General features: G+C 42.1%; 87 protein-coding genes and 5 tRNA genes (1 of these 92 only partly in view). 28 read left to right on the forward strand and 64 right to left on the reverse strand.

Annotated features, from left to right (window positions below; translation table 11 throughout):
- Window positions 1–25, reverse strand: the start of a protein-coding gene (locus PSE60_RS02955) for an HlyD family secretion protein (RefSeq protein WP_004907488.1). 947 nt of this gene lie to the left of the window's left edge; 25 of the gene's 972 nt are visible here — the first part of the coding sequence; the start codon lies at window positions 23–25; the stop codon falls past the left edge of the window.
- Window positions 26–581: 556 nt separating this feature from the next.
- Between PSE60_RS02955 and PSE60_RS02960 the strand changes: the two genes are divergently transcribed.
- Window positions 582–2,267, forward strand: coding sequence for a sensor histidine kinase (locus PSE60_RS02960; protein ID WP_210835658.1), 1,686 nt, complete (start codon window positions 582–584; stop codon window positions 2,265–2,267).
- A gap of 19 nt (window positions 2,268–2,286) precedes the next feature.
- Window positions 2,287–3,003 (forward strand): two-component system response regulator BtsR, encoded by a 717-nt coding sequence (btsR, locus tag PSE60_RS02965; RefSeq protein WP_210835660.1) that lies wholly within the window; start codon window positions 2,287–2,289, stop codon window positions 3,001–3,003.
- Between the two features lie 4 nt (window positions 3,004–3,007).
- On the opposite strand, the gene PSE60_RS02970 is transcribed toward btsR, so the two are convergent.
- From PSE60_RS02970 to rlmE, 18 genes are all read right to left on the reverse strand, one after another.
- Window positions 3,008–3,337 (reverse strand): helix-turn-helix domain-containing protein, encoded by a 330-nt coding sequence (locus PSE60_RS02970; RefSeq protein ID WP_210835662.1) that lies wholly within the window; start codon window positions 3,335–3,337, stop codon window positions 3,008–3,010.
- Window positions 3,327–3,716: a type II toxin-antitoxin system RelE/ParE family toxin gene (locus tag PSE60_RS02975; protein ID WP_272664534.1), complete on the reverse strand. Its 390-nt coding sequence runs from the start codon at window positions 3,714–3,716 to the stop codon at window positions 3,327–3,329. The genes PSE60_RS02970 and PSE60_RS02975 overlap by 11 nt, the downstream gene beginning before the upstream one ends.
- Before the next feature lie 152 nt (window positions 3,717–3,868).
- On the reverse strand, window positions 3,869–5,809 hold the full coding sequence (locus tag PSE60_RS02980; protein WP_102138207.1) for a DEAD/DEAH family ATP-dependent RNA helicase: 1,941 nt from the start codon (window positions 5,807–5,809) through the stop codon (window positions 3,869–3,871).
- 170 nt (window positions 5,810–5,979) lie between these two features.
- A complete protein-coding gene (nlpI, locus tag PSE60_RS02985; RefSeq protein ID WP_004907480.1) occupies window positions 5,980–6,897 on the reverse strand; it encodes a lipoprotein NlpI in 918 nt (305 codons plus the stop codon).
- 93 nt (window positions 6,898–6,990) lie between these two features.
- Window positions 6,991–9,114, reverse strand: a complete 2,124-nt coding sequence (gene pnp, locus PSE60_RS02990) for a polyribonucleotide nucleotidyltransferase (RefSeq protein WP_272664535.1) — start codon at window positions 9,112–9,114, stop codon at window positions 6,991–6,993.
- 402 nt (window positions 9,115–9,516) lie between these two features.
- Window positions 9,517–9,786 (reverse strand): 30S ribosomal protein S15, encoded by a 270-nt coding sequence (gene rpsO, locus PSE60_RS02995; RefSeq protein ID WP_004905890.1) that lies wholly within the window; start codon window positions 9,784–9,786, stop codon window positions 9,517–9,519.
- A 112-nt stretch (window positions 9,787–9,898) separates the two neighbouring features.
- On the reverse strand, window positions 9,899–10,852 hold the full coding sequence (gene truB / locus PSE60_RS03000; protein WP_272664536.1) for a tRNA pseudouridine(55) synthase TruB: 954 nt from the start codon (window positions 10,850–10,852) through the stop codon (window positions 9,899–9,901).
- Window positions 10,852–11,262 carry a 30S ribosome-binding factor RbfA gene (gene rbfA, locus PSE60_RS03005; RefSeq protein WP_004905894.1) on the reverse strand — a complete coding sequence of 137 codons (411 nt, stop codon included), beginning with the start codon at window positions 11,260–11,262 and terminating at the stop codon, window positions 10,852–10,854. Before rbfA ends, truB begins: the two co-directional genes overlap by 1 nt.
- Before the next feature lie 85 nt (window positions 11,263–11,347).
- Window positions 11,348–14,086, reverse strand: coding sequence for a translation initiation factor IF-2 (gene infB / locus PSE60_RS03010; protein WP_272664537.1), 2,739 nt, complete (start codon window positions 14,084–14,086; stop codon window positions 11,348–11,350).
- A gap of 23 nt (window positions 14,087–14,109) precedes the next feature.
- Window positions 14,110–15,618, reverse strand: a complete 1,509-nt coding sequence (gene nusA, locus PSE60_RS03015; RefSeq protein WP_004905898.1) for a transcription termination factor NusA — start codon at window positions 15,616–15,618, stop codon at window positions 14,110–14,112.
- 23 nt (window positions 15,619–15,641) lie between these two features.
- Window positions 15,642–16,094 carry a ribosome maturation factor RimP gene (rimP, locus tag PSE60_RS03020; RefSeq protein WP_004907471.1) on the reverse strand — a complete coding sequence of 151 codons (453 nt, stop codon included), beginning with the start codon at window positions 16,092–16,094 and terminating at the stop codon, window positions 15,642–15,644.
- Between the two features lie 252 nt (window positions 16,095–16,346).
- Window positions 16,347–16,423: transfer RNA gene (locus PSE60_RS03025), tRNA-Met, on the reverse strand.
- 59 nt (window positions 16,424–16,482) lie between these two features.
- Window positions 16,483–16,572 (reverse strand) — tRNA-Leu (locus PSE60_RS03030).
- 115 nt (window positions 16,573–16,687) lie between these two features.
- Complete coding sequence (gene secG / locus PSE60_RS03035; RefSeq protein ID WP_004905902.1) at window positions 16,688–17,032, reverse strand: preprotein translocase subunit SecG; 345 nt, start codon at window positions 17,030–17,032, stop codon at window positions 16,688–16,690.
- Window positions 17,033–17,252: 220 nt separating this feature from the next.
- Complete coding sequence (glmM, locus tag PSE60_RS03040; RefSeq protein ID WP_004905906.1) at window positions 17,253–18,590, reverse strand: phosphoglucosamine mutase; 1,338 nt, start codon at window positions 18,588–18,590, stop codon at window positions 17,253–17,255.
- Window positions 18,591–18,594: 4 nt separating this feature from the next.
- Window positions 18,595–19,431 (reverse strand): dihydropteroate synthase, encoded by an 837-nt coding sequence (folP, locus tag PSE60_RS03045; RefSeq protein WP_272664538.1) that lies wholly within the window; start codon window positions 19,429–19,431, stop codon window positions 18,595–18,597.
- Between the two features lie 66 nt (window positions 19,432–19,497).
- Entirely contained in the window at window positions 19,498–21,507 is a 2,010-nt protein-coding gene (ftsH, locus tag PSE60_RS03050; protein WP_272664539.1) for an ATP-dependent zinc metalloprotease FtsH, read from the reverse strand.
- 48 nt (window positions 21,508–21,555) lie between these two features.
- Window positions 21,556–22,185 carry a 23S rRNA (uridine(2552)-2'-O)-methyltransferase RlmE gene (gene rlmE / locus PSE60_RS03055; RefSeq protein ID WP_004905912.1) on the reverse strand — a complete coding sequence of 210 codons (630 nt, stop codon included), beginning with the start codon at window positions 22,183–22,185 and terminating at the stop codon, window positions 21,556–21,558.
- Window positions 22,186–22,320: 135 nt separating this feature from the next.
- On the opposite strand from rlmE, the gene yhbY reads away from it, so the two are divergent.
- Window positions 22,321–22,614, forward strand: coding sequence for a ribosome assembly RNA-binding protein YhbY (yhbY, locus tag PSE60_RS03060; RefSeq protein ID WP_004905914.1), 294 nt, complete (start codon window positions 22,321–22,323; stop codon window positions 22,612–22,614).
- Window positions 22,615–22,732: 118 nt separating this feature from the next.
- Here the strand turns inward: yhbY and greA are convergent, their stop codons facing one another.
- Window positions 22,733–23,209 carry a transcription elongation factor GreA gene (gene greA / locus PSE60_RS03065; protein WP_272664540.1) on the reverse strand — a complete coding sequence of 159 codons (477 nt, stop codon included), beginning with the start codon at window positions 23,207–23,209 and terminating at the stop codon, window positions 22,733–22,735.
- 246 nt (window positions 23,210–23,455) lie between these two features.
- On the opposite strand from greA, the gene dacB reads away from it, so the two are divergent.
- The gene (gene dacB / locus PSE60_RS03070; protein WP_210835676.1) at window positions 23,456–24,904 is read left to right on the forward strand and encodes a serine-type D-Ala-D-Ala carboxypeptidase; all 1,449 of its coding nucleotides are present in this window, start codon (window positions 23,456–23,458) and stop codon (window positions 24,902–24,904) included.
- A gap of 59 nt (window positions 24,905–24,963) precedes the next feature.
- On the opposite strand, the gene cgtA is transcribed toward dacB, so the two are convergent.
- The 3 genes from cgtA to rplU all read right to left on the reverse strand — a co-directional run bounded on the left by cgtA (window position 24,964) and on the right by rplU (window position 26,890).
- Window positions 24,964–26,139, reverse strand: coding sequence for an Obg family GTPase CgtA (gene cgtA, locus PSE60_RS03075; RefSeq protein WP_004907460.1), 1,176 nt, complete (start codon window positions 26,137–26,139; stop codon window positions 24,964–24,966).
- Between the two features lie 165 nt (window positions 26,140–26,304).
- Window positions 26,305–26,562: a 50S ribosomal protein L27 gene (rpmA, locus tag PSE60_RS03080; RefSeq protein WP_004905922.1), complete on the reverse strand. Its 258-nt coding sequence runs from the start codon at window positions 26,560–26,562 to the stop codon at window positions 26,305–26,307.
- Window positions 26,563–26,581: 19 nt separating this feature from the next.
- The gene (gene rplU / locus PSE60_RS03085; RefSeq protein ID WP_004905925.1) at window positions 26,582–26,890 is read right to left on the reverse strand and encodes a 50S ribosomal protein L21; all 309 of its coding nucleotides are present in this window, start codon (window positions 26,888–26,890) and stop codon (window positions 26,582–26,584) included.
- 334 nt (window positions 26,891–27,224) lie between these two features.
- Here rplU and ispB point away from each other — a divergent pair, with 334 nt between their 5' ends.
- Window positions 27,225–28,196, forward strand: a complete 972-nt coding sequence (gene ispB / locus PSE60_RS03090; protein ID WP_210835677.1) for an octaprenyl diphosphate synthase — start codon at window positions 27,225–27,227, stop codon at window positions 28,194–28,196.
- 40 nt (window positions 28,197–28,236) lie between these two features.
- On the opposite strand, the gene PSE60_RS03095 is transcribed toward ispB, so the two are convergent.
- Window positions 28,237–28,599, reverse strand: coding sequence for a DNA-binding protein (locus tag PSE60_RS03095; protein WP_102138218.1), 363 nt, complete (start codon window positions 28,597–28,599; stop codon window positions 28,237–28,239).
- 131 nt (window positions 28,600–28,730) lie between these two features.
- The gene (locus PSE60_RS03100; protein WP_210835678.1) at window positions 28,731–29,078 is read right to left on the reverse strand and encodes a DNA-binding protein; all 348 of its coding nucleotides are present in this window, start codon (window positions 29,076–29,078) and stop codon (window positions 28,731–28,733) included.
- Between the two features lie 516 nt (window positions 29,079–29,594).
- Here PSE60_RS03100 and PSE60_RS03105 point away from each other — a divergent pair.
- Window positions 29,595–29,867 carry a helix-turn-helix domain-containing protein gene (locus PSE60_RS03105; RefSeq protein WP_004905930.1) on the forward strand — a complete coding sequence of 91 codons (273 nt, stop codon included), beginning with the start codon at window positions 29,595–29,597 and terminating at the stop codon, window positions 29,865–29,867.
- A gap of 94 nt (window positions 29,868–29,961) precedes the next feature.
- On the opposite strand, the gene metC is transcribed toward PSE60_RS03105, so the two are convergent.
- Together metC and PSE60_RS03115 are read right to left on the reverse strand one after the other, a co-directional pair.
- On the reverse strand, window positions 29,962–31,134 hold the full coding sequence (metC, locus tag PSE60_RS03110) for a cystathionine beta-lyase (protein ID WP_210838027.1): 1,173 nt from the start codon (window positions 31,132–31,134) through the stop codon (window positions 29,962–29,964).
- Window positions 31,135–31,159: 25 nt separating this feature from the next.
- Complete coding sequence (locus PSE60_RS03115) at window positions 31,160–32,446, reverse strand: amino acid permease (protein ID WP_210838028.1); 1,287 nt, start codon at window positions 32,444–32,446, stop codon at window positions 31,160–31,162.
- Between the two features lie 161 nt (window positions 32,447–32,607).
- Between PSE60_RS03115 and PSE60_RS03120 the strand changes: the two genes are divergently transcribed.
- Entirely contained in the window at window positions 32,608–33,582 is a 975-nt protein-coding gene (locus PSE60_RS03120; RefSeq protein ID WP_115168095.1) for a LysR family transcriptional regulator, read from the forward strand.
- Between the two features lie 72 nt (window positions 33,583–33,654).
- Here PSE60_RS03120 and mdh read toward each other — a convergent pair whose 3' ends face one another.
- Complete coding sequence (gene mdh / locus PSE60_RS03125) at window positions 33,655–34,593, reverse strand: malate dehydrogenase (RefSeq protein WP_004905937.1); 939 nt, start codon at window positions 34,591–34,593, stop codon at window positions 33,655–33,657.
- Between the two features lie 493 nt (window positions 34,594–35,086).
- On the opposite strand from mdh, the gene argR reads away from it, so the two are divergent.
- The 4 genes from argR (at window position 35,087) to PSE60_RS03145 (ending at window position 39,068) form a co-directional block, all read left to right on the forward strand.
- Window positions 35,087–35,557, forward strand: coding sequence for a transcriptional regulator ArgR (gene argR, locus PSE60_RS03130; protein ID WP_004907450.1), 471 nt, complete (start codon window positions 35,087–35,089; stop codon window positions 35,555–35,557).
- Window positions 35,558–35,644: 87 nt separating this feature from the next.
- A complete protein-coding gene (locus tag PSE60_RS03135) occupies window positions 35,645–36,046 on the forward strand; it encodes a DUF6122 family protein (protein WP_272664542.1) in 402 nt (133 codons plus the stop codon).
- Window positions 36,047–36,166: 120 nt separating this feature from the next.
- The gene (locus PSE60_RS03140; RefSeq protein ID WP_272664568.1) at window positions 36,167–37,891 is read left to right on the forward strand and encodes a sulfatase-like hydrolase/transferase; all 1,725 of its coding nucleotides are present in this window, start codon (window positions 36,167–36,169) and stop codon (window positions 37,889–37,891) included.
- A 1-nt stretch (window position 37,892) separates the two neighbouring features.
- The gene (locus PSE60_RS03145; protein WP_272664543.1) at window positions 37,893–39,068 is read left to right on the forward strand and encodes an anaerobic sulfatase maturase; all 1,176 of its coding nucleotides are present in this window, start codon (window positions 37,893–37,895) and stop codon (window positions 39,066–39,068) included.
- Window positions 39,069–39,169: 101 nt separating this feature from the next.
- Here the strand turns inward: PSE60_RS03145 and mpl are convergent, their stop codons facing one another.
- Window positions 39,170–40,552 carry a UDP-N-acetylmuramate:L-alanyl-gamma-D-glutamyl-meso-diaminopimelate ligase gene (gene mpl, locus PSE60_RS03150; RefSeq protein WP_272664544.1) on the reverse strand — a complete coding sequence of 461 codons (1,383 nt, stop codon included), beginning with the start codon at window positions 40,550–40,552 and terminating at the stop codon, window positions 39,170–39,172.
- Between the two features lie 163 nt (window positions 40,553–40,715).
- Between mpl and fbp the strand changes: the two genes are divergently transcribed.
- Both fbp and ppa read left to right on the forward strand, forming a co-directional pair.
- Complete coding sequence (gene fbp / locus PSE60_RS03155; protein WP_004907443.1) at window positions 40,716–41,723, forward strand: class 1 fructose-bisphosphatase; 1,008 nt, start codon at window positions 40,716–40,718, stop codon at window positions 41,721–41,723.
- Window positions 41,724–41,929: 206 nt separating this feature from the next.
- Window positions 41,930–42,460 (forward strand): inorganic diphosphatase, encoded by a 531-nt coding sequence (ppa, locus tag PSE60_RS03160; RefSeq protein WP_004905951.1) that lies wholly within the window; start codon window positions 41,930–41,932, stop codon window positions 42,458–42,460.
- Window positions 42,461–42,602: 142 nt separating this feature from the next.
- Here ppa and PSE60_RS03165 read toward each other — a convergent pair whose 3' ends face one another.
- Genes PSE60_RS03165 through tamA form a run of 3 tightly spaced genes read right to left on the reverse strand, consistent with a single transcriptional unit; the run spans window position 42,603 to window position 48,469 of the window.
- A complete protein-coding gene (locus PSE60_RS03165) occupies window positions 42,603–42,950 on the reverse strand; it encodes a gamma-glutamylcyclotransferase family protein (RefSeq protein WP_004907442.1) in 348 nt (115 codons plus the stop codon).
- Window positions 42,951–42,953: 3 nt separating this feature from the next.
- Window positions 42,954–46,730: an autotransporter assembly complex protein TamB gene (tamB, locus tag PSE60_RS03170; protein WP_272664545.1), complete on the reverse strand. Its 3,777-nt coding sequence runs from the start codon at window positions 46,728–46,730 to the stop codon at window positions 42,954–42,956.
- The gene (tamA, locus tag PSE60_RS03175; protein ID WP_272664546.1) at window positions 46,727–48,469 is read right to left on the reverse strand and encodes an autotransporter assembly complex protein TamA; all 1,743 of its coding nucleotides are present in this window, start codon (window positions 48,467–48,469) and stop codon (window positions 46,727–46,729) included. Before tamA ends, tamB begins: the two co-directional genes overlap by 4 nt.
- 133 nt (window positions 48,470–48,602) lie before the next feature.
- Here tamA and msrA point away from each other — a divergent pair, with 133 nt between their 5' ends.
- On the forward strand, window positions 48,603–49,244 hold the full coding sequence (gene msrA / locus PSE60_RS03180; RefSeq protein WP_210838039.1) for a peptide-methionine (S)-S-oxide reductase MsrA: 642 nt from the start codon (window positions 48,603–48,605) through the stop codon (window positions 49,242–49,244).
- Window positions 49,245–49,497: 253 nt separating this feature from the next.
- A complete protein-coding gene (locus PSE60_RS03185; protein ID WP_210838041.1) occupies window positions 49,498–50,865 on the forward strand; it encodes a hemolysin family protein in 1,368 nt (455 codons plus the stop codon).
- Window positions 50,866–50,940: 75 nt separating this feature from the next.
- Here the strand turns inward: PSE60_RS03185 and PSE60_RS03190 are convergent, their stop codons facing one another.
- On the reverse strand, window positions 50,941–51,147 hold the full coding sequence (locus PSE60_RS03190; protein ID WP_004905964.1) for a DUF1107 domain-containing protein: 207 nt from the start codon (window positions 51,145–51,147) through the stop codon (window positions 50,941–50,943).
- Window positions 51,148–51,437: 290 nt separating this feature from the next.
- Here PSE60_RS03190 and PSE60_RS03195 point away from each other — a divergent pair, with 290 nt between their 5' ends.
- Complete coding sequence (locus PSE60_RS03195) at window positions 51,438–51,998, forward strand: YtfJ family protein (RefSeq protein WP_272664547.1); 561 nt, start codon at window positions 51,438–51,440, stop codon at window positions 51,996–51,998.
- Between the two features lie 169 nt (window positions 51,999–52,167).
- Here PSE60_RS03195 and qseC read toward each other — a convergent pair whose 3' ends face one another.
- Window positions 52,168–53,529 (reverse strand): quorum sensing histidine kinase QseC, encoded by a 1,362-nt coding sequence (gene qseC / locus PSE60_RS03200; protein WP_272664569.1) that lies wholly within the window; start codon window positions 53,527–53,529, stop codon window positions 52,168–52,170.
- Window positions 53,529–54,191, reverse strand: a complete 663-nt coding sequence (qseB, locus tag PSE60_RS03205) for a quorum sensing response regulator transcription factor QseB (RefSeq protein ID WP_272664548.1) — start codon at window positions 54,189–54,191, stop codon at window positions 53,529–53,531. The genes qseC and qseB overlap by 1 nt, the downstream gene beginning before the upstream one ends.
- 177 nt (window positions 54,192–54,368) lie before the next feature.
- Between qseB and PSE60_RS03210 the strand changes: the two genes are divergently transcribed.
- From PSE60_RS03210 to mqo, 4 genes are all read left to right on the forward strand, one after another.
- Window positions 54,369–54,773 (forward strand): YgiW/YdeI family stress tolerance OB fold protein, encoded by a 405-nt coding sequence (locus PSE60_RS03210; protein WP_115168329.1) that lies wholly within the window; start codon window positions 54,369–54,371, stop codon window positions 54,771–54,773.
- Window positions 54,774–54,888: 115 nt separating this feature from the next.
- A complete protein-coding gene (nudK, locus tag PSE60_RS03215; RefSeq protein WP_210838048.1) occupies window positions 54,889–55,479 on the forward strand; it encodes a GDP-mannose pyrophosphatase NudK in 591 nt (196 codons plus the stop codon).
- A 316-nt stretch (window positions 55,480–55,795) separates the two neighbouring features.
- On the forward strand, window positions 55,796–56,185 hold the full coding sequence (locus PSE60_RS03220) for a cupin domain-containing protein (protein WP_272664549.1): 390 nt from the start codon (window positions 55,796–55,798) through the stop codon (window positions 56,183–56,185).
- An 8-nt stretch (window positions 56,186–56,193) separates the two neighbouring features.
- A complete protein-coding gene (mqo, locus tag PSE60_RS03225; protein ID WP_210836909.1) occupies window positions 56,194–57,687 on the forward strand; it encodes a malate dehydrogenase (quinone) in 1,494 nt (497 codons plus the stop codon).
- Window positions 57,688–57,731: 44 nt separating this feature from the next.
- Here mqo and cysQ read toward each other — a convergent pair whose 3' ends face one another.
- The gene (cysQ, locus tag PSE60_RS03230; RefSeq protein ID WP_272664550.1) at window positions 57,732–58,472 is read right to left on the reverse strand and encodes a 3'(2'),5'-bisphosphate nucleotidase CysQ; all 741 of its coding nucleotides are present in this window, start codon (window positions 58,470–58,472) and stop codon (window positions 57,732–57,734) included.
- Between the two features lie 123 nt (window positions 58,473–58,595).
- Complete coding sequence (locus PSE60_RS03235) at window positions 58,596–59,216, reverse strand: peptidylprolyl isomerase (RefSeq protein ID WP_272664551.1); 621 nt, start codon at window positions 59,214–59,216, stop codon at window positions 58,596–58,598.
- Between the two features lie 218 nt (window positions 59,217–59,434).
- Between PSE60_RS03235 and PSE60_RS03240 the strand changes: the two genes are divergently transcribed.
- Window positions 59,435–60,034: a LysM-like peptidoglycan-binding domain-containing protein gene (locus tag PSE60_RS03240; RefSeq protein WP_210836905.1), complete on the forward strand. Its 600-nt coding sequence runs from the start codon at window positions 59,435–59,437 to the stop codon at window positions 60,032–60,034.
- Between the two features lie 122 nt (window positions 60,035–60,156).
- Here PSE60_RS03240 and rplI read toward each other — a convergent pair whose 3' ends face one another.
- From rplI to tsaE, 16 genes are all read right to left on the reverse strand, one after another.
- Window positions 60,157–60,606 carry a 50S ribosomal protein L9 gene (rplI, locus tag PSE60_RS03245; protein WP_164529242.1) on the reverse strand — a complete coding sequence of 150 codons (450 nt, stop codon included), beginning with the start codon at window positions 60,604–60,606 and terminating at the stop codon, window positions 60,157–60,159.
- A gap of 38 nt (window positions 60,607–60,644) precedes the next feature.
- A complete protein-coding gene (gene rpsR, locus PSE60_RS03250) occupies window positions 60,645–60,872 on the reverse strand; it encodes a 30S ribosomal protein S18 (protein ID WP_000135199.1) in 228 nt (75 codons plus the stop codon).
- Window positions 60,873–60,876: 4 nt separating this feature from the next.
- On the reverse strand, window positions 60,877–61,194 hold the full coding sequence (gene priB / locus PSE60_RS03255; protein ID WP_210836903.1) for a primosomal replication protein N: 318 nt from the start codon (window positions 61,192–61,194) through the stop codon (window positions 60,877–60,879).
- 8 nt (window positions 61,195–61,202) lie between these two features.
- Window positions 61,203–61,598 carry a 30S ribosomal protein S6 gene (gene rpsF / locus PSE60_RS03260; protein WP_004905988.1) on the reverse strand — a complete coding sequence of 132 codons (396 nt, stop codon included), beginning with the start codon at window positions 61,596–61,598 and terminating at the stop codon, window positions 61,203–61,205.
- 154 nt (window positions 61,599–61,752) lie between these two features.
- Window positions 61,753–62,499 carry a 23S rRNA (guanosine(2251)-2'-O)-methyltransferase RlmB gene (gene rlmB, locus PSE60_RS03265; protein ID WP_210836901.1) on the reverse strand — a complete coding sequence of 249 codons (747 nt, stop codon included), beginning with the start codon at window positions 62,497–62,499 and terminating at the stop codon, window positions 61,753–61,755.
- Window positions 62,500–62,596: 97 nt separating this feature from the next.
- Window positions 62,597–65,065, reverse strand: a complete 2,469-nt coding sequence (rnr, locus tag PSE60_RS03270) for a ribonuclease R (protein WP_210836899.1) — start codon at window positions 65,063–65,065, stop codon at window positions 62,597–62,599.
- 42 nt (window positions 65,066–65,107) lie between these two features.
- On the reverse strand, window positions 65,108–65,530 hold the full coding sequence (gene nsrR, locus PSE60_RS03275; RefSeq protein WP_004907407.1) for a nitric oxide-sensing transcriptional repressor NsrR: 423 nt from the start codon (window positions 65,528–65,530) through the stop codon (window positions 65,108–65,110).
- A 329-nt stretch (window positions 65,531–65,859) separates the two neighbouring features.
- On the reverse strand, window positions 65,860–67,161 hold the full coding sequence (locus PSE60_RS03280) for an adenylosuccinate synthase (RefSeq protein ID WP_272664552.1): 1,302 nt from the start codon (window positions 67,159–67,161) through the stop codon (window positions 65,860–65,862).
- A 285-nt stretch (window positions 67,162–67,446) separates the two neighbouring features.
- A complete protein-coding gene (hflC, locus tag PSE60_RS03285; RefSeq protein WP_004905999.1) occupies window positions 67,447–68,448 on the reverse strand; it encodes a protease modulator HflC in 1,002 nt (333 codons plus the stop codon).
- 2 nt (window positions 68,449–68,450) lie between these two features.
- A complete protein-coding gene (gene hflK / locus PSE60_RS03290; RefSeq protein ID WP_210836897.1) occupies window positions 68,451–69,656 on the reverse strand; it encodes an FtsH protease activity modulator HflK in 1,206 nt (401 codons plus the stop codon).
- Window positions 69,657–69,756: 100 nt separating this feature from the next.
- The gene (gene hflX / locus PSE60_RS03295; protein ID WP_004907402.1) at window positions 69,757–71,037 is read right to left on the reverse strand and encodes a ribosome rescue GTPase HflX; all 1,281 of its coding nucleotides are present in this window, start codon (window positions 71,035–71,037) and stop codon (window positions 69,757–69,759) included.
- 92 nt (window positions 71,038–71,129) lie between these two features.
- The gene (gene hfq / locus PSE60_RS03300) at window positions 71,130–71,423 is read right to left on the reverse strand and encodes an RNA chaperone Hfq (RefSeq protein ID WP_210836896.1); all 294 of its coding nucleotides are present in this window, start codon (window positions 71,421–71,423) and stop codon (window positions 71,130–71,132) included.
- 107 nt (window positions 71,424–71,530) lie between these two features.
- Complete coding sequence (gene miaA / locus PSE60_RS03305) at window positions 71,531–72,472, reverse strand: tRNA (adenosine(37)-N6)-dimethylallyltransferase MiaA (RefSeq protein WP_210836895.1); 942 nt, start codon at window positions 72,470–72,472, stop codon at window positions 71,531–71,533.
- Window positions 72,465–74,435 carry a DNA mismatch repair endonuclease MutL gene (gene mutL, locus PSE60_RS03310; protein WP_272664553.1) on the reverse strand — a complete coding sequence of 657 codons (1,971 nt, stop codon included), beginning with the start codon at window positions 74,433–74,435 and terminating at the stop codon, window positions 72,465–72,467. Before mutL ends, miaA begins: the two co-directional genes overlap by 8 nt.
- Before the next feature lie 10 nt (window positions 74,436–74,445).
- Window positions 74,446–75,732, reverse strand: a complete 1,287-nt coding sequence (amiB, locus tag PSE60_RS03315) for an N-acetylmuramoyl-L-alanine amidase AmiB (protein WP_272664554.1) — start codon at window positions 75,730–75,732, stop codon at window positions 74,446–74,448.
- A gap of 14 nt (window positions 75,733–75,746) precedes the next feature.
- Window positions 75,747–76,211 carry a tRNA (adenosine(37)-N6)-threonylcarbamoyltransferase complex ATPase subunit type 1 TsaE gene (gene tsaE, locus PSE60_RS03320; protein ID WP_004907392.1) on the reverse strand — a complete coding sequence of 155 codons (465 nt, stop codon included), beginning with the start codon at window positions 76,209–76,211 and terminating at the stop codon, window positions 75,747–75,749.
- 287 nt (window positions 76,212–76,498) lie between these two features.
- On the opposite strand from tsaE, the gene queG reads away from it, so the two are divergent.
- Entirely contained in the window at window positions 76,499–77,680 is a 1,182-nt protein-coding gene (gene queG, locus PSE60_RS03325) for a tRNA epoxyqueuosine(34) reductase QueG (RefSeq protein WP_272664555.1), read from the forward strand.
- A 695-nt stretch (window positions 77,681–78,375) separates the two neighbouring features.
- On the opposite strand, the gene PSE60_RS03330 is transcribed toward queG, so the two are convergent.
- The 6 genes from PSE60_RS03330 to orn form a co-directional block, all read right to left on the reverse strand.
- A tRNA-Gly gene (locus tag PSE60_RS03330) sits at window positions 78,376–78,451 on the reverse strand.
- A 42-nt stretch (window positions 78,452–78,493) separates the two neighbouring features.
- A tRNA-Gly gene (locus PSE60_RS03335) sits at window positions 78,494–78,569 on the reverse strand.
- A gap of 40 nt (window positions 78,570–78,609) precedes the next feature.
- Window positions 78,610–78,685 (reverse strand) — tRNA-Gly (locus PSE60_RS03340).
- Window positions 78,686–78,909: 224 nt separating this feature from the next.
- A complete protein-coding gene (locus PSE60_RS03345; RefSeq protein WP_198641735.1) occupies window positions 78,910–79,200 on the reverse strand; it encodes a type II toxin-antitoxin system RelE family toxin in 291 nt (96 codons plus the stop codon).
- On the reverse strand, window positions 79,190–79,444 hold the full coding sequence (locus PSE60_RS03350; protein WP_196725047.1) for a type II toxin-antitoxin system RelB/DinJ family antitoxin: 255 nt from the start codon (window positions 79,442–79,444) through the stop codon (window positions 79,190–79,192). The genes PSE60_RS03345 and PSE60_RS03350 overlap by 11 nt, the downstream gene beginning before the upstream one ends.
- 163 nt (window positions 79,445–79,607) lie before the next feature.
- Entirely contained in the window at window positions 79,608–80,153 is a 546-nt protein-coding gene (orn, locus tag PSE60_RS03355) for an oligoribonuclease (protein WP_272664556.1), read from the reverse strand.
- 109 nt (window positions 80,154–80,262) lie between these two features.
- On the opposite strand from orn, the gene rsgA reads away from it, so the two are divergent.
- From rsgA to PSE60_RS03375, 4 genes are all read left to right on the forward strand, one after another.
- Window positions 80,263–81,315 (forward strand): small ribosomal subunit biogenesis GTPase RsgA, encoded by a 1,053-nt coding sequence (rsgA, locus tag PSE60_RS03360; RefSeq protein WP_272664570.1) that lies wholly within the window; start codon window positions 80,263–80,265, stop codon window positions 81,313–81,315.
- A gap of 156 nt (window positions 81,316–81,471) precedes the next feature.
- Entirely contained in the window at window positions 81,472–82,368 is an 897-nt protein-coding gene (asd, locus tag PSE60_RS03365) for an archaetidylserine decarboxylase (RefSeq protein WP_272664557.1), read from the forward strand.
- Between the two features lie 33 nt (window positions 82,369–82,401).
- Window positions 82,402–85,743 (forward strand): miniconductance mechanosensitive channel MscM, encoded by a 3,342-nt coding sequence (mscM, locus tag PSE60_RS03370; RefSeq protein WP_272664558.1) that lies wholly within the window; start codon window positions 82,402–82,404, stop codon window positions 85,741–85,743.
- Between the two features lie 8 nt (window positions 85,744–85,751).
- A complete protein-coding gene (locus PSE60_RS03375; protein ID WP_272664559.1) occupies window positions 85,752–86,090 on the forward strand; it encodes a hypothetical protein in 339 nt (112 codons plus the stop codon).
- Window positions 86,091–86,093: 3 nt separating this feature from the next.
- Here the strand turns inward: PSE60_RS03375 and PSE60_RS03380 are convergent, their stop codons facing one another.
- From PSE60_RS03380 to pldA, 5 genes are all read right to left on the reverse strand, one after another.
- Complete coding sequence (locus PSE60_RS03380) at window positions 86,094–86,897, reverse strand: tetratricopeptide repeat protein (protein ID WP_272664560.1); 804 nt, start codon at window positions 86,895–86,897, stop codon at window positions 86,094–86,096.
- Between the two features lie 256 nt (window positions 86,898–87,153).
- Complete coding sequence (gene yigL, locus PSE60_RS03385) at window positions 87,154–87,966, reverse strand: sugar/pyridoxal phosphate phosphatase YigL (protein WP_272664561.1); 813 nt, start codon at window positions 87,964–87,966, stop codon at window positions 87,154–87,156.
- Window positions 87,967–87,979: 13 nt separating this feature from the next.
- Window positions 87,980–88,975 carry a lysophospholipase L2 gene (gene pldB / locus PSE60_RS03390; protein ID WP_272664562.1) on the reverse strand — a complete coding sequence of 332 codons (996 nt, stop codon included), beginning with the start codon at window positions 88,973–88,975 and terminating at the stop codon, window positions 87,980–87,982.
- A gap of 22 nt (window positions 88,976–88,997) precedes the next feature.
- Window positions 88,998–90,824, reverse strand: coding sequence for an ATP-dependent DNA helicase RecQ (recQ, locus tag PSE60_RS03395; RefSeq protein ID WP_272664563.1), 1,827 nt, complete (start codon window positions 90,822–90,824; stop codon window positions 88,998–89,000).
- A 110-nt stretch (window positions 90,825–90,934) separates the two neighbouring features.
- Window positions 90,935–91,828, reverse strand: a complete 894-nt coding sequence (gene pldA, locus PSE60_RS03400) for a phospholipase A (RefSeq protein ID WP_004907375.1) — start codon at window positions 91,826–91,828, stop codon at window positions 90,935–90,937.
- A gap of 155 nt (window positions 91,829–91,983) precedes the next feature.
- Here pldA and PSE60_RS03405 point away from each other — a divergent pair, with 155 nt between their 5' ends.
- Window positions 91,984–92,454: a thioesterase family protein gene (locus PSE60_RS03405; RefSeq protein ID WP_004907373.1), complete on the forward strand. Its 471-nt coding sequence runs from the start codon at window positions 91,984–91,986 to the stop codon at window positions 92,452–92,454.
- A 156-nt stretch (window positions 92,455–92,610) separates the two neighbouring features.
- Window positions 92,611–93,504, forward strand: a complete 894-nt coding sequence (rarD, locus tag PSE60_RS03410; protein ID WP_210836879.1) for an EamA family transporter RarD — start codon at window positions 92,611–92,613, stop codon at window positions 93,502–93,504.
- Window positions 93,505–94,149 lie beyond the last annotated feature (645 nt).

The following is a 94,149-nucleotide window of genomic DNA, read 5'->3' on the forward strand; positions in this document are numbered from 1 at the left end:
TCAGTGCTATTGTTCTTTTTTTCATTATTTATGTGAACCTTAAATAATAACGGGGGAAACTATCATCCCTAGAGTATGACAAGAAAGTTAAATACAGCGTTAATAAATTCGTGCGCAAGATCACGAAAAGGTAGGACATTGACTAATATTGGAGCGATTTCTACCTTATGTCAAATAATGATGAGTGTACTTTTCTCAAATGCCGATTACTTAGCCAATGACTTACGATATAATGACTAGCCAAATAAATACTAAAAATAGATAACAATAGTAAATAACTCAACCCCAAATAAGAATCCCACAGCGTGAAACATAACGAGCCAATGCTCTAAATAATTCGCGATGTGGGTAGGCGGCAAGCGAGACTATCTTGGGGAGCATACATCAGTATGTGACTAGGGCGAGATAACGAAGCACTACATTTAAACGAAAGCCCCACAACGTGAACATGACGAGCCATGCTCTAAATAATTCGCGATGTGGGTAGGCGGCAAGCGAGACTATCTTGGGGAGCATACATCAGTATGTGACCCGATTAGGCGAAAGCAGCCAACACCCCCACAACGTGAAGTATGACGAGCATGTACGAATTTGATTTAATATTACTCCTACTCCAGCAGATGTGTGTCTACCTCGTTATTGCTTGGGCGCTTAGCCGGACACCATTAGTTATCCCTCTTCTAAAGGTAACCATCCGCTTACCACATAAAGTCATGTGCTACCTGATTTTCTCGGTATTTTGCATTATCGGTACTTATTTTGGTTTGCATATCAATGATTCTATTGCTAATACTCGTGCTATTGGAGCCGTTCTTGGCGGCCTATTAGGTGGCCCAGCAGTGGGCTTTGCTGTTGGTTTCACTGGCGGGCTGCATCGGTATTCATTAGGGGGAATGAGTGCCTTTGCCTGTATGGTCTCAACAATTGTTGAAGGGTTGATTGGCGGGTTAGTTCATCGTTACTTTATGAAACGTGGCGAAATCAATAAAATTTTTAATCCAATGATTGCCAGTTGTGTCACTTTTGTCGCTGAAATCATACAGATGCTAATTATTTTATTGCTGGCAAAACCTTTCGATGAAGCCCTCGAACTCGTTAAAAATATCGCTGCACCGATGGTGATCGCGAATACTATTGGCGCAGCCATGTTTATTCGAATTTTACTCGACCGCCGTGCGATTGTTGAAAAATACACGACTGCATTCTCTGCTCAGGCGCTAAAAATTGCTTTAACGACTGAAGGGATTCTGCGTAAAGGCTTTAATGCTGACAACAGCATGAAGGTCGCTAAGATTATTTATCAAGAGTTAGAAATTGGTGCTGTCGCTATTACAGATCGTGAAAAAATCCTCGCGTTTATTGGCATTGGCGCTGACCACCATCGACCCGGGACACCAATTTCGTCAAGCCAATCAAGGCAAGCTATTGAGAATAATGAAGTCGTCTATGCCGACGGCAATGAGACCCCGTATAAATGTTCATTAAGCCCCACCTGTAAACTCGGCTCTGCGTTAGTGATCCCATTACGCGGAGAAAACGAAAAAGTCATTGGTACCATTAAACTGTATGAAGCGAAAAATAGCCTATTTAGTTCCATAAACCGTACCCTCGGTGAAGGGATCGCCAGTTTATTTTCTGCACAAATTTTAGCGGGCCAATATGAACGCAACAAACAATCATTGTTGCAGTCCGAGGTTAAGCTACTTCACGCGCAAGTAAATCCTCACTTTTTGTTCAATGTGCTCAACACGCTGCAAGCCGTGATCCGCAAAGATAGCCAGCAAGCAGGCCAGCTCGTGCAATATATTTCAACTTTTTTTCGCAACAACTTAAAAAGACCTGAACAAAATGCCACGCTTGGTGAAGAAATTGAACATATCAACGCCTATTTGCAAATAGAAAAAGCCCGTTTTCAAGAAAGCTTACAAATTCATATTGAGATCCCTGATGAAGTCAAACAGGTTGAACTCCCTGCTTTTACCCTGCAACCACTGGTTGAGAATGCAATTAAACATGGCACCTCACAGTTATTAGAAACGGGTTATATTACAATACGTAGTTATATCGGCAGTGAACATGTGTATATCGAAATAGAAGATAACGCAGGCCTATATAAGCCTGCAAAACAGTCTGATGGCTTAGGGATGGGCCTAGTCGATAGACGCTTACGTTTAAAATATGGTGAGCAATATGGCATCAGCGTAGAACACGAGCCAGAAAAATTCACCCGAATGAAAATTCGCCTGCCTTATTTGGCTACAACATAATAATGATTAAATTACCTCTATGAATGTATTGATTGTTGATGACGAACCTCTTGCACGGGAAAATGTGCGTTGCCTACTCGAAGAACACGATGATATTGAAATTATTGGCGAATGTGCCAATGCAATAGAAGCGATTGGCATCATCCATAAAAAGAAGCCTGATGTGGTCTTTTTGGATATTCAAATGCCACGCCTAACTGGTTTAGAAATGGTACGCATGCTAGATCCAGAAGACCGCCCTTATATTGTCTTTCTTACCGCTTTTAATGAATTTGCCATTCAGGCTTTTGAAGAACATGCTTTTGATTACTTGTTAAAACCCCTTGAAACAGAGCGATTAGAAAAGACCTTAAACCGCTTACGCCAAGGCAAGCAAAAACAAAATCTAGAGCTGTTAAGTAACAATGAGCCACTAAAATTTATCCCTTGCACTGGCCATAGCCGTATTTATTTAATGAAACTTGATGAAGTGCTATATGCCACGTCGCGGATGAGTGGTGTGTATGTGATGAGTACGCAAGGATTGGAAGGTTTTACAGAACTCACTCTGCGAACATTAGAGACTCGAACACCTTTAGTGCGCTGTCATCGCCAATATTTAGTCAATATGACCCAATTAAACGAAATTTTGTTTGGTGATGGTGGGCAAGCTGAACTGGTACTCAGTTCCGGTGAACATATCCCTGTTAGCCGCCGTTATCTCAAACCACTAAAAGAGGCACTGGGGCTAGTTTGAGTAGTTAAATAATTAAAATCTCTGGCCCGCGTAATTCGAGAAGATGTAACATTCTTAACGCGGGACCACTCGGTTTTTTTTCTTCACGCTCCCACTTAGAAACACTTTCTTTCGACATCCCAAGCGCTAATGCAAGCATCGCTTGTGACATACCATATTGAGCTCTAAGCTGCTTAATTTTTGCGCCACTCATCATTGGGACAACTTTTATTTTTTCATTTAGTTTTCTAGCGTTAACTTTTTTTTCTAGATCATTAACTAAACTTTCTGGTGCAGCATCAACCTCGCGTAACTCTTTTGCCAGCTCAAGCATATTCTCTAATTTATTGCTCATCAGTTAGCTCCTCTAAAATACCATGAGAAATTAATTCAAACAGTTTTTCATCTGTATAACTCAAAAAAAGGCGTGATAGCTGTCTATATCCCTCTAAATCATCATCTTCAATTTCTTTCGCTTTTTTAGAACTAATATTATTTTTTTCCCACCCATCTACGAAGAAAAGGTGATGATTTATCTTGAAGAATATAATGACTCTAATTCCTCCACTTTTTCCTTTTCCATTAATTGCCATTCTTTTTTTAATCACCCCACAACCTAAATCAGCCTCGTAAATCCCTCGTAAAACCTCATTTGCTGTTTCAAATAAGCGTTGATTAGTGATCTTTATTTTCTTAGTACTGCGTTTGAATGATGAAACTTTATAGAATGCCACAACTACTCTCCATGTAGTACCGGTTACTATAGTAACAAGCACCATACCAAGAAGCAATATAGTCGATTATTTAAACAATAAAAAAACCCGCACTTCAATGAAATGCGGGTTTTGTGTTTTAGTAGGGAATTAATCCCTATAAAACCAAGTCATTATGCGTTATGGCTGCTGCTACGGCGACGAGGTGCCGCATTCGTGCCATCTTGGCGTGGAGCAGAGTTACCACGGTCACGGTTACCACCACCACGACGCTCACCGCCGCCACGACGTTCACCACCGCGCTCACCGCCACGGTCATTACGGCGACCTGCACCGAAGCCACCTTCGCTACCGCCCTCACGACGTGGACCACCACGGCGCTCACCGCCGCCACGACGTTCGAACGGTTGTGCATCACCGATCAGTTGCATTTGCGTTGGTTTATTCAGAATGCGTGCGCGACTTAAATGTGTTAACACATCCGTTGGCATACCTTTTGGCAATTCAATTGTCGAGTGCGTTCCGTACAATTTGATATTACCGATATAACGGCTGCTGATATCCGCTTCGTTAGCAATCGCACCAACAATGTGACGAACTTCCACACCATCATCACGGCCAACTTCAATACGGTACATCTCCATATCACCCACATCACGACGCTCACGACGGCCGCCACGCTCACCGCGTTCAGCACGGTCAAAACCGTTGCCGTTGCTGTTACGATCACGACGATCACCACCACGGCGGTCATCACGGTCGTTGAATTCACGACGTGGGCGACGTGGCGCATCTGGTGGCAGGATCAGCGCACGCTCGCCTTGTGCCATTTTTAACAATGCCGCTGCTAAAGTTTCCATATCGACATCTTCTGATGGAGACATTTTTGCTAACAGTGAACGGTATTGGTCTAAATCGCTGCTTTCTAATTGCTGTTGAATTTTCTCAGCAAATTTCGCCTGACGACGTTGGCTCAGCAGATCGGCATCTGGTAACTCAACTTCAGGAATAGTCAGTTTCATCGTACGTTCAACGTTACGTAGCAGACGACGTTCACGGTTTTCAACAAACAGTAACGCACGGCCCGCACGACCCGCACGACCAGTACGGCCAATACGGTGAACGTATGATTCCGCATCCATTGGGATGTCGTAGTTAACAACTAAACTAATACGCTCAACATCCAAACCACGTGCTGCAACGTCAGTTGCAATCAAGATATCCAAACGGCCATCTTTTAAACGCTCTAACGTTTGCTCACGCAGTGCTTGGTTCATGTCACCATTAAGTGCCGCACTGTTGTAGCCATTGCGTTCTAACGCTTCAGCCACTTCTAATGTTGCATTTTTGGTACGTACGAAAATAATCGCAGCATCAAAGTCTTCTGCTTCTAAGAAACGTACTAACGCTTCATTTTTACGCATGCCGTACACAGTCCAATAGCTCTGGGCAATATCTGGACGAGTGGTAATGCTAGCCTGAATGCGAATCTCTTTCGGGTCTTTCATAAAACGACGTGTAATACGACGAATTGGCTCAGGCATTGTTGCAGAGAACAGCGCAGTTTGGTGCTCAGCTGGAATTTGGCTCATGATGTTTTCAACATCTTCAATGAAGCCCATACGCAGCATTTCATCAGCTTCGTCTAAAACTAAGCCTTTTAATTTAGAAAGGTCTAACGTGCCACGTTTTAAGTGATCAAGAAGGCGGCCTGGTGTACCCACAACAATTTGCGGTCCTTGGCGCAGTGCACGTAATTGTACGTCATAACGTTGGCCACCATACAGGGCAACAACGTTAACGCGATTCATATGTTTAGAGAAATCGCTCATTGCTTCCGCTACCTGAACAGCCAACTCACGAGTTGGTGCAAGGACTAAAATTTGCGGAGCTTTTAAATCTGGGTCGATGTTATGCAGTAATGGCAAACTAAATGCAGCAGTTTTACCGCTACCTGTTTGTGCCATACCTAATACATCATTACCATCCATTAACAATGGAATACATTGTTGTTGGATTGGTGATGGTTTTTCATATCCCAGGTCGTTTAGTGCTGTCAAAATAGATGCTGATAAACCTAACTCAGCAAAAGAAATATCGGTCTCAGTAGTCATGTAAAGGTGCCTCATACATAATGGCAGCCAGTTTACATAACCATGCGAAAATCATTTCGGTCATTTTCATTTAAAATGTGAACTGGCTCAAATTGTGTTTATTAAACGAACAAATAGGCCGTCACCCCGAGGGATGATGACTTAAAAAAATATCGTGAAATGTTCGTCAGCTATTGCTGGCCCGATTCTAAAAGGTCGTCTTGTTCTTGGCCTAACAGCGCCAATTCCAACAATGCATAGCGGTGTTCAACAAAGCTGTGAGCGTTGTTAGCTACCGTCAGTTTGAATAACGCAACTGCGCTATCCTTATCCCCCAGACTTAGGTAATGCTTACCTAAATAGAAGTTAGTTTCACTGAGATGCTCAGCGAGCGAAGTGTTATCCGTAGACGTTTCTTTCAAACGCGCCATCAATGTATTTTCATCGATATTGCCAAGATAGAATTCTACGATATTCCAGCCCCATTGCCCTTTCTCCGCTTGGTTGTAGCGGGCGGCAAGATTATCTTGCGCCATACGCGGGTCTATGTCTTTCTCTACGAGATAAAGCCACAGTGTACGAAAAGGATCATTTGGATCTATCTGATAATACGCCAGCAGATCATCCTGCGCTAGTTTGTATCGTTCACCGTAATATAATGCGATGCCACGATTCATTCGCGCGAAATTGTAAGTTGGATCAAGCTCTAAAACAGAATCAAACGCTTCATAGGCAGCATCATAATTGCCTGCCTGCGTAAAATATATCCCTAAAAAATTAAAAACTTCAGGAATATCAGGACGAATGGCTAACGCAGTTGAAAAATCATTACGCGCCAGTGCCCTTAAACCGAGACTATCATACAACACACCGCGCTCATATAAAAGCTGTGCGTATTCATCATCGGTTAAAGACCGGCTCGCAAGGATTTGTTCCATACGAGCCAGTATCACTTCTTGTTGCAATGAAGGTTGAAGTGGAACGGCAAATACCTCGTTCTTTCGCCAATCTTTGCTACTACATCCAATAATAACAAAAAAGATAAGCGCCAAGAGCACACGCGGTAACGTGCGATAATCTCTCACCCGAAGACAGATACTGTTCGACATACTCCGCCCTTACATTACCACGCTTTACAAATTATGGTTTCAGCAAATTTAGGCTGATAGCGCCCTAATTTAATAGAACGCTGTTAGGTCAGCTTACTCTGCTGAGTCCTGCGGCTGTGCAGTTGGTTCTTCAGTTGCTACCGCTTCTTTCATGCTAAGGCGGATACGACCTTGACGGTCAATTTCCAATACCTTAACAGGAACTTCTTGACCCATTTGCAGGTAATCTGTCACTTTCTCAACACGCTTATCCGCGATTTGAGAAATATGAACCAGACCTTCTTTACCCCCACCAATCGCAACGAATGCACCAAAGTCGACGATACGGGTTACTTTACCTGGGTAAATGCGGCCCACTTCAACTTCTGCAGTAATGTCTTCGATACGACGAATGGCTTCTTTCGCTTTCAGGCCATCAGTTGCGGCAATCTTAACAGTACCATCATCTTCGATTTCAATCGTTGTGCCAGTTTCTTCCGTTAATGCACGGATCACTGAACCACCTTTACCGATGACATCTTTGATTTTGTCTGAGTTAATTTTGATCGTGTAAATGCGTGGTGCAAATTCAGAGATCTCTTCACGTGGACCATTAATTGCTTGTTCCATTGTACCAAGAATGTGCAGACGTGCACCTTTTGCTTGGTTCAGAGCAACTTGCATGATTTCACGTGTGATACCTTCGATTTTGATGTCCATTTGCAGTGCACTGATACCTTCACGGCTACCAGCTACTTTAAAGTCCATGTCACCTAAGTGGTCTTCGTCACCTAAGATGTCAGACAGAACAACGAAATCGTTACCTTCTTTCACCAGACCCATTGCAATACCTGCAACAGCGGCTTTAATTGGCACACCAGCATCCATCAGTGCTAATGATGCACCACAAACAGATGCCATTGATGATGAACCATTAGATTCAGTGATTTCAGATACAACACGGATAGTGTATGGGAAATCAGCGTGGTCTGGCATTACTGCTAACACACCACGTTTCGCTAAGCGGCCATGACCGATTTCACGACGTTTTGGTGAACCCACCATGCCAGTTTCACCAACAGAGTATGGAGGGAAGTTGTAATGGAATAAGAAACGGTCAGTATATTCGCCCATTAATTGGTCGATAACCTGCGCATCACGTTCTGTACCTAACGTTGCCGTTACCAGTGCTTGAGTTTCACCACGAGTAAACAGCGCAGAACCGTGAGTACGTGGCAGAACACCCGTACGAACGTCCAGAGCGCGAACCATATCTTTTTCGCGGCCATCGATGCGTGGCTCACCACGGATAACACGGCTACGAACAACTTGTTTTTCTAAGCTTGCTAAAATGTCAGCAACTTCAGAAACATCAACGTTTTCGTCTTCAGCAACTAATACTGCAGTGACTTCTTCTTTGATTAAGTCAACCTGCGCGTAGCGCTCTTGTTTCTCAGTGATGCGGTAAGCGTCGCCCATACGGCTTTCAGCTAATTGTGCAACACGGTCATGCAGAGCTTGGTTAACTGGCTCTGGCTGCCAATCCCATTTCTCTTTACCCGCTTCTTTCACTAATTCATTGATATTCTGAATAACAACTTGTTGTTGGTCGTGGCCAAATACCACCGCACCTAACATTTGCTCTTCGCTTAATAAATCAGCTTCAGATTCAACCATTAATACCGCGTTATCAGTACCTGCAACCACTAAGTCCAAACGGCTGTTTTTCAGCTCGTCTGCTGTAGGGTTCAGAACATATTGGTCATTGATAAAACCAACACGTGCCGCACCGATTGGGCCATTAAATGGAACACCTGACAGTGCTAATACTGCAGACGCACCGATCATCGCAACAATATCTGGATTAACTTGTGGGTTAACAGACACAACAGTCGCAATGATTTGAATTTCGTTATAAAAACCTTCTGGGAACAGAGGGCGTAGAGGACGGTCAATCAGACGAGCGATTAACGTTTCACCTTCACCAGGACGACCTTCACGACGGAAGAAGCTTCCTGGGATACGGCCCGCTGCATATGTACGTTCTTGATAGTTAACAGTTAAAGGGAAGAAGTCTTGACCTTCTTTCACTTTTTTCTGTGCAACTGCAGTCACAAATACTGCAGTGTCATCCATGTTAACCATAACAGCAGCAGATGCTTGGCGTGCAATCATACCTGTTTCAATCGAGACAGTATGTTGACCGTATTGGAATTTACGAACAATAGGATTTAACACTATATTACCCTTTTTGTAAGGCTACCTGAGATTCTCAGGGAGCATTGGCTTACTCTTCCTACTACAGCCTCGCGACTAATGAGAATACTGATATTCCAGTGATCAGCTCTCTCATTAGCCGCGCGAATCGGATGCAGCGAAGAGGCATTAATAAAACAGCTTACTACGACTTATAGCTTAGCATTTAAGTTAAGTATAATTCGAGTATTACTTCAACTTTCAAAATAACTTTTAGAAGAAAAGGGGCCTCTGGCCCCTTTTCTCTGAAACTGACTCTACTCGTCATACTTCAAGTTGCAACGTTGTTGACTACATTCACTCGTACTAGCCACATACTGATGTATATTCCTAGTAATTCACTCATTTTTAGCCTAGCTGCAACTCGAATTATCTAGAGTAAGATTAGCGACGCAGACCTAAACGCTCGATAAGAGCAGTGTAACGCGCGATATCTTTACCTTTCAAGTAAGCTTGTAAGCGACGACGCTGAGCAACCATACGCAGCAGACCACGACGGCTGTGGTGATCTTTTTTGTGCTCTGCAAAGTGGCTTTGCAGGTGGTTGATTTGTGCAGTCAGCAGAGCGATTTGAACTTCGCTTGAACCAGTGTCATTTTCACCGCGGCCGAACTCAGCAACGATTTTAGCTTTCGCTTCATTACTTAGAGACATAATAAACTCCAAAATGATTAATGTAAGTGATGAGAGCCAATCTCTAATTTAGCATCTCAAGATTAAGCGCCGCTATTCTACGCTGCTTAAGGCAGCAAAGCAATAAGCGCTACTACGCGGGCTGTTCATTTTCCACAACCAAACGCTTCGGTGCGATACGTCCATCCTCACTCACCAGAGCAATACCGATAAACCGCTGCTCTGTACCACAAGTGACTCGAACCATACCGTTTTCTTCAAGGCCTTCAACCGCGGCTCTCACAGGTTGACCCTGTTTAAAGTAAGCCGCTGTTTCCTCTGTAATATTTACAGCTGGAAAATGAACGACTGCGGTATCCATTGGCAATAATAAAGTATCAAGCAAGGACTCAAAAGAACCTTCACCTGCATCTACTTTTGCTCGTAAAGCGGCTAATTGCTCTAATGTTACCATTCGCTCATAAGGATAGTTAGCCACTTGCACTCGACGCAAGTAAATCACATGCGCACCACAGCCTAACATCTCACCGAGGTCATCAATAATTGTACGAATATAGGTTCCTTTAGAACAGTGTATTTCCAGCTCTAATTCGTTATTTTCTAAACGAATAAACTGCAACTCATACACTGTAATTGGACGAGCTTCACGCTCAACCATAATTCCTTTACGTGCATATTCATACAATGGACGACCTTGATGTTTCAACGCAGAATACATTGAAGGAACTTGTAATGTATCACCGCGGAAAAACGCTAAAGCGTCATCCAGTTGCTGCTGTGTAAACTCTACGTTACGCTCACTGATAATTTCGCCGTGTGAATCCGACGTGTCAGTACGTTGCCCAAGACGAGCAATGACGCGATAACGTTTATCTGAATCGAGTAAAAACTGGGAAAATTTCGTCGCTTCGCCGAGGCACACAGGCAACATACCTGTTGCGAGTGGGTCAAGTGCCCCCGTATGCCCAGCTTTATTGGCATTAAAAAAGCGCCGCACTTTTTGCAGCGCATCATTTGAAGAAATATCCGTGGGTTTATCCAGCAGCACTACGCCGTCAATATTACGGCCGCTACGACGACGCCCCATTATTTTTCCTCTTTATCACTAACATCCGCACGACGTTTTTCATCATCGCGGATCACATTTGACACTAAATTAGACATCCGCATACCGTCAACAAGAGAGTTGTCATACTCAAATGTTAACTCAGGAATAATACGCAAACGCATGGCTTTTCCAATTAATGAACGTATAAAGCCTGATGCTTCATTTAATGCTTTAATGCCGTCTGCAACCATTTCTTCTTCACTTTTATCATTAGCGATATTGAAGAAAGTCACAAAGACTTTACCGTATGCGAGATCGCGAGATAACTCGACACCTGAAACGGTAGCCATACCAATACGTGGGTCTTTGATCTCACGTTGTAAGATGATCGCAATTTCTTTTTGCATCTCTTGCGCAACGCGCTGAGCACGACTGAATTCTTTTGCCATCGTTATGTCTCCTGACAATAAAGGGGGCTATCGCCCCCTTATAACACTATTTTGTAGTCACGATGCTTCGTGGGCTCTCACAAAATTAACCGTCAATAGAACGTTTAACTTCAATGATTTCGAAGACTTCGATCATATCGCCAACGCGAACGTCGTTGTAGTTCTTAACGCCGATACCACATTCCATACCGTTACGAACTTCACTAACGTCATCTTTAAAGCGACGCAGTGATTCTAATTCACCTTCATAGATAACCACGTTATCACGCAGGACACGGATTGGGTTATTACGTTTAATGGTACCTTCAGTAACCATACAACCAGCAACTGCACCGAATTTCGGTGATTTAAATACATCACGGACTTCTGCCAGACCAATGATTTGCTGTTTGTATTCAGGTGCCAACATACCACTCATCGCTTGTTTGATTTCATCAATCAAGCTATAGATGACCGAGTAGTAACGTAAATCAACACTTTCGCTTTCAATTACACGACGTGCAGAGGCATCAGCACGGACGTTAAAGCCTAGGATGATTGCGTTTGATGCAGCAGCCAGTGTCGCGTCAGTTTCAGTGATACCACCCACGCCTGAACCGATGATTTTCACTTTAACTTCATCTGTTGACAGTTTCATCAGAGAGTCAGTGATCGCTTCACAAGTACCTTGAACGTCAGTTTTCAGTACAATGTTCAGTTCAGAAACTTTACCTTCTTCCATGTTAGCAAACATGTTTTCCAGTTTAGATTTCTGCTGACGAGCTAATTTAACATCGCGGAATTTACCTTGACGATACAGGGCAACTTCACGTGCTTTTTTCTCATCACGAACAACTGTCGCTTCGTCACCCGCAGAAGGGACGCTAGACAGACCTAAAATCTCAACAGGCATTGATGGACCGGCAGATTGAACTTCTTTACCTAATTCGTTACGCATTGCACGAATACGGCCATATTCAAATCCACACAGGACGATATCACCTTTGTTCAGCGTACCTTCTTGAACTAGGATAGTTGCCACAGGGCCACGACCTTTGTCTAAGTAAGACTCAACAACCACGCCGCTTGCCATGCCGGTATAAACTGCTTTCAGTTCTAAAACTTCAGCTTGCAGTAACAGTGCATCAAGTAAATCGTCAATACCTGTACCCACTTTCGCAGATACACCGATAAATTGAGTATCACCACCCCACTCTTCAGAAATAACACCGTACTGAGACAGCTCATTTCTAACACGGTCAATATCCGCTTCTGGTTTATCAATTTTGTTCACAGCAACAACAATCGGTACACCCGCAGCTTTCGCATGTTGGATAGCTTCGATAGTTTGTGGCATTACGCCATCGTCCGCTGCAACAACCAGAACAACGATATCTGTTGCCTGAGCACCACGAGCACGCATAGATGTAAACGCGGCGTGACCTGGGGTGTCTAGGAAGGTAATCATACCTTTGTCAGTTTGCACGTGGTAAGCACCGATGTGCTGAGTAATACCACCCGCTTCGCCTGATGCCACTTTCGTTGAACGAATGTAGTCAAGTAAAGAGGTTTTACCGTGGTCAACGTGACCCATGATGGTAACAACAGGTGCACGTGGTTCTTGCGCTGCAGAACCCGTATCACGGTCATTCATTACCGATTCTTCTAACTCGTTCTCACGGCGCAGAATAACTTTATGACCCATTTCTTCTGCGACTAATTGTGCAGTTTCTTGGTCAATCACTTGGTTGATAGTCGCCATAGCGCCCATCTTCATCATCGTTTTGATGACTTGAGAACCTTTTACTGCCATTTTATTCGCGAGTTCACCCACAGTGATAGTCTCGCCAATCACAACATCACGGTTAACCGCTGCTGCTGGCTTAGTAAAGCTTTGCTGTAAAGAACTACCTTTACGTTGTTTACCTTTAGTACGGCCTGAACGACCCGCAGCACGCTCTTCTTCGCGGTCTGCTTTCTCAGAAAGTTTGTTACCTTTTTTCTGACGAGGTGCTTTCGCTGTACGGTTACGTGAACGACGGCCTTCTTCTTTCTCATCACTTTCATCTTCAGCAGCGCGAGCATGCGTTGAAGTGGTTGTGTGATAATCGCTGTCTTCTTCAGTCTTCGTGTCAGCAGTCCATTTTTCGCCGTTTTCTTCAGCCATTTTGCGTGCTTCTTCAGCCACGCGACGTGCTTCTGCTTCAACTTTGCGCTGAGTTTCTTCTTCAGCTTTACGTTTTAGCTCCGCAGCTTCAGCTTCACGGCGTTGTTTGTCGGCATTACTTTCTACAGCTTTGCCTGCTTTTTGTTGATTTTCGCTTGGTTTCACTTTTTCTCTTTCCGCTGCTTCGCGCGTAGCTTTATCTGCTGCTTCACGTTTTGCTTTCTCTTGGGCTTCACGTTTTGCCTTTTCTTCCGCTTCACGTTTAGCTGTTTCTTCTGCTAATCGTTTTGCTTCTGCTTGACGTTGTGCCAGTTCTTCAGCTTCGCGCTGTGCCTGCTCTTCCGCTTCACGCTGCGCCTGCTCTTCCGCTTTTGCTTCTTCAGCATCACGGTTCACATAAGTGCGTTTTTTGCGGACTTCGACATTTACCGATTTGCTTTTGCCACCGGTGACGGGGACACTCAGCGTACTACGAGTTTTGCGCTGTAGTGTCAATTTGCTTGGCTGACCCGCTGCCCCGCCTTGTTCACGGTTTAAATGGCTCAGTAAAGCTTCTTTTTCTGACTGACTAACAGAGTCATTCTCACCTTTTTTGATCCCTGCTTCAGCAAATTGCTGTACCAGGCGATCAACTGTGGTTTGAATTTCCGTTGCCAATGTTTTTACAGTTTCTGTCATGCCGTTCCTTCCTGCTACAGTGTTTACGCATCGTTACCGAACCAGCAAATATTACGTGCGGCCATGATGAGCGTACCTGCTTTCTCATCATCCAGACCTTCAATATCAATCAGGTCGTCGATGCCCTGCTCAGCAAGATCTTCCAGTGTACAGATTCCACGAGTAGCCAAATTATAGGCAAGAGTACGATCCATACCTTCAAGATTCAACAAATCTTCTGCTGGCTGATTATCACCTAGGCTCTCTTTTTGAGCCAATTCTATTGTGGTGAGGGCCGCTTTCGCTCTTTCACGTAGAACTTCAACAGTCTCTTCATCAAGACCATCAATTTCCAGAAGTTCATTAATAGGCACGTAAGCCAGTTCTTCTAACGTCGAGAAGCCTTCTTCAACAAGTGCAGTGGCAAACTCTTCATCAATATCAAGATGCTTGGTGAATGTATCAATAGAAGCATGTGCTTCTGCCTGATGTTTTGCATTAAGCTCTTCTGCGGTCATGACGTTTAATTCCCACTTGTCATCACCACGGTGTTTTTTCAGTAATTGAGCTGCCAGACGTACGTTTTGACCGTTACGTCCAATGGCTTGTGCCAGATTACTGCTTTCTACGGCAACATCCATCGTACATTTGTCTTCATCGACTACGATAGATGCAACATCAGCCGGAGCCATTGCATTAATAACGAATTGAGCTGGGTTATCGTCCCATAACACAATATCAATTCTTTCGCCGCCTAATTCACTAGAAACGGCTTGAACTCGCGCTCCACGCATACCAACACAAGCACCAACAGGGTCGATACGCTTGTCATTAGTTTTCACCGCAATTTTTGCACGAGAACCTGGGTCACGGGCAGCGGCTTTAATTTCAATAATTTCTTCGCCAATTTCTGGTACTTCAATGCGGAATAATTCAATCAGCATTTCAGGGCGAGAACGCGTAACAAAAAGTTGCGCACCGCGTGCCTCAGGACGAACATCATACAGGACTCCGCGGATACGGTCACCTGGACGGAAGTTTTCACGTGGCAACATATCTTCACGCAGAATCACAGCTTCAGCGTTATTGCCTAAATCTAACGTGATATTTTCACGATTAACTTTTTTCACCTGAGCCGTGATAATTTCACCTTGTTGCTCACGGAATTGGTCAACAACCATCGCACGCTCTGCTTCGCGTACTTTCTGTACGATAACTTGCTTAGCTGTTTGAGTGGTAATACGGTCAAATACAACAGACTCGATTTGGTCTTCGACGTACTCTCCAAGCTGCAGTGCCGGATCTTCGTATTGAGCCGCTTCTAATGTAATTTCACGCGTTGGCATTGTGACTTCTTCGACAATTAACCAACGACGGAAGGTATCGAAATCACCTGATTTACGGTCAATTTCCACACGGACATCAATTTCTTGCTCGTATTTCTTTTTAGTTGCCGTCGCTAATGCAGTTTCCAGAGCCTCGAAGATTTTTTCACGAGGGAGGGATTTTTCGTTAGAAACCGCTTCTACAACAGCCAGAATTTCTTTATTCATCCTAGTTGCCTCATTGAACTTTATTAAAAGTGGGGTACCAAGTTAGCTTTCTGGATGTTGCCGAGGGCGAACACCTCATCCTTACCATCTACAGTAACCGTAATCATTTCACCGTCTATGGCCTTAATAACGCCTTGCCACCTACGGCGGTTCTGCATTGCTATACGCAAAGTCAATGCCACCTCTTCACCCATAAAACGCTCGTAATGCGCAATAGTGAATAATGGACGCTCAAGCCCTGGTGACGATATTTCCAGGTTATAAATGACAGAAATTGGATCTTCAACGTCCAATACTGCACTGACCTGATGGCTGACATCAGCACAATCATCAACAGTGATGCCTTCTTCACTATCGATGAAGACACGCAGTGTCGATGTGCGACCACGGATAAACTCTAAGCCAACAAATTCAAAGCCTAGCGCCTCCACCGGTGCTGAAATCATCTCTGTTAATTTCTGTTCTAATGTGGACAAGCCCACCCCCAGACATAAAAAAAGGGCTATAAAAGCCCAGTTAATTCGATTGTCAAATAACAAAAAACCCCGAAATTCGGGGCTTTATGCAACTGGACCCTGTAGTGCACGGGTTCACCATATTCTTATTATACCTGTAAAATCTAGAGAAATCGATGAGAAATTTTGAGAGCTGTTAGTTAACTGCACTTGATTGCTACACCGGATAACTACTATAGACTACGATACTGACAAGGTATGTTGAATAAGAAATGGTTGCGGGAGCCGGATTTGAACCGACGACCTTCGGGTTATGAGCCCGACGAGCTACCAAGCTGCTCCATCCCGCGTTCGAAAACGTGTCATATTCTACACAGATAACCCGTAAATCACAAGCTATCTAAAATAATGGTGCCGAGGACGGGACTTGAACCCGTACGCCCGTTTTGTAGGCACTACCACCTCAAGGTAGCGTGTATACCAATTTCACCACCTCGGCACTGAGGCGAGGTTATCAATAGTTAATCAATAACCTCAAATTTTAACTTCTCACTCATCGCTGAGCTTACTACTTAATGATGGCATTAGTTGCCTTCATTCGGAATCTTTCACACTTAACGAGGGATATCGCTCGTTGGTGTAGCTGGTGCTGCCGGAACGTCTGTTGGTTGCTCGACTTTTGTAGGTTCACTAATGTTTTCCCACTTACTACCACTACCAGTTCCGTACTTGTTAGCAGTCATATTGCCAAGTATCAAACTGATGATGAAAAACACAGCAGCCAAGATTCCAGTCATACGGGTCATGAAGTTACCTGAGCCCGATGAACCAAACAGTGTTGCAGAAGCGCCCGCACCGAATGAAGCTCCCATGTCAGCACCTTTACCTTGCTGTAACATAATCAGACCAATAAGCCCGATAGCCGCTAGCAAGAAAATAATTAAAAGAGCTACATACATTTGAGTTACCTATTCAGTTGCGGTGCATAGCCTAATGCTATGACCTTTATCACTGCACACCTGCTCATTTCGACCGTGAAAGAATACTCTTACGGGATTGAGCAGGTGCGAATACTAACCAAAGCTGAGCCGACAAGCAAGTCTATTTTGATTCCATTTGATTATTTGCAGAAAAAAACAACAAATCATCAAAATATCGCTCAGCTTCACCCATAACAACTTAGCCCGCTGCTTTTACAGCATCCGCAATATGGTTTGCCATTGCTGTCACATCAGCTTCGTTTTCACCTTCAACCATGACACGGATTAACGGCTCTGTTCCTGATTTTCTCAGTAGTACACGGCCTTTTCCTGCCAATTGTTTTTCAACTTCTTCGTTCGCCGCAACCACCGCATCACTTTGTAGTGGATCGTGTTGGCCTTTGAAACGGACATTGACCAACACTTGAGGTAATAATTTCATACCACTGCATAAGTCATGTAAGCTCATATGGTTACGTACCATAGCACTTAATACCTGCAAGCCTGCAACAATCCCGTCACCAGTAGTCGTTTTATCCAATAAAATCACGTGACCTGAGTTTTCAGCCCCCATGCGCCAACCTTTTTCCTGTAATTTTTCGAGGACATAGCGGTCGCCCACTTTTGCACGCTCAAAAGGAATACCTAGCTGTTTTAGGGCGATTTCTAATCCCATATTACTCATTAGTGTTCCGACTACGCCGCCTTTTAGTTGGCCTTGACGTAGCGCTTCACGAGCAATAATAAAGAGGATTTGGTCACCATCGACTTTTTCACCGAGGTGGTCGACCATGATAATGCGGTCGCCATCACCATCAAATGCCAAGCCAACGTGCGCTTTTTCTTCCAGTACTTTTTGTTGCAATTGACGCACATCCGTTGCACCACATTCTTCATTGATGTTGATCCCATTAGGATCACAACCGATAGTGATAACCTCAGCGCCTAATTCACGAAACACATTTGGTGCGATGTGATAAGTAGCCCCGTTAGCACAGTCAATCACTATTTTTAAACTTGCTAGGCTTTGTTCGTTCGGGAACGTACCTTTACAGAATTCAATATAACGGCCCGCAGCATCGACAATACGGTTTGCACGACCTAATTCTGCTGACTCAACACAAGTGATCGGTTTTTCCATTTCAGCTTCAATGGCTTCTTCGACTTCATCAGGCAGTTTGGTTCCGTCAATTGAGAAGAATTTAATCCCATTGTCATAATATGGGTTATGAGACGCTGAAATGACAATCCCCGCTTCTGCGCGGAAAGTACGTGTTAAATAAGCGACCGCAGGGGTTGGCATTGGGCCGGTGAAAGATGCGGATAAACCTGCTGCAGCTAAACCTGCTTCTAGCGAGGATTCGAGCATATAGCCAGAAATACGCGTATCTTTACCAATAATAATTTTACGAGAACCATGACGTGCGAGAACTTTTCCTGCCGCCCAACCTAATTTTAAAACAAAATCAGGGGTAATTGGGCTATCACCCACTTTGCCACGAATACCATCAGTACCAAAATATTTACGGTCGCTCATACGCTTATTTTTCCTTTTCTGACAGAGTCATCTGTACCACTTGCATCGCTTGCACGGTTTCTTTGACATCATGAACCCGAATGATGTGTGCTCCTTGCATCGCAGCAATCACTGCACAAGTTAAGCTGCCTGCGAGGCGTTCTTGTGGTGGAACATTTAATAATTGTCCAATCATAGATTTACGTGACATCCCTGCCAATAGCGGTAGTCCGAAATTATGAAATTGTTCTAAGTTTGCCAATAACTGGTAATTATGCGACAAGTTCTTACCAAAACCAAAGCCCGGATCAAGGATAATTTGCTGTTTCTCTATCCCTGCTGTCACGCATCGGGTGATTTCAGCATCAAGATAGTCTTTTACTTCACGCACCACGTTTTCATAGTTTGGAGCTTCTTGCATCGTTCTTGGCTGGCCTTGCATATGCATAATGCAAACGGGTAAACCTGTTTTCGCAGCAACTTCTAATGCATCTGGCTCATGGAGCGAGCGAATGTCATTGATAATATGCATACCTGCGTTTGCAGCTTCGGCCATGACTTTCGCTTTCGAGGTATCGACTGAAATCCACACATCAAAACGCTGTGCTATCGCTTCAACAATGGGAATAACTCGGTCAAGCTCCTCATTCACAGAAACTTCAGCAGCGCCAGGACGAGTCGATTCACCACCAATATCAATGATAGCCGCACCGTGTTGAACCATTTTTGCCACATGCTCAAGCGCATCATGATAACGATTATGAGTGCCACCATCTGAAAATGAATCAGGAGTGACATTCAAAATCCCCATCACCTTTGGTGTGGATAAGTCAAGAACACTGCCTCTCGCTTTGATTTGCATTGTTATTTTTCCTTAACGAAAAAAACCCCAGCGAACTGGGGTCTTAGTATTTTATTTCACGACCGCTTATTGTGGTTTGCTGTCGTTATTATCTGATGGTTTTGATTCATCAGTATTATTACTACTATCGGTATTACTTGGTTCTTCAGCACTGTTGTTAGGTTCTTCAGATTGAGGTTTTTCGGCTGTTTTTGCTACATTTGCCGCACCTTTACCAAATGTCCCCGTCACATTACTGACTTTTTTATCTTCATCCCAACCTGCTGGTTCACGAACTGGACGACGATTCATTAAATCATCAATCATTGGCATATCGATAGTTTCATATTTCAGTAATGCATCTTTCGTTGCATGTAGAATATCGATATTATCTTCCAGTGTTTTGTAAGCCAGTTGGTAACAGTGGTCTAAAATTTTCTTAATTTCTTCATCAACAATACGTGCTGTTTCATCAGAAATTCCAGAACCATTACCTGAAGAACGACCTAAGAACGCTGGACCTTCTTCTTTCGAGTATTGCATTGGGCCTAAACGGTCTGAGAAGCCCCATTGCGTTACCATGTTACGTGCAGTATTGGTTGCGAACTGAATATCGGAAGAAGCCCCTGTAGTAACTTTTTCACGGCCATAAATCAGTTCTTCAGCAATACGACCCGCATAGGCTGTCGCAATCATACCTTCGAGTTTCAAGCGACTACGGCTAACTTCATCACCTTCCGGTAAGAAGAAGGCCACACCCAGCGCTTGGCCACGTGGAACAATTGTGACTTTGTGAACAGGATCATGCTCTGGCATTAAATGACCGATAATCATATGACCACCTTCATGGTAAGCCGTTGATTCTTTTTGCTCTTCGGTCATCATCAGAGAACGACGCTCTGCACCCATCCAAATTTTATCACGCGCTTTTTCGAATTCAACCATGGAAACGACACGCATGTTTGCACGTGCTGCAAACAATGCGGCTTCGTTAACCAAGTTTGCCAATTCAGCACCAGAGAAGCCCGGTGTTGCACGTGCAAGAATGAAAGTATCTACGCTTGGGTCGATAGGAACACGACGCATATGCACTTTCAGAATTTGTTCACGGCCACGAACGTCTGGTAAGCCAACGACTACCTGACGGTCAAAACGACCTGGACGTAATAAAGCAGGGTCAAGTACGTCAGCACGGTTAGTTGCTGCGATAACAATGATACCCTCATTACCTTCGAAACCGTCCATTTCAACCAGCATTTGGTTCAGTGTTTGCTCACGCTCATCGTGACCACCACCAAGACCTGCACCACGTTGACGACCTACTGCGTCAATCTCATCGATAAAGATGATACAAGGAGCTGCTTTTTTCGCTTGTTCGAACATATCACGAACACGAGAAGCCCCCACACCCACAAACATTTCCACGAAGTCTGAACCGGAAATGGTGAAGAATGGAACTTTTGCTTCACCTGCGATAGCTTTTGCCAGTAATGTTTTACCCGTTCCTGGAGGCCCTACCATCAGGACGCCTTTTGGAATTTTACCGCCAAGTTTTTGGAAACGAGCAGGTTCACGCAGAAATTCTACGATTTCGCCCACTTCTTCTTTGGCTTCATCACACCCAGCAACGTCTGCAAATGTTGTTTTGATCTGATCTTCTGTCAGCATGCGGGCTTTACTTTTGCCAAATGACATCGCCCCCTTGCCGCCACCGCCTTGCATCTGGCGCATGAAGAAAATCCAGACACCAATCAACAGAAGCATTGGGAACCAGGAAATAAAAATAGATGTCAGTAAGCTAGGTTCTTCTGGTGGTTCACCAACAACCGTCACATGCTTATTCAGCAAAGTGTCTAACAGCTTCTCATCCTGCATAGGAAGATAAGTTGTATAGCGGCTATTATCAGCCTTTCTGACGTTCAGTTCACGACCGGTGATACGAACTTCACGTACCTGATCCTGGGCTAACTCATTGATAAACGTAGAATAATCAACTCTGCGACTATTCGAATCGCTTGGGCCAAAACTCTGGAACAAGGACATCAGAACAACTGCGATGACTAACCAGAGAATCAGGTTTTTCGCCATGTCACTCAAGGGATTAACCTCATATTACAACTGTGTTAACAAATAACGCTCAGGGTACTATAGTTTTAGCCCTGTCGCTACAATGTATACTTCACGTGACCGTGCCCGCGAAGATTCGGGTTTACGAACTTTTACTTTCGTAAACAGGGAGCGGATATCCCTAAGGTAATCGTCAAAGCCTTCTCCCTGAAACACTTTAACAATGAAACTCCCCCCAGGCGCCAATACAGCACGGCACATATCCAATGCTAATTCAACTAGATACATAGAGCGAGGAATATCAACCGCTGGTGTCCCACTCATATTTGGCGCCATGTCAGACATGACCACCTGTACTTTTTTGTCGCCAACGCGTTCTAACAAAGCGGCGAGAACGGCTTCATCGCGAAAATCCCCTTGCAGGAAATCAACGCCAACGATTGGGTCCATCGGCAATAAGTCACAAGCAATAACCCGCCCATTATGACCTATTTGGCTAACAACGTATTGCGACCAACCACCAGGGGCTGCTCCTAAATCAACAACGGTCATACCTGGTTTAAAAATTTTATCACCTTGCTGGATTTCTTCCAGCTTAAACCATGCACGTGAGCGTAGCCCTTTTTTTTGTGCTTGCTGAACATATTTATCACTAAAATGCTCTTGCAACCAGCGACTTGAGCTTGCCGAACGTTTTTTATTGGCCATTGTGCTTTCCAACTATACTAAAAGAACTTCACCTAACTTGCTGCTTCTTTACCATCAAAAAGATATAATTGATGGTGATAGATATCAGATGGCGGTAGAATAAGCCATTTTCAATACTAACCAAGCAAAAAATCAATGAATCTTAATAAAAAACAAATTCAGCACCTAAAAAGTCTCGCTCACCATTTAAACCCTGTTGTTATGATCGGCAACAATGGTTTAACCGAAGGTGTTTTGGCTGAGATTGAACTCTCATTAGCGCATCATGAGCTTATCAAAGTCAAGATCGCAGGCGAAGACCGTGATACTAAAAATTTGATCGCTGATGCGATTGTTCGCGAAACTGGTGCAGTAAATGTACAAATCATCGGTAAAATTCTTGTTATCTACCGTCCTTCGGCAGACCGCAAAATCATTTTACCTAAATAATTTCCCATCATTTATATAAAAATGCCATTGAAAGCATGTTTTATATGATGAAAAAGGCCGCCTGCGGCCTTTTTCTTTAAATCAGGGAAATAATATAACCAATTCAGGGAAATAGGAATCAGATATACTCAACTTTAAGAATTTCGAACTCAACATCGCCACCTGGGGTTTTAATTGAGACCACATCATCAATTTCTTTACCCACTAAACCACGTGCTATCGGGGAATTAACAGAAATCAGATTGATCTTAATATCTGCTTCGTCATCACCAACGATACGATACGTTAGCTCTTCATCGGTATCAACATTCAGTACAGTCACAGTTGCGCCAAAGATAACGCGACCATTATTGACCATTTTAGTTACATCGATTACTTGAGCGTGAGAAAGCTTACCTTCGATTTCTTGAATACGGCCCTCACAGAAACCTTGTTGCTCACGTGCTGCATGATATTCTGCATTTTCTTTTAAGTCACCGTGCTCACGCGCTTCTGCAATAGATGCAATAATTTCTGGGCGACGGACAGATTTAAGGAATTCAAGCTCTTCTCTTAGCTTATCCGCACCAAGTACCGTCATCGGGATCTGTTTCATTAATAAATACCTCGGTTCAATCCTATCTAAAAACAAGTATCTTCCTGATTTTGTAACAACAGTACACCGAACACCTACGTAAAACCGGGGGGTGTTCTAGTAAAAAAACGCAATCAGACTTATGTACTCATTTATCTTATCATAATGTACGCTATTTTAACTGAGACTTAATAACGGGTCACCGTTTACTTTCTTGGGCATTACACTTTAGTATGTATTATATGTCCACCCTAATGCGTGAAATATATGTCATTATTAACTTTAACCAGAAAATGGATCATCTCTTTAGGAATTACCTTAGCCAGTACGCAAGTTTTTGCGATTCCGATTGATGAATACAAACAATATTTACCTGATGGCACTAACCTTGCTCTGGTCGCGCAAAAAGTGGGAAGTAGCACCCCATTAATTGATTATAATGCACAGCAAATGGCATTACCTGCAAGTACACAAAAGGTTGTGACCGCTCTTGCTGCCCTATTACAACTGGGGCCAGATTACCGTTTTGTCACCAATTTTGAAACTGATGCAAAACTTAGCAACAACACATTGACTGGCGATTTAGTGATCCGCTTCAGTGGTGATCCAACACTAACTCGTCAACAAATTCGTAATATGGCTAATGCGTTAAAGCAGCTTGGGATCCATAAAGTTGATGGCGATCTCGTCGTTGATATTTCTGCTTTTACTAGCCATGACAAAGCACCTGGTTGGGTTTGGAATGATATGACCCAATGTTTTAGTGCGCCACCTGCAGCGGCTATCATTGACCGCAACTGTTTTTCAGTTTCTCTTTATCCTGCTGAAAAAGCAGGTGACTATGCCTTCATTAAGGCGGCTAGTTTTTACCCTGTCAATATGTTCAGCGAAGTCAAAACATTAGCTAAAGGCTCCCCTGAAGCGCGCTATTGCGAACTTGATGTTGTTCCTGGTGAACTGAATCGCTATACCCTGACAGGTTGTTTAACCCAACGCAGCGAGCCCTTACCACTTGCCTTTGCGGTACAAAACGGAGCGAGTTACTCAGGGGCGATTGTCAAAAATGAGTTAATCACTGCGGGTATTGAGCTCACCGGCCATGTGAAAAAGCGCACATTCCCAGCGCCTCAATCACAAGTGTTAGTCAAAACTGAATCTAAGCCGCTACATGATTTGCTAAAAGTCATGCTAAAAAAATCCGATAATATGATAGCAGACACTGTTTTTCGTACTATCGGTCGAGAATATTATGGTGTCCCAGGTACTTGGCGTTCAGGATCCGATGCGGTAAGACAAGTACTGAAGCAAAAAGCGGGGATCGATCTTGGCAATACTGTGATGGTTGATGGTTCAGGACTGTCTCGCCACAATTTGATCACCCCTGCAACAATGATGGAGGTCTTGCAATTTATCGCAAAAAACGATCAACAACTCGATTTTATCTCCATGCTTCCACTTGCAGGCCATGATGGTACATTGCGTTATCGTGGCGGCTTTGATGAGGCTGGTGTAAATGGTAAAGTTTCCGCCAAAACGGGGGCATTACAAGGGGTCTATAACCTCGCAGGTTTTATCACAACCGCCAGTGGCCAGCGTGTTGCTTTTGTACAGTTTATCTCTGCTTATGCGGTACCACAAAACCAGCAACGTACTCGTCGAGTACCATTAGTACGGTTTGAAAGCCGTTTGTATAAAGATCTGTATCAGAAAAACTGATCATACGTGATTTAGATATTAAAAAGGCGCTTTCGCGCCTTTTATATTTCTAAGATAAACTATTTTTGATAAATGATTTCGACACCTTCGTCGTCATCTTCATCCCAATCGTCATCCCAGTCGTCATCAAAATCTTCAGTACCAGACAGTTGCTCTTTATGGTAATCATCCCACATGAATTCAACTTTTTCAGGTTGCTGTGCATCTTCAGTCGTGGCCATATCACGTGGTTGAGTATTCATAAATTCCATGATATCCCAACACAGTGCTTTCACACCTTCGTGGTTAACCGCTGAAATCATGTAGAATTTATCTTCCCAGCCCATCGCTTTGGCAATTTCTGCTGCACGCTGTGCAGATTCTTCTTCACCTAAGATATCAATCTTATTGAAAACTAACCAACGTGGTTTTGCTGCCAGTTTTTCACTGTATTTTTCTAACTCACTAATGATGATCTTCGCATTTTCGACAGGATCAGACTCATCAATAGGGCAAATGTCAATCAAGTGAAGTAAGACACGACAACGCTCTAAGTGTTTCAGGAATTGGATCCCAAGACCTGCACCTTCTGCTGCGCCTTCGATCAACCCTGGAATATCCGCAACCACAAAACTTTGCTCGTTATCCATACGCACGACACCCAAGCTTGGGACCAAAGTGGTAAATGGATAATCAGCGACTTTTGGTTTTGCTGCTGATACAGAACGGATAAATGTTGATTTACCTGCATTTGGCATACCAAGCATGCCCACATCTGCTAACAGCATCAATTCTAACAGTATTTCGCGGGTTTCACCTTTAGTCCCCATAGTACGTTGACGTGGAGCACGATTTACTGAAGATTTAAAACGGGTATTCCCAAGCCCATGGAAACCGCCTTTAGCGACCATATGACGTTGATCATGACGAGTCATATCACAAAGTACTTCGTTGGTCCCTAAATCGCGTACACGCGTTCCTACAGGTACTTTTACAGTGATGTCTTGACCACGTTTACCTGTACATTCACGGCTTTGGCCATTTTGGCCACGTTCTGCACGAAATGATTTTTCAAAACGATAGTCGATTAGCGTGTTGAGGTTTTCGTCTGCTTGTAAGTAAACGTCCCCACCATCGCCACCGTCACCACCGTCCGGTCCCCCTTTAGGGATGTATTTTTCACGGCGGAAGCTGACACAACCATTGCCACCATCTCCTGCCACGACCAATATTTTGGCTTCATCTACAAATTTCATAATTCTTTCTCCGCTTCTGAGCCGCATAACGCTGGATGGCTGTTCTACTCAGAGATGGTGTATCTTTAATACGTGTGTAGTTCATTAAAGATCAAATATCTGAATATAAAAAGCCCCGCAAAAGGTTTTTGCAGGGCTTTAATTCTGAATTAAAGGTCAGAAAACTTATTCAGCTTCGATGCTGATAAATTTACGATTGTTTGGACCTTTAACTTCAAATTTAACTTTACCGTCCGCTAATGCGAACAGAGTGTGGTCACGGCCACAACCTACGTTGTTACCTGCGTGGAACTTAGTACCACGTTGACGAACGATGATGCTACCTGCTAATACAGCTTCACCACCAAAACGTTTAACACCTAAACGTTTTGCTTCTGAGTCACGACCGTTACGAGTCGAACCACCAGCCTTTTTGTGTGCCATTAATCTGCTCTCCTAAATCTTAAGCGATGACAGTGATCTTAACATCAGTGAACCACTGACGATGACCCTGTTGTTTACGGCTATGTTTACGACGACGGAATTTGACGATTTTAACTTTTTCGCCACGACCGTGTGCAACCACTTCCGCTTTCACTTTAACGCCTTCAACGACAGGAGCGCCGATTTGGATCTCATCGCCATTAGCAACCATCAGAACTTGATCAAATTCAACAGTTTCACCTGTTGCGATGTCCAGCTTTTCTAGGCGGACAGTTTGACCTTCGCTAACTCGGTGTTGTTTACCACCACTTTGGAAAACCGCGTACATATTAACTCCGCTTTCCGCGTACCCGCTAAATATTTCAATTCCAGAGTACGCTATAAAATATTCACAATAGGGCGCGAATTCTACGCAAAAAAGCAGCAGAACACAAGCCAATAATGCGGTTAGATGACAAAAAATACGACTTTTTTCTCAATAACCGTTTTTGAGCATTGATTTCGTCCCTATTCACTCAATTGTTACTTATTTAAACATTTTTTGCATCACACCTGATAATCTTATAATTAATAATGTTATGCTAGAAGGATAACTGTTCTATCGGTCTCCCATTTTTTTATTTCGGGAATGAACCAAAAACTAATAATATGAATAAATTACGATGAATTTAGAATCTATTATTGAACTGACAACTGAGGATATGTCAGCGGTAAACGAAGCCATCCTCAGTCAATTGAATTCAGATGTTGCACTAATTAACCAGCTTGGTTATTACATAGTCAGTGGTGGTGGTAAAAGGATCCGCCCAATGATCGCTATACTTGCAGGTCGATCCTTAGGCTATTCGGGTCATAAGCATACCCAGGTCGCTGCATTGATCGAGTTCATTCATACAGCAACACTGCTGCATGATGACGTCGTTGATGAGTCTGATATGCGTCGAGGAAAGCAAACTGCAAATGCTGTTTTTGGTAATGCAGCGAGTGTCTTAGTCGGTGATTTTATTTACACTCGATCATTCCAGATGATGACGGATCTCGACTCAATGCGGGTACTAAAGCTGATGTCTGAAGCGACGAATGTGATCGCTGAAGGCGAAGTTTTACAGTTGATGAACTGCAACGATCCCAACATTACTGAAGAAAACTACATGCAAGTGATCTACAGTAAAACCGCACGTCTGTTTGAAGCAGCGGCTCATGCATCGGCGATTTTAGCCGATGCAACACCAGTGCAAGAAAAAGCACTACAAGATTATGGTCGTTATATTGGTACTGCTTTCCAGTTAATTGATGATCTCCTCGATTATGATGCAGACAACGCTCAACTGGGAAAAAACACGGGTGATGACTTAGATGAAGGTAAGCCTACACTTCCCCTACTTCACGCGATGCAAAATGGTAACGAAGAAGAATCAGCATTGATCCGCCAAGCCATTGAACAAGGTAATGGACGCCATTTGTTAGATACTGTTCTTGCAACCATGAAACGCTGTGGTTCTCTTGAATATACTTATGAAAGAGCCCAAGAAGAAGCACAAAAAGCGATTGATGCCTTAAATGTCATTGAAGATTCAATTTATAAAGATGCATTGATCGGCTTAGCTTATATCGCAATCCAACGCCATTCTTAGTCACTAAAAAAGATAAAGCGGGTCAAGAAAAGGGGAAACGTTATTTTTCCCCTTTATCTTCTTCATCAATTTGAGCAAGCAGTGATGACAGGCCATAACGCAGGATGTATTTCACTATTTTATTGCGCTCAGACTCAGTCAGTTGGTAATACGCTTCCGACCAGATTTGCAATGCATCGGTTCTTTGGCTTTGATAAGTTACCGAAGGCTCATGCAGGCTGAGCTGCCCTTGGATTTCCCCCGGTAAGCTTTCAAAGTAATACTCAACTGCCTTACCCTGTACCCCTCTTTTACGGCGGTTTTTCCAGCCTTCTCGTCTTGCCATTAGGTTAATTCCCTGGGGTGATGTAGGGAGCCCTTCTAACCCTGCTAATTCTTTGGCAGTGAACCACAATTTTTTCATTTTCACTTCACACTTATATTATGAAATCCGCTGTTGCAGCTTTGCTAAAATGTCATCAGTTAAAAAAATTTTTAAATTCAATATAATATTATTTCTATATATTAATTATTTACACCTTAAGCAATTGTAAATTATTTATTATTAATTAAATTAATTAGCGCTAATGCCCCTTCGCGCATAATAAATGTCAGGACAATGTCTCTTTCATCATTGGAAAGCTGGTTATAAGCTTCCTGCCAAATAAAGGCATTATCATTTCGTTTTACTTGATAAGGTGGTGAAGTTTCGTTAGCAAACTGACCTTCAAAAATATCGATAGGTAAAGAACTAATATGGTATTCCAATGCTTTGCCTTGAATACCCCGCCTTTTACGGCTTAACCAGTTTTCACGCCTTGCCATTGCATTAATACCTTGAGTTGTCATGGGAAGCCCCTGTAACCCAACCAACTCTTTTGCCGTTAGCCATTCCTTGTACATACTGACCCTCCTAGTCATGATGACAATTTAATTTTCAGTTGTTGAAAACTATCTATATTTTCTCAAAACCTCATTGACTCATTCGTTTTATTTATACCTATAAATAATAATATACAAATTATATTTGTTATTAGCGTTCTAATTTCTTTTAATAACAGATAATTAAATAATTCACTTGCTAATAATTTAACTAATTTTATTAACTAATCTAGATATATTACTCGTACAAGTAAAAAGTAGCATTAAATATGCCATTCTTGTCCCTAACTAGAAAGAGTTAGTTTTAACGTCAAAGTTTTATCCTAATTCACAGTTATTCATTCTGACTTTCTATTTAATTTCATAAAAACCACGACAGTTTCATAAAATGAATTTTTAAGAAAAAATCAGAAATTATTTTGGGAAATTTCTGTTATTTTATTTCCAATAACTAAACGGATGTACTGAATGTATCATAATTTTCGGTTACTCGTACCACTAACTCTACATGATTCTAAGTGAAAAAAGGACTAAAAAATGATTTTACGGAAGTCGGACTGGCACCCTGCAGATATCATCGCAGCTTTACGTAAACGTGGAACTACACTTGCCGCAATTTCACGCGAGGCAGGGTTAAGCTCTTCAACGTTAGCAAATGCACTATCACGTCCTTGGCCTAAAGGGGAATGGATCATTGCAAATTTCTTAGCGATCCACCCTGCTGAAATTTGGCCGAGTCGTTATTACGATCCAATTACAGGGGATTTATTAGAAAGAAAAGTTAGAGTAAAAACACCAGCGGAAGATTAAAAACTGAATGAACTAAATTATAAGGCCGTGAATAATAAATTAATTTATTCACGGCGTTATCTTTTGATGGCAAATCAATAAAAAACGGCTTTGTTTATTTCATTCGCGCGAAACCATCAGCAAGGTCTTGTTTTAAATCATCTAAATTTTCTAAGCCAATCTGCAAGCGCAATGTCGGCCCTCCAGGATTCCAATTAGTCACAGTTCGATATTCAGCACAATTAAATGGAATAATTAAGCTTTCAAACCCTCCCCATGAATACCCCATACCAAAAATTGATAAGCCATCCAGCATTCTTGCAATATCTGTTTGGGTATATTTAGGGTCAAGTACAATGGAAAATAGCCCCGATGAACCAGTAAAATCCCGCTTCCAAATTTCATGGCCAGGGCAATCCGCAAATGCAGGGTGTAAAATACGAATCACTTCAGTGCGTTCTTGTAGCCAATGTGCAATGTTTAAAGCTCTTTCTTGCGCTTCTTTTAAGCGAATAGGTAAGGTTCGCAAACCACGCAACGCAAGAAAACAGTCCTCTGCTCCCGGCAGCATGGCCATATAATCATAAGTTTCACGTAATTTCGGCCACCACGCTTGGTTTGCTGAGACAATTCCCATAAGCAAATCAGAATGGCCACCTAAGTATTTGGTCCCCGCCTCCAGCGAGATATCACAACCCAGTTCATGAGCTTTAAAAAATAAAGGTGTCGCCCACGTATTATCAATAATCGTCGCAATATTATGGCGTTTTGCAACCTCAACAATTGCAGGAACATCCTGAATTTCGAAACTTTGAGAACCAGGGGATTCTAAAAAAATTGTGCTGGTATTTGGCGTTACCAGTTTTTCAATGTCCGCCCCAATCATCGGATCATAATAGGTCGTGATGATCCCCATTTTATCCAACAGACCATGGCAAAATTTACGTGTTGGCCGATAAACACTATCAGGCATTAATAAATGATCACCTGTTTTCAATGTTGTCAGCAATGCCAACACAATCGCGCCTAAACCAGACGGCGAAAGCACTGTACCTTCAGCTCCAGCAAGAACGGACCAAGCTTGCTCCAATTGCTTAATTGTTGGCGTGCCCGCTGTGCCATAATTAAATTCCGCCCTATCATTAATTAAAGCGTCAACCGTTGGAAATACGACCGTCGAGCCACGATAAACGGGGGCATTTACAAACCCAGCTTGCTTAGCGGGGTCTCTCCCTAGCTGGGTGACTTGTGTATCAACATGAAATTCAGATACCGCTTTTTTCTTCATGAGATCCTCTCAACAACATTATTATTTATTCGAAAAATTTAAAGAATGGAGATAGACATAACAGCACACCAAAGAAAATGATGAACCACACTGTTGGGCCTTTAAATTTGTGTAATGCAGGGACTTTGTAAACCAGATAGCAAGGAATTAAGCAAGAAACGATACCAAACAATGGGCCACCAAGTTGCATAAAAAACAGAATTGAGAACCGTGTTGAAACCCAAAACCACAGTGCAATGATAACGCCTAAGCATACCCCATAATGTAGCACTGTTTGGTTAATACGTTCTTCAGGAATAAATCGACTCAGTAGATTGACAACAATGCCTTTTATCGCTTCTTGGAAGCCTAAATAAATTCCCAAGAATGCCGTCAAGATAGCAAAAATATTGAGTAATGCGGTCATTACTTTCACAACGGCACCTGGTATCACTTGCGCCGCAATCGCTAATGCTGAAATATTTTGTTCAAAAGCCGATACCGCTTGCTCATGGCTAATTGAGAAGGTAAAAGAAAAAGCAAAAAACAAAACTGCCACAGCGAGAATAATATACGCAACCCGGTTGGCACGTATTGCACGATATGTCGCAATGCGTTTATCACTTTCTACTTTACGATACGCAATATTCATGGGGCTCAATATTTGCACAAATAATATAGAAAATAGAGTAAATGGGAGTGTTAAAAAAACATCTCGCATAAATGGGAGAAAATCAGGAAAAGCCGTAATATTCGCAAAATTCCAATACGGCACCATCACTATACCGAGCAGCACGATAATACCGAATTTTACAATAACCATTGGACCAGAGACTTTAAACAGTAACCGCTCCCCTTGTGCAGCAATGGCGACTAATACCGAAATAATAATCAGCCCATACCAAACAGAATCGGATAACAACCCTTCCGTTAATCCAAACGTTTTAATGTAGGAAGCGCTGTCGAAGGTGACTGCCAGCGAGTAAGAAAACATCCCGTGCAATAACATCAAGAAATAGGCAATTCCTAATGCTATCCCCCAGTTTTTCCCCAAATATTGTGTAATAACACTCGCGTAATCATTACATTCTTCAGATTCTGATAATGTTCTTAGATATAAATTTTGTAGCCAATAAATTGCTGGATAAGAAAGCATTGTCGCTGCAATAAAGACCCAAATACCTTTGATACCAATTTGCACAGGCATAAAAACAATTCCTGAACCAATTGCCATGCCAATGCATAAAATAACCCAACCAACATCATATTTTGTAAAGGGGATCTTTTTCGTATTAATCGGATTATCTGCACTTGCCTGAATACTATTAGACATAGTCTATTCCTCAACGTTATAGATTTAATTATTAAAAAAGTTAGGAACAACATTATTGTGTAGGAGCTACGTTTCTTTTTAAAACTGGTGTGGCATGAGTAAACTGCGATAAATTCACAATTATAGTATGCTGGAATAAACGGGTTTAATAGGGCATGACAATGCTAATAAATAAAAACACTTTTGCGTTTAAAGCAAAAATTGACAGCTACGCGATTTTTCGGCATTTAGAGCTATTCATTAAAATCGTCGAATGCAATAGCTTCAGCCTTGCCGCTAAGAAGCTGAATGTAACACCATCGTCAGTTAGTCGAGGCCTTCAACAACTCGAAGATCAGTTGGGGGTTGTCCTTCTAAAGCGCACAACGCGAAATTTTATTTTAACGGATGCAGGGCGCTATTTATTGCAACGATCGCAAAACTTATTGGCCGATCTCGATGATTCACTCATCAATACCGCCAGCTTCTATCAACACGCTCAAGGGCAATTAAAAATTACCTGTTCTATTGCATTTGGTGTTTGTCATTTAATGCAAATATACAGTGAATATCGCGAGACCAATCCTAAAGTAAGTTTGTCTGTTGACCTTAATGATGAGCTCATTAATTTAAATGAAGTCGATTTTGATATTGCGTTACGAATTACCAGCCATCCCCCCGAAAACTTTGCATTACGAAAAATTTGTAATATTAATTGGGTATACTGTGGGAGCCGTACTTATTTCGAACGATATGGTATTCCTCAATCCCCTGCCGATATTGCATCACACAATTGTTTAATTAACCCAAATATTCCTGACACTTGGCGCATGACGGATAAAGACGGCAGCGCATATCCTCTCGAAATTAATAATATGATTGAGGTAAATAGTAGCTTAGGGTTATTGGAGGCAGCTCGCTGCCATCAAGGTATCGTTTGTTTGCCTACTTACATGCTAGGCAATTATATTGAAAACGGGGAATTGCTCCCTGTCTTATTGGATTATGACCCTAAATCCACTCCATTTGCCCTATATGCCTTATACCACCCAGCCCACACTCACTCACCTAAGATCAGGACATTTATTGATTTTTTAGTAGAGAAAATACCATCAGATCCGCATTGGGACCACTGGATGCGGCAGCATGCTTCATGATGACTGACCAATAAAAAAGGTTGAGTTCAAAACGATACTCAACCTTTTACTATTAGGAAAAATTAATTGGCATTAGCCATTAATGAATTTTTCACCTAATTCGATATCTGCTTTTAATACATCTAGCATATCTTTCAGTGCTTTTTCTTCAAATGCACTTAATTTACCGATTGGTAAATGCTTTTCGATACCGTTTTTGCCTAAAACAACAGGTTGTGCGAAGAAGCGAGCATGTTCACCATCACCTTCGGTGTAAACACATTCAACCACATTGCTTTCGCCTTGGAGACCACGAATTAAAGATAAACCTAAACGTGCAGCCGCTTGGCCCATAGATAAAGTTGCAGACCCGCCACCCGCTTTCGCTTCAACGACTTCTGTACCTGCATTTTGAATACGTTTAGTTAACGCGGCAACTTCTTCGTCAGTGAAGCTAACACCTTCAATTTGAGATAACAGTGGCAGGATAGTCACGCCAGAGTGACCGCCGATCACAGGCACTTCGAGATCATTAACATTTTTGCCTTTTAATTCAGCAACAAACGTATTAGAACGAATGATATCTAATGTCGTCACACCGAATAAACGGTTTTTATCATAGACGCCTGCTTTTTTCAGGACTTCTGCAGCGATAGCAACGGTGGTATTCACTGGGTTAGTGATAATACCAATCAATGCTTTAGGACAAGTTTCAGCAATTTGTTGGATCAGGTTACGGACAATACCCGCATTGATGTTAAATAAGTCAGAACGATCCATACCTGGTTTACGAGCAACACCCGCAGAAATAAGGACAATGTCAGCACCTTTCAATGCAGGTTTTGCATCTTCGCCAGCAAAGCCTGTCACTTTCACATCAGTAGGGATATGGCTTAAGTCAGCAGCAACACCTGGAGTGACTGGTGCGATGTCGTAGAGGGAGAGTTCTGAACCTGCTGGGAGCTGGTTTTTGAGAAGAAGGGCGAGAGCCTGACCGATACCACCTGCTGCACCTAGGACTGCAACTTTCATTCTGAAACTCCTTAATTTGTACTTTAAAAAGATATCACTTTATTTGTTATACACTTAACACATTACGTATAAAAAACAATTTGTTAACAGATAGAGAGAGAGTTTAACGCAAGAGAGCTTGTTTAATAATTGCCAGTATTCTAAACAAATTCCTTATCTGTTAATGAGATAACGGGCACTTTTTTAACAAATAGTTTTTCCGGCTATTGCATTTCGCACAATAAGTTGTTTTTAGTGTATATTATTCAATCAAAAACATTTTTGTTAACAATAAATTTACAATGAATATCTGAAAAATTCATTGTTCTATTATGCTAATTTTTCATTCCCATAATTTACGATAAATAAATACTTCTGGCTATCAACTCAAAATGTGCTTACCTAACTTTAAGTTACTCACTGGTTATAAAATCATCATAACGCAATTTTGTTGCATAAAAATGCACTTTTACGGATAATACAACTTAGTTAAATGCAAAAGAATGGGTTAATTATGCGCACTCCGTCTAAACAAGAAGACTTGGTTAAGGCTTTTAAAGCCCTACTTAAAGAAGAAAAATTTAGCTCGCAAGCTGAGATCGTCACGGCTTTGCAAGAAGAAGGCTTCGAAAATATTAACCAATCAAAAATTTCCAGAATGCTAACTAAATTTGGTGCTGTTCGCACCCGTAATGCAAAAATGGAAATGGTATATTGCTTACCTACTGAGCCCGGTGTCCCTACCGCCACCAGCCCGCTCAAAAATTTGGTTTTAGATATAGACTATAACCCTTCTGTTGTCGTAATCAGAACGAGCCCAGGGGCTGCACAGCTTATTGCACGCTTGCTAGATTCATTAGGTAAAGCGGAAGGAATTTTAGGTAGTATTGCTGGTGATGATACAATCTTCTCAACGCCAGCAAACAATTTTACCACAAAAGAGCTATATGAAGCGATTTTAGCGTTGTTTGAACAAGAGCTCTAATCCATACTAATTTAAGCATCAGAAGAGGGAAATTCAATTTCCCTCTTCTTGTTTTTATCTATTTCTATTCGATTTTGAGACATCATTTTGCTATTTGATATTTTCCGTAACTTCATACACTACGGCTTTCATTTTCTAATGCCAATTGCCTTTGGTTACCTGTTTTGGCGAAAAAATTGGAAACTAGCCGCCCTGATTATGATTGCCACGATGGCTATCGACTTAGATCATCTGCTGGCTGATCCGATTTTCGACCCAGAGCGTTGTGGTATTGGATTCCACCCGCTTCATTCTTTTTGGGCTGCCGTTATCTATGTAGTGCTATTATTCATGCCATCATGGAAACTTAAAGCCATTGCCGTTGGTTGTTTATTCCACCTTTTTACTGATTCACTAGATTGTTATATGGGAAGCTTAAAAAAAGAAATGAATGCTCCAATTACATTGAGCTTAACAATACAACAATGCCCTACTTCCGTTTCCTCATGATAAAACGAGTGCGCTTTTGATTTATTACTGCAGGTATAATTCCAAAGAACGATAGTCATCTACCGCGACAATATTTAATGTTAATTAAACAATTTATTAACATTAAAAGGTTGCTGAATGATTCAAAAAACACTTTTAGCTATTGCATTGAGTAGCGCAATATCGAGTTTTGCTTATAGCGCTCCCCCTGAACAACCCAATGTTTTAATCATTATTGCCGATGATATGGGCTATTCCGATATCAGCCCATTCGGAGGAGAAATTCCTACGCCCAATTTGCAGACTATGGCCGAACAAGGTGTCAGGATGAGCCAGTACTATACTTCCCCAATGTCAGCACCTGCTCGTTCCATGTTGCTCACTGGCGCAACTAATCAACAAGCGGGGATTGGTGGAATGTGGTGGTATGAGAATACGGTTGGTGAGCCCGGCTATGAATTACGGCTTACTGACCGTGTGGTCACTTTGGCTGAGCGCTTCCAAGATGCAGGCTATAATACTTTGATGTCCGGTAAATGGCACTTAGGTTATAGCCATGGCTCGCGGCCAACAGATAGAGGATTCAACCAAGCCTTTGCCTTTATGGGCGGAGGGACTAGCCACTTCGGTGATGCCGTCCCACTAGGAACGGTCGAAAGTTTCCACACTTATTACACATTAAATGGTGAAAAAACACCGTTACCCACAAACTTTTATTCCAGTGAAGCCTACGCAAAACAACTTGAAGAGTGGATAAAAGAAACCCCTAATGGCCAACCTATTTTTGCCTATTTGGCTTTTACTGCCCCTCATGACCCTCTGCAAGCGCCAGATGAGTGGATCCAACGTTTTGATGGCCAATATGATGAAGGCTATGGAAAAATTTATCAACAGCGCATCAATCGGTTAAAAGAAATCGGGATTATCACAGATAAAACCCCCATGCCTCATCTTGATTTAGACAAAGAATGGGAACAGCTAACACCTGAAGAAAAGCGTTATGCAGCTAAGACAATGCAAGTCTATGCGGCAATGATTGCCAATATGGACGAGCAAATTGGCAATGTACTCAATACATTAAAAGAAACTGGCCGAGATAAAAATACGATTATTATTTTTGCGACAGACAATGGGGCTAACCCAGCTCAAGGCTTTTATTACGAGGGCGATTCTGCATTTTGGCAGCAGTTTGATAATAGCTACGCAAACTTAGGACGTAAAAATTCCTTTGTCTCTGCGGGACCTCATTGGGCCAATGTCAGCAATGCACCCTATGCAAACTTCCACAAAACCACCAGCGCACAAGGTGGGATTAACACCGATTTAATCATCACAGGTCCCGGTATCAATAAAGCAGGAAGTATTGATAATACTCCGATGGCCGTTTATGACATCGCTCCAACTCTATATGAATTTGCGGGTATTGATCCTAATAAAAAGATTAAAGATATCACCTCTGTGCCTGTTCGAGGCGTTAGCTTTAAACAGCATTTTACTCAAAATATCCCAGTAAAAACGCGTTATTCATTTGCTATGGAATTACATAACCAAGCAGCCTTAGTTGAAGGTGACTGGAAACTACGACGCCTTGTCCCTACCTCGGCTAAAGCAGAAATGGCACCATGGGAGCTATTTAATTTAAAAAACGACCCGCTGGAAACGCAAAACCTTGCCGCACAGTACCCTGACATTCTTGAAAAACTTCGCCAGCAATATGAACAGTTTGCCAAAACAGGAATGGTTATTGAGGCCAAAGGGGAAGCTATTGATTATATTGGTTATAACGAAAAAATGGGTAATTACCTTGGTATTGACCCCGAAACACATAAGCGCATTGTGCCAGCACTAACTCAATCAGGGGAATAACATGAAAATCGCCTTTCATGATAACCCGCCGATATTTTCGCCGCCCACTCGAGCGGCCGTTCCCTTTCATATTCTGCTTAAACCCGTTGGCGCTGGCTGTAATCTTAAATGTGATTATTGTTATTACCCGGAAGATCAGCTAGCGAGATCTAAACCTATGATAAAAGAGATGTTAGAACCTTTTATCCGTCACTATATCGCATCACAACCTGCCTACAGCAAAGAAATTAACTTTGTATGGCAAGGTGGAGAGCCCTTACTTGCAGGGTTAGATTTCTATAAAAAAGCCATTGCGTTGCAGCAAAAATATGCACCAAGTCAGGTCAAAATTTCCAATAGCTTACAAACTAATGCCACCTTGCTCACTCCTGCATGGTGCCGCTTCTTAAAACAGCATGATTTTATTGTTGGTGTCAGCTTAGATGGACCAAAAGAAATTCATGACCGTTATCGTTTAGATAAGAAAGGCCAACAAGGAAGTTATGAAGCCGTCCTAAAAGGTATTCGATTATTACAAGAGTTTGGCATTGAGTTTAATATTCTGACAGTTGTTCATGATGCGGTTGCCAACCAAGCCGTAACTATTTACGACCACTTCACTCAGTTAGGTGTGAAATTCATTCAATTTCAACCGTTAATGGCTGAAGGTAGTGCACTTGAGCATCATTTTACGTTGTCTGCTCATAATTGGGGGCAATTTTTGACAAATATTTATTCACGCTGGCAGTCCCAAAACCATGTTGGCCAAGTATTTGTGATGAATATTGAACAGGTATATAGCCAATATTTTACTTATGTAAGCCAAACTTGCGTCCATTCAGAGCGCTGTGGGACTAACTTAATCATGGAAACGCAAGGCGAAATATTTGCCTGTGATCACCAAATGAACGCCAGTCACTATTTGGGCCATTTTTCAGAACTAACACCATTTAGTGAACAGGTCTCCAACTCTATTTCTCTCCCTTTTGGGCAAAATAAAAGTACCCGCAGAGAATGCCAATCCTGCACTGTAAAGAGCGTTTGCCAAGGTGGCTGCCCTGCGCATATCAATTCAACAGGGAAAAATGCGCTGTGTGATGGTTATTTTCGATTTTTTGATGCAGTGATGGCCCCACTACGAAAATACGAACGCAGTATGCGAGGTGTGCAACAATGGCGGCAGGCAATAATGTTTTAGTCTCTCAGTTAATAATAAAACCCCCTTCACCAATGAACTACTCTATAACGCTAGACGACTCACTGATGCTGGGGTTTATTTCCTAAATGATTAAAAGGCCATTAATCATCTTGCTCTGTTTCTGATTTGGCTTTCAAACCTGCGAGTAATTTACCATGAATGCCGCTGAAGCCACCGTTGCTCATCACCAAAATATGATCGCCCGGCTGTGCGGTTTCAATAATCATATTGGTGAATGCTTCAATATCTGCACTCCAACGCGCGGGTTGGACACATTTTTCAGCAATGTCTGTCACCATCCAAGGGATATTGGCAGGTTGGAACAGAAATACTTCATCTGCACGGCCTAGCGCAGGCGCAATATCGTTCTTATTGATACCCATTTTCATCGTATTCGAGCGAGGCTCGAGCACCGCAAGAATACGTGAAGTTCCGCCAACTTTGCTGCGAAGTGCTTCTAACGTTGCCAAAATAGCGGTTGGGTGATGTGCGAAGTCATCGTAAACACTGACACCATTTTCAACACCACGTAGCTCAAGGCGGCGACGTGCATTGATAAAACTATTCAAAGCGAGGCAAGCTTCTTTTACTGGAACGCCCACATGGTGAGCCGCTGCAATCGCCATCAATGCATTTTGGATATTGTGGTTACCCACTTGTGACCAAGTGACTTCTCCAACTTTTTCCTGCTGGTAGTACACAGCAAAGTGGCTACCGTCGTGGCTGAGCTTCTCTGCTTGCCATTCCCCATGCTCCCCACCCACCAGCTCTTGTTCACTCCAGCAGCCCATTCCAATCACTTGTTTTAAATGATTGTCATTGTCAGGTGTGAAAATTTTGCCGCTGGCTGGCACAATACGTACAAGATGATGGAACTGTTTTTGAATCGCTTCGAGATTTTCAAAGATATCCGCATGGTCGAATTCAAGGTTGTTCAATACCAAGGTTTTCGGGCTGTAATGCACAAATTTAGAACGCTTATCAAAGAATGCACAGTCATACTCATCCGCTTCGATAACAAAAAACGGGCTTTCACCTATCTTAGCGGAAACATCAAAATTCCCTGGAACACCGCCAATTAGAAAACCAGGCTTGTAACCACAGTCTTCTAAGATCCACGCAAGCATCCCCGCGGTGGTTGTTTTACCATGAGTTCCCGCAACAGCCAGTACCCAACGTTCAGGTAACACGTGGTCATGAAGCCACTGTGGGCCAGATGTATACGGTAAGCCTCTTTCTAACACAGCTTCGACACAAGGGTTACCACGCGTCATTGCATTACCAATCACTACCATATCCGGTATTGGGTCAAGCTGAGCCGGATCATACCCTTGAATGAGTTCAATTCCTTGATTTTCAAGCAATGTGCTCATCGGTGGGTACACGTTGGCATCCGAACCTGTCACTTTATGCCCTAAAGAACGGGCCAATATTGCTAGGCTTCCCATAAAGGTACCGCATATACCTAAAATATGTATGTGCATTCTTTTTCATCCAATTAGCATGAGGTTGGTCACTATTCTACCCATCAAAAACAGGTTTATAAATGCATTAACCTATTAATCTTTTTTTTATTTAGTTAAACTCTTCCCGCGCGAGGGTAAATGCCCCGCAAAACCTCTGTCAATTTTATTCAGGACCTTCGTCATGAAAACATTAGGCGAATTCATCGTCGAAAAGCAACAAGATTTTCCTCATGCAACAGGTGAGCTGACTTCTTTATTATCAGCTATCAAACTGGGCGCTAAAATTATCCATCGTGATATTAATAAAGCTGGACTTGTCGATATTCTTGGCACTAACGGTGTTTCGAATATTCAAGGTGAAGTTCAGATGAAGCTTGACCTGTATGCAAACGAAAAACTGAAAGCGGCTTTAAAAGCACGCGGAGAAGTCGCCGGTATCGCCTCTGAAGAAGAAGACGAAATTGTCATTTTCGAAGGAGACCGCGCAGAAAACGCAAAATATGTTGTTTTAATGGACCCACTTGATGGTTCTTCGAACATCGATGTAAACGTTTCCGTTGGAACAATTTTCTCCATTTACCATCGTATTACACCGATTGGTCAACCGGTTACAGAAGCCGATTTCCTGCAACCGGGTAATCGCCAAGTAGCTGCGGGCTACGTGGTTTATGGTTCATCAACGATGTTGGTTTACACCACTGGTGTTGGTGTACATGCGTTTACTTACGACCCATCATTGGGCGTTTTCTGCTTATCTCATGAAAAAGTGATGTTCCCATCAGAAGGGAAAATGTACTCCATCAACGAAGGAAACTATATCAAGTTCCCGATGGGTGTTAAAAAGTACATTAAATATTGCCAAGAAGAAGATAAAGCAACAAATCGCCCGTATACCACACGTTATATCGGTTCTTTGGTTGCAGACTTCCATCGTAACTTGCTCAAAGGGGGAATTTATATTTACCCAAGTACCGCAAGCCATCCAAATGGAAAACTGCGCCTTCTGTACGAATGCAACCCAATTGCATTTTTAGCAGAGCAAGCCGGTGGTAAAGCCAGTGACGGAGCAAACCGCATTTTAGATATCATGCCTAGCGAATTACACCAACGCGCACCGTTCTTTGTCGGAACTGAGTCGATGGTAGAGAAAGCAGAATCATTTATGCGTGAATTCCCTGACACGGAATAATCTAATTCATTAATTATAAGGCGGGGCTTCCCGCCTTTTTTGTTCCTTTTTTTCACCAACTAGTGAGTTTTACCCCTCTTTACGGCTATAATGTTCCCCACGCTATCTACCCGAGTATTTAATTTGTCTGAAGGCCGCCATAAATGTGATGCCCTCCAGCAAGTTAACAAGGGTAAATTCATTATTCACACAAAGGATACATTTAAATGGGCCTGAACAATGTACCGGCAGGTAAAGATCTGCCAGAAGATATCTATGTTATCATCGAAATTCCAGCGAACGCAGATCCTATCAAATATGAAGTTGATAAAGAGTCTGGTGCGCTGTTTGTAGACCGTTTCATGTCAACAGCGATGTTCTATCCATGCAACTATGGTTACATCAACAACACCCTGTCTCTAGATGGCGACCCAGTTGATGTATTAGTCCCAACGCCATACCCATTACAACCAGGCTCAGTCATTCGTTGCCGCCCTGTTGGCGTACTGAAAATGACTGACGAATCTGGTGAAGATGCAAAATTAGTTGCTGTTCCGCACACTAAATTAAGCAAAGAGTACGATCACATTAAAGATGTGAACGACCTGCCAGAATTACTGCGTGCTCAAATTACTCACTTCTTTGAACATTACAAAGACTTAGAAAAAGGTAAGTGGGTTAAAGTTGATGGTTGGGAAGATGCTGCGTCTGCAAAAGCAGAGATCATCGAATCTTTCGAACGCGCTGCAAAAAAATAATCTCCCTCTCGGAACATTATGAAAGCTCTGGTTAATACCAGAGCTTTTTTATGGGCCCTAACAAGCCAATTCGTTGATAAAAAACGCCAGCAATATTGCTGGCGTTTCATATTTTTACGACTCGATAGTGGCTATTGAGCCGTTATACTTCTTCATCACGTTTCAGCCAGTCGCCACTTTTTATTTGGCGTAGACCATCAACAGAATGTTTATACAGATAAATCCAAGCGTTGCCATACGGCGTTGGGATGAGCTCCCTCACATAGTCTTGAGAGTTTTTCTTTAGCTCATCTAACTCTGTCAAAATGGACGGGTTGATTCGATACACTTCGCACTCTATTGCCCCATCCCCTTTAACAACCGCGGGATAATATCCAAGATCATACAGTTCATAGCCTTCTAGCTTATGCTCGCCAAGTAGCTGAGCATAAGTCATCCAGTGATGATTTCCTTGCTTTTGTCTTAAGCTGCCATAAACAATTACACGCATAATCTAAAACTCAAATTGGTAGAGGAGATCCAATGCCTGATTAACACCAGACACAGCTTCTAAATACAGTTTTGGCATCAACCGATAACGTAAAGTTAACGTCGCCAATGAGTCAAAGATACCAACTCCATACTTCACTTGTAAATCATTAGTGATCTTACCACTTACAACGACTTGAGAACCATCCCCCACACCTTGGGTATCGACGGCTAAATCAGAGACTCCAAATGTCTCACCTATTTTACCCACGAGTTGCCCACTTTGTGCTACACCTAAGCCTATTAACATAGATGTCATTTGTGAACCATTTGCGTCTCCACTATCTAAGCCCTCTCCTCTTAATAAATAAGACAGTGCTTCTTGTTGTGTTTTCGCCGGTTCAGAGAATATTTCTACTTTCGGTTTATCCGCAAGCCCAGTGACCTTCACCCCAGCAATCACGCCATCTGCCGTGTTGTCTGGGTTACGAATAGCTTCTAAGTTTAAGAATGGTTGGTCCGCAGGCCCTGAGAATTGAATTTGGCCTTTACGGACAATCAAATCTTGCCCGTAAGCACGGAAACGACCGGCAGGAATATCCACTTGGCCATTAATGTGCAGACCATGGATATTCTGAACCACTTTCAATAAACCTGTCAGACGCGCTTTTAAGCCAAACGCATCTAATCGAACATCATTACCAATTTTAATATCCAAATTGGTCTGAATAGGGATAGATGGCGCTTTTTGTTCAATTGGCTGCAAGTTGCTATCTAACATCACCACATCCGATGATGGGCTTACCGCTGACTCAGGGAGTTCTTGAACAGTAATTCGTGCCCACGGAATATTGACGGTACCGTTTAGCGTGAGTACCGAAGGTGATGCATCAAATACAATGTCCGGTTGAACATCAATTTGGATCATCGGCGGTAAAGAAACTCGAAGGTTATTACCTCGTGCCATGACTTTTGCACGCCATGCATTAACATTGCGCCAATCTGCATCACCATCAATGTTCAGATAGCCTTCTGGCGTGTTTATCTGACCATTCATTACCGAGCTTGTGCCGTTGAAATTAATACCTAAATGACCGCTTTTGATATCAAACGGGATCATTGCCGATCTCACTTCTAAACTCGAAAGCGCTAAACTACCATTTAATAATGGGTTATTTGCTGACCCACCTAAACGTAAATTCGCACTCAAGCGCCCATTCGCCACTTCCTTCTGGCCCAGCAACGGCTTGATTAAATCTAATGTCACTGAATTGATTTCAACATTACCCGACAGTAAGCGACGTTTTTCAATATCAGAAATTTGAATATTGCCACGCATTTGGCCATTATTCGTCAGCCCAAACAACCAGTTAAGGTCTGCCTTGCCATTTTTCAATCCCGCGCTTAACGTTAAGGTATCAAAAGCAATAGGTAAACGAGTGCCATCCACAAACTGAACCGCTTTGACGTCATTTCCTCGCAAGTCCAACTTCACTTGCGGCATACTGCCATCCGCTTTCCAAATCGCATTAGCTTTACCCGTAAATACGCCGCTGACTCGAGTATCTTGTGGCATAAAGGGTTTGATCATCGCGAGGTCAAAACGTTCTAACACGATATCTGCGCTACCACTTTTACCTGCTTTAATCGGTTTTGGTACACACAAACGAGCATTCGGGTTGACCCAACAATGGCTGCCGATAGTCACTTCTTGTGTTTGGTTGGCATAATTGAGTGACATCGCTTGGTTTAGGCGCCATTCACCCACCACCGTATCAAATAAGGTATTGGTTAAATTCCCTTTCCACACTTCAGTCTGACGGTCAAAACTACCTGCTAATGCTAATTGCCCAGAAACCGGTTCACCCTTCATGTTCAACTTGAGCGAGTGCTGTTTTTCACTTCCTTTCGCATCCAAAGTTAAATTATTGACGACAAGATCACCTTGTTTCAACTGACGAAGAACAACAGATAAATCCCCTTTAATTTGCTCGCCTGTTGCTACATTTCCTTTGATAACAACATTCTCGATAGCAAGATCATCCTGCCACTTCACGCCGCGTGCAGTAAGGTCAACAAGGGCTTCTGGTGTCTGTAAATTACCACGTAATTTCACATCACCGGCAATCACCCCTCCTAAGCCGGGTAGCAAGCCATTGAGTGCTGGAGCATTAATTTTGGCATCAAGGTTCCATTTATCGGCAAGAGAGCCTTTTACATCAACATGGTTTTTACCCAGTGCCAAATTAAAGTCTGGGATATCCCATTGACCTGCTGCATTACCTTTGGCTTTACCGCGTGCTTTCAACAGGTTATTTTTAACATTGCCGTCTAAAACAATTTCCGGAATATCCAACTGCCAACTACCACCATATAAACTTCCGCGCGTGGCAATTTTACCTTCCACTTTAGCAGGCCATTCAGGGTACTGTTTGGCAGTATTAATACCTGAAAGGGTCAATACTGCATTCCAACTAATTGCCTTGCTCCAGTCCGCAACGCCAGTAATATCAGCATGACCTTGTAAAGCGACTAAACGTAAGCGAGTTAAATTAATTTGCTCTTCATTACCTTTCGCATCTAATAGCAAGGTCGAAGGTGGTAAATCCTGCCCAGTGATAGCTGAACGTACAGACATGTCATAAGCAGATGGGCGGCCGTTCAAGCGTATGCGTGTACCATCTAATTGATACTGCGCTTCTCCGACTAAAGGCCAAGTTAACTTATCGCTTTCTAGTGTGAGTAAAATCGGCAAGTCTGCTTGTGACAAATCTGTTTCTGCATCTAATTTTGCATTAATTGGCCCATGTAAGTTCAAGGCCAATTTTAGTTCATCAATCAAACCGCCTTTTAAGGAGAGATCTATTTTTTGCCCGTCTAAATCCTCTAAACGACTTTCACCCACGACTGATAATGAGACTGGCCATTTATCTTGCAAAGTTGCCGAGCCAGATAACGCAATATTCCCTTGCGGTGCATCGACTTTTAGCTGTTTAACGAGAACTTGTTGCCCTTCATTCGAAAGACTAAGGTGCAATTGGTTAATTTTGAGCTCAGTCGCCCCCGTTAACTGAAAATTCGAAGCATTAATTCCATCAACATTTAAATCAACAGGTAAAATAACTTCTGGTAATTCAGCGAGTAACGGTTTAGAAAATAGCGTTTTTAATTCGTCTGCCAATGATTTTTGTTCGTCGAGCGGCGTTGGGTCTGGCTGTTTCTCTTCAACGACGGCATCTGATTTGGTTTCAGGTAAATTAATCGCCAAATCAATGATGTCGGTTGGAATGATCGTGATCGCTTTCCCTTCCCACGTTACCCCTGTGGTAAATTTCGCTAAATCGATATCCATGCCATCCACATTGACGTGTGTTGAAACCAAAGCCAATTGATTCAAACGAATGGTCAAAGGTGCCTTGAGTTCAGTCAGTGGTTCAGATGGTGGCGTTTCTTCTGAAGGGGGGAATTGGGTGGTATCGACAGTAACAGTGACATTTTCCGTGCCTAAGTTGTCGATACATAGCTCACGACTGGTTAAACAACCTAGACGTACCGCTAAATTTAATTTCCCCGCATTAACATCGATGCCTGGCATTTGATATTTAACGCCACTTAGCGCTAAGTTACTAATATCACCATCAATTTTATCAATTGTTAATTCAGGAACAAAACGTGTCGCTGTATTTAATGCAAAGTGAAGACCTGATTGCGTTCCAATCACCCAACTGAGTGCGGCAACAACCAGAACGAGAATTAATAAAATGGAAAGACTAGTCCATTTTAGCCACTTCAACCACCTCATAGCTCAGTCCCCAAGCCGATATAAAACTGTATTTTGTTATTATCTGGATCGCCAATAGGTTTGGCTAAATCTAATTTTATTGGCCCAACCGGTGAGACCCAACGGATACCGACTCCCGCCCCCGTTTTAAAATCATTATTCTTAAAGTTATCAACAGCTTCACCGCTATCAATAAAGGTCGCGCCCCACCAATTTCCGGTAAAATTATATTGGTATTCCACAGAACCTACGGCCAATTTTGATGCCCCTGTCAGCTTACCTTTGCTATCTTCTGGAGAGATTTTTTGATACCCATATCCACGCACGCTACCATCACCACCCGCGAAGAAACGTAAGTCCGGTGGAACTTTATCGAAATCATTGGTTTCAATCCAACCGATATTTCCACGAACAATAAAGCGATGACCTTCCCATGGCGTTCTGATCCACACATTTTTAGCTTGTAGCACCGCAAAATCGATGTCTGAACCCCAAATTTTATTCGAGTAATCAATAGAGTAACGTTGGCTATCCCCCCATGTTGGCATCACACCACCACGTTGGCGAATTCGGCTCACATAGGCCCCGGGATACAGCAACATCGTCGTATTCGTCACGTTAGCTTGGGTAAAGTTACTCAGCATCCAACGCATATTCACACCATATTGCCAACCGGATGAATAATCCCAGTTACGAGACACATTCAAGGTTGTTGTATTCGCTTGCGTATCATTTAAATCTGTCCGTTTAAAGCCCCCTTGAACTGCATAATATTGCTCAAGTGGGTTTGCTTTTAATGGAATTTTATAGCTTGCATCAATTAATTGCTCTGGTTGGGATAAACTAATACTCGACGTTAAACTTTGCCCACGAGAGTTAATCCAAGGCTTATTCCATGTCGCTTTAACTCGGGGACCTACATCTGTTGCATAGCCCCCACCGAGCTCAATAAAATTTTTGGCTCTAGGCGTCATCACCGCTTCCATCGGTAATTCATAGGAATTATCTTTTCGGGCACTCACGATACGCGGCGTTACAATCGCAGAAGAGAACCAACCTGTTTCAGCTAATCGGCGGTTAAATTCAGCAAGTTGCTCTGATGTGTAGTATTCCCCTTTTTTGAAAGGCGCAAGGTTGTTCAGATAATCTTCACGGATTTGTGAGCCTGAATAAGAAATGGCGCCAAACCGATAACGTTCGCCACTGTTAAAATCAAAATCCCAATAAGCCGCATGGTGGTCAAGAGAAATACCCAGTTGGCTTTTCTCCATCATTGCATCAAAATAACCTTTGCGAATGGCTAAACTGCTAAAGCGCCCTTTAAATTCTTCGTATTCACCATCATTTTGAACTGTATCAAGCTTTGGCGTATATTGTTTGAGCATCTTTTCATAGTCAGGGTCCGTTTTAGCGCCACCTTGTAATTCAACATTCACCCCTTTTAATAAAATAGGTTCCCCAGGAGTGACTTTGGCGGTTAAAACAGAACGAGCAGGGGGTGTTTTTTCTTCGTAGCTAAATTCAACCATGGGTTGGTAATAGCCTAAAGGCTTTAAACCTTCTTTAATTGCTTTCTCAACACGGGCTCGAAAACGACCGTTTGGCACAACTTCATCTTGCGATATATTAGACAATTGTACGCGAACGTTTTGATTAAGTTGTCCTTCAAGACCTTCAATATTAAGACGAAGATTAGCTGCGTGTACCACTGGCACTGCCGCAGTTAGGCAGAGAAAACAAATTAGAGGGTATTTCGACACGCCTACTCCTAAGGTGATTGTTCGATTGACTAAATACTTCATATCAATTTATTTTGAGTAAAATTCGCCATAGACACAAGTTTTTATCCCTATTTTTAGATTATTTGTGTGGTCACTATATATAGGAATCATTATGCCTTTTAATAAATTTCACTCTGCAAGTATTGCACAACCTCTGCCCGGCAGAGCAACTGCTATGACCTACTCACCATATCATGCGCTTAACCATCATTCGATTGAGATTATTCCTAAGAATATGGAAATTGCGTATTTTGCCATGGGCTGTTTTTGGGGAGTTGAACGATTATTTTGGCAGCAAGCTGGGGTTTATTCAACTTCTGCGGGGTATTGTGGTGGAGTGACCCTTAACCCAACCTACGAAGAAGTTTGCTCAGGACGAACTGGGCACGCGGAAGCAGTTCGGGTTGTTTTTGATCCGCAAGTTATCAGTTACTCCCAATTATTGACGTTATTTTGGGAAAACCATGACCCCGCACAAGGCATGCGCCAAGGGAACGATATGGGCAGCCAGTACCGTTCCGCTATTTATACCGTGTCAGACGAACAAGATAAGCAAGCGATGGACACACTGCAAGCTTACCAAAATGCAATGAAAGCGCAGCATGACACACGTGTAATCACGACCGAAATAGCGCCATTAGATACTTTCTATTTTGCCGAAGATTACCACCAGCAGTACTTATACAAAAACCCGAATGGATATTGCGGATTAGGCGGAATTGGTATCTGTTTGCCACCCTCATTAAACAACTAAATCAATAACCTAATACAGTGATTTCATCTTCCCAACCATTCAAGTTGCTTTTCAATATGACTTAAAGCAGCTTGAATGATGATGAATATCTAGGCAGATAAATCACCTCAGTGCTATACTAATGCAACATATCAACAATTTGCGCATATCGCGCAACATATATTTGCATACTCAATATATTTAAATACACGAGACTATGCCTTCAGAGATTTTTGAATTTTATGGATTCTCCCTTTGATTGGCTGGATAACTTATGCTCAACAGTTTATTAATTGTTCTATTATTATGTGCAATCAGCGCATTCTTTTCTTTGTCAGAAATTTCTCTGGCGGCTTCCCGCCGCATTAAACTTAAACTTATGGCCGATGAAGGCAACATTAATGCGGCTCGCGTGCTTAAATTACAAGAAATGCCGGGAATGTTTTTTACCGTCGTTCAAATTGGTTTAAATGCCGTTGCTATCCTTGCAGGTATTGTGGGAGAGTCTGCTTTTTCTCCGGCTTTGTACGATGTCTTTATTCAATTTTTATCGCCAAGCTGGGCTCAGCAAGTTTCATCAATACTGTCGTTCACCATTGTGACGAGCTTATTTATTTTAGTGGCAGATTTAACACCTAAACGTATCGGTATGGTAAAACCTGAAGCCATTGCGATTCGTATTGTGAATCCAATGCGCTTCTGTTTAGTGGTACTCAGCCCATTCGTCTGGTTTTTTAATGGCCTTGCGAACCTCTTTTTTAAATTATTCAAATTACCTACGTCACGTAATGAAGATATCACTTCTGATGATATTTTTGCGGTCGTTGAAGCGGGTGCTGTGGCGGGTGTGTTACGTAAACAAGAACACGAATTAATTGAGAATGTGTTTGAGCTGGAATCACGTACTGTGCCATCAGCCATGACCCCACGTGAGAGTATTATTTATTTTGACAAAGACGAGTCAGAAGACAGTATCAAACATAAAATTTCAACCCAACCCCATTCTAAGTTCTTGGTGTGTGCAGGGGATATCGATCATGTTATCGGTTATGTTGATTCAAAAGAATTACTTAATCGCGTGCTCAATGGGCAGAGCTTAAGTTTAAAAGATGGTGCTCACATTAGAAATACGCTAATGATCCCTGATACCCTCTCATTATCAGATACCTTAGAAGCATTTAAAACAAACGCCGTCGATTTTGCTGTTATTCTCAACGAATATGCATTAGTCATGGGTATAATTACCATCAATGATGTAATGATCACTTTAATGGGGGACTTAATTGGTCCAGGGCAAGAAGAGCAAATCGTGGTACGTGATGAGAATTCTTGGTTAGTTGAAGGTGGAACACCAATCGAAGATGTGATGCGCATTTTGGATATTGATGATTTCCCTGACTTTAGCAACTATGAAACCATCGCAGGGTTTATGATGTACCGGTTAAGAAGAATGCCAAAGCGGACAGACTATGTGAAATATGCGGGATACAAATTTGAAGTTGTCGATATTGATAATTACAAAATTGACCAATTACTCGTCACTCGTCTTACTACGGCGCCATCACCTGTCGTTGTACAGCCCGGAAAAAATACTATTGAAACGGCTGACGCAAAACAACAAACAAAAGATACTGAACATTAGTGCTTGATAGCGAAGCCGTTTCTTTCAATGCGCCACCCATGTGGCGCGTTGTTAACCAAAACCTTCTTGATTAACCTATCCCAGTTCTGCCTGTAATAATGAAACCTGTTTGTTGACCTCACTCATCACATTGTAATGGCGCTTATCACTAATTTTAGGTGGTAGAATTTTCCCATAGTTAAACTCAAATGCCCCAAAATCCTTAATATAGAGCCTGCCACGGAATAACGTTTTGACGTAAAGAGCAATCTTCGATGGGTTATAACGGTTAAAAATTTTCATTAGAACTTTGCCTCCCCTTTGTTCTTACGATATTCAATAACTCATACCGTACAATAATCATAGACCAGAAATTTTCACTTTGGTTCTAAAATTGCAGTTTTATTCAATTTACTGACATAACATGACACTGTAAAGTAACTGTTAAAACCCTATAAACATTGTTTTTATTCTGAATTTTAAAAAAATGTTAAATTACCTCTTGTAACTCATCCGATGAGCTATGCTATAAATAGCAGTAATCAGACAAACCGTTACGCTCACATGACAAAATAATCAATCAAGGGGCTGTTATGATAAGAAATTATTTACTTTTAATATGCTTGATCGGGGCATCAGCAATAGCTTCTGCTGCAAATATTCAATTAAACCAATCTGTTCCTACCATTTCTGTCACCGACAAAGGTGAGCTTGTCATGAATAATGAAGGGAAGTTGGATTATCAACCGTGGAAAAGCCAACAGCTCGTTGGAAAAGTACGGACAATTCAACATATTGCTGGCCGTTCTTCCGCAAAAGAGCTTAATGCTCCTTTAGTTGAAGCCATCAAACAAGCCAAATTCCCGCATGATACCTATCAAACAACAACAATCATTAATACTGATGATACAATGTTCGGTACGGGTGTATTTGTTAAAAATAGTGTTGAAGATAGCAAAAAAGAGTTCCCTTATTCACAATTTATTGTTGATAGCGAGGGTGCGGTGAAGAATGCATGGGGCTTGAAACCAGAAAGCTCAGCAATTATCGTATTGGATAATCAAGGGAAGGTGTTATTTTTCAAAGATGGTGAATTAAATCCCCAAGAAATTCAAAAAGTCATTAGTTTGTTAACCTCATCACTAAATCAATAAGGTGAAACTTTTACTATTATGTAGTGTGCGTAATTTCGCACACTACACCTACAATTCAACCTATCTCCCTAGCGTCAAAAATAGTGAGTTATGCTAAAATACCCTTATATTAAATATGCATAATTATGATTATTATTTTTATAAATAAGCATGACTAATGTGCTCATTATCACGTTTTAATTTCATTCCAATAGACTTGGGCACAAAATCCACCATTAGTGCCATGAGTAAAAATAACCTGCAAATGATGCAATTGTGCAATTCGCTTAACAATAGAGAGCCCTAAACCACTCCCTGTCTTTTCTTGCCCTGGTGGACGATAAAAACGCTCACCTAGCCGCTGTAAAACTTCAGGTGTCACACCATTACCATCATCTTGAATTTCAAGGTGATCAGCATACAAAATGATCTCCACTCGCCCAGCGATTTTTCCATAACGTATTGCATTATTGAGTAAATTTCTCAGCAATGCATTGAGTAATAATGGCTGACCTTGAAAATCAGGGGGACGACTTATTAAGGTGTTTATTATGGTTGTTTGCTGCTCTTGAGCCTCGTGATCCACATCTTTTATCGCCGTTTCAATTAACACAGGCCAAGATACCACTGTAATATCATCAAGTTGTGTGGATGACTCCAGTCGAGATAACATGAGTAGTTGGTCAACAAGCCGTGTTGCCCTATCAATACCTTCCGATAAGTTAGCCACTGCATGATTACGGATATCTGTATTATTTCCTGCAATTTGTACCACTTCCGCCTGCACTCTTAACGCTGCGAGTGGGCTGCGTAGCTCATGAGCGGCATCCGATGTAAATTGTCGCTCACGAGCAAACATGTCATTAATACGGCCAAATAGCCCATTCATGGAGTCAATAATGGGCCTTACTTCGCTGGGAATACGCGTTACTTGTACTGGGGTTAACTCATCTGGCTTTCGCTGATATAACTGCTTTGCTACATCCTTCAATGGACGTAAAGCACGTGTGAGCAGCCATAAAAATAGCAATAACATAATTGGCAATGCCATCAACCAAGGCATAAATTGTGCAACCATAATATCGGTCGCCATTTCTTGTCGGTACTCCCACTCTTGCCCTACTGCGATAACATATTGACCATCTTGAGATTTTAACCACACAAAACGCCAAGGGTCGTCACTTCCTTGGAGCATCCCATCGGTAAACCCTTCTCGCTTAAATTGATAGACAATATCTCTACCGTTATCACCGTCGTTTAATACCATTTCGCCATCCGGTGAAAAAATAGCAAATGCCAATGCATCATCATCTTGATGACCACGGTTCTTTCGCAATAATTTTTTGGTTTTAGTCAGTGAAGGCCGGCTCAGCTCAAAGTCTGATGGTAAAACAGATAATCGTTTGGCAAACGCCATTTGCTGGGTATCAAATAATTCATTAATCGTTTTATAGCTTTGGTACCACGCTAATGAACTAGCGATCCCCCATGTCAGCAAAGCTAACAATAGCAGCATTAAAGTGAGTTTCAGCCTGAGACTAAATGTCTTCATCATTTATCATCACCTAATCGATAGCCAACACCATGAATGGTTCGAATAAACTTATTACCTAATTTACGCCTTAAATGGTGGATATGTACCTCAACAGAGTTGCTAGAGACTTCTTCATCCCAATTATACAATTTCTCTTCAATTAAAGGACGAGAAAAGACTTTATTTGGGTTATGCATAAATAAAGACAATAAGGCAAACTCCTTACCTTTTAGCTGTACAGGTTCACCTTGCAGTGTCACCGTCATTGCAACCGGATCCATTTCAACATCACCATGCGTAAGTTTGGAGGATAATTGCCCACTTCGACGACGGATTAACGCCTGCAAACGCGCCATGACTTCCATTAAAGCGAATGGTTTACAAAGATAATCATCAGCCCCTTGTTGCAGCCCTTGAACACGTTGATCCAGAGCATCTCGTGCTGTCAAAATCAAAACCGGCTCATCACGCCCCTCCTTGCGCCAATGTTTCAAGATATCCATACCATCAATATTTGGTAATGAAAGGTCGAGTACAACAGCATCATAGGGTGCATCAAATAAAGCGAGTTGCCCTTGTTTACCATCCATAAACCAATCAACCGTAAACCCTAGCTGTGTTAATCCTACTTTTAAACCATCACCAATTAGCCGGTCATCTTCAATTAATAGAATACGCATAATATCCTCCACCTCAGAATATTATTATATTTATCCCATCAGTCTTGAGATGACTAGCTATAATTAACAAAATTAAAAATATAATTCGTTAATCATGTTTCTTAAGATCCTGTTAAGATTTACTTGGTTTAATACCCTCCATACAAACAAGTTCATGTCCATTTGGAGATACTGATGATGAAAAAATTACCTGTAATCGCTTTAGTTGCTGCACTCGCAAGTGCACCTGTTTTCGCTGCAAATGGCGGATTTGATGGCCCAGGCGCTGCCACAAATACAACGACCCAAACGACTCAAACGGGTGGTTTCATCGGCCCAAATAGTGGGGAAATGACGGTCGCAAAAGCACTTGATATGTCAGATGATAGCTGGGTTATTTTACGTGGTAATATCGTTAAACAACTCGACAATAAACATTATGAGTTCACTGATGGTACTGGCACCATTAATTTAGAAATCAGTGAAAAGCGTTGGAACGGTATCAACGTAACGCCAAAAGACAAAGTTGAAATTCGCGGTAAAATTGATAAAGACTGGAATTCAAGAGAAGTCGAAGTTAAACAAATCCAAATCATTAAATAATTCACAATTTTTAAAATGGGATCTGCTTTAAAGTAGGTCCCATCTAAATCCTATTTCATACAGAAATTAACAGTGCTAAATTAACAAAATCATTTTTGCTTACTAAGGCTGCTTAATGACTGTAAAACTTCCTAACATACGTAATATTAGCGAAAAATTACTTTCAGATAATTGGTATGTTTTAAAAAAATACACCTATGAATTACAACGACAAGACGGCAGTTGGCAACAACAAGAACGTGAAGTCTATGATAGAGGCAATGGTGCCGTTATTTTGTTATATAACAAAATAAAGAACAGCATTATTTTAATTCGTCAATTTCGTATGCCAGTCTATGTTAATGGCTACTCTGATTTTCTGATTGAGGCCGCCGCTGGCTTACTCGAAAACGCTTCACCAGAAGCGCGAATTATTGCTGAAGCCGAAGAAGAAACCGGTTTTAAAGTCGATAAAATTCAAAAAGTTTTTGAAGCCTTTATGAGCCCAGGCTCCGTCACCGAAAAGCTCCACTTTTACATCGCCGAATACAGTGATAATAATCGTCAAAACGCAGGCGGTGGGCTTAAAGAAGAAGGCGAAGATATTGAAGTTTTAGAGTGGCCTTTCTCTAAAGCCATTGATGCGATTAAAACGGGAGAAATTGTTGATGGTAAAACCATCATGTTGATCCAATACCTCGCCCTAAACACGATTCTTAAAAGTTAAACTCTCTTATAGAGCTCATGATGATAAAATAAAATCATCGTGAGCTTTCCTGTTTTCTTATCAGTCATTAAATGAATAGCGAAAATAAAAATAAATCATAAAAAGATAATCAACTTTTATTATTTTGCTATTTAATTAAAAATTAAAACCATAAAACGAAGATAAAACATATTTCGCTTTGACCTATTCACTAAAAAACCTTAAATTTAAATAATATTAATTTTATATATCATCATTTTAAGAGTCTTATTTTTGCATCCAATGAATATCAAATAATTGTTATACATTACAATCAGTGATTAAGGAGCTAAATAAAATGATACGCTGCGTTCGTATGTGGACAGGAGAAGATGGAAATTCTCTATTTGAAGAAGGCACTCTTGAGCTCAATAATCTCACAGGAGGGGATAGCCAAACCTCCGCCATCGCAGCCAGTGAACTGACCTTCCGTGAAACAGTTTCCGGCGGTTCTTTTGATTGGCATCAAGACCCTGTTCCTCGTTATGTCATTACCCTTTCCGGCACTTTAGAATTCGAAACTAAAGATGGTTCTAAATTTATCATCAATCCTGGTGATATCTTACTTGCGCAAGATAATACAGGAACTGGCCATAAATGGCGGCTTATTGGTGATGAGCCATGGCGTCGTGCTTATGTGGTCTATCAAGAAGGCACCAACCTTAGCTTTACTCCAACAAAAAAATAGAGGCCGTCATGAATAAACCGATTGCTGAGAATGTCGATATTGCCCTCATTGGCGCAGGGATCATGAGTGCAACACTTGGTACATTTCTCAAAGAACTAGAGCCTTCACTGACGATTGCTGTTTTTGAAAGGCTAAACGACTGTGCCCAAGAAAGCTCCCATCCGTGGAACAATGCGGGAACAGGTCATGCCGCTAACTGTGAGATGAACTATACTCCACCAAACCCAGATGGTACGGTGGATATCAGTAAAGCGCTTGAAGTCAATACGGAGTTTGATCTCTCTCGTCAGCTTTGGTCTTATCTAGTCACCAAAGGTAAAATTAAAGATCCACGTGACTTTATTCACCCATGCCCACATATGAGCTTTGTTTGGGGTGAAGACAATGTAAAATTCTTAAAACAACGCTACCAACAGATGTCTGCTCACCACTGTTACCACAACATGGAATACAGTGATGACCCAAAACAGATCAACGAGTGGGCACCACTGATCATGGAAGGCCGTGATCCTAAAGAAGCGATTGCGGCTACCCGTGTAAATACTGGTGCTGATGTCGATTACGGTGCACTAACGCATTTATTAATTGCACAATTAAGCGAACAATCCGGTTTTTCAATTCACTATAAACATGAAGTCATCGATGTTAAAAAGACCCCCGATGGCAGATGGAATATTGAAGTTAAAAACCTACTCACGCATGAAAAAACGATCACTTCCGCAAAATTTGTGTTCGTTGGTGCAGGTGGGCGGGCGATCGAATTACTACAGAAATCGGGGATCCCTGAAGGAAAAGGGTATGGTGGGTTCCCTGTTAGTGGTATCTGGTTACGTTGTGATAACGAAGAAATTGCTTCTCGCCACCATGCAAAAGTTTACGGTAAAGCAGACAAAGGCTCACCACCAATGTCTGTTCCACACTTGGACACTCGCATTATTGGTGGTAAACGTTCTCTATTATTCGGGCCTTATGCCGGTTTTTCGAGTAAATTCCTTAAGCACGGCTCTTATTTAGATCTGTTTGAATCGGTTAAATTGAATAACATTGAACCAATGCTTGCGGTTGCGAAAGATAACTGGTCACTCGCAGAATACCTAGTAGGCCAAGTCCTGCAAACTTCTGCTCACCAATTTGCCATGCTGCAACAATTCTACCCAGAAGCACAGCATGAGGATTGGAAAGAGGTGGTTGCAGGGCAACGAGTACAAATTATTAAGCCTGAGCATGATAAGAAAGGGGTTTTAGAATTTGGTACAGAACTGATTACCAGTGCGGATAAATCATTTACTGTATTGATGGGTGCATCTCCGGGAGCCTCCACTGCGGCATTTATTGCATTGAATGTATTAAAAACCTGTTTTGATGACCAACTCAAAGCTGATGGATGGGAAACTCGTTTAAAAGATATCATTCCAACCTATGGGATTGATTTAAAAACGGATGCAAAAGCCTGTTTAGATATTCGTACCGCCACTGCCAAAGTGCTTCAACTCGATAATTAGTTATTAATTAGGTTGGGAAATCACTTCCCAACCTTTATCAATATTTAGAATAAAATGACCCGAAAACCTGGGTTCAAAAAGGATTCTCGCGGTGTGTAGTCTAACGTTTTTCCATGCCAATCAACGACTTTCGCACCTGCACCAATGGCAATCGCATGACCCGCAGCAGTGTCCCAAATATTCGTAGGCCCAAAACGTGGATAAAGCTGTGCTTTCCCTTCCGCAACCAAACAAAATTTGAGTGAAGAACCAATTTCTACTGTCGTGTGTTCACCCATTTGTTTTAAATAATCCATTAATTCATTGTCTTGATGAGAGCGGCTAATAACAATAACCGGAGGCTTGGCATCATTCACATGAATAAGTTGCTTATGTCCACCTTCTTCCTTCCAGGCTTGATTTCCTTCAGCGTAATATAGCAACCCTTTCGCTGGGGCATATACCACTCCCATCGTTGGTACGCCATTCTCAATGAGTGCAATATTAACCGTAAAATCCCCATTACGATTAATAAATTCTTTCGTTCCATCCAATGGGTCAATCAACCAATAACGTTGCCAATTCTGCCTGGTTGCCCATTGTGGAGGGTCTTCTTCAGACAGTTGAGGGATATCAGGGGCAATGCGAGCAAGGCCTGCTGTAATCACATTGTGGGCGGCAATATCAGCCTCGGTCACAGGCGAATTATCACTTTTGTGTTCAACCTGTAAAGGTTCTTGCGCATTATAAGTTTCCATAATCGCATAACCCGCTTCTTGAGCTAATTCGCAAATTTGCTGTAGCATATTATTCACCTCTCTGATGGCGCTTTACAGCAAGAGTAGCAATTGTGTGAAATTAACGCCATAAAAAAAGCCCCAAAGTCCAAAGACAATGAGGCTTTTACTCGTAAACTAAACTAACAGAAATTATAAAATTTCAAGTAATTCAACTTCAAATACTAATGTGCTGAATGGCGGGATTGATGCACCTGCACCACGCTCACCATAAGCTAATTGATGAGGAATATACAATTCCCATTTAGAGCCAACTGGCATCAGAGTCAATGCTTCAATCCAACCTGGAATAACACCGCTTACAGGAAACTCTGCTGGCTGGCCACGCTGTACTGAGCTATCAAACACAGAGCCATCGATTAAACGCCCTGTGTAATGAACACGTACACGGTCTGAGCGGGATGGGATAGCACCATCACCTTGGTTAATCACTGAAAATTGTAAGCCTGACTCAGTCGTTGAAACACCATCACGTTTTTGGTTTTCATCTAGGAATTTTTGGCCTTCTTCCGCTAATGCTGCCTGACGAGATACACGGACAGCGTCGGCACGCTCATGCACTTCACGCAATGCTTTGTGCAGAGTTTCAACAGGTACCGATGGCATATTGCCTTCTAAAGCATCAACGAGACCTGCTAGAATTGCATTTGGCACTAAACCTTCTAGCCCTGACTCTAATAATTGTTGCCCAACTTGTAGACCTATGCCATAACTCGCTTGAGCTTCTACCGAATCGAATTTTTGGTTTGCCATGAAAATACCCATATGATTTTGAGAAAAACCAAGAATAGCAGCCTCACCCTTATGGGTAAACCCAAACAATGAATCTAAAGAATAAAACTGATTGATTCTCGACAAATTTATTCGGTGTTCTCTGAAAAATTCAGCCAAACGCTAAAAATGTCTAAAAAGGGTGCTAGTATGCGTATTAATACGGTCTAATTTACTCATTGCCTCATCAAGGAGGAGTGATGTTTAAACTTTCAAAATTTCATCGCTATGGCATTGCACTGCTCGCTCTAATTGTCGTGGTCGCTTTTTTTTGGCCTACAAGTGATAAATCCCCCAGCGATATTGTTCAAAACCAACCGATTGTCATCCCCCCACCCACAACCCCAGAGGTCATGCCTGAACCTACTATTACGCCACCAATACCAGAACCAGTGCCAGCACCTGAAGGTAATTCCCCTCTTTTACCTACTGAGCCTGAAATTATTCCAGAACCTATTGAGCCCGCACCCAATGAGCCTCCAATAGTAACTTCACCAGAAAAAACACCTGAGCCCAAAACCACTCGCCCTTCTGCCAATGAGTGGCAAAATTACCGAGTACAAAAAGGGAAGACTCTCGCACAACTGTTTCGTGATAATAACTTACAAGCCAATGACGCTTTTATTATGGCGCGCGTAGAAGGTGCAGAAAAACCACTGAGTAATTTACGTCAAGGGCAAAAAATTCGTTTAAAAGCCAATGCAAAAGGGGAAGTTCAATTATTAGAAACTACGGGTTCTGATGGGAAAACCTATAGCTTTGCGCGATTAAGCGATGGGAGTTATTACAGAACGCCTTAGCATTAGTGCAAAAACCCTTGTGAAATAAAAAACAGATATCTAGAAAGCAAAAAACACCGGACTTAGCCGGTGTTTTTTATTTGCACCATGGATAACCCAATGATGCATATCATCATTATTGATTACTCAGCAACGATGATAACGTTCAGCTCTGCGAAAACATCGCTGTGTAACTGGAAGTGAACTTCGTGGTCACCAGTAGTACGCAGAACGCCGTTTGGCAGGCGAACTTCGCTTTTCGCGATTTGAACGCCAGCCGCAGTAATTGCGTCAGCGATATCACGAGTACCGATTGAACCGAACAGTTTACCTTCGTCACCAGCTTTAGAAGCCAGAGTAACAGAACCCAGCGCAGTAACAGCTGCTGCACGAGCCTGTGCTGCTGCCAGAACGTCAGCTAATTTAGCTTCCAGTTCAGCGCGGCGAGCTTCGAAAAATTCAACGTTTTTCTTAGTTGCAGGAACAGCTTTGCCCTGTGGTACTAAGAAGTTACGAGCGTAGCCCGATTTAACGTTAACTTGGTCACCCAGGCTACCTAGGTTAGCTACTTTATCAAGCAGAATAACTTGCATTACCTTATCCTCTATTAGTCGTTAATGGACTGTACCAATTACTGATGACGATCAGTGTATGGTAACAGAGACAGGTAGCGAGCGCGCTTGATAGCACGAGCGAGCTGGCGTTGATATTTTGCACGAGTACCGGTAATACGGCTTGGTACAATTTTACCACTTTCAGTGATATAGTTTTTCAGCGTTGCGATATCTTTATAGTCGATCTCTTGAACGCCTTCCGCTGTGAAACGGCAGAACTTGCGACGACGGAAATAACGTGCCATATGGCTAGTCTCCAGAATCTATCAAATCAATCTGCTCGGCATGGAGGACAATCTTGCTTATCCCATTGCGACCTTGATGGGTGCTAATGAAACCGCTGACTTTAATCCAACTGCCGACCGTTATACTGTGAGTATGAGCTTGTAAGGTTTGTCCGCTGGCAATAATGGGCATTCTGCACCATGCTTGCCTTGACAGCCCCGCTTCCTGTTGCTCCGAACGATGTTCTAAAACAAACTGGCAGTGAGGAATGCCTGACGGACTCACTTTTCGAATCAATGCTTTACAGACTGTGCCTGTGAGCACCAAACGATTAGTGGTCACTTGCGCAATTACTCTTCAGAATCCCCAGTTTCTTCTACTTCTTCATCCTGATATTCATCAGACATGTCACGGCCACGACGTTCGTCTTTAGCTTTGACCATTGGAGAAGCTTCTGTTACTGCGTGTTTTAAGCGCATAACCATGCTGCGGATAACGGCATCGTTGAAGCGGAAGTTAGTTTCCAGCTCATCAATCGCTTCCTGCGGCGCTTCTACGTTCAGAAGAACATAGTGTGCTTTGTGCAGTTTGTTGATTGGGTAAGCCAGTTGACGGCGGCCCCAGTCTTCCAGACGGTGAATCTGACCTTGTGCGTTAGTGATAACAGCACTGTAACGCTCGATCATGCCCGGAACCTGTTCGCTTTGGTCAGGATGGACCATAAAAACGATTTCGTAATGACGCATTAGTAGTTGCTCCTTACGGATTATTAGCCTCCTGTCTGGGTTAACCGCGGCCCGCGGAGGCAAGGAACTTGTTGAGTGCGGCTAAAAAATTGACGCGTAACTATACCCACCCCTGAGATAAAACTCAAGAGGTGGATGCGTTTTACCGCAAATATTATTTTTCAGTGGTGGCTAAACGCTGGCGTACGGCTTCAAATAAGCAGACGCCCGTCGCCACAGAAACATTAAGCGAAGAAACGGAACCGGCCATTGGAATGCTAATTAACTCGTCACAGTGCTCACGAGTTAAACGACGCATACCTTCACCTTCAGCTCCCATCACCAGAGCTATTGGACCCGTTAACTTGCTTTGATATAAATTGTGATCAGCTTCACCTGCCGTTCCCACAATCCACACATTATATTCTTGCAACAAACGTAATGTCCTTGCCAAATTCGTCACGCGAATAAGAGGGATGTTTTCTGCCGCGCCGCAGGCTACTTTTTTCGCAGTCGCATTCAATTGGGCTGACTTATCTTTCGGTACAATCACAGCATGAACACCTGCCGCATCAGCGCTACGTAAACATGCACCTAAGTTATGTGGGTCTGTCACGCCATCCAATACCAATAAAAATGGCGATGGTGTGCTCTCCAATAAATCAGGCAGGTCACCTTCTTGATATTGTTTACCTGGTAGTACTTTCGCAATGATACCTTGGTGAACCGCACCTTCAGTTTGGCTATCCATCCATTGACGATTCGCCACTTGAACGACGACACCTAACGCTTCAATTTCATGCACCAACGGCATTAATCGGCGATCTTCACGGCCTTTCAAAATATAGACTTCTTTAATGCGTTGCGGTGAACGCTCCAGTAAGGCTTTCACTGCGTGAATGCCATAAATCATTTCGCTCATAAATTTCTTATTTATATAAATAGTAAAGTGGCGCTAACACGCCACTTTGGTTAATAACGATGGTTAATAACGATGGTTAATAACTACAGCAATACCATTATCCCTCTTGTTTTTGGGATTTTTTTGCAACACGTTTAGCTTTTAATTTTGCTGTAATTTTTCTAGTTTTATCAGACGGCTTTTTGCCTTTTCCTTTCCCTTTCGCCTCTGGCTTAGCTTCAGCTTTTTTCCCTTTTTTCTCTGAACGGCGAAATGCAGAATCAGGCTCGAAGTTTTTATCTTTGCTCGCATCCGCTTTTCGACGAGCTGGACGCGTCGCATTTTTCACTTCTTGCTTCATTTTGTCCCGCGCTGTTTTGCCCGGGTTTTTCGCTTTACGAGTAGTTGAAATTAAGGCGAAATCAATGGTACGCTCATCCATATGCACCGCTTCGACACGAATTTCCACTTCATCACCAAGACGATAAGTGGTACCTGATGATTCACCAATTAAACGCTGGCCGACCGCATCATAACGGTAGTAGTCATTATCCAACGTTGAAATATGCACTAAACCATCAATAAATAAATCATTAAGACGCACAAAGAAACCAAAACCAGTGACGCTTGTGATTAAACCTGTAAAGGTTTGGCCAACTTGGTCTTGCATGAAATCACATTTCAGCCAGTCAGCCACATCACGAGTCGCTTCATCAGCTCGGCGCTCAGTCATTGAACAGTGCTCACCAAGCTGTAACATGCTATCCATGTCTGAATGCCAGCCACCTGTTTCCGTCCAGCGCTTATCTGAATGACCATGTTCTTTCGCCAGTAAATATTTTATCCCACGATGTAACGTCAGGTCAGGATAACGACGAATTGGTGATGTAAAGTGAGCATACGATTTCAAACCTAAGCCAAAGTGACCGCGGTTTTCAGGATCATAAATCGCTTGTTTCATCGAACGTAAAATCATGGTTTGCAGTAATTCATGATCAGGGCGCTCAGCCACTTCATTCATTACCTGCGCATAATCTTTCGGCTCTGGCTTCATTCCACCTGGTAGAGTCAAACCTAATTCACTGAATACTGAGCGTAAATTCATCACGCTTTCTTCTTTAGGACGGTCATGCACACGGTACAATGCAGGCTCTTCATTTTTCTCAACATACCGAGCCGCCGCAATGTTAGCCAAAATCATGCACTCTTCAATCAATTTATGTGCATCATTGCGCTCAACGGGTTCGATACTTTCAATGCGGCGTTCTGCGTTAAAAATGAATTTCGCTTCTTCAGATTCGAAGGAAATTGCACCACGCTCAATACGCGCAGCATCCAGTGCTTTATATAATTGGTGCAAATGCTCAATATGCGGCACTAAGGCTTTATAGTGCTCACGCAGCTCTTCATCTCCTTCCAAGATTTTCCACACTTTCGTGTAAGTTAACCTTGCATGAGAACTCATAACCGCTTCATAGAACTTGTATGACGAAAGCTTACCAGATGCCGATACTGTCATTTCGCACACCATACACAGGCGGTCAACACCAGGGTTTAGTGAGCACAGGCCGTTCGATAAGACTTCGGGGAGCATAGGAACAACTTGAGATGGAAAATATACCGAGTTACCTCGACTACGAGCTTCTGTATCTAGAGCCGTTTGAGGACGGACATAATAGCTTACATCCGCAATCGCCACCCATAAGCGCCAACCACCACCTTTTTTCGGTGCACAATAAACCGCATCATCAAAGTCGCGGGCATCTTCGCCGTCAATGGTCACTAAAGGGAGATCACGTAAATCAGCGCGCCCTTTTTTCGCCGATTCAGGGACATGCTCACTCAGGTCCGCAACTTGTTTTTCAACTTGTGGTGGCCATGAATGTGGGATTTCATGGGTACGTAAAGCGATTTCCACCGCCATACCCGTTCCCATTGTTTCGCCTAACACTTCAATGATATTTCCCACCGCTTGCGAGCGACGTTGTGGGCGGGTGACTAATTCAACCACCACCACATTCCCCATACGAGCGCCAAGGACGCGATCTTTCGGAATCAAAATATCAAAGCTTAAACGGCTATCATCCGGTACGACAAACCCCATACCCGATTCAATAAAATACCGGCCAACAATTTGGTTATTACGTGGTTCTAACACACGAACAACACGAACCTCTGTCCGCCCCTTACGGTCTTGCCCATAAGGTTGCGCTAGAATAACGTCACCATGTAGGGCGCGTTTCATTTCGTCTTGAGATAAATAGTAATCTTCTTTTTTACCCTCAACACGCAGGAAACCGTAGCCATCACGATGGCCAATCACTTTCCCTTTTAATAAGTCTAAACGCTCCGGTAATGCATAACACTGACGGCGAGTGAAGACTAATTGCCCATCCCGTTCCATGGCTCTTAACCGACGACGCAGTGCCTCTAATTCATCTTCTGTCGATAAATTCAATAATTGTGCGATTTCTTCGCGATTAGCTGGTGCAGTACGCTTCGAGATAAGGTCAAGAATGTATTCTCGACTTGGAATTGGGGACTCGTATTTTTCTGCTTCTCTTTCCTGAAAAGGATCTTGTGACATCGTTACCTCCGTTGTCATCAGAATTCATAACTACCGCAAATGCTAGTCAAGCAGTAGTTGATAGAGCGGGCTGTTATCTTTCACCATGTCCGCCAGCGTGTATTGATCAAGTTCTTGTAAAAACTGCTGTATTGCTTGGTGTAGCACACCTTTTAAACGACACGCAGGTGTAATGTGGCAAAACTCACCACTACAATTAACAAGAGTCAGGGGCTCTAATGCTCTGACAACGTCCCCTATACGAATTGATTCTGCTGGTTGCCCTAGTGTAATCCCGCCATTTTTGCCACGAGTGGCTTTAATATAACCTAGGTGACTGAGCTGATTAATAATTTTTACCATATGGTTACGCGATACACCGTAAACTTCGGTGACCTCTGTAATACTGGTCATTTTCCCTTCACCTAGGGATGCCAGGTAAATAAGAGCTCGTAACCCATAATCTGTAAAACTAGTCAGTTGCACAATCACCTCAAAATTTTAGCTATAACGCTGTTGGCCGCAAATCATTGGCCTAAAAAATGCGACTTATTTTAAAATTCACGCTTACTATTTCTAACCCAACACTTTCAGTTTTCTGAACAAAATATAGCATGCTAATAAATTATATGTCGTTAAATAAAGTTTAACGTATAACACAAGTCAAATATGCACTTAATTGCACATAATTTGCACACAAAAGTGACTTGATTCAATCATTATGGGGAATTTTGACTGTTTTATCAAAGAAGCTGCATAGTGGAAGGAGGTAAAGCAGTAAAAAACTGCGCCTGTATTAGGCGCAGTCAGTGTTATTACTCAACATCAAATGGATCACGCAGGATCATGGTTTCTGAACGATCTGGACCGGTTGAAATAATATCAACTGGAATACCCGTTAGATCTTCAACGCGTTTGATGTAATTCAGAGCTGCTTGTGGCAGTAATTCTCTTTGTTTCACACCAAAAGTTGTCTCTTTCCAACCTGGCATTGATTCATAAACTGGCTCTAAGCCATCCCACTCATCAGCAGCTAAAGGCGTTGTTTCAAGCACTTTGCCATCTGGACGACGGTAACCTACACAAATTTTGACTTCTTCTAAACCGTCTAAAACATCCAGTTTAGTCATACAGAAGCCTGACAGTGAGTTAATTTGTACCGCACGATTAATCGCAACGATATCTAACCAACCAGTACGGCGTTTACGACCCGTCGTTGCACCAAATTCTTGGCCTTTTTCACGCAGGAATTCACCCACTTCATCAAACAGCTCAGTTGGGAATGGACCCGCACCAACACGCGTTGAGTAAGCTTTGATGATACCTAATACGTAGTTGACATAACGTGGACCTAAACCAGAACCTGTTGCAACACCACCCGCAGTGGTATTTGAAGAGGTTACATACGGATAAGTACCGTGGTCGATGTCCAATAATGTGCCTTGTGCACCTTCAAACATCACGAATTCGTTGTTCTGGCTTGCTTTGTACAGCAGATCAGATACATCGATTACCATACCAGTCAGGATATCGGCAACAGCCATGATATCGTCTAGCGTTTTTTGGTAATCAACAGCAGGTTCTTTATAGTAATTAACGAGTTGGAAGTTATGGTATTCGACGATTTCTTTTAATTTTTCTGCAAAAGTTGCTTTATCGAATAAATCACCAACACGTAAGCCACGACGAGCTACTTTGTCTTCGTAAGCAGGACCAATACCACGACCTGTTGTTCCAATCGCTTTGGAACCACGAGCTTTCTCACGCGCATTATCTAATGCAACATGATAAGGCAGGATCAGTGGACATGCCTCTGAAAGACGTAAACGTTCGCGAACAGGAACACCGCGGTCTTCCAATTCTTTCATCTCTTTCATTAATGCGTCTGGCGCAAGAACAACACCATTAGCGATGATGCTGATGACATTTTCACGAAGAATACCGGATGGAATTAAGTGGAGAACGGTTTTTTCACCGTTTACAACAAGAGTATGGCCAGCATTATGGCCGCCCTGATAGCGAACTACGTATTTAGCACGCTCTGTCAGCAAGTCAACGATCTTGCCCTTCCCTTCGTCACCCCATTGGGTGCCCAGTACGACAACGTTCTTACCCATTTTGAAATACACTCGGTTGCTTAAAAATGAATTCTACCATCAAAAATGAACTGTTCCAGTGATATTTTGGCAATACAAAAATTTTTTTCTGGAAAGCAAGTAAAATGGTATTTTTTATTTCTGCCGTAAACTCAAAATGAATGCCATCAGTTGAGCAGCTCAAATTTTCCCTGAAAAATCCTATACTTAAAACGACAGGCGAAAAAAAGCCCACCGAAGCGGGCTTTTCTTTAATAGATTAACAGTTATTTTGCTAGGTTGCACGCAACTTAGTCTGATTATTTATTAATCTGTTGCACGAAGCTTAGTTGGTGCTTTCATAAAGCGGAAGAAGTCAGTGTCCGGACTTAATACCATCACGTCTTCACCACTCTTGAAGCTTTGCTCATAGGCACGCAAGCTACGAATAAACGCATAGAACTCTGGATCTTGGTTGAATGCATCAGCAAACAGTTTCGTTGCCATCGCATCACCTTCACCTCGGTAAGTTAGTGCGGTACGCTCTGCTTCAGCCAACGTTTCTGTTACTGTTTTATCTGCAACAGCGCGGATCTTAGTCGCTTCTTCTTGACCTTGTGAACGATGTTGACGTGCAACTGCTTCACGTTCTGCACGCATACGCGCATAGATAGCTTCAGAAACTTCGTTTGGCAGCTCAATACGTTTAATACGTACATCGACAACCTCGATACCTAACGCCGCCATACTGTTTGCATTCACAACCAGTGGCTTCAGGTTCGTTTCCTCTTCAACACGTTTAGCTGCATCCGCAATCGCTGCATCCGCTTCTTTTGTTGAATCGTCAATTGCAGTACCTTTGTTCAAGGCATCACGCACATCAACCGTTAAACGCCCACGTGAATCAGTGATAATGTCTTTAACGCTTAAACGACCAAACTCAGAACGTAAACGGTCACTAAATTTACGTTTTAACAGGGTTTCTGCTTGGAATGGGTTACCACCGCCAGTCGCTACATAGTAACGACTGAAATCAGTCACGCGCCATTTCAGGTAGGAGTCCACCATTAAGTCTTTGTTTTCACTTGTCAGATAACGGTCAGCTTGAATTTCAAGAGTCTGAATACGCGCATCTAACATTTTCACCGTTTCAATAAATGGAACTTTGAAATGCAGACCTGGCTCATAAATGATCGGTTTGTTTTCAGAGTCACGTAGAACCTTACCAAAACGCAATACGATACCGCGGTCAGTTTGAGGAACAATAAAGATAGATGCGTATGCAACTGCCAAGATGGCAATAACGATAACAATTAGCGATTTACGCATGATTATTGTCTCCCTACTCTAACAGCATCACCACGAACAGCGCTGTTTGGCTGTACAGGTGTTGCAGCAGATGATGACGAACTATTGCTTGGCGTCGCCATTCTTGCTGACGGATTAGCTTTTGACGTTGAAGCCGCATCTGAATTTGTACCGCGCATGATTTGGTCAAGTGGCAGCACTAACATGCTGTTGCTCTTATCATTCGCAATTACTTTACGTGTATTACTTAACACACGCTCCATGGTGTCGATATACAGACGCTCACGGGTGATTTCTGGTGCAGCACGGTATTCAGGTAACATTTTCGCAAAGCTTGCGACCTCACCCTCTGCTTTGAAAACCACACTCGCTTTATATGCTTCAGCTTCTTCAATTAGGCGTTGTGCGTTACCTTTTGCCAGTGGAAGAACTTCATTTCGGTAAGCGTGTGCTTCACGAATCGTTTTTTGTTCTTCTTCCCTTGCTGAGATTACGTCATCAAATGCCGCTTTAACATCTTCAGGTGGACGTGCAGCTTGGAAGTTGACGTCAAGCAGTGTGATACCCATTTTATATGGTGCAATTGTTGCTTCGAGCTCTTTTTGTGTTACATCACGGATAAAAGCACGATTCGTAGTCAGTACTTGCTCCATCGCAGACTGACCGATTACACCACGCACAGCACTATCTAGCGCCTGACGCAGACTATTGTCTGGGTTTGTGACACTAAATAAATATTGCGCAGGGTCGGTAACACGATATTGAACGTTCATTTCAACGCGGATCACGTTTTCATCTGACGTTAACATCATGCCATTTGTTGCTTGTTCACGTACGGTTTCCACGTTGACAGGAATAACCCTATCAATGAAGGTTGGTTTCCAGTTCAAACCAGGCCCAACAACACCACTATATTCACCAAAACGTAATACTACGCCACGGTCACTTTCTTTGATGGTGTAGAAGCCTGAACCTGCCCATACAACAACGATAGCAGCAAGAGCTAACATACCTAAACGGCCGCTGATTTGTGATGGTTGTTTATTATCGCCATCACCACCGCTGCCTTTATTTCCACCAAGCTTGCTGCCTAGTTTACGAAAGAGATCGTCGAGATCATAAGCCCCACGTTTTCGACCACCTTTGTTCCCGCCAGAGTTGCCGCCTTTATTGCCGCTTCCCCACGGATCGCGGTCTTGTCCGTCATTACCGGGCTGATTCCACGCCATGTTTTAGCTCCATTCTTTATGATTGATTTTCAGGGCTAAGAGCGATAGGGCTCTTAATATCAATTCCATTGCCTAACTACATCATTAACCACCAAAGCAATTAAATAACGTAGTCAGGTAATTGCTGCTCTTGTTTGCACAGACGCCGCCAATCCACCATTGGCATACGCACCTCAAGGCCAATTGAGCCGTCTTCTTCCTGCCATTCACGTTCGATTGACTGAAGTTGGTAGAAACGGCTACGTAAACGGCCTTCATTCGGTGGTAAACGCAATTCAACATGTGCGATTTCACCTGAAAGACGTTCCGTCAATGCCTGTAGCAGCAATGAGATACCATCGCCCGTTTGCGCTGAAACCCAGACACGAACCGGCTTGTTATCCTCATCTCTGTCAATACGCGGGACAAAATCCTCTAGCATATCAACTTTGTTCATCACTAAAAGTGTTGGTATTTCATCCGCTTCGATTTCTTCTAACACACTTTCAACTGCATGAATATTTTCATCCAAGCGATTATCAGCTGCATCGATAACGTGCAGCAGTAACGTTGCTTCACGTGTTTCTTGCAGGGTTGCTTTAAAAGCTGCAACCAAATCATGGGGTAAATGACGGATAAAACCCACAGTATCTGCAAGAACGACAACACCAACATCTTCTACATCAATACGACGAAGTGTTGGGTCAAGTGTTGCAAATAACTGGTCAGCAGCATAAACATCAGCGGCCGTCATGCGGTTAAACAAACTAGACTTACCAGCGTTGGTATAACCGACAAGCGAAATAGTCGGGATATCAGCCTTACTTCTCGCTTGACGCCCTTGTTCACGCTGTTTTTCCACCCGACTAAGACGAGATAAGATTTGTTTAATTTTATCTCTTAATAGCCGGCGGTCAGTTTCAAGTTGAGTTTCACCGGGACCTCGTAAGCCAATCCCGCCTTTTTGTCGCTCTAAGTGCGTCCATCCCCTCACTAAGCGAGTCGATAAATGCCTTAACTGAGCCAATTCAACTTGAAGCTTACCTTCGTGTGTACGTGCGCGTTGAGCAAAAATATCTAAAATTACCCCTGTACGGTCAACCACCTTACATTGGCAAATCCTTTCGAGATTACGTTCTTGAGCAGGGCTTAGAGTATGATTAAACAACACCACATCTGCACCACTTTCCTCAACAGCTTGGGCAATTTCTTCTGCTTTACCTTCCCCAACAAAAAACTTTGGATGAGGGGCTTTACGACTGCCCGTGACTATTTGTACTGGTTTTACGCCAGCAGATGTCACAAGTGACTCAAATTCTGCCAGATTATCAACGTCTTTTTCTTGAGAAAAAAAGACATGGACTAATACAGCTAGTTCACCGCCTTCATACCTATCAAACAAGGTGTAACCTCTTAGGCTAAACAATAATTGCAAAGGAAAAACACAGGTACAGTCTCCCTACCCATGCTTTCCTTGTCTTTTAGCGTACAAACTTACTCAGTTACTTCGCCATCTTGCGCTGCAGGGTTACCTGAATGGTAATTACCATTGCCAGTGCTACCCGTAGTACCGCTATGATGAGAAACAGGGCGAGCAGGGACAACAGTCGAGATAGCGTGTTTATAAACCATCTGGCTAACTGTGTTTTTTAATAAAATAACAAATTGGTCAAAAGACTCAATTTGCCCCTGCAATTTGATGCCATTAACGAGATAAATAGAGACCGGAACCCTTTCACGACGTAATGCGTTCAGGAACGGATCTTGCAAAGATTGCCCCTTAGCCATTCTATGTTTTCCTTATTTTGTTGTTTTTAAAAGAGAATCTTTTAGATTCCAAAAAGTAACTACTCAAAAATTGCGCTTAACGTTCTAATTGTACACAAACATCAGTCCTATGCACGCATAACCTGCATAACGGTGCTAAGCGCTTGCTGAGGTTGTTCACTATCTAACCAATGAACATTCTCCCAGCCTCTTAACCAGGTAATTTGACGTTTTGCCAATTGGCGAGTTGCACAAATTCCCCGATAAATCATTTCATCATGGCTAATTTCACCATCTAAATATGACCACATTTGCCGATATCCCACACAACGGATTGAAGGGAGGTCAACATGTAAATCATTTCGTTGATGCAATTTACGAACTTCTTCTTCAAAGCCCGCATCTATCATCAGATGAAAACGTTGTTCTATGCGCTCATGTAAAATTTTACGATCTTGTGGCGCAATAGCAAACTGAAACACATTATAAGGTAATTCTTCCCCAGCTGTTTGTGTCATTTCAGTCAAAGTTTGTCCCGAAATGAGATATACCTCTAAAGCACGGGATAATCTTTGTGGATCGTTAGGGTGGATCCTTGCTGCGGCAACTGGGTCAACCTCCGTAAGACGGCGATGAATTTCCCCCCACCCTTGTTCTTTAGCAATGTGTTCAATTTCAGTACGAACTGTTGGGTCAGCTGAAGGAAGTGGTGAAAGTCCTTCTAATAAGGCTTTAAAATACAACATTGTGCCACCGACTAATAATGGAATTTTACCTTGTGAGGTAATTTCAGCCATGGCATTTAATGCGTCACGGCGAAAATCGGCAGCACTGTATGGTAGAGACGGATCGAGAATGTCAATCAGACGATGAGGAGCTTGGCTGAGTTCTTCCGCTGTTGGTTTTGCTGTGCCAATATCCATTCCTCGGTAAATTAATGCCGAATCGACACTAATAATTTCCACAGGCAAATGCTTGCGAAGTTCGATCGCTAAAGCGGTTTTACCTGAGGCCGTTGGACCCATTAGGAATATTGCGTCAGGTTTTTTCTGAGTTGCTAAATCACTCATTTGTTAGTGTAGCTACCACGGATTGTAAATTAATTAATTGTAATAATGTTGGTGGGGGATTTTTTACCCACTGCGGGCATACCCGCTCAACATCAGCCAGCAACTGAACAGCCTGTGCTAAACTCCAACTTTCCTCTGTTTTAACCTGTGAAACTGCTTTAGCGAGCCATTGTGCAATCTCTTCGTCAGTTACACTTTCTTTTCTCGATAAAAAATCGAGTAATTCAGAAAAAAGCTGTGATAAATTTTGTGTTCTTAATGGTAACGATACCGTATGAATTGTTACTTTTCCATGTAATATCGTGGCTTCGATACCAAATATTGTCAATTGTTCCTTGTACCGCTGTAAAACCTCTATTTCATCATTTTTAAGTGACACTTTTAGAGGTATTAATAATGGCTGAGGCTTTAATGCTCCACCACCCGGTGATAATTGTGACAATTTCAATAAATAATTAGCTTCCGTTAAGGATAACAGGATTAGCCCCAACGAAGACTCAATTAATGCAAAGTTTTTTGCGTAAATTGTCAATACTTTGCCAAAAAGGTAGTTATCCGCATTTTTTGCTACAGGTTGTGACGATATTTGTGGCGAGTTTATCGGTTTACGCTCAGGAAAAAGCGGTTTTTTATCTTCAGAGGCAACGGGAATAGACATTAAGCTCTGATACAGCTCACCTGCTTTTTTGTCATACGTTGAACCAAACGTTTTTGCTGGCACATTTCCTGAAAAACCTGATGTTGACTTCGGTGAAGAAAAAGCGTGATTTGCCGTATTATCCTTTAAGTGACTAGGCTGGTCATAAGGTATTTTAGACTCTCGAACGGTATTTTCGATGAGGGTATGGTTTTCTGTCTTATGTTGCTTGGGAGTCACGTTTGGTGAAGAAAAATAGTTTTCCCCCGCAGAAGGTCGATTTTCTAACTCTATATTTGCCGGTTCAATACCCGGAAGCTCATCAATAGATGCAGCTTCTAATAATACCGTTCGCACCGCTTGATAAATAAAATCATGTACCAAGCGGGCTTGGTGAAAACGAACCTCATGTTTTGCTGGGTGTACGTTAACATCAACTTGTTTTGGATCAATGGTCAAATACAAGACATAAGCAGGCTGTTGGTTTTCGTCTAAATGCCCTTCATAGGCTTGGCGAATAGCATGGTTAATTAGGCGGTCACGCATCATACGGCCATTAACATAGCAATATTGCGTTTCGCTACCTGATGTCATTGATGGAGAAACGACCCACCCTTTGATAGCAAGGTCGCTATGTTCCCAAGATAACGCCAAAGCGCCTTGCAGAAAACCCGTTCCGCAAATCGTTCCGAGACGCCGCTCTTGCTGTGCTTCATCATGAGCGGCTCGGTATTGCTTTACTAATTTCCCGTTGTGAGTCAGGTTAATAGCCACATCTGGGCGAGAAAGTGCAATTCGGCGAACAATTTCATCAATATGGCCGAACTCGGTTTTTTCTGTGCGCATAAATTTACGACGAGCTGGCGTATTATAGAATAAATCTAATACTTCAACCGTTGTGCCATTGGGATGAGCTGCGGGTTTAACCATCACTTCCATATCCCGGCCTTCGGCATATGATTGCCATGCTTCTGTTTGGTCTGCGGGCTTGGATGTCAATGTTAAACGTGAAACGGAACTGATACTCGCTAGCGCTTCACCACGAAACCCCATACTCATAATAGCTTCAAGGTCATCCAAAGTGGCAATTTTACTGGTCGCATGGCGAGCTAAAGCCAGAATCAGTTCATCTTTACCGATACCACAGCCATTATCACGAATACGGATCAGTTTTTCTCCACCACGCTCAATGTCGATATCAATACGCGTTGCCCCAGCATCAAGACTGTTCTCAACGAGCTCTTTAACCACTGACGCAGGCCTTTCGACTACTTCTCCTGCTGCAATTTGGTTGGCTAGCTGTGGGGAAAGAATATGTATTGCCATGCCTTCCCCCTTATTGTGGCGCCGCTTGTATTGGATTCGCCAAGAAATATTGACGTAATCCTAAATGGATAGCTTCTGCGACTTTGTCTTGGAATTCATTAGATTTTAGCAACTGTTCTTCTGCCGTATTACTAATAAAACCAGTTTCGACTAAAATCGATGGGATATCTGGGGAACGCAATACACCTAAACTTGCATGTTCAGGTGTTCTTTTATGAATATTACCCACTTTTCGCAGCTGTTCGATCACTTTAACCGCAACATCGTACCCCACACGCTGAGAATGGCCGAATTGTAGATCTAAAACAGCTTGGCTTAAATAAGGGTCCGCACCACTAAGCGCATCACCCGCCCCACCTAATAATTCAGATTGTTTTTCACGTTGTTCGAGCCAACTACCCAGCTCACTGTTTGCACGTCGATTAGACAATACCCACACTGATGCTCCTCGTGCACTGCTATTTGGAGCCGAGTCTGCGTGAATTGACACCAACATATTAGCTCCTTTCTTACGTGCCACATCAGAACGGCCACTAACGGAAATAAAATAGTCTCCATCACGGGTCATCGCGGGTTTAAACATTGGATCGGCTTCAAGGCGTTGGTATAACTTACGTGCGACACTAAGAGTCACATCCTTTTCTTTATAACCATTCTTACCAATCGCACCAGGGTCTTTTCCACCGTGCCCTGCATCAATAGCAATAACTACCTGCTTGCTGCCCTTCGGCATATTTTTATATTTAGTCGGTGTTGGCGTGGCAACAGGCACAGGGTTATTCATCTTCAATGGTTTATCTTGAGCGCTGTTTGCCGCTGGTTTAACCGTATTATTGGTTTGATTAAAGGAGGTAGAACCGGATGAATTTCCCGTCGATATCGTTAATACCAACTGATATTCACCTGAAACTTGTTTAAGCACTGCTTTCGTTTTGGCTGTACGAGATAGCTCTAAAACTAAGCGTTTGTGTTGATTATCAGAAGGTTGGCTTGCCCGTACTAGTTTTACAAGATCCCCTGCGGGAACTTTAAGCGGTAGGCCAATAATCTCGCCTCGCTGTTTGATATCAACAACAAGACGCTCAGGTGAATGCAATGGGAAATAGGCGTAATCAGGCTTACCATCAACAAAGCTTAGTACCACTTCTGCTTGTGATGGACTATTGTTAACTTGAATATTCGATAATGTCGCCGCTTGTGTTTTTGCAGCAAACAGCCACATGACGGATACCATAAACAAGACGAAAACAGTAAAAAAACCCTTTTTTGTTATTCTGTGCATTGATGCATTCAACATGAGCAATAGCTTCCTTAGAGTAGGGGTAATGCTTCTAACAACGACTCCCCATTGGCAGAAAAAGCAACAAAGTGAGCCTGACGCCCTTCGCCTTGATAGGTCAGATGGAGCTCAAGATCCGCTTCAGGTAAAAAACCTTTACCTTGTTGCGGCCATTCGACCAAACAGATCGAATTTCCAGAAAAATAGTCACGAATTCCCATAAATTCAAGTTCTTCAGGATCTGCTAACCGATAGAGATCAAAGTGGAAGACTTGACGATCCGCTAATTCATAGGGTTCAACTAATGTGTAAGTTGGACTTTTTACATGGCCTTGATGGCCTAGCGCTTGCAAAAAACCTCGGCTAAAGGTGGTTTTCCCTGCACCAAGATCACCGTATAAGTGAATCACAGTGCTTTGATGGCAAGCCTTAGCGATAGCATTACCTAACGCAACAGTTTGCGCTTCATTGGCAAGTTGTATTGTACATTCTTTCATATTGTTCTTTTATTATGTCATTAATAGGCGGTGTCGCCTGTTTATCCTTTAAATGCATAGTTTATATTGCTGATCAAAATGCATAAAGAGATATCAACAAACATCAATATTACCGCTTATATTAACCTAAGATGGGGCTTTTTTCTTAATTAACATTGCTTGAATGATGAGTTCAGAAATATCCTATAATTGTTCTCAATATTGACGGTATTTTTCATGCATTTTGATGAACAACGCAGGTCATGATAGAGTGCCTGCCGTTTTAGTCTTTATCAAGATAGGATCTGATGGCAAGATACCTCGATCTCGATCTTCTCGCTCAGAATATTAAACAATGGGGCATTGAAGCAGGTTTCCAACAAGTAGGGATCTGCGATACTGACCTTTCTGCGGAAGAGCCCAAATTACAAGCATGGCTAGATAAACAATTTCATGGCGAGATGGAATGGATGAGTCGCCATGGAATGATGCGAGCCAGACCACACGAACTGCACCCAGGCACGTTACGTGTCATTAGCGTGCGCATGAATTACTTACCAGCTAAAGCCGCATTTGCCAGTACATTAAATAACCCTGAATTAGGTTATATCAGCCGTTATGCCCTAGGGCGAGACTACCATAAACTATTAAAAAAACGCCTAAAACAACTTTCAGATCGTATTTTAGACTATTGTCGCGAATTTAACGGCATGATACTGCCCAATGGCACCACTATCGATGATCTTAATTTTCGACCTTTTGTCGACTCCGCTCCAATATTAGAGCGCTCTCTTGCAGTTAAAGCGGGTTTAGGATGGACAGGAAAACATTCATTAGTTTTAAATCGTGAAGCAGGATCTTGGTTTTTTCTCGGTGAGTTATTGGTTAATTTACCCGTTCCTGTTGATAAACCTGTCGAAGAAGATTGTGGCCGCTGTGTCGCTTGTATGACAACCTGCCCAACAGGTGCGATTGTTGAACCTTATACCGTCGATGCAAGACGCTGTATTTCTTACCTCACGATCGAGCTAGATAGTGCTATCCCAGAAGAATTTCGTCCACTAATGGGAAATCGGATCTACGGTTGTGATGACTGCCAGCTCATTTGCCCGTGGAACCGTTTTTCCCAGCTTACTGATGAAGATGATTTTAGTCCAAGAAAGGACTTACATACACCAGAGCTGCTGGATTTGTTCTCATGGGATGAAAAAACCTTTTTGAAGGTGACCGAAGGCTCTGCAATCCGTCGCATTGGTTATATTAAGTGGCTGCGAAATATCAGTGTGGCGCTTGGCAATGCACCTTATCAAGACCGTATTGTACTTGCTTTACAAAATAGATTGGGGATCAACGAAATGCTAGATGAGCACTTCCAATGGTCTATACAACAACAGCTTAACCGACGCGATGCAAACCAAGTCACAATTCAAACTTCACAGCAAAAACGTCTTGTACGCGCTATTAACAAAGGTTTACCGAGAGACGCCTAGAAAAAAGCCTGCTATATATCCGGAATGAAGAATTGTCAAATTGATGTGAATAAAATAAAAAATGCTTACCTGACAATAGGTAAAGAATTTGCAAGCTGTGCTAGCCTCATTTTGACAAAATAATCCACACAACAATAAAATCAACAAGTTACAATAATGCAACTTAAACGTTAGAATTAAATAGCACAACAGGAATTTGTTAATTAGCCTGTGGATAACTCTGTGTAATAAGTTATTTCAAATCGCAATAAAAACTCAGATTGATTGAGTTAGCTGTGGATAACTTTCTAATGTCGCGTTGAAAAGAAAAACCCTGATTTTACGTTAACTAGCAATACAAAAGTGACCAAAAAACAAGGTTAAAATGAAAAAACACTCGAAGTAAATAAAAAAGCATATTTTTGTTTATTATTTAAACTTCATGGTTTCATCTTAGAGATGGAAGTAAAACACCCTATTGCTAAGGGGTGGCTATTCTATGGCGCCCTGAAAATGAATGCAAGCACAAATCTGGATATGATCCAAAAAAGATCGCGAAACCCTTTTAGATCCTAGTATTCAAAGGGTAAAAAAAGATAAAAACAGTGAACAAGCGCAGTTCATATACACTAAGTGATTTCACTTAAATAAAATTAAGTTAAATGGATATTATATGGGATTCAATAAAGACAAAAATTAAGGGATGATGAAAATATTGGAGCGGGAAACGAGACTCGAACTCGCGACCCCGACCTTGGCAAGGTCGTGCTCTACCAACTGAGCTATTCCCGCATTTGGTGGGTACTGCTATCTCACTAAAACACTAAGAAAGTTTGGAGCGGGAAACGAGACTCGAACTCGCGACCCCGACCTTGGCAAGGTCGTGCTCTACCAACTGAGCTATTCCCGCATCACGAAAATAGTGTTCTAGCTAAAACATCAAGAAAATTTGGAGCGGGAAACGAGACTCGAACTCGCGACCCCGACCTTGGCAAGGTCGTGCTCTACCAACTGAGCTATTCCCGCATCACATTTCTGGGTGTTTCACGTGCCGACTCAATAACAAAAACTTCATCGGTACGGGGAGCGCATTATACGAAAAATTCAGATACTAGCAAGCCTTTGCGCTCAAAATTTTTATTTTTTTATTCGTTTGCTGACAATTCAATCATAATGGTGGTTTTATCAACACCCGTTGTAATAAACTGATTTCAATAAGTTAACATTGTTAACTTATTGGAAGAAGATGACTATGGTAACCTTTCTATCGCGGAGTTATAAACCTTTTTATCTTCTCTTTTGCCAACGGCAACGACAAAAATAACAATTTCATCATCAATAACTTGGTACACAAGGCGAAATCCTGATGCCTTTAATTTAATTTTATAGCAATTAGACAATTCACCATGCAGCCGCAGAGACGCTATATATGGGTTTAATTGTAGTTTCTTTAATTTCTTTTTAAATTGTTCTCGGATACTGTAATCAAGCTTTTTCCATTCCCTTAGAGCACGCTCATCAAATACAATATCAAATATCATCAATGTTCACTCTTATACGTTTAGCTGGCTTTTTTAAACGTTCACGAACAACAGCTAAAATATCCTCATCCTCATCAGTCTCGCTCACAACAATAGAAACTTCAGAAAAAGGAAGCTTTTCATTCTCTGCAACATAACGAAGAAATAGCCTTAGTGCATCGGAAGGCGAAAGATTTAATTTATCAAATGCTTGATATGCATCTCTTTTAAGCTGTTCATCAACTCTAATTTGTATTGTACTCATAATAGCCTCCATCAGAATTTACAATTAGAATAATGTAATACTGAATGCAATACAATCAGTAGTGCTATGTGTAATGCAAAATGTAATGCAAAATGTAATTCAACACCTAATTTTGACACAAAAAAAGCCGCTCAAAATTGCGGCTTATTCGTTAATTTAACATTTACTCTTTAATAAATGTTTCTCGATAATACGCCAGTTCAGCGACCGATTCACGAATATCATCCAGCGCTTGATGGGTATTTTTCTTCGAAAAACCTGCTAAAATTTCAGGTTTCCAACGACGAGCAAGTTCTTTAAGTGTACTAACATCAAGATAACGATAATGGAAATAACGTTCTAATTCAGGCATGTAGTTAAATAGAAAACGCCTGTCTTGCCCAACACTATTCCCACAAATCGGTGATGCCCCTTGGGGAACCCATTTTTCTAAAAATTCAATGGTGGCTAACTCCGCCTCACGCTCACTCACGGTACTTTTGCGCACACGTTCAACTAAACCGCTATTGGTGTGAGTGTTTACATTCCACTCATCCATTAAAGCGAGTTGTTCATCCGTTTGATGTACTGCAATTACAGGGCCTTCTGCTAAAATATTAAGATGGCTATCTGTTACAATAGTCGCTATTTCAATAATACGATCACGAACAGGATCGAGCCCCGTCATTTCTAAATCGATCCAAATTAAATTATTCTCATTCTTTTGCATGATATACCCTAACTGCATTCTATGAAGTTAAGGTATGATAGCACTCTTCATGCCTTCAGTGACAGGCGTGAGTACCCCTAAAATACAGCCCATGGTAAAGAGAGGACAGGTGGCTAAACAGAAACTTTCGAAAGGCCAACAGCGCCGAGTTCAAGAAAATCATCAAAAAAGACTTAAAAAGCAAAAAACAGTTGAAATTGATGATAGCCAATTAGGTGAAGCACAAGAAGGCTTGGTCATTAGCCGTTTTGGGCAACATGCTGATATTCAAGCAAGTAACGGGACTATCCAGCGCTGTAACTTGCGTAGAACTATTTCATCCCTTGTGACAGGGGATAACGTGGTGTGGCGGCCAGCCTTGAACACACAGAGCGATATCAAAGTAAATGGCATCGTCGAAGCTGTTCATGAACGCCGTTCTGTTCTAACTCGTCCCGATTATTATGACGGCTTAAAACCGATTGCCGCTAATATTGATCAAATTGTCGTTGTTTCAGCTATTTTACCTGAGCTTTCGCTGAATATTATCGACCGCTATTTAGTTGCCTGCGAAACCACCGGGATTAAGCCAGTTATCGTTCTCAATAAAGTCGACCTACTCGACGACGAAAACCGTGAGTGGGTAAGCGATTTAATGACGATTTATAGCGATATTGGCTATCAAGTTCTCGAAGTTTCGAGTCATACCAATGAAGGCATGGAAGCACTTACTAACGCGCTAGCAGGTAAAGTTTCAGTATTTGTTGGGCAGTCTGGAGTGGGCAAATCAAGTTTATTAAATGCATTACTCCCACACAATGAAGAAATGATTTTAGTCAATGAGGTTTCAGACAACTCAGGGCTAGGACAACATACGACGACGACAGCTCGTTTATATCACTTTCCATTGGGCGGCGATGTGATTGACTCCCCTGGTGTGCGCGAATTTGGTTTATGGCATTTAACAACGGAACAAGTGACCAAAGGATTTGTCGAATTTAAAGATTACCTTGGTGGCTGTAAATTCCGTGACTGTAAACATTTAGATGACCCTGGTTGCCTGTTACGTGAAGCCGTAGAAGCAAATAAAATTGCTGAATCACGTTTTGAAAACTACCATCGCATTTTAGAAAGCATGGAACAAATCAAACCTCGTGGCAATTTTACGGCAAAAGACAAATAATGTTAGTGAGTACTTACCAACAACTCTCTAACACTAAGCCAGCTCTAAATCATTTAATTACGGTTAGCCAGTTACGCGACCGTTTGAAATATGACGAGTAAACTGTGTACAATAGCCGCCCTTTTGCTAACATACCTTTAAAAATCAGAGGTTAACGTGCTAGATAAAATTAAAATTCGCTTGCAATATATGCTTCCAAAACAATGTCTTACTGAATTTGCAGGCTGGTTCGCAAGTCGCAATGCGGGTTTCATGACGCAATGGGCAATTAAATTGTTCGCAAAAGCCTATAAAGTCAACATGAATGAAGCGCAAAAAAGCGAACTTACTGCTTATGCCACTTTTAATGATTTCTTTATCCGCCTGCTAAAAGAAGGCGCACGCCCGATTGTCGAAAAAGAGCACCAACTTGCTCAACCTGCTGACGGCGCAGTTAGCCAATTAGGCCCGATTAATGATGACCTTATCTTCCAAGCTAAAGGCCATAATTACACCGTGGAAGCGTTACTTGCAGGCCAATACCAATTAGCGGAACGTTTTCGTGGTGGTGACTTTATTACCACTTACCTCTCCCCTAGTGACTATCACCGTGTACACATGCCATGTGACGGTTTGCTCAAAGAGATGATTTATGTTCCTGGCGATTTATTCTCTGTAAATCCATTGACGGCACAAAATGTTCCCAATCTATTTGCACGTAATGAACGATTGATTTGTGTCTTTGACACCCCTGTCGGCCTAATGGTACAGATCCTCGTCGGTGCAACTATCGTTGGTAGTATTGAAACCGTATGGAGCGGTTGCGTTAACTCCTCTCGTGAAGGCGTCATTAAGCGTTGGGTTTACCCTGAGTTAGACTCTGAAGGGGCTGTTTTCTTGAAAAAAGGTGAGGAAATGGGGCTGTTTAAATTGGGTTCAACGGTGATTAATTTATTTGAGCCTAACAAAGTGACATTTAATTCATCACTAATCCCCGGTTATGCAACTCGCATGGGCGAATTACTCGCTGAAACTGTTGCAAATACAGTGACAGAAGAATCCACTGGCGTTTAGTTAAATTATTATCTCTTGAAGGAGCTCCTCACTGTGCGTGTGATTATCAGTTTTTTTCTTAGTCTGTTAATCGTTTTCTCTTCCGTTGCAGCACCAACTGCAGCGCAGGATGAAGCACAGATTAAGCAGGAGCTCAAACAACTTGAGTCAAGCACCAACCCCAAAGATGCAGAGATAGCACAAGCATTGCAGGGGGCGTTGAATTGGATGAGTGAAACACGCGATTCCGATGCAAAAGCCAAATCTTATCAAGAAGCCATTGATAACTTTCCTAAAATTATCAAAGAAATAAGACAAAAAGTTCTTAATGAAAGTGATGAGCCGGCCCCAATACCGGTGGGTATCAGCTTAGGTGAACTTGAACAACGTATTATTCAGCTTAGCAGCCAATTACTCGATCAAAGCCGCTTAACTCAGCAAGAGCAAGATAAAGGCCGCGAAATCAGTGAATCATTAAATATTCTGCCACAACAGCTTTCTGAAGCCAGACGTTTACTCACTGAAGCCACTTCGCGCTTTCAGTCTCTGAGCACACCATCAACGCCATTAGCCGACGCCCAGTACACATTGGCTCAAGCCGAAGTAAGTGCTCGCAAGTCAACAGTTAATGAACTGGAAATGGCTCAGCTTTCTGCCAATAACCGCCAAGAAATCTCACGCCTTACGTTGGAATTATACAAAAAACGCTATCAACGTATGGAACTTGAGCTACAAAACCTACGTGATTTTCAAAATACCCAACGCCAACAAAAAGCAATTTTAGCGTTAGAACACACGGAAATGTTGGCTGCACAAGGGGAACTAACGCCATTTTTAACTGAGCAGCTTGATATTAACCGCAAAATGTCTCAGGAATTAACCGCTCAGGCACAGCGCATGAGCGCTATCACCAATAGCCAAGCAGAAATTTCAACAAGTATCCGCGATGCTCGCCAAGCACTCACAACTATTCGCGAGCAAGCTCAGTGGATCAGCAGCTCAAGTACATTAGGAGAAGCTCTCAGAACACAGCTTTCTCGTTTGCCTGATATCCCCAAAAGCCAACAACTTGATCGTGAAATGGCTGATTTACGTGTACAACGCTTAAATTATGAAGATAGCCTCGATAGATTAGGTAAAGTAGATACAACCGAGCAAGAAACCGCGAATGAGCTCAATACGGCTCAAGTGCAAGTTTATCAGTCATTAATTAAAACCCGCCGAGAGCTACTGACCTCTTTAATTTCAGGCCTCGATGCTGAAATGTTAGAGCTAACGAAGCTTAATGTCGCTACTGGGCAATTAACCGATGCATTAAAAGAAGTCAAAGATGCTTCCAACCGTTATCTTTTCTGGGTCGCAGATGTTCCACCAATAAGCATCAGCTATCCTGTCATGTTAGTAACGGATATTACTCAATTACTTTCACTGGATACCTTGTCTCAGCTTGCTGGTGCGCTGAACGTTATGCTGACAACTCAAGATACCTTTTTGTATCTTCTTGGTTCGATAGCATTAGTCATTTTCAGCATTAGCACTCGCAGACACTACCAAGCATTTCTTGACCGTTCCAGTTTACGTATTGGTAAGGTGACACAAGACCGGTTCTACTTAACCATTCGAACTATTTTCTGGTCAATTATTGTTGCTCTTCCTCTACCTATGATGTGGTCAGCCATCGGCTATGGCTTACAAAGTGCATGGCAATACCCTATGGCCGCGGCGATAGGTTATGGTGTCAGTGCGACGACACCTTTATTGTGGCTGTTTATGATCAGCGAAACATTTTCTCGTCCAACTGGGCTATTTATTGCTCACTTCGGTTGGGACAAAGATTCAGTTAAACGTGCGATGCGTTATTACCGAATGGCGATTTTTGTCATCGTTCCATTAGTGATGGCAATTATTACCTTTGAACATTATAGCGATAGAGAATTTGCAGCCAGTATTGGCCGTTTCTGTTTTATCTTTTTATGTGTCGCACTTAGCTTAATTACCAACAACTTGCGTCGTTCACAAATCCCTCTCTATTTAGATAGACATGGGTCCGGTGAGAATATCGTTAATAAAGCCTTGTGGTGGATGATATTACTCGCACCTATTGTTGCTGGGTTCTTCTCCATTCTAGGTTATTTCTCAACCTCACAGGCCTTGCTTGCACGTTTAGAAACCTCTGTCGCCATTTGGTTTGTCATCCTTATCGTTTATCATACCATCCGCCGTTGGATGTCGATGCAGCGCCGTAAATTAGCCTTCGAGCGTGCGAAACAACGCCGTGCTGAGATATTGGCTCAACGTGCTAAAGGTGAAGACGATAACCAGCAGGCAAATGCCAGTAGCGAAGGAAATATTGATATCGAAGAACAGGTTATCGACTTAGATACCATTAGCACCCAATCCGTCGGGTTAGTTCGTTCGATTTTAACCATGATTGCCTTGGTTTCATTAATTTGGCTATGGTCTGAGCTACATACTGCATTTTCTTTCCTTGAAAATATTCGCTTATGGGATGTGACCTCAACGGTTAATGGCGTTGATACTGTGCAACCTATCACCATGGGCTCTATTTTCATTGCTATTTTGACTATTATCGTTACCGCCCAATTAGTTCGTAATTTACCGGCTTTACTCGAGCTGGCAGTACTCCAACATTTGGATTTAACGCCAGGTACCGGTTACGCTATCAGTACACTAACCAAGTATACGATTACTATTATCGGGACCATTGTTGGCTTCTCTATGTTAGGGATTGAGTGGTCAAAACTGCAATGGCTTGTAGCAGCGATGGGGGTCGGGCTTGGCTTTGGCTTACAAGAGATTTTCGCTAATATTATCTCAGGGTTGATGATCTTATTTGAAAAGCCGATCCGGATTGGAGATACAGTAACTATCCGTAACTTGACCGGTAGTATTACCAAGATCAATACCCGTGCAACTACGCTAACAGACTGGGACAGAAAAGAAATTATTGTGCCAAATAAGGCATTTATTACTGAGCAATTTATTAACTGGTCACTATCTGACACAATCACGCGTATTGTCATGACGATTCCTGCACCTTCTGATGCCAATAGTGAATTAGTGACAGATACTATTTTACGTGCAGCTCAGCGCTCTACGATGATTTTAGACAACCCTGCGCCTGAAGTTTATCTTGTTGATTTGCAACAAGGTATTCAGATTTTTGAATTACGTGTCTATGCCGCAGAAATGGGTCACCGGTTACCTGCGCGCCATGAAATCCACCAAAACATCCTAGTATCCTTTGCTGAACAAGGAATTACCTTGCCATTCCCTCCATTCCAAGCAAGAGTGGATGTCCGTGATAACTCTCTGCAAAGTGCGACAAACAATCTTTCAGGGCGTAATCCAAGTCGTAAATCTGGGGAACTGTAAGCCGTATTATGCCATTACAACTAGATGAAAAAGACGAATTAGTGATGTTGAGGATCACCCAACTTGAACGTGTTGGGTCGATTTTATTCTTTTTGATTCCATTAATTATCTTATTAATTGTTGGGAAAGCTTTTGCGTTTAATACGCTGTATCTTTGGCAAGCGTATTGTGCAATTTATATCGTCGGGTTTCGTGTAATGTGTGGCAAGCTATCATCGAAACAGCAGCAACTTAGCATTCGTCGAGGCTGGGGAAATAATCGTTTTTATCGGCTTTCTTGGTGTTATCTTGTATTATCGGTTGTCATACTGGTGGGATACAAAATCGTATCCCACACATTTGCTTAATCGTTAGCTGGCTTTAAAACCATACGATTTAATATAACCTTCCGCTAATTGTTGTGCCTGCTGTAATTCTTCAGGACTTAACTGCTCCGCAATCTTATTTTGTAGACGATGACTTTCTGCATTGCCACTGTAAACCGCAGTTGCAAGCCATGCGTAGGCTTGCTGCAAGTTTTTCTTCACGCCACGTCCTTCAGAGTACATGACACCTAAGCGGTCTTGAGACTTAGCATCTTTTTGTTTCGCGGCTTTTCTAAACCAGAAGACCGCCTTTTCGTCATCTAAATCAACACCGCTACCAATCGAGTACATTTGGCCTATCTGGAATTGAGCCAGTATATTCCCGCCCTGTGCAGCTTTTCTAAACCAAAATGCCGCTTTTTCTAGGTTTTGAGTGACACCTAAGCCTTGCGCGTACATCATCGCCATGTTGGTTTCAGCGCGGGTATCACCTTGAGCGGCGGCTTGTTCATACCATAGCATCGCTTTGTCATAGTCGCGACGCACACCAAAGCCATTTACAAACATCGTGCCAAGTCGGAATTGCGCATCTGAATTCCCTTGGTTTCCTGCCTTGATGAACCACTCAGCCGCGGCTTTAGAATCTTGAGAAACACCTAATCCCTTAAAATAACGCTCACCTAGCTGGAATTGGGCTTTAGGGTCACCTTTTTGCGCTAACTGCGTAATTTGCTCAATCGTGGGTTCTTGTGCTGCTGTTGCCGATGCCGGCGCAGTGGTAGGTTTAGCGGTTAAAACGGAACTATAACAAATCGAGCCCAACAACAGTGCTAACGCAATTCTTTTCATCCTAAGGAACCCTCAACAGTGCAATATGCAACCTGTGAAAACAGTGCTATCCATTAATATCGACCTAAACACTCATCCCCCTAGTTTAAATTTACTTTTTGTCAGAAAAAATAGGAAAAGTAGCCTAAATTTCACAAAAAGCACGTTTCGCTGCATTTTCGCTGTGGGAACTTATGTTTCTGGTCTAATTGCGATAATAAAAAACCAGATAAACATATTGCCTATCTGGTTTCTCTATTTCAAATAACAAAATTAATTATGCATTGTTAAGATATTTATTTCTCAAATAGCGGGCCACCGCATCATCACTATTTGAACCAATAACTTCCATCTGCGGTAACGCATCTTTCAATAATTGATGGGCATTTTGCATAATGCAGCCTTTTCCGGCCATCGTCAGCATTTCTTTGTCATTCATGCCATCACCAAACGCAATACTATCACTCGGTGTATAGCCATGTAGTGCAGCCACTTGCTTCAAAGCTTCACCTTTAGAAACAGTACCGGCCATAACTTCTAAACAGCTACGCAGTGAAAACGTTACATTCACTTTATCTTGCCAACGTGCTTGAATGCGTTGCTGTAGATCCACCAGCAAGTCATGATCTTCACTAGTATAATAAACTTTACAGACCTCAGAAGTAGCAAAATTATGGCGGTCAAACAACTGGTAGTTAAATACCGATTCTTTAAAAAATTCTTTTTGTTCAGGGCTTTCACGATTGATAAACCAATCATCACCATGGTAGTAATTCGTGATAAGCTCAGGGTTATCAAATTCCATCAAACACAGCTCATGAGCAATTTGAGGGGCAACATTGTGCTCAAAAATTAAGTCACCACGGGTATTATGGATCCGTGCACCATTAGACGTGATCATATACGCATCGATGCCTAAACCATCACGGATTTGAGCAACATCCACATGGTGACGGCCTGTTGCAAACACAAAATGCACATCTTGCGAAGTTACTAGCTGTTTCAAAGTGTCTTTTGTATAAGACGTTAAGTCATGATTGGGAGATAACAGTGTCCCATCCAAATCGGAAGCAACTACAGGATATTTCATATTCAAACCCTAACTAATACTGCTCAAAAAAATCACAGATAGCATTGAGCGCCATCGCTCTTAATGCATCCACTTCAAATAGGATTTCATGGTGTGCCCCTTCAATAATGAGAGGTAATTTTTCTTCTCGTCCTATTTGCGCTTTTTGTCGGCTTTGACAAAAAGCTTGTAGCTCTTTATTGCTGACCACTTTTTCTTCACTGGCTTCCAACACCATCAGTGGCACATCAATTTCTCCCGCTTTCGCAATTAACTCATCGCCAATCACAAAACTTTCACGTAGCCAATGATAAGTTGGCCCACCCAAGCGCAATTCAGGGTAATCGGCATAATAACGTAAGTAGCGCCGATAACGCTCCGGGCTGTGTGTTAATACATTGATTAAATAAGGTAATGGCTGCCATTTCCCAGTAGAGGCCGCGTAATCATTACGAACGCTTTCACGCGATTCCGCTCTATCAACAATAAAGCTTGCCATCCAACGAGGCATTGGTAAATTAATACCAATCATCGGTGCACATAATGTTGCAGCATCAAATGTGACGTTATCTCGCAACAAGTACCCTGCTAAAATAGCACTTCCCATTGAATGCGCTAATGCGTAACATTTTGGGTAATGTCGGTATTTAACCTCTAGCTCAATAAACTTTTCAAAATCGTCAATGTAATCAGTGAATTTTTCAACATGGCCTTTTTGAGGATCGGCTAACATGCGCCCTGATCGCCCTTGCCCACGATGATCAATAATAAAAACATCATAGCCTAAATGATAAAAATCATAAGCGACTTCAGGGTACTTCACATAGCTTTCACTGCGCCCTGGTGAAATGACAATCGCTTTATGATGCTTTGGATGAATAAAACGGACATAGTGGATGGGAATATCATCAACTCCCATAAATTGAGATTCTTCCCGGTGTTGCCAGAAATCTAAAAGCGGGCCATTTGTAAAAGCAGAAAATTGAGTTTCTCGATTCAGCCAACTCTCTTTTAGATTTTCAGGCGTCATCCTGCAGTTTCCTTATTTTTATTCATTCATAACCTTCAAGATGGTCTTGGATAAGAGCCATAAATGCCACCCCAAAACGTTCGAGTTTGCGCTCGCCAACACCATTAATTAACAATAATTCGGCAGGTGAAGTTGGAGTGTGCTCAGCCATTTCAATTAATGTTGCATCATTAAACACGACAAATGGTGGAATATTTTCTTCATCGGCAATGGACTTACGTAATTTACGCAGTTTCGCAAATAGTTTTTTATCATAATTGCCATGATAAATTCTGTTTTGTTGATTACGGCTTTTTACCACTAAAACACGCGGAACTGCCAGTTTTAGTGCTGCTTCACCGCGTAATATAGGCCGTGCAGCCTCAGTTAATTGAAGCGCTGAAAAATGCGTAATATTCTGTGTGATCATACCTAAATGGATCAATTGGCGTATCACACTAACCCAATGTTCATTACTTTGTTCTTTACCAATACCGTAAACAGGCAGCTTGTCATGGCCTAAATCACGGATACGCTGATTATTCGCACCACGCAATACCTCTACAATATAGCCGATACCGAAGCGCTGACCAACACGATAAATACAAGACAGCGCTTTTTGCGCATCCACTAACCCATCGTACTGTTTTGGCGGGTCTAAGCAAATATCACAGTTACCACAAGGCTGCTGGCGATTTTCGCCAAAATAATTGAGTAGCACCAAACGACGGCAGGTTTGTGCCTCAGCAAAAGCCGCGATGGCATTCAGCTTATGCCGCTCGATATCTTGTTGTATACCTGCAGGCTTTTCTTCGAGACAACGACGTAACCATGCCATATCGGCCGGGTCATAAAATAAAATGGCTTCGGCTTCAACACCATCACGCCCTGCTCGTCCTGTTTCTTGATAATACGCTTCGATATTACGTGGAATATCGAAATGAGCGACAAACCGAACGTTTGATTTGTTAATTCCCATCCCAAAAGCCACTGTCGCCACAACAACTTGCAGATTATCTTTTAGAAATGCGTCTTGTACCCACTCCCGTTGTGCCGCATCTAACCCTGCATGGTATGCTGCGACGCTTAAGCCTCGTTTTTGCAAGCGCTCTGTCGTTTCTTCAACCTTACTGCGACTGTTACAATAAACAATACCCGCTTTTCCTTTTTGGCCTTTAATAAAAAACCAAAGTTGATCTAACGGTTTATATTTTTCGACTAAGGTATAACGAATATTTGGCCTATCAAAGCTACTCACATGAACTAATGGCTCATATAGCTCCAATAAGCGAATAATGTCTGCACGTGTGGTTTCATCTGCAGTTGCGGTTAACGCCATCACGGGCACATTAGGTAATGATTGCCGTAATTGGCCTAGTGCACGATATTCAGGGCGGAAATCGTGTCCCCATTGAGAAATACAGTGGGCTTCATCCACGGCTAGCAAAGTGATATTCCACCCTGCTAATTGGCTTAGGAAATAATCAGTTAATAGCCGTTCAGGGGCAACATACAGTAATTTTATTTCCCCCTGACTGCACAGCTCCATGATTTGACGCTGTTCTTGTGACGTTTGCGATGAATTTAAACATGCCGCATTAACCCCATGTAACCTTAATTGGTCAACTTGATCTTTCATTAATGATATTAATGGCGAAACGACCAATGTGACACCCTCTTTAACTAAAGCAGGGACTTGGTAGCAAAGGGATTTACCACCCCCTGTTGGCATTAACACTAAACAATCACGGTTATCTAAAATGGCCCCAATGACAGCATCTTGCCCGGGGCGGAATGACTGATAACCAAATGTACTATTAAGCACATGTTCAGCCAATGAAAGTTGGTTAATGACGCAAGCAGTGGACACAAACTTCCTCAATCGATAAAACAAGCCGCTGCCCAATTGAGCAGCGAATTTGTTGATTTATGACTTGGTATTCGACTCAGAACTGAATAGAGCACTGAGTTTTTCTTCCATTACAACATATCGTTTAGCATAACACCGATACCAAAACGGGTTTGGCGATAATTGTAGTCTATCATCGACTCACCATATCCGCTAAACAACTGGGTATAAAAACGCACATGTTTACTAATTGGATAACTCCACCCCAACTCTGCACCACCGTAACCGGTATTCCAGTTATAGCGCCCAGTCGTAGTAAATACGCTATCTCCCAATGCATACCCTACCTTTAAGCGATAGTAGCCCATGTATTTGGTAATATCAGAATTATCATCACGCCCTTCACTTTCATGAATGCGGTACCAAGGTTTAAGGTCAACTTGCCAGTTACCATTTTGCGCCATTGCCCTCGCATATACGCGGTTCCAACTGCGAGAGGTCGGTTCTGAACGCCCATTTGACTCGTGGTTAAATCCCGTTTCAATCTCACGTAACGTCCAACCCGCAAATTGGTAGTCGGTTAGCCAGCCAACAAATACCTGAGGCTCGTAGTTGGTTTCTCTAAATGGTGAAGATTCTTTTTTATTACTTAACTGCCACCAAGAACGCTGAGTATAAGAAACGGCTAAAATGGAATCATCACCAGCAATACCGGCCCATAATGGAAACGCTAAACTTAGTTGAAATTTAACTTCATCCTTTAACGCATCATCGCCCCAATTATAGCTAGAAATCGCTTTTTTATTCATCGAGGAGGTATAGGTATAAATGATATAATTCGATTCATACGGATACAATACAAATGGATTATCATGGTGTTGTAGTAATCCTGAAATGATGCTTCCACGTATTGGTAGGGTATTTTTGACATCTTGTTCAGGCTGAATACTTGTATTTTCAGTCGCAAACAGTGAAGCAGACCAAAAGCTGAGCACTGCACTTAACAAAATCGGTAAAGCGCGCATTAGTCATTCCTATTTTCAACATCGTCCAAAAAAAGTTTGTCCTATTTTACACACAAAACTGAATAACTGTTGAAAGATTATTCATTCGTTTGTTAGAGACATAATTTACACATAATGTTAACTTATTATTTACATATTTTTAAAGGATGAAAACGATGAATGACCGTACTTATACTTTAGAAGAAGCCAGTGAGCTAATGAGCCATGCGTTTATTTATAAAATGCCATTTAACCAGCTACTTGGTATTAAATTGATGAGTTTAAATGATGATTTTGTTCAGCTTACCGTTGAAAATCGTCAGCAATTAATTGGTAATTTCACTCAGAACATTTTACATGGTGGTGTGATCGCTTCAGTTTTAGATGTTGCAGGAGGTATGGTGTGCATTAACCGTATTTTGCAGCGCATTAATCCATTAACTCATACTGAAATTGTCGACAAAATGTCTCGCATGGGAACAATTGACCTACGAGTTGATTATTTACGCCCTGGTCGAGGCCAACTTTTTACCGCCAGTGCCAGCTTATTAAGAGATGGTAATAAAATAGCCGTTACCCGCTGCGAACTTCACAATGAAAACAATCAGCATATTGCGACAGCAACGGCAACTTACCTGGTGGGATAAAATAGATACAAATAATTAGTCACCTACTAAACTAATAACTTGTAAAAAAACCTGAGCAATGTCACATTAGTGGTATCAAAAATCGAGCCGCTTAAATCGGCTCGGTCTCTCTGTATAAGTATCTTTTTAGTCTTTAATTCAATTTCAGAGCCAACAATGAGCCAGCAAAATACTACCAAAGGCGTGTTATGTGCCTTAGGCGCCTATTTTATTTGGGGTGTCGCACCTATTTATTTTAAAAGCATCCAAGAAGTGCCCGCAGAAGAAATCCTGACTCATCGTATTATTTGGTCATTTTTCTTTATGATTTTATTATTAACCGTTTCACGCCATTGGAGTTATGTCCGCCAAGTCCTGAAGCAACCAAAGAAAATATTAGTTCTTGGGGTAACGGCAACGACAATTGCATGTAACTGGTTAATTTATATTTGGGCAGTTAATAATGGTTATATGCTACAAGCTAGCTTAGGTTACTTTATTAACCCACTAGTTAACGTGCTGTTTGGAATGCTATTTTTACAAGAACGTTTTCGCCGCATGCAGTGGATTGCTGTTGGTCTTGCACTAACGGGTGTATTGATCCAGCTTTGGCAATTTGGCTCAGTGCCTGTGATTGGTCTAAGTTTGGCCGTTACATTTGCTACCTACGGTTTATTACGTAAAAAATTAGGTGTCGATGCGCAAACAGGGATGACATTCGAAACACTTTGGCTACTTCCTGTCGGTATTATCTTCTTATTATTTTTTGCAGATAGTCCAACTAGCGATATGGCAATGAATGATTGGCATTTAAATGCACTGCTGATTGCCGCAGGGGTAATTACTACGGTGCCACTATTACTATTTACAGAGGCAGCTAACCACTTAAGGCTTTCAACTCTAGGCTTTTTCCAATATATGGGGCCAAGTATTATGTTCTTACTCGCCGTGTTTATGTACGGTGAAGTCATGACATCTGAATTGTTGGTCACCTTTGGCTTTATCTGGGTTGCATTAATTTTATTTACATTAGATGCTTTATATACCCAGCAAAAACTGAGAAGAAAATAGCGAGTAACGTTTTTCAGAAACTCAGACGACCGATAAATAGTGTTAATATTAAATTACCGACTCTCGTTTTATGTTTTAAACGAAGTCGGTGTTTCATTATATGGAACTTAAATAGTAAATTTAATTAATACAAATAAACTATTTAATTTTATATCTAATTCTTTACCTGCCGCATAATAAATTAAGCTTAAATCAAATCTCTTTGTTCTTATCTATCATACCCATTGAGAAAAAATAAATTTAACCATATAAAATCAATGAGTTAAAATGAAAAAATTCACCTTGATTTTCTATACATAATGGCTATTATTTAATTTATCTTAAATTCTCTTCAATTAATAAATACATCCATCAAACAACTCTTTGAAATAAAAGTAGTTGTTTATTTTTTTCAATTAATGATTGCTTAATAGGGACTTGGTAATTATATTGTACGCCGCTTGTATTCACCCCAGCGGATGGTGATGGTCCGATTCATCACTGACGTTTCATTAAAGTGCGCACGATGACATTTCATTTTAAAAATGTCCTGGTGCGAGGTTTTCTGAAATTGAATGCAGACGGTTCTAAAATTTAATGTAATACAATCATGTAGCGTTAAGGCTCTAAATAATTCGAAAACACAACTAGGCGGCGAGCAAAAAA

The organism is Providencia sp. PROV174 (assembly GCF_028480685.1).
Lineage (GTDB): Bacteria > Pseudomonadota > Gammaproteobacteria > Enterobacterales > Enterobacteriaceae > Providencia > Providencia rettgeri.

Coding starts and splice junctions, on each gene's coding strand:
- PSE60_RS02960 (WP_210835658.1), top strand. CDS start 582: ATGTACGAATTTGATTTAATATTACTCCTACTCCAGCAGATGTGTGTC.
- btsR (WP_210835660.1), top strand. CDS start 2,287: ATGAATGTATTGATTGTTGATGACGAACCTCTTGCACGGGAAAATGTG.
- PSE60_RS02970 (WP_210835662.1), bottom strand. CDS start 3,337: ATGAGCAATAAATTAGAGAATATGCTTGAGCTGGCAAAAGAGTTACGC.
- PSE60_RS02980 (WP_102138207.1), bottom strand. CDS start 5,809: ATGACTACTGAGACCGATATTTCTTTTGCTGAGTTAGGTTTATCAGCA.
- nlpI (WP_004907480.1), bottom strand. CDS start 6,897: ATGTCGAACAGTATCTGTCTTCGGGTGAGAGATTATCGCACGTTACCG.
- rpsO (WP_004905890.1), bottom strand. CDS start 9,786: ATGTCTCTAAGTAATGAAGCGAAAGCTAAAATCGTTGCTGAGTTCGGC.
- truB (WP_272664536.1), bottom strand. CDS start 10,852: ATGGGGCGTCGTCGTAGCGGCCGTAATATTGACGGCGTAGTGCTGCTG.
- rbfA (WP_004905894.1), bottom strand. CDS start 11,262: ATGGCAAAAGAATTCAGTCGTGCTCAGCGCGTTGCGCAAGAGATGCAA.
- infB (WP_272664537.1), bottom strand. CDS start 14,086: ATGACAGAAACTGTAAAAACATTGGCAACGGAAATTCAAACCACAGTT.
- nusA (WP_004905898.1), bottom strand. CDS start 15,618: ATGAATAAAGAAATTCTGGCTGTTGTAGAAGCGGTTTCTAACGAAAAA.
- secG (WP_004905902.1), bottom strand. CDS start 17,032: ATGTATGTAGCTCTTTTAATTATTTTCTTGCTAGCGGCTATCGGGCTT.
- glmM (WP_004905906.1), bottom strand. CDS start 18,590: ATGAGCGACCGTAAATATTTTGGTACTGATGGTATTCGTGGCAAAGTG.
- folP (WP_272664538.1), bottom strand. CDS start 19,431: ATGCAAATCAAAGCGAGAGGCAGTGTTCTTGACTTATCCACACCAAAG.
- rlmE (WP_004905912.1), bottom strand. CDS start 22,185: ATGGCCAATAAAAAACGTTCGGCAAGCTCAAGTCGCTGGTTGCAAGAG.
- yhbY (WP_004905914.1), top strand. CDS start 22,321: ATGAATCTTAATAAAAAACAAATTCAGCACCTAAAAAGTCTCGCTCAC.
- greA (WP_272664540.1), bottom strand. CDS start 23,209: ATGAAACAGATCCCGATGACGGTACTTGGTGCGGATAAGCTAAGAGAA.
- dacB (WP_210835676.1), top strand. CDS start 23,456: ATGTCATTATTAACTTTAACCAGAAAATGGATCATCTCTTTAGGAATT.
- cgtA (WP_004907460.1), bottom strand. CDS start 26,139: ATGAAATTTGTAGATGAAGCCAAAATATTGGTCGTGGCAGGAGATGGT.
- rpmA (WP_004905922.1), bottom strand. CDS start 26,562: ATGGCACACAAAAAGGCTGGTGGTTCGACTCGTAACGGTCGTGACTCA.
- rplU (WP_004905925.1), bottom strand. CDS start 26,890: ATGTACGCGGTTTTCCAAAGTGGTGGTAAACAACACCGAGTTAGCGAA.
- ispB (WP_210835677.1), top strand. CDS start 27,225: ATGAATTTAGAATCTATTATTGAACTGACAACTGAGGATATGTCAGCG.
- PSE60_RS03095 (WP_102138218.1), bottom strand. CDS start 28,599: ATGAAAAAATTGTGGTTCACTGCCAAAGAATTAGCAGGGTTAGAAGGG.
- PSE60_RS03100 (WP_210835678.1), bottom strand. CDS start 29,078: ATGTACAAGGAATGGCTAACGGCAAAAGAGTTGGTTGGGTTACAGGGG.
- PSE60_RS03105 (WP_004905930.1), top strand. CDS start 29,595: ATGATTTTACGGAAGTCGGACTGGCACCCTGCAGATATCATCGCAGCT.
- metC (WP_210838027.1), bottom strand. CDS start 31,134: ATGAAGAAAAAAGCGGTATCTGAATTTCATGTTGATACACAAGTCACC.
- PSE60_RS03115 (WP_210838028.1), bottom strand. CDS start 32,446: ATGTCTAATAGTATTCAGGCAAGTGCAGATAATCCGATTAATACGAAA.
- PSE60_RS03120 (WP_115168095.1), top strand. CDS start 32,608: ATGCTAATAAATAAAAACACTTTTGCGTTTAAAGCAAAAATTGACAGC.
- mdh (WP_004905937.1), bottom strand. CDS start 34,593: ATGAAAGTTGCAGTCCTAGGTGCAGCAGGTGGTATCGGTCAGGCTCTC.
- argR (WP_004907450.1), top strand. CDS start 35,087: ATGCGCACTCCGTCTAAACAAGAAGACTTGGTTAAGGCTTTTAAAGCC.
- PSE60_RS03145 (WP_272664543.1), top strand. CDS start 37,893: ATGAAAATCGCCTTTCATGATAACCCGCCGATATTTTCGCCGCCCACT.
- mpl (WP_272664544.1), bottom strand. CDS start 40,552: ATGCACATACATATTTTAGGTATATGCGGTACCTTTATGGGAAGCCTA.
- fbp (WP_004907443.1), top strand. CDS start 40,716: ATGAAAACATTAGGCGAATTCATCGTCGAAAAGCAACAAGATTTTCCT.
- ppa (WP_004905951.1), top strand. CDS start 41,930: ATGGGCCTGAACAATGTACCGGCAGGTAAAGATCTGCCAGAAGATATC.
- PSE60_RS03165 (WP_004907442.1), bottom strand. CDS start 42,950: ATGCGTGTAATTGTTTATGGCAGCTTAAGACAAAAGCAAGGAAATCAT.
- tamB (WP_272664545.1), bottom strand. CDS start 46,730: ATGAGGTGGTTGAAGTGGCTAAAATGGACTAGTCTTTCCATTTTATTA.
- msrA (WP_210838039.1), top strand. CDS start 48,603: ATGCCTTTTAATAAATTTCACTCTGCAAGTATTGCACAACCTCTGCCC.
- PSE60_RS03185 (WP_210838041.1), top strand. CDS start 49,498: ATGCTCAACAGTTTATTAATTGTTCTATTATTATGTGCAATCAGCGCA.
- PSE60_RS03190 (WP_004905964.1), bottom strand. CDS start 51,147: ATGAAAATTTTTAACCGTTATAACCCATCGAAGATTGCTCTTTACGTC.
- PSE60_RS03195 (WP_272664547.1), top strand. CDS start 51,438: ATGATAAGAAATTATTTACTTTTAATATGCTTGATCGGGGCATCAGCA.
- qseC (WP_272664569.1), bottom strand. CDS start 53,529: ATGAAGACATTTAGTCTCAGGCTGAAACTCACTTTAATGCTGCTATTG.
- qseB (WP_272664548.1), bottom strand. CDS start 54,191: ATGCGTATTCTATTAATTGAAGATGACCGGCTAATTGGTGATGGTTTA.
- PSE60_RS03210 (WP_115168329.1), top strand. CDS start 54,369: ATGAAAAAATTACCTGTAATCGCTTTAGTTGCTGCACTCGCAAGTGCA.
- nudK (WP_210838048.1), top strand. CDS start 54,889: ATGACTGTAAAACTTCCTAACATACGTAATATTAGCGAAAAATTACTT.
- PSE60_RS03220 (WP_272664549.1), top strand. CDS start 55,796: ATGATACGCTGCGTTCGTATGTGGACAGGAGAAGATGGAAATTCTCTA.
- mqo (WP_210836909.1), top strand. CDS start 56,194: ATGAATAAACCGATTGCTGAGAATGTCGATATTGCCCTCATTGGCGCA.
- cysQ (WP_272664550.1), bottom strand. CDS start 58,472: ATGCTACAGCAAATTTGCGAATTAGCTCAAGAAGCGGGTTATGCGATT.
- PSE60_RS03235 (WP_272664551.1), bottom strand. CDS start 59,216: ATGGCAAACCAAAAATTCGATTCGGTAGAAGCTCAAGCGAGTTATGGC.
- PSE60_RS03240 (WP_210836905.1), top strand. CDS start 59,435: ATGTTTAAACTTTCAAAATTTCATCGCTATGGCATTGCACTGCTCGCT.
- rplI (WP_164529242.1), bottom strand. CDS start 60,606: ATGCAAGTTATTCTGCTTGATAAAGTAGCTAACCTAGGTAGCCTGGGT.
- rpsR (WP_000135199.1), bottom strand. CDS start 60,872: ATGGCACGTTATTTCCGTCGTCGCAAGTTCTGCCGTTTCACAGCGGAA.
- rpsF (WP_004905988.1), bottom strand. CDS start 61,598: ATGCGTCATTACGAAATCGTTTTTATGGTCCATCCTGACCAAAGCGAA.
- rlmB (WP_210836901.1), bottom strand. CDS start 62,499: ATGAGCGAAATGATTTATGGCATTCACGCAGTGAAAGCCTTACTGGAG.
- rnr (WP_210836899.1), bottom strand. CDS start 65,065: ATGTCACAAGATCCTTTTCAGGAAAGAGAAGCAGAAAAATACGAGTCC.
- PSE60_RS03280 (WP_272664552.1), bottom strand. CDS start 67,161: ATGGGTAAGAACGTTGTCGTACTGGGCACCCAATGGGGTGACGAAGGG.
- hflC (WP_004905999.1), bottom strand. CDS start 68,448: ATGCGTAAATCGCTAATTGTTATCGTTATTGCCATCTTGGCAGTTGCA.
- hflK (WP_210836897.1), bottom strand. CDS start 69,656: ATGGCGTGGAATCAGCCCGGTAATGACGGACAAGACCGCGATCCGTGG.
- hfq (WP_210836896.1), bottom strand. CDS start 71,423: ATGGCTAAGGGGCAATCTTTGCAAGATCCGTTCCTGAACGCATTACGT.
- miaA (WP_210836895.1), bottom strand. CDS start 72,472: ATGAGTGATTTAGCAACTCAGAAAAAACCTGACGCAATATTCCTAATG.
- mutL (WP_272664553.1), bottom strand. CDS start 74,435: ATGGCAATACATATTCTTTCCCCACAGCTAGCCAACCAAATTGCAGCA.
- amiB (WP_272664554.1), bottom strand. CDS start 75,732: ATGTTGAATGCATCAATGCACAGAATAACAAAAAAGGGTTTTTTTACT.
- tsaE (WP_004907392.1), bottom strand. CDS start 76,211: ATGAAAGAATGTACAATACAACTTGCCAATGAAGCGCAAACTGTTGCG.
- queG (WP_272664555.1), top strand. CDS start 76,499: ATGGCAAGATACCTCGATCTCGATCTTCTCGCTCAGAATATTAAACAA.
- PSE60_RS03345 (WP_198641735.1), bottom strand. CDS start 79,200: ATGATATTTGATATTGTATTTGATGAGCGTGCTCTAAGGGAATGGAAA.
- PSE60_RS03350 (WP_196725047.1), bottom strand. CDS start 79,444: ATGAGTACAATACAAATTAGAGTTGATGAACAGCTTAAAAGAGATGCA.
- orn (WP_272664556.1), bottom strand. CDS start 80,153: ATGCAAAAGAATGAGAATAATTTAATTTGGATCGATTTAGAAATGACG.
- PSE60_RS03375 (WP_272664559.1), top strand. CDS start 85,752: ATGCCATTACAACTAGATGAAAAAGACGAATTAGTGATGTTGAGGATC.
- PSE60_RS03380 (WP_272664560.1), bottom strand. CDS start 86,897: ATGAAAAGAATTGCGTTAGCACTGTTGTTGGGCTCGATTTGTTATAGT.
- yigL (WP_272664561.1), bottom strand. CDS start 87,966: ATGAAATATCCTGTAGTTGCTTCCGATTTGGATGGGACACTGTTATCT.
- pldB (WP_272664562.1), bottom strand. CDS start 88,975: ATGACGCCTGAAAATCTAAAAGAGAGTTGGCTGAATCGAGAAACTCAA.
- pldA (WP_004907375.1), bottom strand. CDS start 91,828: ATGCGCGCTTTACCGATTTTGTTAAGTGCAGTGCTCAGCTTTTGGTCT.
- PSE60_RS03405 (WP_004907373.1), top strand. CDS start 91,984: ATGAATGACCGTACTTATACTTTAGAAGAAGCCAGTGAGCTAATGAGC.
- rarD (WP_210836879.1), top strand. CDS start 92,611: ATGAGCCAGCAAAATACTACCAAAGGCGTGTTATGTGCCTTAGGCGCC.